This window comes from Streptomyces sp. NRRL S-337, from assembly GCF_000720175.1.
In the GTDB taxonomy this organism is placed as follows: domain Bacteria; phylum Actinomycetota; class Actinomycetes; order Streptomycetales; family Streptomycetaceae; genus Streptomyces; species Streptomyces siderophoricus.
This window is the reverse complement of sequence record NZ_JOIX01000026.1, coordinates 1-115,343: the sequence shown is the minus strand read 5'-3', so window position 1 is coordinate 115,343 and position 115,343 is coordinate 1. Positions and strand designations below refer to the sequence as shown.

The window sequence follows — 115,343 nt, the reverse complement described above, 5'->3', positions numbered from 1 at the left end:
GCGGGGATGGCGGTGGAGAACGCCCCGACCCGCACCTGGCCGGCGTCGCCCTGGAGGTAGCCGAGCAACTCCGCGTCGGCGCGCTCCAGTTGGGCGAAGACCGCTTCGGCGTGCCGCAGCACCAGCTGGGCCGCGCCGGTCAGCCGCACCCGCCGGCCGTGCGCCTCCAGGAGCGTCACCCCGAGCGCCTTGGCCAGCCCGGTCAGCTGCTGGGAGACCGCCGAGGGCGTCATGTGCAGCGCCTCGGCGGTCGCGGTGACCGTGCCCTGCTCCTGGAGGGTGCGCAGGATCCGCAGCTTCTTGATGTCCCAGTCGGCCATGCCGGCAGCGTACGCAGTCAGCGGCGGCCGCCGGCACCGAGCGCGACGCCCGCGACGATCAGGACCATGCAGAGCAGCTGCACGGGCGTCACGGCCTCGTCCAGAACGGCGAACGACAGCAGCGCGACGCAGACCGGCTGGAGGTAGTAGACGACACCGGCCCGCGCGGCGCCTATCAGGGCGATCGCCTTGTTCCAGGTGAAGTAGGCGACGGCGGACGAGGAGACGCCTATGTAGAGGAGCGGTCCGACCGTCCGCGCGGTGGGCGCGAAGCCGCCCTCCGCCGCGAGGCTGACGCCGTACGCGGGCAGCAGCATCGCCGCGCCGAGCGCGAAGGTCATGAAGAGGAACGACACCCCGCCGATCCCCTCGGGGCGGCGGCGCAGCAGGACGCTGTAGCCGGCGAAGGTGGCCGTCGCGGCGAGCATCCACAGGTCGCCGCCGGCGAAGTCGAGCCCGAGGACGGCGGCCGGCGAGCCCTTGCCGACCAGCGTCACCACGCCGGCCAGCGCGAGGGCCATCCCGGCGGCCCGTCGCCCGCCGAGCCGTTCCCCGCCGCGCGCGAACAGGGCGATCAGCACCGGCGAGGCGGCCGCGATCATGGCCATGTTGGTGGCCGAGGTGGAGCGTCCCGCTTGGTAGATGAGGGTGTTGAAGAGGGTGACGCCGAGCAGCGCGGCCAGCGTGAGGAAGCCGAGGTGGCGGCGGATGACCGGCCACTCGCGGCGGACCCGCCCGGCGGCGAACGGCGCGACCGCGAGCAGCGCGATGACCCACCGCCAGAAGGCGGTCTGGACGGGCGGGACGGTGTCGTGCAGGGCGCGGGCGATGACGAAGTTGCCGGACCAGACGACGGTCGCCGTCAGGGCGAGCGTCAGCCCGGCTCCCTGCGCGGACAGCGGCGTACGACGGTCGCGGACCCGTTCCAGAACTGCCACGGTTTCCTCTTCTCGGGGGTGGTGGATCTCCACCGTGACAGCCCCAGAACCATCAGGTCCATCGAATATTTTCCATCATTCCTTGCAGGAAATCTGAAAGGTCAGCCAGCCCTCCAGCCTCTCCAGCACCGGCCCTCGACCGGGCTCCCCTCAGCGGCGGGCCTCGCGGCGGGCGCGGATGGCCGCCTGCCGCTCCTCGAACTTGCGGGCCTGGTCGTCGAGGCCGTCCATGAAGAGCCCCAGCTCCTCCTGGGCCGCCAGACCGGCCGGTCCCAGGCCGCCGATCTCCAGCACCTTCAGGAAGCGCAGGACGGGCTGCAGCACGTCGTCGTGGTGGATCCGGAGGTTGTAGATCCCGCCGAGGGCCATCCGGGCGGCGGCCCGCTCGAAGCCGGGGATGCCGTGCCCGGGCATCCGGAAGCCGGTGACCACGTCCCGCACCGCGACCATGGTCTGGTCGGCGGCCAGCTCGAAGGCCGCCCCGAGCAGGTTGCGGTAGAAGAGCATGTGCAGGTTCTCGTCGGCGGCGATCCGGGCCAGCATCCGGTCGCAGACCGGGTCACCGGAGTGGTGGCCGGTGTTGCGGTGCGAGATCCGGGTGGCCAGCTCCTGGAAGGCGACGTAGGCCACCGAGTGCAGCATGCTGTGCGAGTTGTCGGCCTCGAAGCCCTCCGACATGTGGGCCATGCGGAACCGCTCCAGCTCGTCCGGGTCGACGGCCCGGCTGGTGAGCAGGTAGTCGCGCATCACGATGCCGTGCCGGCCCTCCTCGGCGGTCCAGCGGTGCACCCAGGTGCCCCAGGCGCCGTCGCGTCCGAAGAGGGTGGCGATCTCGTGGTGGTAGCTGGGGAGGTTGTCCTCGGTGAGGAGGTTGACCACCAGGGCGGTCCGGCCGATGTCACTGACCTTGGACTGCTCGGGCGCCCATTCCTCGCCGTCCTCCAGCACACCGGGGAAGTTCCGGCCGTCGCTCCAGGGGACGTACTGGTGAGGCATCCACTCCTTGGCGACCGTCAGATGCCGGTTCAGTTCCTTCTCGACGACCTCTTCGAGCGCGTAGAGCAGCTTGGCGTCGCTCCACGCGGCCTGGCCGAGCTCTCCGTTGTGGGAGGGGGCGATGGTCAAGGGGAACTCCTGGGGACGATGAGCTACGGGACCGTAGGTTGAACCTACGGCTGCGTAGGTTACGTCATCGTAGGTGAGCTCCGGTTAAGTGACCCGTTCGCGCAAATCGGCCGAAAATCACGCGATAGCCGCCTCGCAACCCGTTTTTCACCTGCGGAAATAGCCGGGTACGCCAAAGGGCGCCGCTCGGTTGTTGTCACCGAGCGGCGCCCTGGAAGGTCGCCGGGGCCCGTGCGGGCCCGGGGTACGGCCGGGGCTCAGCCCTGGGAATTCGTCTTGCGGGACTTGTCGGTCAGGATGACCAGCCCCGCGATGATGAGGAAGATCACGATGGGGGCGGCGACATAAAGGCCGAGCGTCTGGGCGACGTTCAGACCGGGACCCGGGTCGTCACCATCGTCGCGGGTGAGCGCAAACGCGGGGGACGACATCAGCAGCATCAGCGCGGTGCCGGCAGTGACGGTTCCGGCGCGCAGGGCATTCTTCTTGACCTTGTTGCTCACGAACATCAACGTATCGGATGCCCCGCCGCCCCGCGCGCCCGGGGTGGGCATCGGCACGCACCCGCGCCACCGGGCCCGGGCCGCGGTGGAGGGTGAGGGCAGCGGCGGCCCGGCGGAAACCGGCTATCGCCGGCCGTCGGCCAGTTCGCGCATCAAGGCGTGCAGCCGCGGAGAGGCGGCCAGCTCCTCCAGGGTCTGCGGCCGCCCGTCCGGACCGGCCACCGGCAGCCGCCAGTTCGGGTATTCGTCCCAGGTCCCCGGGAGGTTCTGCGGACGCCGGTCCCCCACCGCGTCCGGCAGCCAGACCCCGACCAGCTGCGCCGGGGTGCGCAGCAGGAAGCGGTGCACGGCCTTGACGACCGCCTCCTCGTCGCCGGTGCCCTCGGGCAGCAGGCCGCGGCGGATCAGCTCCCCGAACCAGGCGGCGAGCTCGCACTTCCCGCGGGACCGTTCGCGCTCCGGGGGCCCGGCGAGCAACCCGAGCCGTTCGCGCAGGGCGAGGTCGTCGCCGGTCAGCCGGGCCGCGGTGCTGGGCAGGTCGTGGGTGGTGACGGTGGCGAGGCAGCCGCCGCGCCACTCGTCGGGGGCCAGGATGCGCGCCTCGCCGCCGGTCGCCGGGTCCACACCGGCGTAGTCCCGCTCGAACCACAGCACCGAGGTGCCGAGGACGCCCCGCTCGGCGAGCGCCTCGCGCACGCCCGGTTCGACGGTGCCCAGGTCCTCGCCGATCACCGCGGCGCCGGCCCTGTGCGCCTCCAGGGCCAGCACCGAGAGCATCGCCTCCCCGTCGTAGCGTACGTAGGCGCCCTCGGTCGGCGGCCGGCCCTCGGGGACCCACCACAGCCGGAACAGTCCCATCACGTGGTCGATGCGCAGGGCCCCGGCGTGCCGCAGCAGACCGCGCAGCAGCTCGCGGTAGGGGGCGTAGCCGGTGGCGGCCAGTGCGTCCGGGCGCCACGGCGGCAGGCCCCAGTCCTGGCCGCGGGCGTTGAACGCGTCCGGCGGCGCCCCGATGGACATGCCGGCGGCGAACGCATCCTGCTGCGCCCAGGTGTCGGCGCCGGAGGGGTGCACCCCGACGGCGAGGTCGTGCACCAGCCCGACGGCCATCCCGGCCTCCTCGGCGGCCCGTTGGGCGGCGGCGAGCTGCTGGTCGGTGAACCAGGCGAGCCGGCAGTGGAAGTCGATCCGGTCCATCAGCCGCGGCCGCAGCCGGGCGGTGTCGGCGGACCGGGGGTCGCGCAGCCCGGCCGGCCAGGTCCGCCAGTCGGGGCCGTGCCGCTCGGCGAGCGCGTACCAGGTGGCGTGGTCCTCCAGCGCCCGCCCCTGTTCGGCGAGGAAGTCGCAGTACGCGGCCCGCCGGCCCGGTGAGAGCGGGACCGCGCAGAGCAGCTCCAGGGCCTCGCGCTTGAGCTCCCAGACCGCGTCCCGGTCGATCAGTGCGCCCCGTTCCAGTACGCCGTCGCGCAGTGCGTGGGCCCGCGCGGCGAGTTCGTCGGCACGTAACCGGGCGGCCCCGGTCAGCTGGGCGTACTCCGGGATCTGCTCGATCCGCAGGTGGACCGGGTCGGGGAAGCGGCGCGACGAGGGGCGGTAGGGCGAGGGGTCGGTGGGCGGTCCGGGGACGGCCGCGTGCAGCGGGTTGAGCTGGACGAATCCGCTGCCCAGGGCACGCCCGGACCAGGCGGCGAGGTCGGCGAGGTCACCGAGGTCGCCCATGCCCCAGGAGTGCCGGGACAGCAGGGAGTAGAGCTGCACCAGGAAACCGTGACTACGGGCGGGTGGTGCGGGCACCCGATCAGGAGCGACGATCAGCCGGGCGCGTGCCGTGCGGCCGTCGGGCGCCTCGGCGTGCAGCGTGTGCAGGCCCAGCGGCAGCCGGGCGAGCGCCGGTCCGGCGCCCTCGTGCGGCCTGCCGCGGGGCTGCCGCGGTACGTCGTGGAACTGCCCGTCCTCGGCCTCCACCCGCAGGGCGGTGCCTTCGGGGAGGCCGGTGAGGTCGGGCGGCCGGCCCGGGCGGGCGACGACGGAAGGAGGGAGCAGGGCGCGGCCCGCGGCGTCCTCGTACGCGGCGAGTGCGGCGCGTACGGCGTGCGGGGTCGAGGCGTCGACCCCCAGTGCGGCGAGCACGGCGACGACGGTGTCGTCGGCGATCTGGACGCTTCTGCCCGGTGCCGGTTCGTACGACGTGGCGACGCCGTGCAACCGGGCGTGCCGCGCGCGGCCCATGGGTCGTCAGACCTCCATGGACTCCGTTCCCAGGCCGGCGGCTGTCGGCTCGCTGGTCAGCGGCAGCTCGGCGGCGATCGGGACCTCGCTGGTCAGGGGCGCGGCGTCGGCGAGCGGCGGCTCGCTGGTGAGGGGCGGCTCGGCGAAGCTGTAGGAGCCGGAGCCGTCCAGGCCGGAATCGGGGTCGGAGACCCCGGCGAACAGATCGCGCTCCACGGTCGCACCTCCCGGTTTGGAGGACAGGGCGTCGAGGAGCAACTGAGCGGATGCGGCCACGAGGGCCTCCCGTTCATCGGTAGTGGGACACGTTGGCCCTACCCAGTCGGCACGATCGCAGACGCAATCTTCCACGAAACGTGACTCACGTCACAGTATGCCGTACGCAGGCGATTTCCCCGCGCGCGCCGCCGCGGTGCGCGAAGAACGCGGTGCGAGCGGGCCCGGAACAGGAAGTTCTGCGGACCGGCGGACCCGGCGGATCCGTCCCGCGACGGTGGCCGCGACCGGCGCGGAGCCGCCCGTCCGGGACCCCCGCCATCACCCGGTTGACACCCTCACCGCCACAATGGTGGGCTCACGGCCGAAGGTCTGTCCGAACGGACCTCGGCGGGTGAGACCAGCGGATTGTTCAGGGGAAATACGGGGTGCCGGCGCGAGCCGGCGAGCAGCGGACGCGGACGAGGAGCAGCCGTGCGAGGCCGGGGCGTGTGGGGCGTCGGAAGAATCGGTAGGAACGGCAGGGGGAGCGGCGCGGGCACCAGGGCACGGGTGGCGGGGACCACCGCACTGGCCGCCGCGGTCATCGGGGGGCTGCTCGGCGGGGTGCCCAGCGCCCAGGCGGCACCGGCCGACCCGGCCGTCGGCAGTCCCGACCAGCCGGACCGGCCGGCCGGGGCGGGGCAGGTGCCCGCCGTCTGGCCACGGCCGCAGTCGCTGCGCGAGCTCGGCGACGCGGTCCCGCTCGGCGCCGCGGCCGTCGTGGTCGCCGCCCCCGACACCGACCCCTACGCACTGGACGTGGTGCTCGGTCTGCTGCGGGACGCCGGGGTGCGCACGGTGCACCAGGTGGCGCCCGGCGAGCGGCTGCCCGCGGCCGGGCCGGTGATCCGCATCGGCGGCGCCCAGGCCGCGGACGCCCTGCGGGCCCTGCGCGCACCGGCCCGCGGCGACCTCCCCGCCGGCGGCTACCGCCTCGCCGTGGGACAGGTCGACGGCCGCGACACGGTGGCGCTGGACGGCGTCGCCCCGGACGGCCTCTTCCACGCCGCGCAGACCCTCCGGCAGCTCGTCACGGACGGTCCGGACGGCCACCGGCAGCTGGCATCCGTGGTCGTGCGGGACTGGCCCGGCACGGCCGTGCGCGGCACCACCGAGGGCTTCTACGGGCAGCCGTGGAGCCAGGCGCAGCGCCTGGCCCAGCTGGACTTCATGGGCCGCACCAAGCAGAACCGCTATCTGTACGCGCCCGGCGACGACCCGTACCGCCAGGCTCGCTGGCGCGACCCGTACCCGGCGGAGGAGCGCGCCGCGTTCCGGACCCTGGCCGAGCGGGCCCGCGCCAACCACGTCACGCTCGGCTGGGCCCTCGCCCCCGGCCAGGCGCTGTGCTTCTCCTCACAGGAGGACCTGCGCGCGCTGCGCCGCAAGGTGGACGCGATGTGGGCGCTGGGCGTGCGCTCCTTCCAGCTCCAGTTCCAGGACGTCGCCTACGACGAATGGCACTGCGGCGCCGACGAGGACGCCTTCGGCACCGGGCCGGGGGCCGCCGCCCGGGCCCAGGCGAAGGTCGCGAACGCGCTCGCCGACCACCTCCACGAACGGCACCCGGACGCCGCGCCGCTGTCGCTGATGCCGACGGAGTACTACCAGAACGGCTCGACGGCGTACCGCGACGCGCTCGCCGAGGCGCTCGGCGGCCGGGTCGAGGTGGCCTGGACCGGCGTCGGCGTGGTCCCGCGGACCATCACCGGCGGAGAGCTGGTGACGGCCCGCCAGGCGTTCGGCCACCCCCTGGTGACCATGGACAACTACCCGGTCAACGACTACGCCCAGGACCGGATCTTCCTCGGCCCGTACCGGGGCCGCGAACCGGCCGTGGCCACCGGGTCGGCGGCGCTGCTCGCCAACGCGATGGAGCAGCCGCTGGCGTCCCGCATCCCGCTGTTCACCGCCGCCGACTACGCCTGGAACCCGCGCGCCTACCGGCCGGCGGAATCCTGGGACGCGGCCATCAACGACCTGGCGGGCGGCGCCCCGCGGGGCCGGGCGGCGCTGCGCGCGCTGGCCGGCAACGCCGCGTCCTCGCTGCTGAACACGCGCGAGTCCGGCTATCTGCGGCCGCTGATCGACCGCTTCTGGGAGACCCGCGAGGCCGCGGTCAACACCGGCCGGCCGGGCGAGGACGCGGACTACGCCAAGGCGGCCAAGGCGCTGCGGGCCGCCTTCCACACGATGAGCACCGCGCCCGACGACCTCCGTTCCGACCTGGCCGCCGAAGTCCGGCCGTGGGCCGCGCAGTTGGCCCGCTACGGCCGGGCCGGCGAGCAGGCCGTGGACACGCTCCTGGCGCAGGCCCGGGACGACGGGGACGCCGCCTGGTCGGCGCAGCGGGAGGTGCAGCGGCTGCGCAAGGAGATCGCGCACAGCCCGGCGACCGTCGGCAAGGGGGTGCTCGCCCCGTTCCTGGACCGGGCGATGACCGAGGCCGACGCCTGGACCGGCGCCCGGCGCGACACCCCGCGCCCCAGCGAGGGCGCCGACCCGACCGCGCTGACCGTGCCGTTCGGCCGGGTCCGCCCACTGGCCGCGGTCACCGCGCTGACCGACCCCGGTCCGTCCGCGGGCGCCGTCTCCCTGGAGGCGCACGTCCCCGGCGAGGGCTGGCGCCGCCTCGGCCGGCTCTCCGCAACCGGCTGGACGGAGTCCGCCACGCCCCGGCTGCGGGCCGACGGGGTCCGGCTGACCTGGGCGAACGGCGCCGAGGCACCGTCCGTGCACGCCCTGACCCCGTGGTTCGCGGACACTCCGGCGGCCGGTCTGGAACTCTCCCGTACGGAGTCGGACGCGCAGACCGGCGGCAGCGCCCGGGTGGACGCGCGGATCTTCTCCCGGCGCCCCGGCGACGTCCGCGGCAGGCTGACGGTCAAGGCCCCCAAGGGCTTCACCGTGCACGCGCCCGAGGAGGTCACCGCGCCGCGCGGCGGCACCACGACGGTCCCGCTCACCGTGGACGTCCCCGAGGGCACGCCGTCCGGCACGTACCGGATCCCGGTGGAGTTCGACGGCGCCGAGCAGACCCTGACCGTACGGGCGTATCCGCGCACCGGCGGCAAGGACCTGGCGCGCGGCACGGTCGCCACGTCCTCCGGCGACGAGACCCCCGACTTCCCGGCGTCCGCGGCCACCGACGGCAATCCCGGGACCCGCTGGTCCTCCCCCGCCGAGGACGGCGCCTGGCTGCAGTTCGCGCTGGCCCACCCGACCCGCCTGGGCCGGCTCGTCCTCCACTGGCAGGACGCCTACGCCGCCCGCTACCGCATCCAGGTCTCACCGGACGGGCGCAGCTGGCGTACGGCCGCGACCGTGCGGGACGGCAAGGGCGGGCGGGAGTCGATCAGGATGGACGCGAAGGACGCCCGCTTCGTCCGCATCCAGGGCGACAAGCGGGCGACCCGGTTCGGGTACTCGCTGTGGTCGGTGGAGGCTTACGCGGTCGAAGACCGCGGGTGACTGCCGAAGACCGCAAGTGACTACCGAGGACCGCGAGTGACTGCCGAAGACCGTGGGTGACCGCCGAAGACCGTGGGTGACTGCCGAAGACCGCAGCCGGCTGCTTGTCGTGTCCGGGCGGCGGGAACCGAGTTCCGCCCGGACACGACGAAGGCCCGGTCTATGCCGACACGGCATCGATCCGGGCCAAGGCGTCGTCCGCGCCGTACGGCTGCAAATACGGCAGCCAGCGCGGATCACGATGCCCCGTGCCGATGATCCGCCACGCCAGTCCTGACGGCGGGGCGGGCTGATGGCGCAGCCGCCAGCCGATCTCGGCGACGTGGCGGTCCGCCTTGACGTGGTTGCAGCGCCGGCAGGCGGCGACGACGTTCTCCCAGGTGTGCTGACCTCCGCGGCTGCGCGGGATGACGTGGTCGACGCTGGTTGCGACGCCACCGCAGTACATACAACGACCGCCGTCACGCGCGAAGAGCGCCCGGCGGGTCAGTGGCACGGGGCCACGAAAGGGCACCCGCACGAACCGCTTCAGGCGGACCACACTGGGAGCCGGAACAACACGGGTCGCGCTGTGCATCAGGGCGCCGGACTCCTCGAGGCTGACAGCCTTCTCATTGAGGACGAGGATGAGCGCGCGGCGGAGCGGTACGACGCCGAGCGGCTCGTACGACGCATTGAGGACCAGGACATGCGGCACGGGTGCCTCCTTGTACGCCGGCGGCGCGTGGCTCGCGCCGGGACGATCTCTCCACAGTGTCCCCCGGTGCCTGGTCGGAGCGCCACCATGACCGGGTAACGGCCCTGAGGTGTTTTCCACCACACCCCCACCGGTCCCGTCGGATACGGCTCATTACGGCCTTCCGCGGACGTGACCGGTCGAACACGGGCGCGGGCCACCCAGGTTGCCCCGTTAGTGTGGTTGGTCAGCCCGGTCGCCGGCCCCCACACCGGCCCGGGTCTGCTGTCCCACACGGAAGGTTCGACTGTGTTCTGGTCCGCTTCGACGGTTGCCGCCGCGCACCTGCGCGCCGCCCCCGCCGGCTCCACCGGCTCGTCCTCGCTCGACGACGCCACGGAGAAGGCCACCAACGCCGCCGGCTGGGTGCAGGAGAACTGGGGGACGTGGCTCACGTCCGGCCTGCAGATCCTGCTCATCCTCGTGATCGCGGTCGTGCTGCGGCATGTGATACGCCGCACGATCACCAAGCTCATCGAGCGGATGAACCGCACCGCGGCCGCCGCCGTGGGCACCGCGCTGGGCGGGCTGCTGGTCAACGCCGAGCGCCGCCGGCAGCGGTCCGAGGCGATCGGCTCGGTCCTGCGCAGCGTCGCCTCCTTCGTGATCATGGGCACGGCCGCGCTGACGGTCCTGTCGGTCCTGAAGATCAACCTGGCGCCGCTGCTCGCGAGCGCGGGCGTGGCGGGCGTCGCGATCGGTTTCGGCGCCCGCAACCTCGTCACGGACTTCCTCTCCGGCGTCTTCATGATCCTGGAGGACCAGTACGGCGTCGGCGACGAGATCGACGCGGGGGTGGCCACCGGTACGGTCATCGAGGTCGGCCTGCGGGTCACCAAGCTGCGCGGCCCGAACGGCGCGATCTGGTACATCCGCAACGGCGAGGTGAAGCGGATCGGCAACCTCAGCCAGGGCTGGTCCACGGCCGCCGTGGACGTCGTCCTCGCCGCCGACCAGGACCTCCAGCGGGCCCGCGACACGATCACCGCGGCCGGTGCGGAGATGTCGAAGTCCGAGCCGTGGAACGAGCAGCTGTGGGAGCCGGTGGAGGTGCTCGGCCTCAGCGAGGTGCACCTCGACACGGTCACCCTCTCGGTCGCCGCCAAGACCATGCCGGGCAAGGCCGCGGGCGTGGAGCGCGAACTGCGCTGGCGCATCAAGCGGGCCCTGGACGCCGCCGGCGTCCACCTCGCCCCGCGCCCGGCCCCCGACGAGGAGGAAGAGCCCCCCGCCGCCGACGCCACCGCCACCATCGCCGCCCCCTCGGCGCTCAGCAACCCCACGTCGCCCCAGGCCCAGGCCGTGGAGCCGCTGGCGGCGGCGCCGAAGTCGGTGAACTAGGCCGCCACTCGCAGCACAGGAAGGGAGGGGCGTGCCGCCGTAGCGCGGTGCGCCCCTCCCTTCCGTGTACGCCGGCTCCCTTCCGCGTACGCCGTCCGCTGCCCGCGCGCCCTCCGTGTGACGACCTCTGCGCCGGCTGCGTTCGGCCAACTCGCCCCGCCGCACCCATTGACGCCGCCCGGCGCGCCGCCTACCTTCCTGTTCATCGATTGGAAGGTTTCCTAACAGATGGGTGGCCGGGTCGGCCACCGGTGAACGGGGTGACGGTCTTGGCCGGTGGGCAGCAGACGCAGGGAACGCCCGGAACGCCACGGGTGTTGCGCGCCATGAACGACCGGGCGGCGCTCGACCTGCTGGTGTCGCAGGGGCCGCTGACCCGTACGCAGATCGGCGAGCTGACCGGGCTGTCGAAGCCCACCGCCTCGCAGTTGCTGGCCCGGCTGGAGACGGCCGGACTGGTGCGCACGACCGGCAATGTGACCGGCAGGCCGGGACCCAGCGCCCAGCTGTACGAGGTCGATCCGGCGGCCGCGCAGGTGGCCGCGCTGGCCGTGGACCAACTGGGGATCACCGCCGCGGTCGCCGACATCACCGGGCAGGTGCTCGGCGAGGAGCGGGTCGGCACCGACGCCGTCGACGCGGACGCACCCCACCGCACCGCACTGCTCGTCGCCAAGGCCGTCGACGGGGCGCTGGCCAAGGCCGGACTGGGCCGCGAGCAACTGCACGGGACGGTGATCGGCACGCCCGGCGCCCTGGACCCGCAGACCGGCCGGCTGCGCTACGCCCCGCACCTGCCGGACTGGCACTCGCGCGCGCTGAAGGAAGAGCTCGCCGAGGTGCTGGGCACGCCGATCACCATCGAGAACGATGTGAACCTGGCCGCGGTCGCCGAGCAACACGACGGCGTGGCACAGGACTTCGACGACTTCGTGCTGGTGTGGGCCGACGAGGGCGTGGGCGCCGCCATCGTGCTCGGCGGCCGGCTGCTGCGGGGGGCCACCGGAGGCGCGGGCGAGATCGGCTACATGCCGCTGCCGGGCGCGCCGCTGTCCCGGGGCGGCGACCGCAGCGCCGCACGACCGGACGCCGGCGGCGGCTTCCAGCGGCTGGTCGGCTCCCCGAGCGTCATCGAGCTGGCCCATGCCTACGGGGCGCCCGAAGTCCGCACCGTCGCCGAGGCGCTGGCCCGGGACGACGTACGGCAGGAGGTGGCGCGGCGGCTGGCCACCGGTCTGGCGGCCGTGGTGGCGGTGGTCGACCCGCGGCTGGTGGTGCTCTCCGGGGAGGTCCCGCAGGCCGGCGGGGAGGCGCTGCGTGCCCTGGTCGAGGGCGAATTCGACGGACTCGCGCTGCCCCGCCCGGAATTGCGGCTCAGCGACATCGACGGCAATCCGATTCTCATCGGCGCGCTGCGCACGGCACTCGCGGAGGCCCGCGATGCGGTGTTCGACACGACGGGCTGAACCGGCCGGACCATTCCGCAGGAAGTCCTTCTCGCCGTAAAGGAAGTCCGCCATGCCGCTTTCCCGTCTGCGCCACCGGCTTTCCGCGGTGCTGGCCGGTGCCGGGCTGCTCCTCGCCGGCTGCGCGCACCCGAGCGTCGGCAGTGACCGCGACGACCCGACCGAGCCGGTCACCCTCACCTTCTGGCACGGCTGGTCGACGCCGGGCGAAATGAAGGCCATCGACGATTCGGTCGCCCGGTTCGAGAAACGGCACCGCAACATCACGGTGAAGGTCGTCCCGAACGTCACCGACGAAACGATGAACCAGGCCCTGCGGGCCGGCGGGGACGACGGACCGGACGTGGTCTCGTCCTTCACCACCAACAACGTCGGGCAGTACTGCTCGTCGGGGATGTGGGCGGACCTCGACCCGTTCCTCAAGAAAACGGGAGTGGTGAAGGAGAAGGTCTTCCCGAAAACCCTGCTGGATTACACGAGTTACCGGGGCGAGCAGTGCGCGCTGCCGCTGCTCGCCGATTCCTTCGGGCTCTACTACAACAAGGACGCCTTCAAGGAAGCAGGCATCACCCGGCCCCCGCGGACCTTGTCCGAACTGAGACGGGACGCCGTCGCACTCACCCGGCGCACCAAGGACGGCTCCTACCGGCGGGTGGGATTCATGCCCAACTTCCGCCTCTACCAGAACAGTCCGGACCGGCTGTTCGCCCAGTGGGAACCCCGCTATTTCGACGCCCACGGGAAGTCCCGGCTGGCGAAGGACCCCGCCACCCGGCAGTTCCTCACCTTCCAGCGGGAACTGATCGAGGCCCAGGGCGGCTACGGGCCGCTGGAGAAATTCCGCACCACTTTCGGCGACGAGATGTCCTCGCAGAACGCCTTCCACACGCAGAAGGTGGCCATGCACATGGACGGTGAATGGCGCGGACTGATGCTGCGGCAGGCAAAGGTCCCGTTCGGCTGGGACACCGCGCCGATGCCGGTGCCCGACGATCAGGCCCACACCTACGGCAAGGGATATCTGACCGGCACCGTGATCGGCATCGCCCACAGCAGCACCCACCAGAACGCCGCCTGGGAACTGGTGAAATTCCTGACCACCGACACCGGTCAGGTGGTCCGGTTCGCCAACGCCATCCACAACGTGCCGTCCACGAAAGCGGCCCTGAAATCCCCGGAACTGGACGCCGACCCGACGTTCCGCACCTTCCTCCGCATCGCGCGGAACCCGCGCAGCGTCGCCCTTCCGCCGTCCACCAACGGCGGGCAGTACGTCACCGCCCTGCAGGACTTCAGTTACGACGTCGAGGCCGGAAGGGTCCCCGATCTCGGCAAAGGCCTGCGCGCACTCGACGCCCAGATCGACGCCGACACGCTCCAGTCCGAGAACTGACGGCCGGCACCTCCGGTCCGCGCAATGACGGCCGGGAACGACGGCCGGTGAACCGACGGAGAACCGCCATGGCACCCACCACCACCGCCCCCGCACCGGCGCCCACCCTCCGGCGCAAACGCGCCCGCGAACGGCTGCGCATTCTCGGCTTCCTCTCCCCGTGGCTGGTCGGATTCTCGGTGTTCTTCGGCTATCCGCTGCTCGCCACCGGCTATTTCTCCGTCATGCACTACAACCAGATCGAACCGCCAGAATTCGTGGGCCTGCGGAACTGGACCTACGTCCTCACACAGATGCCGCTGCTCGGCCCAGCCCTGTGGAACACGCTGTGGCTGGTCGTCGTGATGGTCACCCTGCGGGTGGTGTTCGGCCTGGGCATCGGCCTGCTCGTCACCAAAATCAAAACCGGCGTCGGATTCTTCCGCACCGCCTTCTACCTGCCCTATCTGGCGCCGCCGGTGGCCGCCACCGTCGCTTTCGTCTTCCTCCTCAATCCCGGCACCGGACCCGTCAACGAGATCCTCGGCACGCTCGGCATCTCCGCACCGTCCTGGTTCAACGATCCCGACTGGGCCAAACCCTCGCTGGTGATGCTGTCGCTGTGGGGCATCGGCGACCTGATGGTGATCTTCATGGCGGCGCTGCTGGACGTGCCGAAGGAGCAGTACGAGGCCGCCGAACTGGACGGCGCGGGCGCCTGGGGGAAGTTCCGGTACGTCACCTGGCCGTCGATCACCCCGATCGTGCTGTTCGCGGTGATCACCGGCGTCGTCCAGACCATGCAGTACTACACCCAGGCGCTGGTGGCCGGAAAGCTCGCCTCCGGTGTCTCCATCGGGCCCGGCACCGTCATCCAGCCCGGCTACCCCGACCACGCCACCCTCACCGTCCCGCAGCTCGTCTACTCCCTCGGCTTCCAGAACTTCAACACCGGCGCGGCGTGCGTGCTCTCCCTCGTGCTGTTCGTCATCGCCATGGCCGTCACCACCCTGCTGATGCGCAAGCGCGCCGGCCTGCTCCCGGCGGAGGACTGACCGATGACCACCACCACCCTTCGCGCCCGCCCCACCCCCGTCCGCACCGGCCACACCGGCGACGGCACCGCCCGTGCCCGCCGCACCCGGCTGCTGCACTGGATCGCGGTGCACACCGTCGCCGTCGCCGCCGCCCTCTTCTTCGTGCTCCCCTTCGTCTTCGTCTTCCTGACGTCCGTGATGAGCGACGGCCAGGCCATGAGCGGCGAGCTGTGGCCGGACAGCTGGCACTGGTCCAACTACCTGACGGTCTTCCGGACCCCCGGATTCCTGGACTGGTGGAAGAACTCCCTGATGTACGCGGGCCTGGGCACCCTCTTCACGGTCTGCTCGGCCGTCCCCGTCGCCTATGCACTCGCCAAGTTCCGCTTCCGCGGCCGACGCACCGCACTCGTCCTCGTCCTCGCCACCATGATGCTGCCGCCACAGGTCGTCGTGATCCCGATGTACCTGGTGTGGGCCCAGCAGTTCCACCTGGCCGGCTCGCTGTGGCCGCTGATCATCCCGATGGCGTTCGGCGACGCGTACTCCATCTTCCTGCTGCGGCAGTTCCTGCTGACCATCCCGCAGGAGTACCTGGAATCGGCGAAGGTCGACGGCTGCGGGGAACTGCGCACCCTGCTGAAGATCGTCGTACCGATGGCCAGACCGGGCATCGCCGCCATCGCCCTCTTCCAGTTCTTCTTCTGCTGGAACGACTACTTCGGCCCGCAGATCTACGCCGCGCAGAACCCCGCCGCCTGGACGCTCTCCTACGGACTGGAGTCCTTCAAGAGCGCCCACAGCGTCAACTGGAACCTCACCATGGCCGCGACGCTGCTGGTCATGGCACCCGTGATCCTCGTTTTCTTCTTCGCGCAGAAGGCCTTCGTCGAAGGCGTCACCCTCACCGGAGTAAAGGGCTGAGAACGGATATGAAGCTCGCAGTGGTCGGCGGCGGCTCGACCTACACCCCCGAACTCATCGACGGCTTCGCCCGGCTGCGGGACGTGCTGCCGCTGACCGAACTCGTCCTCGTCGACCCGGCACAGGACCGGCTGGAAAGGGTGGGCGGCCTGGCCCGGCGGATCTTCGCCAGACAGGGCCACCCGGGCCGGATCACCTGGACCGACGACCTGGAGGCCGGTATCGACGGTGCCGACGCCGTCCTGCTCCAGCTGCGCATCGGCGGGCAGGCCGCCCGCAACCAGGACGAGACCTGGCCGCTGGAGTGCGGCTGTGTCGGCCAGGAGACCACCGGCGCCGGCGGCCTCGCCAAGGCGCTGCGGACCGTGCCCGTCGTCCTCGACATCGCCGAACGGGTCCGCCGCACCAACCCGGACGCCTGGATCGTCGACTTCACCAACCCGGTCGGCATCGTCACCCGCGCACTGCTGCAGGCCGGCCACAAGGCCGTCGGCCTGTGCAACGTGGCGATCGGCTTCCAGCGGAAGTTCGCCGCGCTGCTGGGCGTCGCCCCCGACCAGGTCGTCCTGGAGCACGTCGGGCTCAACCACCTCACCTGGGAGCGGTCGGTCCGCGTCGCCGGCGAGGACGTCCTCCCCAAGCTCCTCACCGAGCACGCCGACGCCCTCGCCGCCGATCTGCGCCTCCCCCGGCACGTCCTGGAGCGCCTCGGCACCGTCCCCTCCTACTATCTGCGCTACTACTACCAACACGACGCCGTCGTCGAGGAGTCGCGCGGCAAACCGTCCCGGGCCGCCGAGGTCGCCGCCATCGAACAGCAACTGCTCGCCCACTACGCCGACCCCACGCTCGACGAGAAGCCGGAACTGCTGTCCCGGCGCGGCGGCGCCTACTACTCCGAGGCGGCGGTGGCGCTGACCTCGTCCCTGCTGGCGGACACCGGCGACACCCAGGTCGTCAACGCCCTCAACAACGGCACACTGCCCTTCCTCCCCGATGACGCGGTCATCGAGGTCCCCGCCACCGTGGACGCGACCGGCGCCACGCCCCTCCCCGTCCGCCCCCTGGAGCCCCTCTACGCCGGCCTGATCGCCCACGTCACCGCCTACGAGCAACTGGCCCTGGACGCCGCGCTGCACGGCGGCCGCGACCGAGTCTTCGCCGCGCTGCTCTCCCACCCCCTCATCGGCCAGATCGACCGCGCCGACCGGCTCACCGACCTGCTGATCGCGCACAACCGGGAGCACCTCACGTGGGCCTGACCGGCACGGCACTCGCCATCGACGCGGGCAACAGCAAGACCGACGTGGCGCTGGTGTCCACCGACGGCCACCTGCTCGGCTCGGCCCGCGGCGGTGGCTTCCAGCCACCGGTGGTCGGTACCGCGCGCGCCGTCGCCACCCTCGCGCCCCTGGTGACGGCCGCCCTCGCGGAGGCGGAACTGTCCCCTCCCGTCGGCCACCTCTCCGCCTTCCTCGCCAACGCCGACTTCCCCGCGGAGGAGGAGGCACTGGCCGCGGAGATCACCGCCCGCGGCTGGGCCCGTACGGTGTCCGTCCGCAACGACACCTTCGCGCTGCTGCGGGCCGGGCTGCCGGACGACGGGGAGCCGGTGGGGGTGGCGGTGGTGTGCGGGGCCGGCATCAACTGCGCGGGCCTGGGCCGCGGCGGGGCCACCGCCCGCTTCCCCTCCGTCGGGCGGATCTCCGGCGACTGGGGCGGCGGTGCGCACCTCGCCGACGAGGCACTGTGGTCGGCGGCCCGCGCCGAGGACGGCCGCGGCGCCCGCACCGAACTCGCCCGCGCCCTGCCCGCCCACTTCGGCCTGTCCACCATGGCCGAGCTGATCGAGGCCCTCCACCTGGGCCGCATCCCCCCGCACCGCCGGCACGAACTCACCCCGCTGCTGTTCACCGTGGCGGCCGACGGCGACCCGATCGCCCGCACCCTCGTCGCCCGCCAGGCCGAGGAGATCGCCGCCATGGCCACCGTCGCCCTGCGCCGCCTGGACCTCCTCGCCGACCCCACCCCCGTCATCCTGGGCGGCAGCGTCCTGGCCGCCCGCCACCCCCTCCTCCACGAGCGCCTCACCCACCTCCTCTCCGAACGCGCCCCCAAGGCCGTCCCCCACGTCCTCACCACCCCACCCGTCCTCGGCGCCGCCCTCGCCACCCTCGACCAGACCACGGCCCACCCGGACGCTTACGCACGCCTGCGCGCGGCTTATGAGCGAGCAGCGCCTGGACTGGAGGGTTGAGCGGCTGGGTGGGGCGCGGGTGGGGGCTTGGGTAGGGGCTTCTCCCCGAACCCTCCGACCCTCCGGGTCCCCGGCTCTCCAGATCTCACTCAGCCCACCCGCACCCCGTCCCCGCGGTGGGTCTCCGTGCGTTCGCCTGGGGTCAGGACGAGGGGTGGTGGCAGGTCGTTCGGGGGTGCGGTGGCGGGGTGGGGGTGGTTGCTCTCCGTGAGAATGGTGATGGGGTGGGTGGTGTTGTTGATGACGACGGTCGGGGTGCCGTCCGGGCGGTGGTCGAGGGGGTAGGTGCCGTGCGGGTCGATGTACGTCGTGGTGCCGATGGTCAGGAAACCGCTGGCCAGCGGGCCAGTTAGGGGATGTGACGCGTCGGCGTGGAGGCGGGTGGCGAGTGGGGCGAGGAGTGTGCGGATGCGGTTCATGATGATCTCCGGCTCTTGGCGTGCGGTGGTCAGGTCGACTCATTCCGCGCTCGACTGCTCTTACTTTCGTTACTGAGAGTAGTCGAAGGAGAGTGGGGGCGGTAGCAGCGCGCGGGGCGAGGAGGAGGCGCGGACGGAGGCGTACGCGCCCCCTTGAGTGACGACTCGACCGTCGGAATGGGCTCAGTCGTCGACTGACAGTCTCGAGTGCCAGTGACCGAGTACCAGTCGTCGAGTGCTAGTCGTCGAGGGGAAGGGCCAGGTCGCGTACGTGGCCGGCGAGGAGGAGGACGGCGGCGTCGACGGCGGCCTGGGGGTCCTGGGCGCGGATGGCGTCGGCGAGCCGGGAGTGCGGGTCGGTGGGGGCCGCGGTGGCGGTGTCCAGGCAGGCGGCGCGGCGGAGTTCCTCGCGCAGGGCGGCGCTGAGGGAGCGGTAGATGTCGGCGAGCACCGGGTTGTCGCTGGCCTCCGCGACCAGGACGTGGAACTCCGCGTCGGCCGCGGTGAAGGTCTCGGCGTCCTGGGCGGCGAGCGCGGCGTTTCGGCGGACCAGGGCGGCCTCGATGCCGGCGAGTTGGGCGTCTGTGCGGTGTTTGGCGGCCTGGCGGGCGGCGACCACGTCGAGGCCCTGGCGGACCTGGGTGACGTGGCTGAGCTCGGCGCGTTCGAGGCGTCTGCGGAGGGCGACCGCGCTGTCGTCGTCGGAGATCACGAAGGTGCCGTCGCCCTGCCGGGGTTCGAGGAGGCCGGAATGGACCAGCGAGCGGACGGCCTCGCGGACCGAGGCGCGGCTGACACCGAGGGATTCGGACAGGGCGTTCTCGGGCGGGATGCGGGTGCCCACCGGCCAGGTGCCGTTCACGATCTGGGAGCGGATCTCGTCGGTCGCGGTCTCCACGAGCGACACCCTGCCCTTGCGGACGGGCTGCATGAGATCACTTCCCTTCGGGTGGTGGGCGGTCGGCCCGGTGCGGTGGGCGATCGCCCCGGTGCGAGGGCGATCACCCCGGGTGGTGGGCCAGTGACCCGGGTGGTGGATCATCGGCCCGGGTGGTGGGCCAGTGACCCGCGTGGTGGGCCATTGCCCCGGTGGGCGGTGGCGGCGACGGAACTGTCCGGCATCCGTACCGGTCACGGGGCTGCGTGGGCTGCGCGGGCTCCGGCCGTCACCGCGGGCTCCGGCCGTCACTTTAGTGCGGTGGCCGCGGACCGGGGTCGTGCGCCGGTTCAGCTGCGCCGCCGGCTCGTGGGACCGCTGTGCGCCGGTGGCGAGGGCGTTCGGGCAAGATCGAGCCAATCGCGGTGTGCGTGTCGGTGGTGGCGGACATACTGCTGCCCATGCACCGGTCCTTGTCGTGAGCGCGTTCGGGCGCCGCGTACGGGCGGGCCGGTGGCGTGTCAGCGACCCAGGGGGAGGATCTGTGTCGTCCGTGCCGACCAGCAGCGTGGCGCCGCCCGCTCCGGCGCGCCGTCCGGCCTGGGCCGAGGGGCTCGACGAGCTGCGCGCCGCGGCGACGACCGAGCCGGGGCGGCTGCGGGTGATCGGGGCGGTGCTGGCGCTGCTGGTGCTGGTCTTCGGGGCGGCCGCGGCGTGGCAGGTCGCGGACCGGGCGGCGGCCGCGGACGACGTGGTGGAGCACAGTCAGCCGCTGACGGCGGACGCGGCGAGCATCTACCGGTCGCTGGCGGACGCCGACACCACGGCCGCCGGCGGGTTCCTGGCCGGCGGGAAGGGCGATGCGGCGACCCGGCAGCGGTACGGCAAGGACATCGCCACCGCGGCGGAGCTGCTCACGAAGGCGGCGCAGAGTGCCCGAAGTTCGGATGCCGCGGGCGAGCAGATCGCCCGGCTCAACCGCCAGTTGCCGCAGTACACGGGGCTGGTGGAGACGGCGCGGGCGAACAACCGGCAGGGGCTGCCGCTGGGCGGGGCGTATCTGCGGTATGCGAACGAGCGGATGCGGACGGAACTCCTCCCGGCCGCCCGGGCGTTGTACGAGGCGGAATCCGACCGGCTGGCGGCGGACTACGCCGATGCCAAGGCCTGGCCGTGGGCGGCGCTGGTGGCGGGGGTGCTGGCGGTGGCCACGCTGGGATGGGCGCAGCGGCGGCATTACCGACGGACGAACCGCGTGTTCAACCGCGGGCTGCTCGCCGCCACGGCCGCTTCCGTGGCGGTGTTGTTGTGGCTGGTGGCGGGGCATGCGGTGGCGCGCGCGGGACTGACGGAGTCGTACGAGCACGGCGCACGGTCGTTGCGGGTGCTCAATGAGGCGCGGATCGATGCGTTGCAGGCGCGCGGGGACGAGAATCTGACGCTGGTGGCGCGCGGGGCGGTGCTCACGGATGATCAACAGGACTTCTACGAGGCCGGCTTCCGCACCGGAATGACGGATCTCGCGGGGCCGGGTGAGCGGGGTCCGGCGGCGGCCCGGAGCCGGTTGGGCGCGGCGCTGGCGCTGGCGGACGACGAGGCGGGGCGGGCGCCGGTGCGCGCCGCGCTGGCGTCCGTACGCCAGTGGCAGGTGCGGCATGCCGAGGCGCGGGCGGCGGACGAGAAGGGGGATTACGAGCGGGCGCTGGCGAAGGTGGTCGGCGGGGCGGGTTCGACGGGCGAGGCCTTCGACCGGGTGGCGGCGGGGCTTTCCCGGGCGCTGGTGCACGAGCAGGCGGAGTTCCGTACGGCGGCGGACGCCGGGCGGGGGTCGCTGGGCGGACTGCCGGTGGGTGCCGGGGCGTTGACGCTGGTGGGGGCGCTGGGCGCGGTGCTCGGGATCGGCCGCAGGCTGGCGGAGTACCGATGAGCGGCGAACGACGGGCTGGCGGCAGGGGGCCGGTGGTCGGCGAAGGACCGGCTGGCGGCAGAGTGCCGGAGAGCGGCGAAAGGCCGGCCGGCGGCACACGACCGGTGGGCGGAGTACCGGTGGAGAGCGAAGTGCCGGTGGGCGGTGAAATGCCAGTAGGTGGCGGGGCGGCGGGGAGAAGGCGTGGTGAGGGGGGCATGAGCGTGCGCCGGCGGGTGCTGGGCAATCTGCGGGCCGTCCTGGCGCCGGTCGCGGCGGGCATGGGGGTGATGGCGGCCGCGGCGGCGGTGCTGGTGCCGACGCTGGCCGGCGGGGCCGGGCACGGTGCCGTGGGCGGCGGCGCGGGCCGGGCCTCGACGCCCGTGGTGACGCACCCGGCGTACGGGCCGGGGACGGCGTCGGACACGTCCCCCGCGGCGGGATGCACGCCGCGGAACGCCGCGGAGAGCCTGCGGCCGTCGTCGGACGACGGGCCGGCGGTAGCGCGGATCAAGGAGCGGGGCCAGCTGGTCGTCGGCGTCGACCAGAACACCTACCGGTGGGGTTACCGCGATCCGGCGACCGGCAAGCTGGCGGGCTTCGACATCGATCTGGCGCGGGCGATCGCCGCGGACATATTGGGACCGGACGCGAAGGTGGTGTTCAAGGCGGTACCGACCGACCAGCGGATTCCGGCGTTGCGGAAGCGCCGGGTCGACATGGTGGTGCGGACGATGACGATCAACTGCGCGCGCAAGAAGCTGGTGGCGTTCTCGACGTCGTACTTCCAGGGCGGGCAGCAGGTGCTGGCGCCGAAGTCGTCGGCCGTGAAGGCGTTCGACGATTCACTGCGCGGCAAGCGGGTGTGTACGGCGGCCGGTTCGACGGGTGAGGCGGAGCTGGCGGCGCGGCCGCACGGCGCGAAGGTGCTGAGGGTGCCGAACCAGCTCGACTGCCTGGTGCGGCTCCAGTTGGGCCAGGCGGACGCGGTGGTCACCGACAACGCGCTGGCCGCGGCGCAGGCGGCGCAGGATCCGGCGGTGGAGCTGAAGGGCCGGCCGTTCACGGACGAGCCGTACGGGGTGGCGATGAACGAGGCCGACACGGATCTGGTGCGCCGGGTCAACAAGGTCCTGGACGACTACCGGGCCGGCGGGGCGCCCGACGGTCCGTGGATGCGGGCGTACCGCAAGTGGCTGAAGGCCGATCTGCCGGACATATCGGGGCCGCCGTCACCGGAGTACAGCGACTGACGCCCTGCGCGCTCCTCCGAAGCGCCGAAGCCATTCCGAAGCGCCGAAGCCGGCCCGGGGCGTCAACCACAGCCCGGGGCCTGCCGGACGCCCGGAACGTCGACAACGGCCCGGCGAAAGTCAAGAGGCCACCCGGGAGCGGTGTCACCCGGCCGATCGCCCCACGAAGTGCCCGATGCCGTCACTATGGAAAGCGGACAGAACAGGAGGCGGAGGGAGCCGGACCGCAGCAGCCGTGCGGACTCGGTCGCAGCAATCGCCGTGCAGCGTACGCGTATTGGAGAGGTGATCGATGGGGGTCCCTGGACCTGTCCCCGGTTCCGCGGGGAGTTCCGACGCCCCGGTGCTGGGCCTGGAGGAGGTGGACCGCGCCCTGGCGCGGCTCGGCGCCGAGTACGAGGCGATCGAGACCTCACTGCTGGCGCTGCAGGACCATGCGGGGCGCCGGCTGCTGGAGGGCGCCGATCTGTCGGGCACCACGAAGGAGCGCTGGGCCGCCACGGAGCGGTCCATCACGGTGCTGTGGGCGCTGTTCGACGCGTATACGGGGGCGTTGGCGGCGGCGCGTGAGCTGCGGGCGCGGCGGCGCTGGCCGTCCCCGGAGGACCTGGCGGCGCTGACGGAGCTGCTGCACGGCGCGGGCGTGACGGTGCCGGGGGTGAGCGGGCCGGGTGAGCGGTACTGCCTGGAGGAGCTCGTGGCGCGGATGAACGGGCTGTACGCGCGCTCGCTGGACGTGATCGTGGCGGCCGACGCGGTGTGGTCGGCGCTGCCGGCCCGGATAGACCTGCTGTCGGCCGAGTTGCAGCGGACCCGGTCGCTGGCGCATTCGGTGGGCGTGCGGCCCGGTGAGCATCCGGCCGGCGACGACCTGGAGCGGATCACGGGCGAGCTGGCGCGGCTGCGGGCGCAGGTGATCGCCGATCCGCTGGCGTTCTGGGTGTCGTCGTCGACGGGGAGTTCGGCGCCGGGCGGCGGCCGTCCGGACACCGCGCGCTACGACCGTGCGGCGCGGGCGCTGGAGGACATCCGGCGGGAGGTGGCGGCGGTGCTGGACGTCCGGCAGGACGCCGAGCAGCGGCTGATGCAGCTGCGGGACGTGCTGTCGCGGGCGGACCGGACGCTGACCGAGGCGCGGCAGGCGCGCGGCGAGGTGCTGGCGAAGATCGCCGCGTCGGAGGTGCCGGCGGTCAGCGGCCCGTCGACGGCGCTGCACGAGCAGCTGGCGGCGGCCGCCGAGTACCGCCGGCGGGCGCAGTGGCACCGGCTGTCGCCGCTGCTGGACAGCCTGGAGGAGCGGGCGGAGGACGAACTGCAGCGGGCCCGCGAATCGTTGACGGCGGTGACCGCGCCGCTGGCCGTGCGGGCGGAGCTGCGCGGCCGGCTGGACGCGTGCCGGGCGCGGGTGGCGCGGCACGGCCTGGCGGAGGATCCGCTGCTGGTGGAGCGGTACGACATCGCGCGGCGGATGCTGTGGAGCGCGCCGTGCGATCTGCGGGCGGCGGAGCAGGCGGTGTGGCGCTATCAGCAGGCGACGGCGGAGGTGCTGGCCCCGCAGGCGCCGGAGGGCAGGGGGGATTCGTGACGGAGCGGGCCGGTGAGCGCTGCCAGCGGCGGGACTGTGCGGGCGGCTACGAGGACGTCGGCGGCGGTGAGCGGTACTGCGACGTGTGCGGGCTGCCGCCGGTGGTGTCGCCGGACGGGCTGCTGGCTGCGCCGCCGACGGGCATCACCGGCCGGGCGTTCCCGGCCGGTCCGCAGGAGCGGGAGGCGGCCGGGGCGCTGCTGACCGTCCCCTCCCCCGGCCCGGGTTCCGGTGCGGGGGCGTCCGGGCGGGTCCCCGGGTCCCGGCGGCCGGTGTCGCGGCGTTCGGTGTCCGGGCGGCTGCCGCGCGAGGGGTCCGGTGGGGCGGCGCGCGGGATGGCGGCGGTGTCGGTGCGCGGGTCCGGCAGCGCGGCCTCGTCCGGGTCGGCGCGGGGGCGGCTGGGCGCGGGTCTGGTGACGGTGCCGCAGGTGCCGCGGCCCGATCCGCGGACGGCGGTGCTGGCGCATCCGGAGGTGCCCGAGCGCAAGCGGTTCTGCAGCCGGGCGGACTGCGGTGCGCCGGTGGGCCGTGCGCGCGAGGGCCGGCCGGGCCGCTCGGAGGGGTTCTGCGGCAAGTGCGGCCATCCGTACAGCTTCGTCCCGAAGTTGCGGCCCGGGGAGAGGGTGCACGGCCAGTACGAGGTCGTCGGCTGTCTGGCGCACGGCGGGCTGGGCTGGATCTATCTGGCGATCGACCGGGCGGTGTCGGACCGCTGGGTGGTGCTCAAGGGGCTGCTGGACACCGGCGACGAGGAGGCGCTGGCGGTCGCGATGTCCGAGCGGCGCTTCCTGGCGGAGATCGAGCACGCCAACATCGTGCGGATCTACAACTTCGTGCAGCACCTCGACCGGGAGACGGGCAGTCTCGACGGCTACATCGTCATGGAGTACGTCGGCGGCAAGTCGCTCAAGGACATCGCCAACGACCGGCGGACGCCCGAGGGGAGGCGCGATCCGCTGCCGGTCGCGCAGGCCTGCGCGTACGGCATCGAGGCGCTGGAGGCGCTCGGCCATCTGCACAGCCGCGGCTACCTGTACTGCGACTTCAAGGTCGACAACGCCATCCAGCAGCACGACCAGCTCAAGCTGATCGACATGGGCGCGGTGCGCCGGATGGACGACCACGAGAGCCCGATCTACGGGACGATCGGCTACCAGGCGCCGGAGATGGCCGCGCTGGGCCCGTCGGTCGCCTCCGACCTGTACACCGTCGCGCGCACCCTCGCCGTCCTCACCTTCGACTTCCAGGGCTACACCAACGTCTTCGCCGATTCGCTGCCCGATCCGGACCACATCGAGGTGTTCCGCACCTATGAGTCGTTCTACCGGCTGCTGGTGCGCGCCACGGACCCGGACCGCGACCGCCGGTTCGGCTCGGCGCAGGAGATGGCCGAGCAGCTGACGGGCGTGCTGCGGGAGGTGGTGGCGGTCCGGTCGGGCGAGCCGCGGCCGGCGCTGTCGCAGCTGTTCGGTCCGGAGCTGCGGGCGGCGGACACCGAGCTGCTGGCGCCGCAGGAGGGTGACAGCTCGCTGCTGGGGGCACGCGGCGCGGACCCCGGCCGGGCCTCGGAGGCGGCGGCCGGCGGGCCGGTGCTGCGGCCGCTGGAGGTGGCCGGTGCGGCGCTCGCGCTGCCGGTGCCGCGGGTGGACCCGGACGACCCCGGGGCGGGGCTGCTGGCCGGGCTGCCGGCCGCCGCCCCGGCCGAACTCCTCGCCGCGCTGCGCGCCGCGCCCGTCGCCTCCCTGGAGATACGGCTGCGGGAGCTGCGCGCCCATCTGGAGAACGGCGACGGCGCGGCCGCGCGGGCCGTACTCGACGAGGTGGCGGACCCGCCCGCCGGGCCGTGGGACACCGCCGTACGGTCCGCGGACGCGTCCGGTGACGGGCCGGGCGACCGGAGCGCCGACTGGCGGGTGGTGTGGCACCGGGGCCTGCTGGCGCTGGCGACCGGCGACCGGGAGACCGCGGCGCTGGCCTTCGACGCGGTCTACGACGCGTTCCCGGGCGAGCCGGCACCCAAGCTGGCGCTGGGCCTGTGCGCCGAGCTGCTGGAGCAGTGGGACAACGCGGTGGAGTACTACCGCCTGGTGTGGGCGACCGACCGCAGTTACGTCAGTGCGGCGTTCGGGCTGGCGCGGGTGCGGCTGGCGGCGGGCGACCGGGCGGGCGCGGTCGAGGCCCTGGAGTCCGTCCCCGCGTCGTCCATCCACTACACCGCGGCGCGCATCGTGGCGGTCCGCGCGCGGCTGCGGCAGCGCCCGCCGGACGATCCGCTGTTGCCGGACCTGCGGGCGGCCGCCCAACAGGTCGAGGCGCTCGCGGACTTCGGCCTGGACGCCGGACGGCGGGAACAACTCGCCACGGAGGTACTCGGCGCGGCCCTGGACTGGGTACTCTCCGGGAGCCACGGTGCCCGACCGGACGGTACGGCGGCCGGCGCCGGACCTCCGGTGCTGCTCGGCAGCCCGCTCGACGAGCGCGGGCTGCGGTTCGGCCTGGAACGGTCGTACCGCCTGCTGGCGCGGCTGGCGGAACGTGGTGAGAGAAGGATCGAACTGGTGGAACGGGCCAACCGCTTCCGCCCCAGGACATGGGTGTGACATGGGTGTGACTGGGCCGTTCCGGTGTGCGGGCTGCAACGAGCCGTACGAGGCGGCGGACAGGTTCTGCGGACGCTGCGGCGCCGCCCTGCCGGCGGCCGCCGGGGCGTCGGCGGCGCAGGCGGCGTCGACGACACAGACGTCTTCGAAGCCGTCGGAGACCGCGGGGTCGCCGGATGTGCCGGAGACTTCGGAGCCGTCGGAGACTTCGGAGCCGTCGGCGTACGAACTGGCGCCGCCCGCGCCTCCGGTGCCGCCGCGGCCCCCGGTGCCGCCCGTACCGCCCGTACCGCCCGCCGGCGGCTCCCCGGCCGGGCCGCCGCCGCCCGACCCCGGCACCCGTCTGCCGGGTGCGGACGCGGGCCCCCCGGCCGGCCCGCCGACCGGCCCCCCGGCCGCTCCGTCGGCCGGCCCCCCGGCCGGTCCGCCAGCCGGTCCGTCGGCCGGTCCGCCGGCCGATCCGCCGGCCGATCCACCGGCCGATCCGCGGGTCGCCGGGTACGAGGCGGTCGCCGACGCCGCGGCCGGGGCGACCGCCGACGGGGCCGGCGCCGCCGCCCCGGAGGAGACGCCCTTCGATGCCCCGTCGGAACGGTCGCCGTTCGACCCGCCGTCGGGCGGGTCACCCTTCGATCCCCCGCCGGCGCCGGCACCGCCCGCCGCCGCGCCCGCCCCGGGGCCCGCCGCGACGGGACCGGAACGGGACCACATGGAACGGGAACTGGCGGGCATCGCGGCGGTCAGCGACCGGGGCCACCGCCACCACCGCAACGAGGACTTCTTCGCGCTGCGGGCCGCCGCGCTGCCGGACGGCGCACCCGCCGTGATGGCCGTGGTCTGTGACGGCGTCTCCTCGGCGACCCGCCCGGACGACGCATCCCTGGCGGCCTCCGAGGCGGCCGGCGAGGCGCTGGCGGCGGCGCTGCCGCGCGGCACCCACCCCCAGCAGGCCATGCACGAGGCCGTCCTGACCGCCTCCGCGGCGGTGGACGCACTCGCCGCCGACCCCTCGGTCGTGCACGACGAGCACCGCCAGCAGAACGCCCCGGCATGCACCATCGTCGGCGTGCTGGTCGGCGGGGAACTGCTGACCGTCGGCTGGGTCGGCGACAGCCGCGCGTACTGGATCCCCAACGACCGTACGGCGCCGCCCGTCCGGCTCACCGAGGACGACTCCTGGGCCGCGCAGATGGTCGCCAACAACCTGATGTCCGAGGAAGAGGCCAACGCCGACCAGCGGGCGCACGCCATCACCGGCTGGCTGGGCGCCGACGCCTACGAGGTCGAGCCGCACACCGCGTCGTTCAAGCCGGACGGCCCGGGCGTCGTGGTGGTGTGCACGGACGGGCTGTGGAACTACGCCGACACCGCGGAGCAGATGGCTGCGGTGCTGCCGTACGACGCGCCGGCCCGGCCGCTGCCGGCGGCCCGGGCGCTGGTCGCCCACGCGCTCGCCGGCGGCGGGCACGACAACGTCACCGTGGCGGTGGTGCCGTTCCCGGCGCCGGCCCCCGGCCGGACGGACTGAACCACCACAAGCCGGTCATCAGGGGAGGGATGACGGCTTACCGGAGGTTCGGCCCGATTCCAGCCGCGGAACGGGGACTTCGGGCGGTGTTGACCGGCCGTCCGACGTCCCGCGGAAGAAGGAGAGTGCGAAACTCCTTGCGAAGGTGGTGGGCGTCGTCAATGCCGCGCCCGGTACTGTGCGACGAAGGCGAAGGGTGCCGGGGCAGGCGGGATGACTCCCGCCGCACGCGCCGCGCGCACCGTTCGCGCGAGGAATAAGCGACAGAGAACCACGATCAGTACCGAGCAGTACCAGCAACACGAAACGGTACGGAGGGGGAAGAACCGACATGCCGACCTGCCCGAACGGCCACCAGTCGGTGGCCGAAGACTGGTGCGAGGTGTGCGGCCAGCGGATGCCGGGTGCTGTCCCCCCGCCGCCCTCCCTGCCTGCCGGCTTCCTGAACACACCACCGCCGCCCGGTCAGCCGACCGGCCAGCCCGGTCCGCCGCAGGGCCAGCCGGGCCCGCCGCCCGGCGGTCCCGGCCCCGGCGGTCCCGGTCCCGGCCCGGGCGCCCCTGATCCGCAGGGCGCCCCCGGCGGCTACGGCTTCCCGCCGCCTGCGCCCGGTCCTGGTGGCCCCGGTCCCGGCGGTCCCGGCACCCAGGGTGGCCAGGGCGGCTACGGCTTCCCGCCGCCCGCACCCGGCCCCGGCGCACCCGGCCCGGGCCACGGCGGTCCCGGTCTCGGCCAGCCGATGCCCGGCCCCGGACCCGACCAGTCCGGTCCCGGCGCACCGGGCGAGCCGTGCCCGCAGTGCCGTACGCCGCGGGACGGGATGGCACCGTTCTGCGCCGAGTGCCGCTACAACTTCCTCACCAACTCCCCGATGTCCTACGCCCCGCCCGGCCAGCCCATGGGCCAGCAGCCCGGCCCGCCGCCCGGCATGCCCGGCCCCGGCGGTCCCGGCACCCAGGGTGGCCAGGGCGGCTACGGCTTCCCGCCGCCCGCACCCGGCCCCGGCGGCCTCGGCCCGGGCCCCGGCGGTCCCGGCCCCGGTCAGCCGATGCCCGGTCACGGTGGCCAGGACGGACAGGGCGGTTACGGCTTCCCGCCGCCGCAGCCCCAGCAGCCGCAGGGCATGCCGCCCGGTCCCGGCCAGCCCGGCCCCGGTGGCTTCCCCGGCCAGCCCGGGCCGCCGCCCGGTATGCCCGGCCCCGGCCCGGCCGGCCAGCCCGGCCCGCCGCCGCAGCAGCAGCAGGTCGACGACTGGCCCCTGACCCCGCCCGCCGCCCAGGGCCCGCCGCCGATGGCGCCCGCGCCTCCCGGCCCCGGCCCGCAGGCACCGTTCGAGCAGCAGCCGCCCGCGCCGTTCCCGCCGCAGCAGCCCGGCCCCTACGACCAGCAGCCCGGTCCGTACGACCAGCAGCCGGGACCGTACGACCAGCAGCCGCCGCCCCCGTTCGAGCAGCAGATGCCGCCGCAGCAGGGGCCCGGGCCGGACCAGCAGTGGAACGGGCCGGACCAGCAGTGGAACGGCGGTCCCGCTCAGGGTCCCGCCGCGCCGCCGCAGGGCCCGCCGCCGGTCGTCGGAGACGGCTGGGTGGTGGCGATCGCCCCGGACCGCGAGTACTTCATGGCGATGATGGGCCGCAGCGGCCCGGAGGCGGCGGGGCTCAACCTGCCCTCCTACTCCCCGGAGCAGGTGCTGCCGCTCGCCAACGGCCAGCTCGCGGTGGGCCGCCGCCGCAACAGCACCGGCGAGTCCCCGGACATCGATCTGGGCAGCCCGCCGGAGGACCCGGGCGTCTCGCACCAGCACGCGCTGCTGGTGCAGCAGCAGGACGGCAGCTGGGCGGTGGTGGACCAGAACTCCACCAACGGCACCACGATCAACCTCGCCGAGGACCCGATCCAGCCGTACGTACCGGTACCGCTCCACGAGGGCGACCGGGTACACGTGGGCGCCTGGACAACCCTCACGGTCCGCCGCGGCTGAGTCCCTCTGGGCTCCTCCCCACGTACCCGTGTCCCTCTGGGCTCCTCCCCACGTACCCGTCTGTCCCGCCGTGTTCGTGGACTGCTGTCGCTTTACGTCCACGAACAAGGCCCCTCCGGCCCGTCCCCTCCCGTTGGGGGAGTGTGCGGGTGTGTGGGGGCGCGCGTCGTACCGCGTACACCTGACGTCGCTGGTCAGCGGGAATAGCTTCTCCGGCGTGTTCGGTTGTGGCCCCGCAGGGGGCCCTCGCGACCCTTACGGGATCTGTTCGACTCACCCCTACGGGTCCGCAGACCCCCTTATACCCCCAACGCCCACCCCCACCGCCCTCTTCCCCCTCCCCCAACGGGAGGTGACGGGCCGGAGGGGCCGGTGTTTGGGACGTAAAGCGCCAGCAGTCCCAAACACCGGCCCCTCCGGCCCGTCACCGCACCCAACACAAACCCAGCCCGCCGCAGGCGCAACGGCGAGAAACCACCACGGCGGGACGGCCAAGTACATGCGGGGCGCCGCAAAGCGCGCAACGGCGAGACGCCCCGCGGCGCAGCAGACAGCTACGTGCGGCGCGCCGCAAAGCGCAACGGCGAGCCGACCCGCGGCGGGAAAGACAGGTACGTGGGAGGCGCCGCAAAGCGCAGCGGCCAGGTACGTGGGCGGAAAGCCAAGCGCAGCGGCATGCCACCATGGACCCGTGAACGAGATTCCACGCGGCACGCTGCAGGAGCAGACCTTCTACGAACAGGTCGGGGGCGAGGAGACCTTCCGGCGCCTGGTGCACCGCTTCTACCAGGGAGTCGCCGAGGATCCGCTGCTGCGGCCGATGTACCCGGAGGAGGACCTGGGCCCGGCCGAGGAGCGGCTGGCGCTCTTCCTCATGCAGTACTGGGGCGGCCCCCGCACGTACAGCGACGGCCGCGGGCACCCACGGCTGCGGATGCGGCACGCCCCGTTCACCGTCGACCGGGCCGCGCACGACGCCTGGCTGCGGCACATGCGGGACGCGGTGGAATCGCTCGGCCTGGCCGGGGAACACGAGACGCAGTTGTGGGACTACCTCACGTACGCCGCCGCGTCGATGATCAACACCCCGGACTGACACCGGCGCGAGAGATGCGTCACACCTCCCGCGTCCCGCCCCGCCCCCGGCATGCGGTCCCGGTCACCTCCCGTCACGATCCGGTCAAGGGACCCCGCAAACCGCTTACCGGACGCCCCGCACTCTGACAGCATCCGGTTCATCCGTTGCGTCGATCATTCGTGTGAATCCGGGCGGCTGACTCCGCTCGGCCGAGTGCTGTCGGCCGACTGCGTGCGACCGAGGTCGTTCGACGCTGAACACGGCAGGGGGGACCGTGGCCGGCTATGCCGTACTGCGCGTGCGGGCGCACCGCCTGCTGCTGGTCGCCGCCCTGCTGTCGGTGCTGCTGACCGGGACGGTGCTGGCGACGCTTGCGGCGTTCTCGGAGTCGGTCGGTGACGCCGGGCTCCGGCAGGCGCTGCGCAAGCCCACAGCCCTGAACTCCGTTCGAGCAGGGGAGACCCCGGCGGCGGCCTCCACCGCGCTCCAGGTGAAGGCCCAACTCCCGCCCGAGGCACGGAAGTCCGCGGACCGGGCGGTCGCCGCGGCGGCCCGGCGGGCGTTCGACGGGCTGCCGTACACGGTGCGGACGCTGACCCGGTCCGGGCCGTACGCGCTGCCCCGGACCTCGCAGCCGTCCGGCGCCCGCACCGGTGAACCCGACCTCACCCAGCTCGCCGCCCTCGACCGCTCCCGGCTCACCCTCGTCAAGGGCCGCTGGCCCACCGCGGAACGCCACGGTCCGCTGCCGGTCGCGCTGCCCGAGGCCGCGGCCGCCCGGCTCGGGGCCGGGCCCGGACGGCGGTTCACCCTGGACAACCGGCTGTCCGGGCCGCCCCGGCTGACCGTCGTGGTCACCGGCGTCTACCGGCCCGCGGACCGCACCGACCCGTACTGGAACCTCGACGACCTCGGCGGCCGAGGGGTGCGCACGGTCGGCTTCACGACCTACGGGCCGCTGCTGGCCGACCCGGCGGCGTTCCGCGGCGGGCGGCTGGTGCAGGACTCGGTGGGCTGGCTGGCCACCGCCGACTTCCGTACGCTGACCGCGGACCGGCTGCCGGCGCTCGGCGCCGCGGCCGGCCGGGCCCCCAAGGCGCTGATGGCCGATCCGGCGTTCGCCGGCCATGCTACGGCGAGCACCGATCTGCCCGCGGCGCTGGGGCAGTTGCGGCGGGCGCTGCTGGTGAACCGCGCCACGATCCTGATCGTCGCGCTCCAGCTGGTCCTGCTCGCCGGGTACGCGCTGTTGCTGGTCGCCCGGATGCTGAGCGGTGAACGGGCGGGCGAGACGGCCCTGTTGCGGGCCCGCGGCGCCTCCCGGCGGCAGCTGGCCGGGCTGGCCCTCGCCGAGTCGCTGCTGCTGGCCGTCCCGGCCGCGGTCGCCGGGCCGCTGCTGTCCGGGCCGCTGATCCGGCTGCTGGCCGCACACGGTGCCCTGGCCCGGATCGGGCTGCCGCTTGACACCCGGCTCACCGGCGCGACCTGGCTGACCGGTGCGGCCGTGGCCCTGGGCTGTGCCCTCACGGTCGCCGCCCCGGCGCTGCTCGGGACCGGGTCCGACGCGCCGCGCCGGCGGCGGGCCGGTGCGCTGCCCGGTGCCGCCCGGGCCGGCGCGGACCTGGGGCTGCTGGTGATCGCCGGGGTCGCGTACTGGCAGTTGCGGCAGCGAACCGCGGACGGCGGGGCCGGCGGGGCGGGCGGCGGGGTGCTGACCGGCGACGGGACCGGCGCGCTGGGCGTCGATCCGGTGCTGGTGGCCGCCCCGGCACTGGCGCTGCTCGCCGGTACGGTGCTGACGCTGCGGCTGCTGCCGCTCGCCGCCCGGATCGCCGAGCGGGGCGCGGCCCGCGGCCGGGGGCTGGCCGCGGCGCTGGCCGGCTGGCAGATCAGCCGGCGCACCTCCCCCGGCACCGGGCTCCGTACGGGCGGCGGGTACGCGGGGCGGGGTGCCGGGCCGGTGCTGCTGCTGGTGCTGGCCACCGCGCTGGGCATGCTGGCGATCGGCCAGCGCGCGTCCTGGCAGCGCTCGCAGGACGACCAGGCCGACTTCCGGGCGGGCGCGGCGGTGCGCGTACTGGCCGGCCGGACACCGGAGATGGGGCAGGGCGGCGGCTACGCGGCGGTGCCGGGGGTGGCCGCGGCGCTGCCGGTGGGGCTGGTGACCATGGAACTGTCGGGCGATCGGTCCTCCTCGCTGCTTGCGCTGGACGCCCGGAGGTCGGCGGGCGCGCTGCTGCTGCGCGGCGACCTGGCGGGCGGCGTCGCGGACTCGGCGGGTGCGGCGGACCGGGTGCTGCGCGCGGTGGCGCCGCAGGATGACCGGCCGGTGGGCCTTCAACTGCCGCCCGGCACCGGCGTGTTGCGGGTGACGGCGGAGTTGCGGTCCGTCAAGGCGCTGCCGCCGGTGGACGACGGCCCGCAGCTCGGCGACCCGGGGCAGGACACCGGGCCGGTGCCCGCGGTCCTCTCCGTCCAGGTCACCGACCGGTTCGGGATGCCGTACTCGCTGCCGCTGGGCCGGCTCGCGGCCGACGGCCGGCCGCACACCCTGCGCGCGGACCTGGCCGCCGCGGCCGGTCCGCCGGCCGGGCCGCTGCGGGTGACCGGCCTGCTGGCCGACATGGACCAGTCGCCGGTGTCGTACCGCCAGCGGCTGACCGTGTCCGCCGCGCAGGCCGTCACCGCCCGCGGGGCCGTCCGGCCGCTCACCGCGCCGGCCGGGCCGTTCTGGCGGGCCCACATCACCGAGAAGAGCAGTGACGTGGGCGAGCCGTACGGGCCGCGCGCGGGCCGGGCCGAGGTGCCCGCGGGCGGGCTGCTGTCGCAGACGTACGACACCGGTGCCCGGCGCGACGAGTGGAGCGCGGCGGTGACGACCGTGCGGATCACCGCCGCGCATCCGCCGCGGCCGCCGCTCGCCGCCGTGGCCACCTACGCATATCTGCGCGACAGCGGCTCCCGGGTGGGGTCGGTGGTCGATCTGCCGGTCGGCGGGCAGCAGGTGAAGGCGCGGATCGTGCGGGCGGTGCGGGCGCTGCCCGGCCCGGCGGACGGCCCGCCGGCCGGTGGCGGGCTGCTGGTGGACTTCGGGGCCGTCAACGCGGCGCTGGCCGACCTCGATGCCGCGCCGCTGACCGCCACCGAGTGGTGGCTGCGGCCCCGGCCGGGCGCGGTGGGCCGGGTCGTCGAGGCGCTGCGCACCCGCCCGGACATCGACCCCGGCCAGGTCCTGGTGCGCGCGGAGATCGCCCGGGAGCTGCACGACGATCCGCTGGGGCTGGGTCCGCAGACCGCGCTGACCGCGGCCGCGGTGGTCGCCGTGGCGCTGGCGGCGGTCGGTTTCGCGGTCGGGGCCGCCGGGTCGGTCCGCGAACGCGACCGCGAGTTCGCGGTGTTGCGGGCGCTGGGAGCGCCGCGCCGGCAGCTGGCCCGGATGCTCGCCGCCGAACAGGGGGTGCTGATCGTGCTGGCGCTGGCCGTCGGCGGGGTGCTGGGGGCGGTGCTGACCCGGGCGGTGGTGCCGCTGGTCGTGCTGACCGGGCAGGCCACCCGCCCGGTGCCGCCGGTGCTGGTGGAGCTGCCGGCCGGCCAGGTGGCCGGGCTGCTGGCGGCGGTCGCGGCCGGGCCGCTGCTGGTCGTCGCGGCCCTCGGGCTGCGCCGCGGCGACCCGGTGGCGGCGCTGCGCGGGCAGGGGGTGCGGTGATGACGACCGCACCGACGGCGCCGGGGGCGGGTGAGGGCCGGTGAACGCGCTCACCCGGCCGGGCTGGCTGGGCGTCCAGCTGCGGACCGCGCGCGGTGCGGCGCTGGCGCTGGGCGCGCTGGTGCTGGTCACGGCGTTCCTGGCGGCGGCGTTCCCGCGCGGTGTGACGGCGTACGAGACGGCCGGGCTGCGCGATGCGCTCACCTCGGCACCGCCCGAACAGCGGGCGGTGGAGATCTCCGTCGGCCGGGCGGACGTCACCGGCGCGGACCCGGCGGCCGGCTACTCCGCGGCCGCGCTGGACCGTCAGGACCGGGCGATCAGGGCCCTGTTCCGCGCCCCGCTGCGGACCCCGGCGGCGGACGCGGTGCACGGCGTCCGCACCACGAAACCGCTCACGGCCGGGAACTCCTGGCTGCCGCGGCCGGACGGCGTCGCTCCGGAGCTGTCGCTGTACGCGGCCTCCGGCCTCGGCCGGCACGCGACCGTCGCCGAGGGCCGGCTGCCGCGCGCCGCGGCCCCGGGGTCCGGCACGCTGGAGGCCGCGGTGACCACGGCCACCGCCCGCACCCTGCACCTGCGCACCGGCCGCACCCTGCATCTGAACGGCCTGACCGTACGGATCTCCGGGCTGCTCGCGCCGCGGGAGCCGCAGGGCGACTACTGGGCCGCGGATCCGCTGCGGGCGGCGCCGCGCCGGGCCGTGACCGAGGGCGTGCCGGCGCAGAGGTTCTGGCGCGCCGGGCTGCTGCTGGCACCCGGGGACGGGCCGGCGCTGCTGTCCACCGACGGGGAGCCGGAGAAGTTCTGGCACTGTCCGGTCGACGCCGGTGCGCTGACCGCAGGGGACGCACCGTTGTTGCGGGAGCGGGTGCTGTCCGTCGAACACGGCGCGACGCTGGCCCGGTTGCGCGCGGTGGCCGGCACCGGCGCCGTGGCCGACAGCGCGGTGGACGGCCTGCTGGACGGCTACGCACGGACCCGGGCGGCGATCGCCCCGGTGATCGCGGTGGCCGCGTTCGGCCTCGGCACCGTCGCGGGGATCGTGCTGCTGATGGCCGGCGCGCTGACCGCGGACCGCCGGCGCCCGGAGCTGGCGCTGCTGCGGGCGCGCGGCGCGTCGCTGGTGGGCCTGGCCGGGCGGCTGGCGGCGGAGACCGCGGTGGTGGCGCTGCCCGCCGCGGCGGCCGGCGGCGGGCTGGCGCTGCTGGCGGTGGCCGGTGAGCGGGTGGTGCCGGCGCTGCTGGCGGCGGCCGGGGCCGGGCTGCTGGGCACGCTCGCGCTGCCGCTGCGGGCCGCCGCCGCACACCGCCGTCCCCGCCCGGCCGCCCGCGCCGATCTGGCCGGCGCCCGCCCGTCCCGGCGCCGGACGGTCGCCGAACTGACCGTGCTGGTCCTGGCGGTGGGCGCGGTGGTCGCGCTGCGCCGCCGCACCACGGCCGGCGGGGGCGTGGACGCCCTGGTCAGCGCCGCCCCGGTGCTCGTCGCCGTGATCGCCGCGCTGGTGCTGCTGCGGCTCTGGCCGCTGCCGCTGCGGCTGGCGGCCCGCCCGGCCGCCCGCACCTCCGGGCTGACCGGCTTCCTCGCCCTGGCCCGCGCGGGCCGCGCCCCGGCCACCGCGGGCCTGCCGCTGCTGGCCCTCCTGGTCGCACTGACCACGGCCTCGTTCGGCGGCTCGGTGCTCGCCGGGGTCGCCACGGCCCGGGACCGCGCGGCGCTGACCGCGGTCGGTGCCGAGGCCCGGATCTCCGCCGAACGGCCGCTGCCCGCCGCGCTGCAGCGGGCCGTGGCCCGGGTCCCGGGCGTCGAGGACGCCGTACCGCTGCGGATCAGCGTGCAGACCGCGGACGACGGCGGCCCGCCCCTGTACCTGGTGATCGCTGAACCCGAGGCGTACGCGCGGCTCGCCCGCGCCACGGGCCTGGGCGCCTTCCCCGCCGCGGACCTCGCCGACCCGGGCGGTGACCGGCCGCTGCCCGCGATCGTCTCCCCGCGCGTGCGCACCCGGTTCGGCGACGCCCCGATGGCGCTGCAACCGGAGTACGGCCAACTCGTCGTCCGCCCCCGGGCGGTGCGCGCCGACACCCCGGCCCAGCCCGGCGGCGACTTCGTGCTGATCAACGCCCGGAGCGTGGCCCGTGTGCACCCCGACACCTATGCCGAGGCGGACAACGGCCCCACCACGATGCTGCTGTCCGGCCGCGGGCTGGATGCCGGGGCGCTGCGGGCCGCGGTCCGCGCCCACACCCCGGCGTCCCTCACCGTCCAGGTGTCGCTGCGCTCCGCCGAACGCGCCGAGCTGGCCGACTCGCCGCTCCAGCAGGGCGCCGAACGCCTCTACACCGCCGCGGTGGTGGCCGGTGCCGGCTTCGCGCTGCTCGCCCTGCTCCTCTCCCTGCTGCGGACCGCCCCGGAACGCACCCGCCTGCTGGCCGGGCTCCGCACGATGGGGCTGCCCCCGGGGCGGGGGCGGCGGCTGATGGTGCTGGAGGCGCTGCCGCAGGCGCTGCTCGCGGCGGTCGGCGGGGTGCTGGCCGGGGCCGCCGCGATCCGGCTGCTGGGCCCCGGCACGGACCTCACCCCGCTCGCCCTGCCCGGCGCGGCCGGCGACGGCCCGGGCACCGTACGACTGCAGACCGATCCCGTCTCCCTGCTGCTGCCGTCTGCGGGCGTGGTCGTGCTGGCCCTGGCGGTCGCCCTGGTCCAGGCGTGGCTGGGCGAACGGCGGCGGGAGAGCACCGAGTTGAGAGCGGGGGACCCCTCATGAGCACACGGTCCGAGGACGCCACGGGCGCCCCGGTGAGCCTGGCGGAGCTGGAGGCGCGGGCGGCGGCCCGGCGCGAGCGGCCCGCCTACGGGCACGACGCGCTGATCGCCTGCGACCGTCTGGTGCGGGTCTTCTCCGCGGACGGCGTCGAGGTGCAGGCCCTGCAGGGCCTCGATCTGCTGGTCTCCGAGGGCGAGTTGATGGCTCTGGTGGGGGCGTCCGGCAGCGGCAAGTCGACGCTGATGAACATCCTCGCCGGCCTGGACGTGCCGACCGCGGGCGCCGCCACGGTCGCCGGCCGCGATCTGCTGACCATGGACGCCCGGGCCCGGCTCACCTACCGCCGGGAGGTCGTCGGCTTCGTCTGGCAGCAGACCGCCCGGAACCTGCTGCCGTATCTGACGGTGCTGCAGAACGTCACCCTGCCGATGCAGCTGCGCGGCGGACGGCGCCGGGAGGCCCGCACGAAGGCGGCCGGGGAGCTGCTGACGATGCTGTCGCTGGACCACTGCCGGGACCGCCGGCCGCACCAGCTGAGCGGCGGCGAACAGCAGCGCACCGCCATCGCGGTGGCGCTGGCCAACACCCCGGCGGTGCTGCTGGCCGACGAGCCCACCGGCGAACTGGACTCGCACACCGCCGAGCAGGTCTTCGCCGCGTTCCGCACCGCCAACGAGGAACTGGGCACCACGATCGTGATCGTCACCCATGACCAGGCGGTCGCGGACGAGGTGCGGCGCACGGTCGCGATCCGCGACGGGCGGACGTCGTCGGAGGTGCTGCGGCGCACCGAACGGGACGCCGCGACCGGCCGGGAGGCGCTGGTGGCGCGGGAGTACGCGATGCTCGACCGGGCCGGCCGGCTCCAGCTGCCGGCCGACTACACCAGCAGCCTGGGCATGGCGCACCGGGTGCTGCTGGAGCTGGAGAGCGACCACATCGGGGTGTGGCCGGACCCGACGGCGGGCGGGGCCGCCGGCCGCGGGGCCGGTGACGGGACGGCGTCCGGTGACGGCCCGAAGTCCGCCGACGGGACGCCGTGAGGGCGGCTCAGACGGGGGTGACCGTCAGGCCCGACAGGCCGGTGAGCCCGGAGGGCCCGCCGGTGCGCACCGCGACCGATCCGTACGGGGTGCGCAGCCGCAGCCAGCCGCCCGCGGACAGCAGGGTCAGCGCCGGCGGCTCGGTGGGATGCGGGCCGCCGCCGGCCGCGAGCACGGCCGTGCGGACCGGGCGGAGGAAGCCCAGCGACTGGGCGGCGTGCGCGGCGCGCAGCGGGAGGTGGGTGTCCCCGAGGGTGCGCGACCAGATCTCCCGGCCGATACGGTCGCGTTCGGCGCGGGTGCGGCGCTCGGGCGGCAGTGCCTCGTCCCGGGCCCGGAACTCGGCGACCGCGGCGGCCACCGCGCGCAGCAGCGCTTCCGGCGCCGGCAGTCCCGGCACCCGCTGCCAGCCGCCGCGCGGCGGCAGCAGTCCGGCCCACGGCGGGCCGGTGACGGCGGCGGGCACGGTCAGCGTGCCGTGCTCCTCGTCGATGCCTTCGAGGAGGTCACCGGCGGAGACGGTGATGTCGAGGCCCCCGGACGTGTCGCCGGGGCCCGCGGGCGCGGCGAGCCGGGCCGTACGGATCGCCAGCACCTCGAAGGACGGCGGCCGGCCGAAGACGGCGAGCACCCCGCCGCCGGTCTGCAGCCGGACCGCGGCGGCCCGGTCGTAGTGGATCAGCCGGGCGAGGAAGGCGGCGAGGTCCGCCGCCTCCCCGGCGTCGGCGAGGGCGAGCACCGTCATACCGCGACGGCCCCCTCCTGGTGCGACGCGTCGGCCAGGTACTCCTTGAGGATCGCCTTCTCCTCCGCGGTGAGGCGGCGCGGACGCTCCTCGGCGAAGTTGTACGGCACGACGACGGTCGAGGCCCGCAGGTAGAGGGTGTCCTCGTCCTTGACCTCGTAGCCGACCGTCATCGACGCGGCGCTGATCCTCGTCACCCACAACTCGACGGTGACCGGCGCGGGCCGGTGCACCAGCGGCCGTACGTAGTCGATCTCGTGCCGGGCGACGACCGAGCCCCCCGTGAACGACGGGCTGCCGCCCCCCGGCGCCAGCCGGCGCATGAAGTCGATCCGCGCCTCTTCGAGGTAGCGGACGAACACCGCGTTGTTGACATGGCCGAAGGCGTCCATGTCCGACCAGCGCAGGGGGCACGAGTAGAGGTGTCGCACGAGGTCAGCCCCGGGTCAGCTTCTTGTACGTGGCGCGGTGCGGACGGGCCGCGTCCGCACCGAGGCGCTCGACCTTGTTCTTCTCGTAGGACTCGAAGTTGCCCTCGAACCAGAACCACCTGGAGTCGCCCTCGTACGCCAGGATGTGGGTGGCGACGCGGTCGAGGAACCAGCGGTCGTGGGAGACGACCACGGCGCAGCCCGGGAACTCCAGCAGCGCGTTCTCCAGCGAGGAGAGCGTCTCGACGTCCAGGTCGTTGGTCGGCTCGTCGAGGAGCAGGAGGTTGCCGCCCTGCTTGAGGGTGAGCGCCAGGTTGAGGCGGTTGCGCTCACCACCGGAGAGCACGCCGGCCGGCTTCTGCTGGTCCGGGCCCTTGAAGCCGAAGGCGCTGACGTACGCCCGCGAGGGCATCTCGACCTGGCCGACGTTGATGTAGTCCAGCTCGTCGGAGACCACGGCCCACAGCGTCTTCTTGGGGTCGATGTTGGAACGGCCCTGGTCGACGTAGGAGATCTTGACGGTCTCGCCGACCTTGATGTCGCCGGAGTCCGGGGTCTCCAGGCCCTGGATCATCTTGAACAGCGTGGTCTTGCCGGCGCCGTTCGGGCCGATGACGCCGACGATGCCGTTGCGCGGCAGGGTGAAGCTGAGGTCCTCGATGAGGACCTTCTCGCCGAAGGCCTTGTTGAGCTTGTCGACCTCGACGACGACGTTGCCCAGGCGCGGGCCCGGCGGGATCTGGATCTCCTCGAAGTCCAGCTTCCGCATCTTGTCGGCCTCGGCGGCCATCTCCTCGTAACGCGCCAGACGGGCCTTGGACTTGGCCTGCCGCCCCTTGGCGTTGGAGCGCACCCACTCCAGCTCGTCCTTGAGGCGCTTGGCGCGCTTGGCGTCCTTCTGGCCCTCGACCTTCAGGCGGGCCTGCTTGGTCTCCAGGTACTTGGAGTAGTTGCCCTCGTAGCCGTGGGCGCGGCCGCGGTCGAGCTCCAGGATCCAGCCGGCGACGTTGTCGAGGAAGTACCGGTCGTGGGTGACGGCGACGACGGTGCCGGGGTACTTGGCGAGGTGCTGCTCCAGCCACTGCACGGACTCGGCGTCCAGGTGGTTGGTGGGCTCGTCGAGCAGCAGCAGGTCGGGGGCCTCCAGCAGCAGCTTGCACAGCGCGACGCGGCGGCGCTCACCACCGGAGAGGTTGGTGACCGCCCAGTCACCGGGCGGGCAGCCCAGCGCGTCCATGGCCTGCTCCAGCTGGGTGTCCAGGTCCCACGCATTGGCGTGGTCGAGGTCCTCCTGGAGCTTGCCCATCTCCTCCATGAGCTCGTCGGAGTAATCGGTGGCCATCAGCTCGGCGACCTCGTTGAAGCGGTGCAGCTTGCCCATGATCTCGGCGGCGCCGTCCTGGACGTTCTGCAGCACCGTCTTGGACTCGTCCAGCGGCGGCTCCTGCAGGAGCATGCCGACGGTGTAGCCCGGAGAGAGGAAGGCATCGCCGTTCGACGGCTGCTCGAGACCGGCCATGATCTTCAGCACCGTGGACTTACCGGCGCCGTTGGGACCCACGACACCGATCTTCGCGCCCGGCAGGAAGCTCAGCGTCACGTCATCAAGGATGACCTTGTCGCCGTGCGCCTTGCGCGTCTTGCGCATCGTGTAGATGTACTCAGCCAAGAGAAACCGTCCGGCAGATTGGATCGATCAGGGTCTGTGCGGCACCGCCCCGGGGCCACCGTCCGTCGTACGTCCGTCATGCGTGCGCCGGCGTGGCGTCGTGACGTCCGTCGCGACCGTGGGAGGGCAGATACACCCATCTTGCCGTACGTCCGTCCCCGGAAGGAAACGGGTGCCGAGGGGCGGACGCCCGCGAGGCGGTGCGGGCACGGCGGGCGGGGTGCGGGGGGTCGGGGGCCGACGGCGGCGTCGGGGCACTCATGAGGGCGCGCCCCGGGACCGCATGTCCGTGGCCCCGAACCGTTAACCGTCCGGGGCCACGTTTTGTTCCCGCCACGCGCAGATCGTGGTTCCCGCTACGCGCAGACCGCCTCGTCATTGCCCCGTCGATTGCGTCGTTGCCGCTGGTCGCGGGGCTTGGGGCTGCTGACGAAAACACGGGCGCCCGGCCGGTCACCTCTCGGTGACCGGCCGGGCGCCCGCCGTTACTGCACGCCCGCTACGGGGCGCCTGCTGCCGATGCCCTTACTGGGCGGGGGTGCCGGCCTTCTTCTTGCGGAGGAAGAACACCGCGGCGCCGCCGACCACGACCAGGACGACCGCGACGCCCGCGATCATCGGGGTGGCGCTGCTGGAACCGGTCTCGGCGAGGTCGGTGCCGTGGCCGCCACCGGTGTTGCCGCCGACCGACGCCGGGCTGGGCTTGGGCGAGGGCTTACCGCCGCCGCTGCCGGCGGTCTTGCAGTCGAGGACCCCGGAGAAGGTCTTCTTGAAGCCGCCCGCACCCTTGATCGTGATCTCGTAGGGCTGATCCTCGGCCACCGGAACGGTCACGGTCTGCGACTTGCCCGGGGCGATCTCGTAGTCCTTGCCCGCCAGCTGGAAGCGGAACGCCTCATCGCCCTTGTTGCTGGCCGTGACGTCCACGCCACCCTTGGCGCAGTTCTTCTCGGCGGTGATCGCCGGGATGGCGCCCTGCTTCTTCCAGGAGACCGTGGCGGCCGCGGAGACCGTGGACTCGCTGGAGCCGGCCAGGATCTGGGTCTGGCTCTTGGCGTGCTCGCCGATGCCGGTGAAGGCCCGGCCGACCGGCACCTTGGTGGCGGCCTGCGCGGTCAGCGAGGTGCTGCCGTCCGCGGCGCCCTTCGGCACGTCGAAGAACAGCTGGGTGCCGTCGGTGGCGCTGGTGACCGGCTTGCCGTCCTTGCCGACGATCTTGACGCCGGCCGGCGCACCGGCGGCCGGGGAGATCGTCACGCTGTCGGCGTTGGTGTGCACGGTGACCGGGCCGAGCTTGCTGCCCGACTTGCCGGAGACGGCCGGCGGGTCCAGCGTCAGCGACGCCTTGGGCTCCTCGACGCTCTGCGCGCTCTTCTCCAGGTAGGCGGCGAGCTTCTCCGCCGCCGGGTCGACCGCGTCCACCTTCGCGTGGTCGGAGAAGCGCCAGATCGCGACCTGGGTGCCGGCCGCCGCGGTCTTCTCGGTGAGGTTCCCGGCACCGGCCTTGGAGGCGAGGGCGGCGAGGTCGTTCACCTGCGGGTAGGAGTTCTGCAGGATCCAGCGGATCTTGCCGGCGTCCGCGTTGTTGTGCAGCGACGAGGCGCTCCAGGGCACTTCCTGGTACTTCGCCTGCTGCTGCGTCGGGTTGTGGATGTCGATGCAGTACGTCTGGAGCGTGCCGCCGTTGTCCACGGCCATCTCGAAGAGGCCCGCGCCGACGCGCTGGTCCCCGCCGTCGTTGTGCACGACCGCCTGGTCGAAAATCTTCAGGCCGCCGAGCGTGGCGGTTGCACCCCCGTGAGCCGGGGTCGTCTCGTCCGCCACTGCGGTCCCCGCGGTGGCTATCGCACCCGCCGCGACCAGGCCGGAGGCCACGACCGCGGCGGCAAGGCGGGCTGCGCCCCGCCTCTTCATCGAAAGCATGAATTTCCCCTCTGGGCGAGGCGGTCGGGTGGGGAAGTTGCCTCGCCGGAAAGATCCAAAGAACTCAAAAGCCGAACGTCAGCCCCCGTGAGCCCCCGTGAGTACTCGTCGGATCTTATGGAGCAGGCGCATCAGGGTCCCCAGTAATGGCATCCCATAAGCGATCCGAATCGCAATCGTTACCGAACACAGGCACCCTGACCTGGCATTATCGACAAATCCCCGGAACGTTTCAGGGCACTGCGGCCTTCTGGGGCGAATTCCCCACCGCGACTGGCCCGGTGACTGGCTCGGTGACTGTATTTTTCTGGCCGGCTGCCTCGGTGACGGGCCCGGTGACTCTCTTGGCAACTGCGCCTGTGGCTTCCCTGTCGGCCCCGCCCTCCGGCCTCCCGCCGGGCCGCATCCCCAACCGCCCTGCGGCCTCCTGCGGTTGAGGGGCGAGTCCGGGGCGCGCGCCCGTGGTCGGTTCCGGGTCCGGGCGCGGGGCCTGGAACGGCTCCGGCTCCGGCTCCGTTGTACTCATACGGCTCACGCGGGTGACTCTGCGGAAGGCCGCCGTACCGCGCGACAGGTCATGCCCGATCGCGACGGCGTCGACCTCGGCGGAGAACCAGCGCTGTCCGCCCTTCTCCGGTGGCTGCTCCCCCTCCCGCAGCCGCAACCGCCCCTGCACCACCAAGGGTTCGCCCACCGCCACCGAGGCTGCGACGTTGTCGGCCAGCCCGCGCCACGACCGGACCGTGTAGAAACTCGTCTCCCCGTCGGCCCACCGCTCCTGCGCCTTGTCCCACCGCCGGGACGTCGCCGCGAGCCGGAACCGCGCCACCGTCACGCCCGCCGTCGTCTGCCGGTGCTCCACCGCCGTCGCGGCGTTGCCCACCAGCGTCACCATCGTCTCGTGCACGGAAATCCACTCCCCCGTCTCCGCGCGCTCGCCGGGTCGCTCGCGCTGCGTCGACCTCATGTTGCACGGATCCGGCAAGCCCCGCCGGGGCCTGTGGACAACCTGCCGACTGTGGACAACTCGGCCACCCACAAGAGGGGCTGGGGCGCACCGCCCCAGCCCCTCGTCGTCCGCCCTTCAGGCCCCCGAGGCCACCGCGTACTGCTCCCGCACCTCGCGGTAGCGCAGCAGCTCGGCGGCGACCGGCTCCAGCACCCGGCCCCGGCCGCAGGCCGCCGCCGCGCTCCGCAGTCGCCGCTCGGCGTCCTGCCCGTACCGCCGGGCCGGACCGCGCGCCACCACCCGGCACAGCCACGCCAGTGCCGGGCCGCCCACCGATCCGACGACCGCGGGCAGCAGCCCGGAGGCCCAGGTCGAGGCGTCGACCAGACCGGTCAGCGCCGCCACCAGCCAGAGCACGCCGACGAGCTGCAGGGCGGACAGCATCCCCTGCAGCGCGGCCGCCACCGTGCACCACCGCGGCTTGACGGCCGGCCCGCCCCGTAGCGCCTCCTCGGCATCGGCCGCCACCTTGTCCAGCGCCTCCGGCAGCCCACACGCACCCCGGTCCGCGGCCTCCCGCACCGCCTGCGCCCAGGGCGCCGGCAGCCCGTGCGCCGCCTCCGCGGCCACGCTCCGTACGGCCTGCTCCACCACCGGCCGGGCCGCCGCCCGGACCACCACCGACTCCCCCGTCGCGTCGCCGCCCCAGGCCCCGGACGTCCGCCGGTGACCCGCCGTCACCTGCCGCCCCACGAGAGAGGGCCCGGCCGGGCCCTTGCGGCTCGAACCTCCGGCGACCGTGTCCTGCTGAGTGCCCGTCGGCCCCGGCGGACGCACCCCGGTCGCCCCGCTTCCCACGCCGGTCGTGGCCTGCCCCGCCCCGGTCGTTGCGCGCCCCACACCGGTCGTGGCCTGCCCCACCCCGGTCGTTGCGCCTCCCGGCCCGTGGGCCTGCCGCGCGCCGCGGGCCCGGCGGCCCCGCATCCGTGCCCAGGGGGACCCGCAGGCCCGCTCCGCGTACCGGAGCCAGTCGCGTTCCGCCGCCCGCCCGGTGGCGACCGCACCGACCGCCTCGGCCAACCGGTCCGCGAACTCCTCACGGGCCCCTTCGGTCAGTCCGACCTGGCTCCGGGCCACGTACACCGACCGCAGCCGCTCGGCCGCCGCGTCCACGTCCGCCACCAGCCGCCGGTCCGCCGCGCCCCGTTCGGCGACGAACTGGCCGAGTGACTCCCGTAGTTCCGGCACGCCCTTGCCGGTGGCCGCCGAGAGGGCGAGCACCGCCGCGCCCGGCTCCCCGTGCTCGCCGAGCGCCAGCCCGTCCTCGTCGAGCAGCCGGCGCAGATCGTCCACCACCTGGTCGGCGGCCTCGCCGGGCAGCCGGTCCACCTGGTTGAGGACGACGAACATCACCTCGGCATAGCCCGCCAACGGCCGCAGATAGCGCTCGTGCAGCACCGCGTCCGCGTACTTCTCCGGGTCGACCACCCAGATCACCGCGTCCACCAGCTCCAGCATCCGGTCCACCTGGGCGCGGTGCTCGGTGGCCGAGGAGTCGTGGTCGGGCAGGTCGATCAGGATGAGTCCGCGGAGTTCGGGGCTGCTGTCCGCGGCGATGTGCCGACGGTGCGCGGGCACCCCGAGGCGCCGCAGCAGCCCCTCGGCGCCTGGTCTGCCGCCGGGCCAGACGCACGCCACCGGCTCGGCGGTGGTCGGCCGCCGCGGCCCGACCTGTGAACGGTTCGCCCCGGCCAGGGCGTTGAACAGCGACGACTTCCCGCTGCCGGTGGCTCCGGCGATGGCAACCACGGTGTGCTCGCCGGACAGCCGGTACCGCTCGTCCGCGGCCTCCAGCACCCGCCCGGCCGCCGCCAGCGTCCGCCCGTCCAGCCGTGACCGCGACAGCGCGATCAGCTCCCGCAACGCCTCCAGCCGCGCCCGCAACCCGCCCCCCGGCGCCCGCCGGCCTCCGTCCGCGACCCACCGATAGCCCTCCACCGGTGGACGCGGCTGCACCATGGCCTCCGCGGGCGACTCCTGCGGCGACCCACCACAAGGTTCGTCGTACGGCCCGTTACCCAGCTCCTCGATCGGCCCGTCATACGGCTGCGCGGCGCGGCGCTGCCCCTCGTACGGCCTTTCATACGAGGCGCCGATGGACGCCGTGGCAAACGACCCCACGCGCCCCTCACCGAACGATCCGTCCCGCCCCTCGCCGGACGACCCGCCCCGCGCCTCTCCGAACGAGCCGGAAGGCCCGGCGCCGTACGAACCGGACCGTCCGTCGCCGGACGAAGCGGCACGGCCGGCTCCGTATGCCCCGGTAGGGGTAGTGCCACAGGACGCGGTAGGGGCAGCGCCAGAAGACGCGGTACCCGACTCGCCAGCCGATACGGCGCGCGGCGCGCCACCCGGCCCGCCGTACGGCCCTCCGTATGTCCCGGCGTGCGCTTCGGCGTAGACCTCGGCGTAGGCCCCGGGATATGCCCCCACGCATGACCCACCACCCGCTTCCTCGGCACCGGCGCCCGAAGTGCCCTCCGCCGCACCGGACTGCGGCTCGCCCCGTGACTCGACCCGTGGCTCGATCCGCGCCCCGCCCGTCCCCCGCCGCACGCCCGGCCGCGGAACACCGCCTTCCGGTACCCTCCGCGCGATCAACCCGTCATCCCACGCCTTGCCCGGCCCCGGTTCCCCCGCCGTACGCGCGCTCCCCGGCTGCCCGCTCCAGGACTCGCCGCATCCGACGGCGCCGCTCTCCGCGTCACCCGCTCGCGGCACGTCACCGGCTCTCTCCACGCCACCGGCCCTCCCGGCGTCACCGGCTCTCGCCACGGCACCCTCTCTCGCCGCACCGCCCTCCCCCGCCCCGCTGCCCCCGCCTGAACCCGTACTCGCGGGCGCCCCCTCCCCCACACCCGAATCCGCCGTTCCGGAACCGCTCACCCCGACACCTCCGCCTTCTCCCGCTCTCGCTCCCGCTCGACCACTACTGCGTCCGCCGCCGCTGCTCCCGGCACTACGCCCTCGACCCGTACGCCACCTGCTGCCGCCCTCTCCTGCTGATGCCGAAGCTCCTGCTCCTGCCCCTGCTGCCGCTCGCGCTGCAATACGGACAACGCGGCGATCAGCTCGGCCTGCTGGTCCGGCGGTACGGTCAGCCGGTCCAGCGGCGCCAGCCGCCGCTCGCGCTCCCCGTCGAGCGCCCGTGCCAGATAGGTGGCCAACAGCCGGCCACCCCGGTCGCGGAGCCGCAGTGCGGTCTGGGCGCCCAGGAGGTCGGCGAGGTTCTCGCCCGCCGTACGGGCGCGCCGGCCGCCGAGCAGCGTGGCGGCCAGGAGGGCGGCCGCTTCCTCCGGCTCCACCTGGGTGACGCGTTCACCGGCCGGTCCACCACGCGCGTCACGGGCATCACGCGCCTCACGGGCCTCCTCCTCGGCCAGTTCCTCCAGACAGCGCCGCCAGCGCCGGACGAGCACGCCCAGCCGTCCGGCCGGCCCCGCGGCTTCCGAACCACCCGAGGCACCCGGCGCCTCGGAGGCTCCCGGGGACGCTCCCGGGGCGGCCGCCAACGACAGTTCGAAGGCCGCGGGATCGCGCCGCCAGGCTTCCGCGACCCGCTCGTCGGCCTCCTCCACGGCGCAGGTCAGCAACGAGGTCAGCCCGTCCGTCAGGGCGTCGAGCAGCTCGTCCGACCGGCCGCCGGTCCCGTGGTCGCGCCAGTAGGCGCGGGCGTCACCGGCCAGCACCTCACCGGCGGCCACTTCGCTCCGCACGCGTTCGGCGGCCCGTTCGTACGCCTCCTCGACCCGGCCGGCGAGCCGGAGCCCCGCGGCGTGCTGAGCGGCGGCGGCACCGGCCAGCGCGGGCAGCCGGCTGCGCAGCGAAGCAATCACTCCGGTGGCGGTACGGTCCGCGGCGGCCCTACGGGCGGCCGGGTCCTGGGCGTGCTGTTCCAGCCACTCGCGCAGCCCGGCGACCGCCGTGGCGGGCAACAGCCCGCTGCCCCCGCCTGCCGACTCGGGAAGCTCGGGGATGGTGAACCGCGGTACATGGCCGAGGCCGGCGCGCTGCAGCAGCTCCGCGTACCGCCCGGAGATGTCGGTGGCGATCTGGTGCGGCACCCGGTCCAGCACGGTCACCAGCGTGACGTCGTACTCCTTCGCCGCGCGCAGCAGATGCCAGGGCACCGCGTCGGCGTACCGGGCGGCCGTCGTGACCAGCACCCATACGTCCGCGGCACAGATCAGCTCCGCGGCCAGCTCGCGGTTCCGGGCGACGAGCGAATCGATGTCCGGCGCATCCAGCAACGCCAGCCCACTGGGCAGGGCCGCCTCCACCTCGATCCGCACCGCGAACGGCTCCCCGCCCCCGGATGCTCCCCCCTTACCCGAGCCACTCCCGTCGCCGTATCCCCTGCATCCTCCATGCTCCCCATTCCCCCCATGTCCCCCATATTCCTCATGGTCCCCGTGGTCCCCGTGGTCCGGATGAGCCCCCTCCGCGCCCTCGTCCTCCTCGGGCCCCCAGACCCGGAGGAGCTGCGGCAGCACCCGCCGCCCGGAGAACCAGTGAACGTCGTCGGGATGGCACACCAGCACCGGCGTACGCGTCGTCGGACGCAGCACCCCGGCCTCCGAGACCCGCCGCCCCACCAGCGAATTCACCAGGGTGGACTTGCCGGCCCCGGTGGAGCCGCCGATCACCGCCAGCAGCGGCGCCTGAGGCGACCGGAGGCGGGGAATCACATAGTCGTCGAGTTGGGCGAGCAGTTCGGCCCGATTGCACCGGGCACGGGCGGCGCCCCGTAGTGGCAGCGGAAAGCGTGCGGCTTCGACGCGGTCGCGCAGTACGGACAGTGCGTCGATCAGCCGGGTTCGTACGTCCAAGGTCGCCACATGTGCAGAATGCCCAATTTCGTTGGCTTTTTGAAGCGTATAACCCCTCGTGCGCGCCGCAAGAACCCCCACAGAATGGGATGAGTGACGCATGAGACGATCGCGACAACTGAGACGCAGGCATAACGAGTGCACAACACCCGCCACGCCGCGCGTCAAAAGCGGTGCAGGATTCGTACCTGCCTGCGATTATCGGGACCGCTTCACCGAACCTCCACAACGTGCCACGGAGGTGAAGCAACCGGGACGAGGTACCCGGGCCTCTATCCTGGTCCGCGGTCCGTGATCCACGCCCACACCGGCCCCCGTAGCTCAGTGGATAGAGCAGGTGCCTTCTAAGCACTTGGCCGCAGGTTCGAGTCCTGCCGGGGGCGCCAGGCGAGACCCTCCCTTGGGGAGGGTCTTTTTCGTTTGGGGCGCGCGGCTGGGGGAGGTCAGCTGGGTGGGGGTTCGGGGTGGGCGGCGCGGGATTCCAAGGCGGTGTAGGCCAACTGGAGGGTGTCGGCGGCGGCCAGGGCGGTGAGGGCGCCCGTGGTGGTGCGGGTGAGGCGGGGCCAGAGGAGTTGGGCCGCGGTGAGGGTGGAGGCCAGCCAGACGCTGAGGCAGAAGGGGCAGGTCAGCAGTTCGCCGAGGGTTTCGGTGGGACCGCCCTTGCGGGGGTGTTCGCTGACTTCGGCGGGACCCTCGGGGCCTTCGTAGACCGTGAACGGGGCGCGGAGGGGGCTGGTGACCGAGCCCTTGGTGAGGAGCCTGCTGAGGCGGAAGGTGGCCACTGCGGTCAGGGCCAGGTCCCGGGGGTCGGGCCGTTCCGGCAGTGACCGGCCGCGGCGGCGGATCGCGAGCGCCCACCCGGCGTTGTACGCGCCGAAGGCGGCGAGGGTCGTGAGGTAACCGCGTAGGGGGCGATCCGCTTCGGGTGAGTAGTCGTGCCCGCCGGGCTGCCGTGCGTCGCCAGGCGGCGGTGACTCGGGTGGCTGGGCGTCGGATGGCCGTGAATCGGGCGGCTGGGCGTCGGGTGGCCGGGCGTCGGGCGGCCAGGGGTCCGGCAGGGCGCGGCGACGTTCGTCTCGTCGATGAGTGCGTCTGCCCATGTGGTGTCGCTTCCGTTGCGCGAGGCCGGTCGTCGGTCGTCGTCAGGCGTCGTCAGCTGTCGTGCGTCCTCGTGGGTCGTCTTGGATTCTCGTGGGTTCTCGTGGGTCGTCGCCGGCCCGGCTCTGGCTGTTGCTGCTGTGGTCCCGTTCCTGTGGTCAGGTGCCTGTGGTCCCGTTCCTGCGGTTGGGCTCCTGGGGTCGGGGCCCCTGGGGTCAGGCTAAGCGCCTGGGTGGGAGGGGGCACCTGATGTGGGCGGGCGTGGGGGTGGGGTGGTGTGGGGTGGCGGGTTGGTGGGGGTGGGGTGGGGTGGCGTGGGGGCTTGGTCGGCTTGGTTGCTCTGTCCGCTGCACGCCTGCTCCGCCGCCCGTGCTGGGGCCGGTTCGGTGCGGGTCAGATGGCGGGGGGCCGGGTTTCGGGGTGGTCGGGGCGGCTCAGGAGGTGGGTCGATAGGAGGCCGCCGGTGAGGGCCAGGGTGGCGGCGAGGAGGAAGACGGCGTGGAGGGCGTGGGCCTAGGCGGTGGGGGCCGGGGCCGGGGGCGGAGCGGACTGGTGGAAGACGGTACCCAGGAGGGCGATGCCCAGGGCCGGCCAGGAGGAACCGGGGGCGGTCATGAGGAAAGCCAGGTTGCCGAGGCCGACGATCAGCGAGCCGCCGCCGAGGGTCCAGCGGGCGGGGAGGCGGTGCAGGGCACTGCCGATGAGGGCGGAGGTGGCGAAGAAGGCCGCGGGCTGGGCCGTGGTGACGAAGGCGGTGCCCAGGGAGGAGAGGCCGGCGCCGTCCTGGAGCCAGAGGGAGAGGACGGGCAGGAAGCCGAAGCCGGACAGGTAGTAGACGCAGGCGGCGAGGAGCATGCCGTTGAAGGCGGGGTTGCGGAAGAGGGCCAGGGGCAGCATGGGCCGGTGCGTGAGGTGGCGCGCCGCGGAGCGTTCGACCAGGACGAAGGCGACCAGGAGGGCCGCCCCGGCCAGGAAGCCGAGCAGGGTGGACGGGGCCGACAACGCCTTGGCTCGGTCGCGCCCGGTTGGGGGCCAGACCGCAGGCGAGGGTGGCGGCGGTGAAGGCGGCCAGACCGCGGACGTAGAGGCGTTTGCGGCCCAGGCTGTCGCCGAGGGAGCCCATACCGAGGAGCAGTCCGGCGAGGGCGAGGGTGTAGACGTCGACGACCCACTGGAGCGACCCGAAGCCGGCATGCAGATCGGCGGCGATGCTCGGCAGCGCCACGGTCACGATCGTCGCGTAGACGAGGAGGAGGAACGTGCCGAGGCAGGTGACCAGGAGGGGGAGCCATTTGCCGGTGGTGGCCGGGGTGTTGGGGGTGCCCGGGGCGTCCGGAGTGCCCGAGGTATTTGGGACGCCTGAGGTGTTTGGGGTGCCTGGAGTGTTCGTGGCGTCCGGGGTGCCGAGGAAGCCCGGGGTGCCGAGGGCGCGGATTTTGGTGTCGGCGGTGGTGGGGCAACTGGACTTTGCTGGGCGGTTGTTGGGTGGCTGTCGGCGGTGTGGGGGTTCGTGGGTGGGTGGGAAGCCATGCAGTCAGCCTGGTGTAATGGTCTTGTGCAGCTGAACCCTTACGGGGAGGATCCCGTCCGCTTTGTGGTCGAGCTCACCAACGTGCCTCCGTGCAGCGTTCGGGAGCTGGAGGAACGGTGCGTTGCGGCGGGGATGGTGATCGACCGGCCCGTCGAACAGGGCGACTTGACCAAGGTATTGGGCTTTCTCCGGCGGTGGGCGGAGGTGGTCGACGCAGGTACGGACGAGCGGCGGGCGGCGCTGCTCAACGGGCTGCTCGCCGAGGCGTCCACCCCTCCGCGGCTGACCGACCATGCGGACGGCGGCTGGCACATTCACTACCGTGAGGACGGGATCGGGCTGGGCGGTGTGCTGCGGGCCGTGGGTGCGGTGGGGACCGCGCTGCACCTGACCGGACTGGGCATGCACCGACTGGGGCGCTGTGCGCTGACCGAGTGCGGCAATGCGTATGCCGACTTCAGCCGGGCCGGGCGGCAGCGCTACTGCTCACACGCCTGCGCCAACCGGGATGCCGTACGCCGACACCGAGCCAAGCGGCGGGCGCTGTAGGGGGCGTGGTCGGGCTCCGCGTGCTTCTCTCGGAACACATCACCCGGGCCTATGAACGCGCCACGCCACGCGGGTCCCTGGAAGCGTCACGCGGGCCCCTCAACACGCCACACGCCACACGCCACACGTGTCACGCGGGCCCTTCAACGCGTCACGCGGAACCTATGAGCGCGCTACGTGAGGTCTATTGCCGTCCCGGTCGGGTGAAGGGTTCGTTCGGCCGGGAGGTGGTCGTCGAGGGTGATGGCCGTGGAGAGGTCGTGGCCCTGTTGCAGCATGGCGGCGCGGGCTGCCGGGTCGTTGAGGGCGGCGTTGCGGGCATCAATGGCCTCCTGGGTCGTGGGGGCGAAGAAGGCGCCGGCGCCGCGGCCGCCTTCCTGGCACTGGGTCACATATGGACGGAGTCTGCGTTCGTAGCGGGTGAAGGCCGCTGAGTGGTCGTCGGGGGACGCCGCAAGTTCGGCGGCCAGGACGTAGGCGCCGATGATCGCCGAGCCGGTGCCCATCCCGCCGAGGGTGGCGCCGTACGCGGCGTCGCCGAGGAGGGCGATGCGGCCCGTGGACCAGCACGGGACGTCGACGCGGCTGATGGAGTCGAAGTAGAGCTCGTCGGCGGCCCGGAGGGTGTCGATCAGCTCCGGGGTGCGCCAGCCGGCCCCTGCGTAGGCCCGGGCTATTGCCTCTTTGTGGGCGGGCAGATCGCGCCGGTCGTGGGTCAGCTCCTCATCGGAGGCGAAGACGCAGAACGCCTCGCCCGCATAGCCCGGGTCGGCGCTGCGGCGCGGAGTGCGGCCGACGGTCGCTATGCGGCCCGGTTCGGAGTAGCCGACGGCTTGGGCGGCCAGGTGACCGGCGGACTCCGGGAGGTCCCAGGCGGCGACGTAGTAGCCGAGGTGGCTGACGAAGTCCCGCTCGGGGCCGAACGCCAGCCTGCGCACGGTGGAATGCAGACCGTCCGCGCCGATCACCAGGTCGAAGGTGCGGGACGGGGTGCGCGCGAAGGTGGCGTGGACTCCGTCCGGGGCGGGCGTGAGGGAGGTGATGGTGTCGTCGAAGAGGTACTCGGGCGCCGGGTGCCCATCGGCCGCCGCGGCCAGGCTGTGGTGGTAGAGGATCCGGGCCAGGTCGGAGCGGAGGATTTCGAGGTCGCCGCCGGCGAATTCGGGCGGCAGGGAGGCCAGTTGGCGGCCTCGTTCGTCGATGAAGCTCATGGCGGAGCCGCCGCCGGTGCTGTGGCGTCTGATCTCGTCCAGGATTCCCATACACTCCAGGACGGTCAGATGTGCCGCGCCCCGGAAGTCGACCGCGAAGCCACCGTCGCGCAGGGCAGGGGCCACCTCGACCACGGTGGAGCGGTAGCCGTGGCGGCAGAGCCAGTACGCAAGGGCCGGTCCGGCCACGCTGGCGCCGGAGATGAGGACCGTGCGCTTCCGACCGCCGTCACTTTCGCCGTGGGAGCGGCTCTCGGACCGGTCGCCAGGGCCGCCGTCGGCCTCGGCGAGGCGGGCATCCGGGTCCGCGCCCGGGCTCGCGCCCGCCGTCTGCGCGCGGGACGTTTCGTGCGTCTCGCGTCCCCTGCCGTGGGGCGTCGCCGTACGTCGAGTCATCGTTCATTCCCCCGTCGTCACACATCGTCATCAAGCATGAAGACCGATCCGGCCCTCGGATCGCTCGGGCCGGGCCGGGCCGATGGGATCGGGCCGGACCGACAAAGAAACTGTATCTGATGGACACTATTCTGTGTACCCCGGACGCAGTTTTAGGATGCGGGGATGGTGGGCGAGGGCGAGAAGCGCAGTGTGTTCGGGGATCAGACGGGCAGTGTCGAGCTCCTTTGGGGTGGGCGTGAGCGGCCCAGCCGCGGGCCACGGCCCGCGCTGAGCCTGGAGCGGATCACCCGGACCGCCATCGCGCTCGCCGATGCCGGCGGGCTGGGGGCGGTCTCGATGCAACGGGTCGCGGGCGAGCTGGACTTCACGAAGATGTCCCTGTACCGCTATGTGCCGGGCAAGAACGAGCTGGTCGCGTTGATGATCGACAGCGCGATGGGCGAGCCGCCACAGCTGCCCGAGGGGTGGCGGAACGGGCTGCGGGCCTGGGCGGGCGCGCTGACGACCGTCTACCACCGGCACCCCTGGCTGCTGGGTGCGGCCACCGGTCCGCGCGTCATGGGGCCGAACGAACTCGGCTGGACGGAGACGGCCGTGGCCGCGCTGGCGGACACCGGGCTGAGCGGCGGGGAGCAGCTCGATGCCGTGGTCGTGGTGAGCGGCCACGTACGGGCCCTCGCGCAGGTGTCGGCCTCGATGGGGCTGGGCAGTGCGCGGGCGACGGAGCCCGAGCAGGTGATGAGCGCGGCGCTGAACGAGCTGCTGGTGGGCCGCGCCGACCGCTATCCGGCGGTCGCCGCGGCCCTCGCCTCCACGGAGGCCGATGCGGCCGCGCGCGACCGGGCGAACGAGTTCGGCCTGGAGCGCATCCTCGACGGGCTGGAGGCCTATATGGGCGGCAGCCGGTAGAGGGTTCGACCATTGGGTCCTCAGGCCGTCGGGACCGCCGCGCGGGTCCTCAGGCCCTCAGCCCCTCAGGCCCTTGGTGGGGCGGTCTCCTCAAGCAGGCAGGTCGCGCAGCCAGTCGACCAGGAGCCGGTTGACCTCATCGGGGCGTTCCTGTTGGACCCAGTGGCCGCAGCCTTCGAGGATGTGGGAGCCGGAGAGGGCCGGGAGGGTCACCGGGAACGCCTTGATGGCGTCGGCCAGCCACTGGGTGGGGGCGTCGCGGTCGCCGCCGATGTAGAGGGCGGGCCGGGTGATCGGGGCGCCCTGCCAGGCGGCGAGGTCCGCCCAGTCCCGGTCGACGTTGCGGTAGCGGTTGAGGGCGCCGGTCAGTCCGGAGCGCTCGAATTCGCCGGCGTAGTGATCGAGATCGGCTTCGGTGAGCCAGGGCGGCAGGGTGGTGTCGGCCGGGAAGCGGTCGGAGAGCTTGCCGCCCGCAGGGACCGTGAGCCGCATCAGGCCGCTGCCGTCCTGGTCGTCGGCGGAGGGCTTGGCGTCACCCGAGAGGCCGGCGTAGATGCCGGCCAGCCAGCCGCGGACGTCCGGTTCGATCTCCGCCTCGGCGCGGCCCGGCTCCTGGAAGTAGCTGACGTAGAACTCCTCGTCGCCGCCGGCCCGCGCGAACGCCTCGGTGGGACGGGTGGCGCCCCGGGGCACGTACGGCACGCTCAGCAGGGCGACTGCGGTGAAGAGGTCGGGCCGGAGCAGCGCGGTGTGGGCGGCGATGGGCGCGCCCCAGTCGTGGCCCGCGATGATCGCGGTCTCCTCCCCCAGGGCGCGCAGCACGGCAATGTTGTCGGCCACATGGGCCAGCATGCGGTAGGCCGACACCTCGCTCGGCTTGGACGACCGTCCGTAGCCGCGGACGTCGATGGCGACCGCCCGATAGCCGGCGGCGGCCAGCGCGGCGAGTTGGTGGCGCCAGGAGTACCAGGACTCGGGGAAGCCGTGGACCAGGAGGACCACCGGGCCGGTGCCCTGTTCGACGAAGTGGATGCGGCCTTCGGGGATCTCGGCGAAGCGGTGGACCGGGCCGGCGGGGCGGTCGGCCGGTTCGGTGGTCTGCGGCATGCGTCCTCCTGGTGGGGCGGTCTCCTGGTGGGGCGGTCTCCTCTGCAACGCCGCCCCTACAGCGGTCAGGGCTGCGGCGTCAGCCGTACGCGGTCGGTCCTGCAACGTTCCACCCTGCAGCGGTCAGTCCTGGAGCGTTCCTCTGCAGCGTTCAGCGCTGAACCGGTATTCCTACGCGTTCAGCCCTGCAGCCCTCACCCTACAAACGCACGGTCTTCCGGGGTTGTTCCTTCGCGCCCGTCAACAGGCCGTGCAGGCTGGCGAATTCGTCGACGCATTTGGCGGTGCCGTTGACGACGCAGTCCAGGGGCTGGTCGGCGACGCGTACGGGCACGCCCATTTCCTGGTGCAGCCGGCGGTCCAGGCCGCGCAGCAGGGCGCCGCCGCCGGTGAGGGCGATGCCGCGCTCGATGATGTCGCCGGAGAGCTCCGGCGGGCAGGCGTCGAGGGTCTGGTGGACGGCGCGGACGATCGCGTCGACCGGTTCGGCCAGCGCCCGGCGGATCTCCTCCTCCCCGATCTCCTGAAGGCGGGGCAGGCCGCTGACGTGGTCGCGGCCGCGGACCGTGTAGGAGGAGCGGCGGTCCGGCTCGCCGTCCTCGTCGGCGTCGACGGGGGTCCACACCGCCGACCCGATGGCGATCTTGATGTCCTCGGCGGTGCGCTCGCCGATGGCCAGGGAGTGCTTCTTCTTGACGTACGCGGTGATCGCGGCGTCCAGTGCGTCACCGGCGACCCGCAGGGACTGGGCGGTGACCAGGCCGCCCATGGAGACCACGGCGACCTCGGTGGTGCCGCCGCCGATGTCCACCACCATGCAGCCGACCGGTTCGTCCACCGGGAGGCCGGCGCCGATCGCGGCGGCCATCGGCTCCTCTATCAGGTGCACCTCGCGGGCCCCGGCGCCGCGGGCGGAGTCGATGACCGCACGCCGTTCGACGCCCGTGATGCCGGAGGGGACGCAGATGACCACCCGTGGCCGGGAGAAGCGGCGGCTGGGCAGGGCCTTCTTCATCAGGGCGCGGAGCATCTGCTCGGCGGCCTCGAAGTCGGCGATGACGCCCTCCTTGAGGGGGCGCATCGCGGTGATGCCGGAGGGCGTGCGGCCGATGGTCCGCTTGGCCTCCTCGCCCACGGCGATGACCTCGCCGGAGGCGTTGACGGCGACCACCGACGGCTCGTTCAGGACCACGCCCTTGCCGCGCGCGTACACCAGGGTGTTGGCGGTGCCGAGGTCGATGCCTATGTCGTACGTACCGGAGGAAGTGCTGGACGCCATGGGGAGTGGGGTTGCTCTCTCGCGACGGGGCGGAACTGACGGGGACGAAATCGAGGGGGCGGAACTGAGGGGACGGAACTGCTAGGGGGCGCAACTGAACTGACGGGGACTGGGGGGCGGCGGGCCGCAGATGGCCTCATTGGGCACCAATGGGGTTCATTGCGGGCAATTAATAAGACTACTGGGGACGTGGGATGGTTCCCGGCGCCCCCTCCTCGCGTGCTTCCGGGTCGCCGGACAGTGCCTCGGCCAGCTCGTCGAGGGCGTCGAGCAGCAGCCCTGCGGTGCGCGGCGCGACCCCCTCGCTTCCCGTTTCGGCGTCCCACCACTCCCATACGGTGCGCAGGGCGCTCCAGTTCAGCGGGCCGCGTTCCCGTACGGCCTTGGTGGCGCGCTCCAGGCTGGGGCGCAGTTCGGCGGCGAACGCGGCGGCGCCGGCGGAGGGTTCGGCGTCCTTGGCGGGCAGATGGGCCTCCAGGATCATGGTGACCCGGCCCATGGTGGCGAGCGCGGCGCCGGCCGCCTTCGCCGCACCCGGCGACAGTCCGCGGTGCCGCACCGGCTCCTTCTCGGCGCGGTCCTCGCTCTTCTCCCAGGCGACGCGGGCGGCCCGGGCGTCCAGCAGGGCCTCGCGGACCTGCCGGGGCCGGCGTGCCGCGGGCCGGGCGCAGGCCTCCCATACGGCGAGCGCGTAACGCCCGTTGGCGTCCAGCCAGTCGGCGAGCCGGTCGCGCAGCCGGGGCGTCTCCCAGGCGGGGAACAGCGCGTAGGAGAGCATCGCCAGCAGCCCGCCGACGAGGGTGAGCACGACGCGTTCCTGGACGGTCTGTTCCCAGCCGGCGCCGGCGATGCCCAGCAGGAAGACCACGTAGGCGGCCACGCAGGCCGAGGTCACCGAGAAGCCGGTGCGCATCAGCAGGTACATCAGCCAGACGCAGACCACGGCGAGCGCGGCGCTGACGTAGGCGCCGGGGTGCACCAGGGCCATCACCGTGCCCGCGACGGCGACGCCGACGAGGGTGCCGCAGAAGCGGGCCACGCCCCGGGAGTAGGTCTGCGCGAAGTCCGGGCGCATCACCATGACGGAGGCCAGCGGCGCCCAGTAGCCGTGGCCGAACGGCAGCGCGGTGCCCAGCAGATAGCCGACGGCGGCGACCGCGGCCACCCGCAGGGCGTGCCGGAAGATGTGCGAGGACCAGCGGGCCTCGCGGTGCAGGGAGCGCAGCGCGACCGGTACGAGCCGGGGGACGCTGGGGCGCAGCAGGTGGCTGCCTTGTTCCCCCCCGCCCTGCCCACGTTCCGCCTCGGTGGTGGGGCGGGTGGCGCGTACCGGCTCGTCGGTGAGCTCGACGGCGTCGGCGAGCAGGGAGATCAGGCGGTAGGCGGCGCGCCGGGCGGGGCCGTTCAGCATCGGGCCGGTCGCCGGGACCTCCAGGGTGGCCATCGCCTCCGGTGGCAGCCGTACGGGCCGGGCGTGCCGTACGGCGTGGGCGACGGCGTCCAGGACGGTGGCCGCGGCGGCCAGCAGGTCGCGGGCGCGGTCGCGTTCGGGCCCCTCCAGGGGGGCGCCGACGACCGGGTCGGCCAGAGAGGCGAGGACCGGCCGGACGCGTTCGGCGAGGCCGCGCGGGCCGTGCAGCTGGACGGGGCGGCGCCGGGCCTGACGGGGGGTCACGGTGGCGGCGAGCCGGGCGTCCATCAGGGGCGCCGGGTCGAAGGGTGCGACGGGGTCGTGCCGCAGCCGGCGGGCGTAGTCGGCCTCGGCGGCCAGCGCGTCGGCGAGCGCATCGCGCTGGGTGCCCCAGGGGCGGACCGGGAAGACGACGATCAGGGTGGCCTGGACGAGCCCGCCGAAGAAGATCAGGGCGGCGTGTTCCAGGGCGCCGAGGACGGACGTCGGCAGGGTGACGGTGACCAGCATGATCGCCACGGTCTGGGTGCCGGCCAGCCCGGAGACCGGGCCGATCGCCCAGGCCATCCCGGCCAGCAGCGTCCAGCCGGCGAGCAGCAGGACGAACGCGGCGACATGGGCGGCGGCCAGATAGCCGAGGAAGGTGGAGACCGCCAGCGCCCCGGCGACGGCGAGCGCGAGCACCGGGCGCGGCCGCATGCTGCGCTGGAAGGTGACGATGCCGGAGGAGAACGCGCCGAAGGCGGAGGACACCGCGAGGGCGGGGTTGCCGCGCCACAGGCACAGGCCGATGACGAGGGCGACACCGGCCGTACCGCGGACCGCGATCAGCGGGGTGAGCTTGGTCCGCTCGATGGTCAGCCCGGAGCGGGCGGCGTCCTTCAGGGCACGCGACCAGGTCATAACGAGAGGATACGGGGCCAAGCGGGGCGCACCGGGGCGGCGGGCGGACCGGCGCCCCGCCGCGGCCCGGCGGGTCCGCCCCGGCGCGCAGACCCGCGCCAAGCGCCCCGCCCGCCGGGAAAATCCTGGTAAACCGCCCTTCCGGCGGGCGTAAAACATCGCAGGTCAGGAAGGGGAAGGTCGGATTCCGGGCGAGGATGCGAGCAACCCGACACCCGTCGGGGGAAACCCGGGCGCGCCCCCGCGCCCTCTTGCTGGTCGGCCGGGACGCATCCCGGCAGGTTCGGCAAGGAGAAGGCCCGTGCGCAAAGCCCTGTTCCGTCCGGCGGTCGCGTTGATCGCCCTGACCGTGCTCGTCACCACGGCCGGCTGCGGCACCAGCACCTCCCCGCCGTCCCCCGTACGTTTCGGCGGCGGCCCCAAGACGGGTGCCGCGCTGCACACCACGCCCCACGGGAAGCGCTCCCTGGTGCAGTGGCCCACCAAGCCGATCACCTTCCAGGAGGAGAGCCGGGTCGGCGGCGCCGGCGGCAACACCCCGATCGGCGTGACCACCCTGCACGGCCCGAAGTCCGGCTTCACCGGCAAGGTGTGGGTCTGGGCGCCGCCGGAGTACTACGAGAAGCGCAACGCCGACAAGGGCTTCCCGGTGATGGAGGCGCTGCCCGGCGCGTACGGCTACCCCGTCAACTACTGGATCGGCTCCGACCTCAAGCTGGAGGAGAACCTCGCCCGGTGGTCGAAGAACGGCACCAGCCTTCCCTTCATCGTCGTCATGCCGGTCCTCAACCCCAACGACAAGCAGTACTACGACGGCAGCGACATACCCGGCCAGCCGAAGATCGGCACCTGGCTCAGCCAGGACGTGCCCGACCTCGTGCGGCAGAACTTCCGCACCCTCAAGACCCGTGACGCCTGGGCCATCATGGGCTCCTCCTCGGGCGGCTTCGCGGCCCTGAAGAACGTCCTGCAGAACCCGGGCACCTTCAAGGTGGCCATCCCCAACGGGCCGGACATCGTGCCCGATTCCCCGCTGTGGAACGGCCACGCCAAGGAGGAGCGGGACAACAACCCCGAGGAGCTGGCCCGCCGCCTGACGGCGCGCGGCGGACCGGACGTCTACCTGGCCTTCCAGGACGGCTCGAAGGAGTACACCGTGCTGCCGAAGGTCCGGAACTTCATCGCCCGGTACGGGCGCGGCCCGGTGCACACCCGGCTCCAGATAGTGCCGGGCGGCACGCACAGTGCGGCCACCTACGTGCAGGGCATGGGCGAGGGCACCATGCGCTGGGTCAGCGCGCACATGCAGGGACCGACCGCCTGATCACGGCGGCCGGGTCGTAACGGTCCGGGGGCCGGGGCCCGGCCCCCGGCCGCATCGTCGTCGCGCCGTCACGACACCACGTCCTTGCGCGCGAACCCCCGGAACGCCAGCGCGACCAGCACCAGCGCGTACGCCACCGACACCGACGCGCCCTGGACCATCCCGGACCACTCCACCGTCGGCTGGAGGGCGTCCGCCCAGGCGTACTGCCAGTGGGCGGGCAGCGCGTCCCGCCAGCCACCGAGGGCGGTGACCTGGTCGAGGACGTTGCCGACGATGGTCAGTCCGACCGCGCCGCCGACCGCGCCCAGCGGCGCGTCGGTGACCGTCGACAGCCAGAACGCCAGCGCCGCGGTGACCAGCTGGCTGACGAAGACATAGCCGACCACGACCGCCAGCCGCCCCACCGCGTCCCCCGCGGACAGCGCCCCGCCGGTGGGCAGTTGCAGCGGCCCCCAGCCGTACGCGGCGGTGCCCACGCCCAGCGCGACCAGCGGCAGCAGCACCATCGCGGCGGCGCTGAACAGCAGCGCCACGGTCAGCTTGGCCAGCAGCAGCCGGGCCCGCGGCACCGGCGCGGCGAGCAGATACCGCAGCGACGACCAGCTCGCCTCCGAGGCGACCGTGTCACCGCAGAACAGCGCCACCGGCACCACCAGCAGGAAGCCCGCGGACACGAAGAGCACGGTCGCGGCGAAGTTCCCGCCGGAGGCGGTGGCGGCGGCCATCAGCGAGACCCGGCCGCCGCGGGTGGCCGGGTCGCCGCCGATCGCGAACGCCGCCACCAGCACGAACGGCAGCAGCACCAGCACCGCGGCGACGACCAGGGTGCGGCGGCGCAGCAGTTGCCGGCGGGCCTCCACGCGCAGCGGCAGGGTGCGGCGCGGCCGGTAGCCCGCCGCCCGCCCGTCCCCGGGCACCGGTCCCGGCCCGGCCGCCGTCGCGGTCCCGCTCCCGTTCGCGGTCGTGGTCGTGGCGCGTCCCCCGGCATCAGCGGCCATCGTGCGTCCCCTCCGGTCAGCGGTCATCGTGCGTCGCCTCCGATCAGGGTGAGGAAGGCGTCCTCCAGCCGGTGGTACGGGGCCACGCGGTCCACCGGGACGTCCAGCCGGACGAGTTCGGCCACCAGCCGCGGCGTACCGGCGGCGTCCGCCAGCCGCACCAGCAGCCCGCCGTCGGCGCGGACCGCAGAGGCGACACCCGGCAGCGCGGCCACCTTCTCCACCACGGCGTCGGTGACCTCCCCGGCGACCCCGACCAGCAGGGTGTCGCCGGAGCCGGTGATCTCGGCGACCGGCCCGGCCTGCACCAGCCGCCCGCGGTCCATGACGACCAGATGCGTACAGCTCTGCTCGACCTCGGACAGCAGATGGCTGGAGACGATCACGGTCCGCCCGGCCGCGGCGTAACGGACCATCACCTCCCGCATCTCGCGGATTTGCGGCGGGTCCAGCCCGTTGGTCGGCTCGTCGAGGATCAGCAGCTCGGGCAGGCCGAGCATGGCCTGGGCGATCGCCAGCCGCTGCCGCATGCCCTGCGAGTACGTGCGGACCGCGCGCTGCAGCGCCTCCCCCAGGCCGGCGATCGACAGCGCCTCGTCCAGGTGCGCGTCCTCGGCGGGCCGGCCGGTCGCCTGCCAGTACAGCTCCAGATTGGCCCGGCCGGACAGATGCGGCAGGAACCCGGCGCCCTCGACGAACGCGCCGACCCGCGACAGCACCGGCGCACCCGGCCGCACCGCCTGCCCGAAGATCCTGACCTCGCCCTCGTCCGGCGCGATCAGGCCCATCAGCATCCGCAGCGTCGTCGTCTTCCCGGCACCGTTGGGCCCCAGCAGCCCCAGCACCTGCCCCCGCTCCACCCGGAACGACAACTCCCGCACGGCGTACCGGTCCTCGGACCCCGCGTACCGCTTGCTCAGGCCGCGGATCTCCAGCGGCACCCCGGTGAGCGCCGGATCGGGCGGGGGCGCCGCGGTCCGGCAGCGCGCGGTGAGCAACAGCAGCCCGGCCAGCACGGCGGCCGCGGCGGGCAGCGCCCAGGTCCGGGCCGGCAGCGGCGCGGCCGCGCTGCGCACCTGCGGCACGGCCGGCACGTCCAGCACCCCGCCGCCCTTCAACGAGACGGTGTACGCGGTGGGTTCGGCCGGCGAGGCGTAACCGAGGTCGGTGGCGGCCAGGATCAGCCGCATCCGGTGCCCGGCCGCGAACTCGTGGTCCGCGGCGGGCAGTTGCAGCCGCACGGTCCGGCCCGCGCGGGCGTCCGTGATGCGGTACGGGGCGACGAGCTGCGCGGGCAGCACCTGGCGGCGGCCGTCCGGGGCGACGTCGTAGAGCTTGGCGAAGAGCACCGCGTCCCGGGAGCCGGACCGTACGCGCACGGTCACCTCGGGGCGGCCGGTCAACCGGACCGCCGAGGACAGCGGCGCCGACTCGAACCGGGCGTACTGGCCGGGGAAGTCCAGCGACAGCCCGCCGGAACCGAGCTGGGACAGATCACCGAGCGCCCCGACCCCGGGCACCGCGGAGATCGCCGGCGGCCCGGCGCCGGCCGGATTGCGGAAGGTCTGGGTGCGGCCGGTGAGCCGGATCCGCCGCGGGTCGTGCGCCAGCCCGGCGTACCGGTCCGCGCTCGCCCCGCGCAGCCGCACCGCGCCGTCGGTGGAGTCCACGCCCCCGGTCCGGCTGATCCTGAAGCCGGGCCCGGTATCGGCGCCCTTGTCGCCCTTCAGATAGCGGTCGAACCACGCCGCCGTACGGCCCGTCAGGCGGGCGGTCTCCCGGTCGCCGCCGTCGTGGCCGCCGGCGATCCAGTCGACCGCGACCGGCGCCCCGTTGCGGCGGACCGCCCGCTGCACGGCATCGGCCTGGTCCAGGGTGAACAGCGAATCGGTCTGGCCCTGCATGATCAGCGTGGGGACCTTGATGCGGTCCCCGACGGCGGACGGACTGCGGGCCGCCAGCAGCCTGCGCGCCTCCGCATCCGGCCGGCCGGAGACCGCGGTCCGCTCGTACATCCGGCACAGCGCCGGCTCGAACCGTCCGCAGCCGCCTGAGGAGGCGGGCGGGGTGCGCGGCGCGCCGGTGGGGGCGCCGGACTGGCCGGTGGTGAAGAAGATCCCGGCCCACAGCTTCTTGAACACCCCGTGGGGGAAGAGCGCGTCGGCGAGGTTCCAGTACGTGATCTGCGGGGCGATCGCGTCCACCCGCCGGTCGTACCCGGCGGCCAGCATCGACACCGCCCCGCCGTACGAGGCGCCGGCCACGCCCACCCGGGGGTCGCCGGGCCGGTCGAGCCGCACCTCGGGCCGCCGGGCCAGCCAGTCGATCAGCCGGCGGGCGTCGGCGACCTCGCCGTCCGGGTCGTTCAGCCCGATCTTCCCGGTGGACCTCCCGAAGCCGCGCGCCGACCAGGTCAGCACCGCGTATCCGTCCCTGGCCAGCCGCTCCGCCTCCGGACGGACATCGGCCTTGCTGCCGCCGAAGCCGTGGCCGAGCAGCACCGCGGGCCGCCGGCCGGACGCCGGGCCGGACGTGAAGAAGGAGGTGTCGATCCGCACCTCCTTCGTGCCGCCGGGCCGTTCCGGCAGGGACAGCACCCGGTCCTCGCGGTGCACCGCGGGCGCCGGGTCCGAGGAGGCCGCCGCCCAGGTGCCGCCCCCCGCCAGCACGGCCAGCGCGCCGACGGCCGCGTACAGCCGCCGCCCGCGCAGCGCCGCACGCGACCGTGCCCGCCGCCCGAAACCTCGCAGATCCATACCGCGATCCTAGGTACCGGGCAGTGCGGGCGGCCGGTACCCCGGGGCGAACCCCGGGGCCTCCAGGGGGAGTACGATCCGCCGCCGGCTACCACGGATGCGGTATGCGGACGCGGACCGAGGCTCGCGCCGCCACGGACCGTCGGTCGGTCCCGGGCCTCAGTACGGGGCGGGGCCGAAACCACCCGGCGGCTGCGGCGGGTTGCCCGGCGGCGGCATCTGCGGGCCGCCGGCCGGAGGACCGGGCGGCACCGGCGGCACCGGCGGCTGCCAGCCCGGCGCCGGCGGCTGCGGCGGGCCGGCCGGCGGGACGTAGCCGGGCACCCCGAACTGCGGCGCCGGAACCGGCGGATACCAGGCGGGGGCCACCGGCTCACCGCGCGCCATCAGCGCCAGCAGCGCCGCCGAACCCAACAGGTCCAGCAGCAGCTGCACGTCGCCCAGGACGCTCAGGCCCGGCATCGACTCGTTCAGGGTGAACAGCGAGCCGTTGCCGGCCAGCCCGATCAGCGTCAGCACGGCGCCCGGCAGCGACACCACCGACAACCCGATCGCCAGGCCGCGGGCCGCACCGCCCCGCATCAGGCTGTTGAGCCCGGCCAGCGCGGTCAGGACCAGGAACACCAGACCCGACCAGCCCGGCGCCAGACTCAGCAGCGACGGCAGCGCGCCCCGGCCGAGGTAGAGCATCTCGAAGGACCCGGTGCCGTTCTGCACCAGCATGTAGAGGTGCCAGACCACCAGGCACAGCGCCATCGCGCCGAGCAGCAGCCCCGCCACCACACCGGCCTGCCCGGCGGGCCGCAGCGGCGGCTCACTGGGCTTCGGGCGGGGCCACGCCCGCATCCCGGCGAGCAGCACCACACCGGCGACGAGGGTCAGCAGGAACAGCAGGCCGCTGCTGATGAACACCCCGTCGAAGGTCGAGGTGCTGGTCTCCGCGTGCTGGAACCACTTGTCGTCACTGGTGTGGTTGCCGACGCTGACGATCGCCTGCAGCGTCGTCGCGAAGGTCAGCGTCGTCGCCACCGCGAGCAGCCCGCCGGCCACCCGCTGCCCGGCGAACGCCGTGACCACCGCCGCCAACTGCAGCAGCGCCAGCCCCAGATGGAACGGCCCGGTGACCTGGTTCAGGCCGGCGGGACGCTGGAAGGTCCAGTACTCCCACATCCCGTCGATGCCGAACTCGCCCAGATCGACGGCCAGCCAGTACGCCGTGAACAGGAAGAAGAGCAGGCAGAACGCCCCGCCCGTGATGCGGGCGCCCTTGGCGAGCGCCATGGATGACTGCATTCGTCCCCCGTTGTCCCCGGTGCCCCGCCAACCCGGCGCGCCGCTCGTCCTATCTGGTGCGAGGGAGCACCGTAGCAATGCGCCGCGCCGCGGTCTCCCCCGGCCCGGACGCAACCGGACCCCCCGCCGGGAACGGGCCGGCAGGGGGTCGGCAGATGCGGTTTTTGTCAGTGGTTGCTGGGGAAGCCCAGGTTGATCCCGCCGTCCGACGGGTCCGGCCAGCGGGTCGTGACGACCTTGCCGCGGGTGTAGAAGTGCACGCCGTCGTTGCCGTAGATGTGGTGGTCGCCGAAGAGCGAGTCCTTCCAGCCACCGAACGAGTGGTAGCCCACCGGCACCGGGATCGGCACGTTCACGCCGACCATGCCGGCCTCCACCTCCAGCTGGAAGCGGCGGGCCGCGCCGCCGTCCCGCGTGAAGATCGCGGTGCCGTTGCCCCACGGCGAGTTGTTCATCAGCGCGATCGCCTCGTCGTACGTCTCCACCCGCACGACCGACAGCACCGGGCCGAAGATCTCGTCACGGTAGGCGTCCATCTCCGGCGTGACGTTGTCCAGCAGCGAGACGCCGATCCAGTGGCCGTCCTCATAGCCCTCGACGGTGTAGCCCGTGCCGTCGATGACCACGTCCGCGCCCTGCGCCGCGGCACCCGAGACGTAGGAGGCGACCTTGTCGCGGTGCGCCTTCGTGATCAGCGGGCCCATCTCGGACGCCGGGTCCTCGCCCGGGCCGATCCGCAGCCGGTCGGCCCGCTCCTTGATCTTGCCGATCAGCGGGTCCGCGGTGTCCCCCACCGCCACGACCACGGAGATCGCCATGCAGCGCTCACCGGCCGAACCGTAGGCGGCGTTGATCGCCGAGTCCGCGGCCAGGTCCAGATCGGCGTCCGGCAGCACCAGCATGTGGTTCTTCGCGCCGCCCAGCGCCTGGACCCGCTTGCCGTTCGCCGTACCGGTGGTGTGGATGTACCGGGCGATCGGCGTGGAACCGACGAACGAGACCGCCGCGACGTCCGGGTGCGCGAGCAGCGCGTCCACCGCCACCTTGTCGCCGTTGACGACGTTCAGCACACCGTCCGGCAGACCCGCCTCGGCCGCCAGCTCCGCCAGCTTGAACGCCGCGCTCGGCACCTTCTCGCTCGGCTTCAGCACGAAGGTGTTCCCGCAGGCGATCGCGATCGGGAACATCCACATCGGCACCATCGCCGGGAAGTTGAACGGCGTGATACCCGCCACCACACCCAGCGACTGGCGGATGGACGCCACGTCCACCCGCGTGGACACCTGCGTGGACAGCTCGCCCTTCAGCTTCTCCGGAATGCCACAGGCCAGCTCGATGATCTCCAGACCGCGGGCGACCTCACCGAGCGCGTCCGAATGCACCTTGCCGTGCTCGGCCGTGATCAGCCGGGCCAGCTCCGCACGGTGCGCGTCGACCAGCTCCCGGTACTTGAACAGCACCGAGGTGCGCTTCGCCAGGGAGCTGCTGCCCCACGTCGCGAACGCCTCCTTCGCGGCACGCACCGCCGCGTCCACCTCACCGGCCGAGGCGAAGGCGACCTGCTTCTCCTGGGCGCCGGTGGCCGGGTTGTAGACCGGACCGAAGTTGCCGGAGACGCCCTCGACGGGCTTACCGCCGATCCAGTGGCTGATGGTCTTCATGCGAGGGGCCTTTCTGGGGTGACGACTTCTCTGTGACGACTTCGCTGTGACGATGGGGCTGTGACAAGCGGGCTGTGACAAGGGAAAACATGGGTCAGAGGTGACGGCGGCGCCCGGCGGCCTGCCGGTCGTACGCCGCACGCGCGGCGACCGCCGCCGGACGCGTCGCGGTCTCGGCAACAGGAACATCCCACCAGGCCTGCGCCTCCGGCGCGCCCGGCACAGTGTCAGCCGTTTCGGTCTCGACATAGACACATGTGGGCCGGTTCGCGCCACGCGCCTCGGCCAGCGCCACCCGCAGCTCACCGACCGTCGCGGCCCGGATCACCCGCATCCCGAGCGAGGCGGCGTTCGCGGCCAGATCCACCGGCAGCGGCGCCCCCGTGTACGTACCGTCCCCGGCCCGGAAGCGGTACGCCGTCCCGAACCGCTCCCCGCCGGTCGCCTCGGACAGCCCGCCGATCGACGCGTACCCGTGGTTCTGGATCAGCACGATCGTGAAGGTGATGCCCTCCTGCACCGCGGTGACGATCTCCGTCGGATTCATCAGATACGTACCGTCGCCGACCAGCGCCCACACCGGACGGTCCGGCGCGGCCAGCCGCACCCCGATCGCCGCCGGGATCTCGTAGCCCATGCAGGAGTACCCGTACTCCAGGTGGTACTGCCGGCGGGACCGGGCCCGCCACAGCTTGTGCAGATCACCGGGCAGCGACCCGGCCGCGTTGATCACGATGTCGGACTCGTCCACCAGCGCGTCCAGCGCCCCCAGCACCTGCGTCTGGGACGGCCGCGCCGACGCGTCCGCGGCACCGTACGCCGCGTCCACCCGCCGCTCCCACTCCTCCTTCGCCGCCCCGTACGCCGCCTCGTACTCCTTCTCCACCCGGTGCCCGGCCAGCGCATCCGTCAGCGCCGCGAGGCCCGCCCGCGCATCGGCCACCAGCGACAGCGCGCCCAGCTTGTGGGAGTCGAACGCGGCGATGTTGAGGTTGACGAACCGCACGCCCGGCTCCGCGAACAGCGTCGCCGACGCGGTCGTGAAGTCCGTGTAGCGGGTGCCCACGCCGATCACCAGATCCGCCTCACGGGCCAGCGCATCCGCCGTCGCCGTACCGGTGTGCCCGATCCCGCCCACGTCACACGGGTGGTCATGGCACAGCGACCCCTTCCCGGCCTGGGTCGACGCCACCGGGATCCCGGTCGCCTCGGCGAACGCCCGCAGCGCCTCCTCCGCCTCCGAGTGGTGCACCCCGCCACCCGCGATCACCAACGGCCGGCGGGCCCCGCGCACCGCCCGCACCGCCTCCGCCAGCGCCGCGGCGTCCGGCGCCGGCCGCGGCACCCGCCACACCCGGTCGGCGAAGAACTCCTCGGGCCAGTCGTACGCCTCCGCCTGCACGTCCTGCGGCAGCGCCAGCGTGACCGCCCCGGTGTCCACCGGATCGGCCAGCACCCGCATCGCCTGCATCGCCGCCGGAATCAGCGCCTCCGGCCGGGTCACCCGGTCGAAATACCGCGACACCGGACGCAGCACGTCATTGACCGACACATCACCGGCGTACGGCACCTCCAGCTGCTGCAGCACCGGCTCCGCGGGCCGGGTGGCGAAGGTGTCCCCCGGCAGCAGCAGCACCGGCAGACGGTTCACGGTGGCCAGCGCCGCGCCCGTGACCAGGTTCGTCGCGCCCGGCCCGATGGACGTGGTCACGGCGTGCGCGGACAGCCGGTCGCACTGCCGGGCGTAACCGACCGCGGCATGCACCATCGCCTGCTCGTTACGGCCCTGCAGATACGGCAGCGCCGTACCGGACTCCAGCAGCGCCTGGCCGATACCGGCGACGTTGCCGTGGCCGAAGATGCCCCAGCAGGCACCGATCAGCCGCTGCCGCCGGCCGTCCCGCTCGGTGTACTGGTGGGCGAGGAACTCGACCAGGGCCTGCGCGACGGTCAGGCGGCGGGTCGTCGGGGCGGCGTTCATCAGACGTCTCCTACGGGCGCGTCATAGAGCGGAAGGCGGGGGTCGACGGGCTGGTCGGGCCAGGTGTCACGGATCCAGCCGTGCTCGGGGTGGTCACAGATCAGCCACTCCCGCTCCTCTCCCGGGCCGGCCATGACGTTGAGGTAGTACATGGCGTGGCCGGGCGTCGCGATCGACGGCCCGTGCCAGCCGTCCGGGATCAGCACCGCGTCGCCGCCCCGCACCTCGGCGAGCACGTCCGTACCGCGGCCGTGCCCCGACGGGCTGACGCGCTGGTAGCCGACGCCCTCCGTGCCGCGCGCGGACGCGATCTCGAAGTAGTAGATCTCCTCCAGCTCGGACTCCACGCCCGGGCGGCACTCGTCGTGCTTGTGCGGCGGGTACGACGACCAGTTGCCGCCCGGGGTGAGCACCTCCACCGCGATCAGCCGGTCGCACTCGAACGTGCCGGCCGCGGCGAAGTTGTTCACCTGCCGCGAGCAGTTCCCGCGGCCGCGCAGCTCCACCGGCACCTCGGAGGCGGCACCGTAACGGGCCGGCAGCGTCAGCTCGCACCGGGCCCCGGTCAGCGCGAACCGCCCACCGGCGTCGCTCGTGATACCCACATACGCGTCCCTGGGCACGTACGCGAAGTCCGTGACCCCGCTGAACACGTCGTCCCGGCCGAGCAGTTCGAACTCCTCACCGCCGTCCACCACGACCGTGCAGCCACCGGACAACGGCAGCACGATCCACTCGCTGTCCCCGGTGTCGAACGCGTGGTGCCCCCCGGGCGCCAGCTCCAGGACCCGCAACGAGGAATATCCCCAGCCGGCCCGCTCCGGGTCGATGTCCACGGCGTAGGGCCCCCGCGCGGCTTCGCCGGCTTTGAGGTGGAGACCGGGAAGGGGGTGGGGCGCTGCCTCGGGGTGGGGCGCTGCCTTGGGGCGGCCCCCGGAGGCGGTACGGGGTCCGGCCTCGGGATGGGGGCCGGCTTCAGGCTGTGGGTCCGCCTCGGGACGGGGGCCGGCCTCGTGGCCGGTCCCGGCCTCGGGACGGGTCCTGCCCCGCGCGGTCGGGGGGAATTCAGCACTCATGTCTCAAGTCTCCTGCGGAAATCGCGGCGTTTACAGCAGGCCGACGGCGGTGTCCACGGCGGCCGCGACATCACCGTCGGCCGGATAGAGCAGCGACCGCCCGACGACCAGGCCCTGCACCGTCGGCAGCCGCAGCGCCTTGGCCCACTTCTCGTACGCGGCCTCCTGCTCCCGGACGGTCGAGCCGATGTCGCCGCCGAGCAGCACCGTCGGCAACGTGGTGGCCTCACAGACCCGCGCCATCGCCTCCGGGTCGTCGGTGACCGGCAGCTTCAGCCAGGTGTACGCGGAGGTGCCGCCGAGGCCGGAGGCGATGGCGACGGAGCGGATGACCGCCTCGGGGCCGAGGTCGTTGCGGACCCTGCCGTCTATTCGGGACGACAGGAACGGCTCGACGAACACGGGCAGTTCCCGCTCGGCCATCGCGTCGATGGCGCGGGCGGTGGCCTCCATCGTGGTCAGCGACCCGGGATCGTCGTAGTCGATGCGGAGCAGCAGCTTCCCCGCGTCGAACCGGAGCCGGGCCAGATCCTGCGGCCGGTGCCCGGTGAACCGGTCGTCCATCTCGAACGATGCGCCGGCGATCCCGCCGCGGTTCATCGAGCCCATCACCACCTTGCCCTCCAGGGCACCGAGCAGCAGCAGGTCCTCCAGGATGTCCGCGGTGGCCAGCACCCCGTCCACCCCCGGCCGCGACAGCGCGAGCACCAGACGTTCGAGCAGGTCCAGGCGGTTGGCCATGGCGAGCCGCCGGTCACCCACGGCGAGCGCGCCGCGGGCCGGGTGGTCCGCGGCCACGATCATCAGCCGCCCGCTGTCACCGATGAGCGGCCGACGGGTACGGCGGGCGGCGGCCTCCGCCACCGCTCCGGGCTGCCGCGCCCGCAACGTCGCGAGATCACTGATCCGAGGGGACAAGGGTCAACTCACCTTCTGGGGGCGGGGGTGGAGCAGGGTGGGGAGGGGTGGGGTGGGGAAAGGCAGCGGGGGCGGCGGGGCGTGGAGCGAGAAAGGGGCAAGGAGCGACGAGAACGGGCGGGGGGACAGGCGGAGGGAACAGGCGGGGGGAACAGGCGGGGGCCCGCCAGCTCACCGGGCGGCGCCCACCTCACCGGCCGGCGAGGAACTCCTCGACCTCCTCCCGCGTGGGCATCGCGGAGGAACAGGCGAGCCGGGAGGCAACGATCGCCCCGGCCGCGTTCGCGTACCGCATCATCGGCTCCAGCTCCCAGCCGGAGAGCAGGCCGTGGCACAGCGCCCCGCCGAACGAGTCCCCGGCACCGAGCCCGTTGACGACCTCGACGGGGGTGGGCGGCACCTCGGCGACCCGGCCGTCCCGGTGCACGGCCAGCACCCCCTTGGGCCCCTGCTTGACGACGGCCAGCTCGACGCCCATGTCCAGCAGCGCCTGCGCACACGCCTTGGGATCACGCAGCCCGGTGGCGACCTCGGCCTCGTCCACATTCCCGACCGCCACGGTGGCGTACCGCAGCGCGGCCTCGTAATACGGCCGGGCGGCGGCCCTCGCCGCGGCGCCGGTCGCCCCGCCGTCCCCGGAGGCGCCCCCCTCACCGCCCCAGAACATCGGCCGCCAGTCGAGGTCGAAGACGGTCGGCCCGTACTTGGCGCGGGCCTCCAGCGCGGCGAGGGTGGCGCTGCGGCTCGGCTCCTCACACAGTCCCGTACCGGTGACCCAGAAGATCCGCGCGGCGGCGATCGCCTCCCGGTCCAGCTCCTCCGGGTGGATGACGAGGTCCGGGGCCTTGGGACGGCGGTAGAAGTACAGGGGGAAGTCGTCCGGCGGGAAGATCTCGCAGAAGGTCACCGGCGTCGGATAGGCCGCGACCGGCGTCACCCACCGGTCGTCCACCCCGAACTCCCGCAGCGCCTGGTGCAGGAACTCCCCGAACGGGTCCTTGCCGGTCCGGCTGATGACCGCGCTGCGCCGCCCGAGCCGGGCGGCCGCCACCGCGACGTTCGCGGCCGAGCCCCCCAGGAACTTCCCGAACGTCTCCACCTGCGCCAACGACACACCGGCCTGCAGCGGATAGATGTCCACCCCGATCCGGCCCATCGTGATCAGGTCGTACGACTCGGTCATACACGCCCCTCCAGGTCAGCGCGCCACATCCGGCACCTCACTCAACGGGTCCCAACCAGCGGTTTCCGCCCAACGGTTTCCGCCCAACGGACTTTCGCCCGACGGACTTCGCTCAACGGCCCCCGCTCAGCAGTTGCCCCTCATGGGTTTCCACTCAGCGGTTTCCACTCAGCAGGACCGGGTTCTGCCCTCCCGTCCGAGGAAAGGTCTAACGGTGACCCTCAGACCATGTCAACAGTTTGTCCTTACATTCTGACGTCAAAGCGAACCCTCAACCCCGACCAAGCCCCCCACCCAGCCACCCCGAACCCCCGAACCTCGCGGCACCCCACCCATCCCACCCCCTCCCCAAGTCCTTACGTCCTTATGTCAGGACGAACTCTTGACACTCCCCGGGGCGGCAGAGAGGCTGTGCCCCACAACCCCACCCCGCGCCTTCCCGGTCACCGCCGACCGGCGAGAGGAGAGCCGCAGCATGCCCGCACGCCATGCCGCCCCGCCCGTCCTGGACCGCCTCCGCATCGGTTCGGCCCCCGACTCGTGGGGAGTCTGGTTCCCCGACGACGACCAACAAGTGCCCTGGCAACGCTTCCTCGACGAGGTCGCCGAGGCCGGCTACGAGTGGATCGAACTCGGCCCGTACGGCTACCTGCCCACCGACCCCGCCGTCCTCCGCGACGAGGTCGCCCGCCGCAACCTCAAGGTCTCAGCCGGCACGATCTTCACTTCCCTGCACCACGGCCCGTCCGTATGGGACAAGACCTGGGCCCACGTCTCCGAGGTCGCCACCCTCACCCAGGCCATGGGCGCCCGGCACCTCGTCGTCATCCCGTCCTTCTGGCGGGACGACAAGACCGCCGAGGAACTCGAACCGCGCGAGCTCACCGTCGAGCAGTGGAAGCACCTGACGACGGGCATGGAGCGCCTGGGCAAGCGGGTGCGTGACGAGTTCGGGCTCGACATCGTCGTCCACCCGCACGCCGACACCCACATCGACACCGAGGAGCACGTCGAGCGCTTCCTCCACGTCACCGACTCCGACCTGGTCAACCTGTGCCTGGACACCGGCCACTACGCCTACTGCGGCGGCGACAGCGTCAAGCTGATCCGCACCTACGGCGAACGGATCGGATACTTGCACCTCAAGCAGGTCGACCCGGACATCCTCAGCGACGTCGTCGCCAAGGGCACACCCTTCGGCCCGGCCGTCCAGCAGGGCGTGATGTGCGAACCGCCGCTCGGCGTGCCCGCGCTGCCGCCCGTCCTGGAAGCCGCGCAGGCGCTCAACGTCGACCTCTTCGCCATCGTCGAGCAGGACATGTACCCCTGCCCGCCCGACCGCCCGTTCCCCATCGCCGAACGCACCCGCCGCTTCCTGCGCTCCTGCGGCGCCTGACGGTGCGAGCCGCCGACACCGGGCCGACGGCCGGCGTGGCGGGGGGCGGGCCAGCCCGCCTCCTCGACCTTGCTGCCTTGGCGGCCTTGCTGCCTTGGCCTTGCGTGCCTCCTTCTTTTCCGGCAACGAACACGGAGAGTAATCAGTTCCCAGGCTACATTCACAATCTGTAGTGCACCAGGCGCCAGTGGATGTCAGCGGATGTCAGGGTGCGGGCGCCAGGGGGTTCTCGCGCGCCGGGGCGGCGCCTCGGGCAGGCAGTGCAGAAAACGGCGGTAACCAGCGGCGATCGGCGGCAACCAGCAGCAGACAGAAGAGACTGCGGAAATTGCGGGATTGAGGAGTTGAGGACGACATGGATGGCGGCATGGGCGGCGGCATGGAGGGCGGTATGGAGGACAGGATGAGTGAGCGAAGTGGCGTGGGGTCCCGTGGGACGCTCGGGGTGGCGGTCATCGGTACCGGGCGGATGGGGGCGGACCATGTGCGGCGGATCAATGAGGTGATCAGTGGGGCCCGGGTGGCGGCGGTGGCGGACATCGACGCGGCGCGGGTGAAGCATCTGGCGGACGGCATCGAGGGCTGCACCGCGTACACCGATCCCGCCGCCGCCATGGACGACCCGGCCGTCGATGCCGTGCTGATCGCCTCGCCCGGCCCCGCGCACGAGGCGGCGCTGCTGGAGGCGTTCGCGCGCGATCTGCCCGTGCTGTGCGAGAAGCCGCTGACGCCGGACGCCGCGTCCGCGCTGCGCGTGCTGGAGGCCGAGCAGGCGCTGGGGCACCGCCGCGTACAGGTGGGCTTCATGCGTCGTTACGATGCGGACTATCGGAGCCTCAAGTCCCTTCTCGGGCAAGAGACTTACGGGCGCCCGTTGATGTTGCACAACCGGCATCGGAATGCGGACACGCCGCCCGGCTTCACCAACGCGATGATGATCAATGACTCGGTGGTGCACGAGATCGATGTGACGCGCTGGCTGCTGGACGACGAGATCACCGCCGTACGCGTGCTGCGCCCTGCCCCCACCGGGAACGCGCCCGAGGGGCTCAGCGACCCGCAGCTGGTCCTCTTCGAGACCGCGGGCGGCCAGGTCGTGGACACCGAGATCTTCGTCAACTGCGGTTTCGGCTACCAGGTCAGCTGCGAAGCGGTCTGCGAGGGCGGCACCGCCCGGATCGGTGACGACCGCGGCGTCTTCAGCAACACCGCGGGCCGCTGGGGCGGCGCCATTCCGCCCGGTTTCGTGGAGCGCTTCGAGGACGCGTACGACCGGCAGGTGCAGCTCTGGGTGAACGCGACCCGGCGCGGCGAGGTCGAGGGCCCCAGTTGCTGGGACGGCTATGCCGCGGCCGCGGTCTGCGAGGCCGGGGTACGCGCCCAGGCCACCGGTGAGCGCGTCACGGTGGAGCTGGTCGAGCGGCCGGCGATGTATCGCTGAGCCGTCGGCCGCAGACGTACAGCCGTCGGCCGCAGACGTACAGCCGTCAGCCGCAGTCGTACTCGTACCGCCCGGCCCGCCCCTGCGCCCCCATACCCGCCGCACCCGTCCCGGTGCCCGTCATCCGGACCCGTACCGAAAGGCCCCCTTCTCATGTCTGTCGCGCCCGTGTCCGTCGCGCGTGTCGTGCCCGTTCCGTTTCGGCTCATACGGGCGGCGGATCAGGGGGAGCCGGTTCCCGTCGCCGGGGCCGCCGGACGGGCGGCCTCCGCGGTGCGGGCGGCCTCCGCGGCGTGGCGGGGATGACGATGGGTGTTCCGACCAGCCAGGTGGCGTCCGCCGGTCAGCGTCCTGCCGCGCGGGACGGGAACGCCCGGCGCTTCATCGTGGGCATCGCCGCCATCGCCGCCCTCGGGGGCGCCCTGTTCGGCTACGACACCGGGGTGATCTCCGGCGCGCTGCCCTTCATGGAGGCGCATTTCGGTCTGACGTCGCTGGGTGAGGGGGTCATCACCAGCGCCCTGTTGATCGGTGCCGCGTTCGGTTCGCTGATCGGCGGGCGGATGTCCGATGCGCTGGGTCGGCGCGATGCGCTGCTGTGGGCCGGTGCGGTGTTCATCGGGGGTGCGGTGGCCGTCGCGCTCTCGCCCACGGTGCCGTTCATGACGGTGGCGCGGTTCGTGCTGGGGCTGGCCGTCGGCAGTGCCTCCGTGATCACCCCGCTGTATCTGTCCGAGATCGCGCCTCCACGCATCCGGGGTCGGCTGGTCTCGTTCAACTCCCTCATGATCGTCAGCGGGCAGTTGCTCGCCTATCTCCTGAACGCGGTGCTGGCGCAGTGGGCGGCCTGGCGTTGGATGCTGGGGCTCGCCGCGCTGCCCGCGGTGGCGCTGTTCGCCGGGTTGTTCTTCCTGCCCGACACGCCGCGCTGGTACATCAGCAGGGGGCGGCAGGCGGACGCGGCGCGGGTGCTGGGCCGTACGCTGCCGGCCGCGGACGTACCCGCCGAGCTGGCCCGGATCGACCACGCCCGCAGTCTGGAGGCGGACGCCCGGCGCGGCGCCTGGCAGGAGCTGCGTACGCCGTGGGTGCGGCGGCTGCTGCTGGTCGGCATCGGGCTGGCGGCGGTGCAGCAGATCACCGGCGTCAACGCGGTGGTGTACTTCGCGCCGAAGATCCTGGCCTCGACCGGTCTGGGCACCGGCGCCGCCATTACGGCCACGATCGCTGTCGGGGTCGTCTCCGTAGTGGCCACGGCGATCGGGATGTCCCTGATCGACCGGGTCGGCCGGCGCCCCCTGCTGCTGTGCGGGCTGGCGGGGATGACGGTGGCGCTCGCGCTGCTGGGAGCGTCCTTCCACCTCCCGCACTCGCCGGCCGTCAGCGTGCTGGTTCTGGGGCTGATGGTGCTGTACATGGCGTTCATGCAGGCGACCCTGAACACCGGGGTGTGGTTGCTGCTCGCCGAGATGTTCCCGCTGAGGGTGCGCGGACTGGCCATGGGCGCCGCGGTGTTCGTGATGTGGATGGTCAACTTCGCGGTGGCGCTGGTCTTCCCGGTACTGCTGGACGCGGTCGGGGCGAGCAGCACGTTCTGGTTCTTCGGGGCGATGTGCGTGCTGTCGTGGGTCTTCTGCCGGCGTTACGCACCGGAGACGAAGGGGCTGGCCCTGGAGGACCTTGAGCACGAGCTGCGGAGGGCGGCGGGCGAGTAGGGGGCGAGCGGAGAACCATGGGTGCAGCCCCCATGGGACGCACCCAGAAGTACGACGGATCTCCGGTATCTCCCTCCCGTCACATGTGCACTACGGCGTATCTCCGGTATCTCCCTCCCGTCACATGTGCACTACGGCGTATCTCCGGTATCTCCCTCCCGTCACATGTGCACACAGAAGTACGGCGTGCGTCACGGCTGTCACAGTTCCCCGGTCCTTCGGTCACAACCGTTCGACAGGCCCTCGCCGGTGGTCACCGAGTGTCGTTGTCCAGGCACAGGCTCAGTGATCACCAGGCCGTGCGCGGCTCCGGCCGGCTCGCCCCGGGCCGGCCCTGCGTGCGGCGCTCAGGAGGTGGCAGAGATGACCGACCGCAGGCTCTGGTCGTACAAGGAGATCGCGGCACACATCCAGGTGCAGCCGGACACCGTGCGCTCGTACCGCAAGCACGGGTTGCTGCCCGAACCGGATCTGGTGGAGGGCGGGAAACCGTACTGGTTCGCGGACACGGTCAGAACGTGGGTGGCGCAGCGGCCGGGCCGACGCGGCCGGTAGTGGAGCCACCCGAAGCGGTACGGGCGCGTCGGCCGGCTACCGGCAGAGGTCCCCCGCGACACCCGGCCGCGTGGCTACGATCGAGGTATGGCCCAGACACCCCAGGCCGCCGCCGCGCCGGACCGGGCCGCCGCCGCGCCCGCGCGGGTCGCGGTGATCGGGGCCGGTGCGATCGGCGGGTACGTCGCCGCCCTCGCCCGGTGGGCGGGTCTGGACGTCACGCTGTGCGTCCGCAGTCCGTTGCGCGACCTCGCCGTCGAGAGCGGCGGCGAGGTCCGGACCGCGCCGGTGCGGATCATCACCGATCCGGCGCGGGTGGCGCCGGTCGACTGGGTGCTGCTGACCACCAAGGCGCAGGACACCGCGAGCGCCGAGGGCTGGCTGCGGCGGCTGTGCGGCCCGGACACCGCCGTCGCCGTGCTGCAGAACGGCCTCGACCAGGAGGCGCGGGTGGTGCCGCTGGTTCCTCCGGGGACCGCGATCCTGCCGACCGTGGTCTACATCTCCGCGGAGCGCATCGCGCCCGGGCGGGTCCGGCACCACGTCGCCAGTGAATTGCACGTTCCCGAGGGCCCGTTGGCGGACCGGTTCGCCGCACTGCTGGCCGGTACGGGGCTGCGGGTGCATCCGGTGCCGGACTTCACCACGGCGGTCTGGCGCAAGCTGTTCACGAACCTCGCGGCGAATCCGCTCACGGCGCTGCTCCAGCAGCGGATCGGCGTCTTCGCGGATCCGGAGATGGCGGAGCTCAGCCGCGATCTGCTGTGGGAGGCGGCGGCCGTGGCCCGCGCGGAGGGGGCGGACATCGGCGAGGCGGACATCGCGCGGACGCTGGAGCTGTACGCGCACGCGCCGCCGGACGGTGGTTCGTCGATGCTGTACGACCGGCTGGCGGGCCGTCCGCTGGAGCACGAGTACCTCACCGGCGCGGTGGTGCGGGCGGCTGAACGGCACGGCATCGCGACGCCGTTGAACCGGATGCTGCTGGTGCTGCTGCGGGCGGTGGACCGCGAGCTGCGGGCCGGGCAGCAGGCGTAGGGGGGCGCCGGCGGCGTGCCGTGAGCGTTCGTGGCGTGCCGTGAGCAGCGGTGACGTGTCCGGGTGCTAGGCGGCTCCGGGCGGCGCGGTGGACCCTCTGATCTCCAGTTCCGGGGCGACGAGTTGGTGGTCCGCCGGCGGGTGCGTGCCGCCGGCCGGTGTGTCCTGGTTCGCCATGCGGTCCAGGAGGCAGCGGGCGGCCCGCCGGCCGACGTCGTGGCTGGCGTTGTTGACCGAGGTCAGCCAGAGGTGGCGGATGCGGGCGAGGTAGGTGTTGTCGTAGCCGACGAGGGAGAGGTCGACGGGGACGGTCAGCCCGAGTTCCTGGGCGGCGGAGAGGGCGCCGACGCAGGAGATGTCGTTGAACGCGAAGACGGCGGTGGGGCGTTCGGTGCGGCGTGCGGGGTTGAGGAGGCGTACGGCGGCGCGGTAGCCGCCCTCCTCCGTGCCGTCGGCGTTCTCGACGACGGCGGCGGTGTGGAGGCCGTGGGCGCGGACGGCGGCCTCGAATCCGCGGCGGCGCAGTGCGCCGACCACGCCGCGGCCGGCGATGTGGGCGATCCGCCGGTGGCCGAGGGAGATCAGGTGCTCGGTGGCGAGCCGGGCGCCGCGTTCGTCGTCGTTGGCGACGATGTCGACGTGCGGGAGCCGGGGTTCGTGGTTGCCCGCGATGACGGTGGGCAGCCGCTCGGCGACCTCGGCGAGGCCGTCGGTGTCGGGGAGGGTGCCGACGACGACGAGGCCGTCGACCCGTAGTTCCTGGAAGGTGCGGGCGACGTCCTGGCCGGTGCGCCGGTCGAGCCGGCCGTCGGCCATCAGTATGCGCAGGCCGTGGGCGTGGAGGACCGAGTTCAGGCCGTCGAGGAGGTCGACGAACCAGGGGTTGCGCAGGTCGTTGAGCAGGACGCCGACGGTGTGGGTGCGGCGTGCGACGAGGCTGCGGGCGGCGGCGTTGGGCCGGTAGCCGAGCTCGTCGATGGCGTCCAGGACGGCCCGCCGCTTGGTGTCGCTGACCCGCGGTGAGCCCTGGAGGACGAGCGAGACCAGCGATTTGGAGACGCCGGCGCGTTCGGCGACGCCGCGGATCGTCGGGGGCCGGGGCCGGCCGGCGGCTGCCCGCGGGTCGCCGGCGTGCTCGTTGGACCGTTCCATGTGCCGGGATCCTGCCATCGCCGCAGGTGGCCGTCAACGCCCGGCCGGTGGGCCGCCCTTCGGTCTCCCCGCGGGCCGCCGTCCGGCCTGCGGAAAGGGTTGACATGCGGACATCCGGACATGCAGGGTGCGCGGAACGGCCGCCATTGGACCGTTCCAATAGGCACTACCGGACGTTCCGGCAGCGGCCGTCACCGCCACCTCCTGGAAGGACCGAGAAGTGAAGATCGGCCTCATCGGCACCGGGCGCATCGGCGCGTTCCACGCCCAGACCCTTCAGCAGGTTCCCGGCGTCACCGACCTGGTGGTCGCGGATGCCGACCCGGCACGGGCCGCGTCGCTGGCGAGGAGGCTGGGCGTGCGGGCGGCCGCGGGCATCCCGGAGCTGTACGCGGACGGCCTGGACGGGGTGGTGATCACCGCCGCGACCAGTGCGCACGCGGCCCTGATCCATCAGGCGCTGGACGCCGGTGTGCCGGTCTTCTGCGAGAAGCCGGTGGCCCTGGACGTGGCGGGCACGATCGGCGTCGTGGAGCGGGCACGGGCGGGCTCGGTGCCGGTCCAGATCGGCTTCCAGCGGCGCTTCGACGCGGGCTACCGGGCCGCCCGTGCGGCCCTGCGCTCGGGCGAGCTGGGCTGGCTGCACACGCTGCGCGCCTGCACCAGCGACCAGAGCCCGCCGCCGGCCGCGTACATCCCCACCTCGGGTGGGCTGTTCCGGGACTGTTCCATCCATGACTTCGACGTGCTGCGCTGGCTCACCGGCCGCGAGGTGGTCTCGGTCTACGCGCAAGGGTCCAACCGCGGTGCGTCCTTCTTCGCCGACGGCGACGACGTCGACACCTGTGCGGCGCTGCTGCGGTTCGACGACGACACCCTGGCGACCGTCACGGCGACCCGCTACAACGGCGCGGGGCACGACGTCCGCCTGGAGGTGTGCGGGTCGCTGGGCGCCCGGATCGTGGGTCTCGACGACCGGGCGCCGCTGCCGTCCGCGGAGCCGCGGCTGTCGTGGCGGCGGGCGGCCGCCCCGTACGCGACGTTCATGGAGCGCTTCCAGGAGGCGTACGTCACCGAGCTGGGTGTCTTCACCGAGGTGGCCGCGGGGCGGGCGGCGAACCCGTGTCCGCCCGCGGAGGCGCTGGAAGCGCTGTACGTGGCCGAGGCGTGCGAGCGGTCCCGGCGGTCCGGTGCGCCGGTGGCGCTGGCCGAGGTCCGCGCTACGGCCGGTCCGGCAGGCCCGAGCGGTCGGGCGGACGCGGGCACGGCGGGCGGGGAGCGGTAGCCGCGCGGCGGGCCGCGCGGCGGTGGCCGGCCCACTGGAGGGCGGTGGCGATGGCGGCGACCACCAAGGAGACACCCAGACCGATGGCGGCGGCGTACAGGGGGCGGTCGGCGGTGGCGGTGCCGAGGTAGCCGAGGCCGACGGAGTACGCCGCCCAGGTCGCCTCGGCGATGCCGGCGCCGAGGAGGTACTTGTGCAGCGGATAGCGCAGGATGCCGGAGGCCAGCGCGCCGGCGATCCGGCCGCTGGGGAGGAACCGTACGGCGATCACGAACGGGACGCCGTGGCGCTCGATGCTCCGGGAGGTGCGGTCCAGGAGTGCGCGGCGGCGCGGGTTGCGTCGCATCCAGTCCCGGACGGGTCCGCCGAAGCGGCGGGCGGCGAGGAACATCAGCAGGTCCCCGGTCAGGGCGCTGCCCGCCACGGTGAGGAGGACGAAGGGGAGGAAGAGCGTGCCCCGGGAGGCGAGGACGCCGGCGGAGACGAGCAGGGCGGAGTTGGGGACGAGGGGCGGCAGGGTGGTGAGCGCCAGCAGGGCGTAGAAGGCGAGTACGGCCATGCGCCGCCTCCTCGGATCGGCTCCGAGTCCGTATCCCAAGGCTGACGCGTGGCGGGGCGCGCGGCAACGTGACGGGCGTGCGCCGCCGGGAATCGGTGTGCCCGCGCTTGGATCCATACCCCCTAGGGGTATATGGTGACCGAGGTCGGTCGAAGCTCGGACAAAAGCTCGGATCATCTGCCCCGCGAGGAGAACCCATGACTGAGAACAGCTCCTGCTGCACCCCGGAAGGCTCCTGCCACTCCGGCGCCGCCGACGTCGAGGGCGCCGCGGTGACCACGACGTACCAGGTCACCGGCATGACCTGTGGCCACTGCGAGGGCGCGGTGTCGTCGGAGATCTCGGAGATCCCGGGCGTGAGCGCGGTGCAGGCGGTCGCGGCGACCGGGCTGGTGACGGTCACCTCGAAGGCGCCGCTGGACGAGGAGGCCGTGCGGGCGGCCGTCGACGAGGCGGGTTACGAGCTGGTGGGCCGGGCGGCCTGATTCCGGTTCGCCGGTCCGTGCGTACGAGTGTGGGTCGCCGCCCTTCGGGGTGCGGCCCGCGCCGTCGCGCGTAACCATTCAAACCTTCACATAATCCCTACAGTTGCCACAACGTCCACACTCCGGGACGCAACACCCATACCTCAGGGCCCCGATCTCCAGATCGAGGGCCTTGACCGTATTCGCCCCCATATGGCAAGAGACCCAGATCACACTCATCCGAACGTAACCATTGAGGGGGGTCGCGAGTCTAACCGGGCAGTGCAAGCACCCCGGCGGGTCTTGCACTGCACCAGCCGTGTCGGTCTTGGGGGACCGTGCCACGGCTACGCGTGGCCGGGGCGACGTGCCCGGGGAGCTTTGAGCGGCCCTCCCGATGTGCGCGTCCCGGCAGAGCGCGGTGCAACCCGGAACGCCCGGACGGATCCCGTGGGGGGAATCCAACCGGGACAAGGGAGGCGCCCCGCACTCGGGACCCGTGGGGGGATCCGGAGGCGGGGCGCTTCCTGCTTTTCGGGCTCGGTTCTGCATTTTTCGGGGCTCGGTTCGCCTCCGGGGCGCAGAAGCCTGTGTCGAGCGGTCGACCGTGCTCAGCCCCTCCTTCGTCGGGGCCTGCGCGCGCTCAACCGCTCGACACAGGCGCGCCCCTTCGGCTCACTCGCCCGGGGGCCGCCCTAGGGCAGGCCAGGCGTCAGCGCTGCTCGACCGGGACGAAGTCGCGCTCGATGACGCCGGTGTAGATCTGGCGCGGGCGGCCGATGCGGGAGCCCGGCTCCTTGATCATCTCGTGCCACTGGGCGATCCAGCCGGGGAGCCGGCCGAGCGCGAAGAGCACCGTGAACATCTCGGTCGGGAAGCCCATGGCCCGGTAGATCAGGCCGGTGTAGAAGTCGACGTTGGGGTAGAGCTTGCGCGAGACGAAGTAGTCGTCGGAGAGCGCGTGCTCCTCCAGCTTCAGGGCGATGTCCAGCAGCTCGTCGGACTTGCCGAGCGCGGAGAGGACGTCGTGCGCCGCCGCCTTGATGATCTTCGCCCGGGGGTCGAAGTTCTTGTAGACGCGGTGCCCGAAGCCCATGAGCTTCACGCCGTCTTCCTTGTTCTTCACCTTGCGGATGAAGGCGTCGACGTCGCCGCCGTCGCGCTGGATGCGCTCCAGCATCTCCAGCACGGACTGGTTGGCGCCGCCGTGCAGGGGGCCCCACAGGGCGTTGATGCCGGCGGAGATCGAGGCGAAGAGGTTCGCCTGCGAGGAGCCGACCAGGCGGACCGTGGAGGTCGAGCAGTTCTGCTCGTGGTCGGCGTGCAGGATCAGCAGCTTGTCCAGGGCGCTGACGACGACCGGGTCCAGCTCGTAGTCGGCGGCGGGCACCGAGAAGGTCATCCGCAGGAAGTTCTCGACGTACCCGAGGTCGTTGCTCGGGTAGACGACCGGGTGGCCGACCGACTTCTTGTAGGCGTAGGCCGCGATCGTCGGGAGCTTGGCCAGCAGCCGGATCGTGGAGATGTGGCGCTGCTGCTCGTCGAACGGGTTGTGGCTGTCCTGGTAGAAGGTCGACAGCGCGCTGACCACCGAGGACAGCATCGCCATCGGGTGGGCGTCCCGGGGGAAGCCGTCGTAGAAGCGCTTGACGTCCTCGTGGAGCAGGGTGTGGTAGGTGATGTCCTGCTTGAACGCCGACAGCTGGTCGACGGTGGGCAGCTCACCGTTGATGAGGAGGTACGCGGTCTCGACGAACGTGCTGCGCTCTGCGAGCTGCTCGATCGGGTACCCGCGGTAACGAAGAATTCCCTGCTCACCATCGAGATAGGTGATCGCGGATTTGTACGCCGCGGTGTTGCCGTAACCGGAATCCAGGGTCACCAGACCGGTCTCGGCGCGCAGCTTCGAGATATCGAAGCCCTTGTCGCCGACAGTGCTGTCGACGACCGGGTAGCTGTATTCGCCGTCCCCGTAACGCAGTACTACAGAGTTGTCGCTCACGTCATCCCTCACCGACGTTGTGCCTCTTCTTCGAGGTGCCCTGACTGCCTATACCTTCCCCCATTTGGACCTTGGTTGTGCACTCGGGGTCGGCCATAGGGCCTCATTACGGCACTCAGTGCCGCGCCAGTGTCCCATCCTGCTCCCGTTCGCCCCGATTGGGAAAGAGGAGTGACATCACATCGCCCCGGCGAGCCGGTGAGCCAGCGCCGTACCCCGCCGACCGGCGGAAACCGTGCGGACGGCCTGCCCCAGGGCCTTGCGGGAGCCGACCAGCACCACCAAGCGCTTTGCCCGGGTGACGGCGGTATACAGCAGATTGCGCTGCAGCATCATCCAGGCGCTGGTGGTGACCGGAATCACCACCGCTGGATACTCACTACCCTGCGAGCGATGGATCGTCACGGCATAGGCGTGGGCGAGTTCGTCGAGTTCGTCGAAGTCGTACGGAACCTCCTCGTCCTCGTCCGTGCGGACGGTCAGCCGCTGCTCGACCTCGTCCAGGGCGGTGACCACGCCCACCGTGCCGTTGAAGACGCCGTTGCGGCCCTTTTCGTAGTTGTTCCTGATCTGGGTGACCTTGTCGCCCACCCGGAACACCCGGCCGCCGAAGCGCCGCTCGGGCAGGTCGGGGCGGGCGGGGGTGATGGCCTGCTGGAGCAGGCCGTTCAGGGTGCCCGCTCCGGCCGGGCCGCGGTGCATCGGGGTCAGCACCTGGACGTCCCGGCGCGGGTCGAGACCGAACTTCGCCGGGATGCGGCGGGCCGCGACGTCCACGGCGAGCCGCCCGGCCTCCTCATTGTCCTCCTCCGCGAACAGGAAGAAATCGCTCAGCCCGGTGGTCAGCGGCGGGACGCCGGAATTGATGCGGTGGGCGTTGGTGACCACGCCGGACTGCTGGGCCTGCCGGAAGATCCGGGTCAGCCGCACGGCCGGCACCGGGCCGGCGGGGGCCAGCAGGTCCCGCAGCACCTCCCCGGCCCCGACCGACGGCAGCTGGTCGACGTCGCCCACCAGCAGCAGGTGGGCGCCCGGCGGGACCGCCTTGACGAGCTTGTTGGCCAGCAGCAGGTCCAGCATGGACGCCTCGTCGACGACCACCAGATCGGCGTCCAGCGGCCGGTCCGCGTCGTAGGCGGCGTCCCCGCCGGGTTTGAGCTCCAGGAGACGGTGGACGGTGGATGCCTCCGCGCCGGTCAGCTCCGACAGCCGCTTGGCGGCCCGGCCCGTGGGCGCGGCCAGCACGACCGTGGCCTTCTTGGCGCGGGCCAGCTCGACGATGGAGCGGACCGTGAAGGACTTGCCGCAGCCCGGGCCGCCGGTGAGCACCGCGACCTTCCGGGTCAGCGCCAGCCGCACCGCCTCCTGTTGCTCGGGGGCCAGCTCGGCGCCCGTACGGCGGGCCAGCCAGGCCAGTGCCTTGTCCCAGGCGACGTCCCGGAACGCCGGCATCCGGTCCTCGTCCGTGCGCAGCAGCCGGGTCAGCCGCCCGGCGAGCGAGATCTCCGCGCGGTGGAACGGCACCAGATAGACGGCGGTGACCTCCGCGCCGTCCTCCCCGGCGGGCACCTTCTCGCGCACCACGCCTTCCGGCTCCGCGGCCAGCTCGCCCAGGCAGTCGATCACCAGGCCGGTGTCCACCTGGAGCAACTTCACCGCGTCGGCGATCAGTTGCTCCTCGGGCAGGAAGCAGTGGCCCTGGTCCGTGGACTGCGACAGGGCGTACTGCAGGCCGGCCTTGACCCGGTCCGGGCTGTCGTGCGGGATCCCGACGGACTGGGCGATGCGGTCGGCGGTCAGGAAGCCGATGCCCCAGACGTCGGCGGCGAGCCGGTAGGGCTGGTTGCGGACGACGGAGATCGAGGCGTCGCCGTACTTCTTGTAGATCCGCACGGCGATGGACGTGGAGACCCCGACGCCCTGGAGGAAGACCATGACCTCCTTGATGGCCTTCTGCTCCTCCCAGGCGTCGGCGATCTTCTTGGTGCGCTTGGGGCCGAGGCCCGGCACCTCGATGAGGCGCTGCGGCTCGCGCTCGATGATGTCGAGGGTGTCCACGCCGAAGTGCTGGGTGATGCGGTCGGCGAAGACCGGGCCGATGCCCTTGACCAGACCGGAGCCGAGGTAGCGGCGGATGCCCTGGATCGTGGCGGGCAGGACCGTGGTGTAGTTCTCGCACGTGAACTGCTTGCCGTACTGGGGGTGCGAGCCCCAGCGGCCCTCCATCCGGAGGGACTCCCCCACCTGCGCACCGAGCAGCGCCCCGACGACGGTCAGCAGATCGCCCGAGCCGCGGCCGGTGTCGACCCGGGCGACCGTGTAGCCGTTCTCCTCGTTGGCGTACGTGATCCGCTCCAGGACCCCTTCCACCACGGCTGTGTTGACCATGCCCCGACGGTACCGCCGGGGTCCGACAGCGCGCGGGGCGGGAGTGTCCACCGGACCGTCGTACGCATCGTCGAGGGGCCCGTCCCCCCAGGTCGGGCCCCTCGATCCCCCCTCACGTGCCGGCCCCGGATCCCCCCGGATCCCTCCCCCTCCTGGGCCAGCGACAGCTATGACTTCTGCCGGCTGCGAACGGTTGCGCGCATCCGCAGAGTTATTTACCGGTCACCCCTTGTACGAATTCCGTTCACCTGGCGCCGCCGGTGCGGGCTCCGGGCGGGCGGCGACGTGCCGGCGGAAACGGTCCACGATCTCGGCCAGCGCCTCGGTGCCGTCGCGGGCCCACAGCGCCGGGTTGAAGATCTCCACCTCGATCGGGCCCCGGTAGCCGGCCGCCTCGACGCGCTCCCGGAACCAGCGCAGGTCCACCACGCCGTCCCCCAACTGCCCGCGGCCCAGCAGGACGCCCTCCGGGAGCGGGGTGACCCAGTCGGCCAGTTGGAAGGCGGCGATGCGGTCAACGGCCCCGGCGCGGTCGATCTGCGCCCCGGCCGTGTCGTCCCACCACAGGTGGTAGGTGTCCACGACCACCCCGACCCGGTCCGCGGGAAACCGCTCGGCGAGGTCCAGCGCCTGGGCGAGCGTGGAGACCACGCACCGGTCCGCCGCGTACATCGGGTGCAGCGGTTCGATCGCCAGCCGTACGCCCCGTTCCGCGGCGTACGGCGCCAACTCCCCGAGGGCGTCCGCGATCCGCTCCCGGGCGCCGGACAGGTCCCGGCTGCCGGCCGGCAGCCCGCCCGAGACCAGCACCAGGGTGTCCGTCCCCAGGGTGGCGGCCTCGTCGACCGCTGCCCGGTTGTCGTCCAGGGCCGCGGCCCGCTCACCGGGGTCGAGCGCGGTGAGGAACCCGCCCCGGCACAGGCTGCTGACCCGCAGTCCGGCCGCCTGGACGAGCCGGGCGGCCGCGGCCACGCCGTACGCCTGCACGGGCGCGCGCCACAGCCCGACGGCCGGGACGCCGGCCCGTACGCAGCCGTCGGCGAGTTCGGGCAGCGACCACTGGCGGAGGGTCTCCTGATTGAGGCTCAGCCGGGAGAGGTCGGTGGGGGCGGTGAGGTCGGTGGGATCGGTGAGGTTGGTGGAACCGGTCAGGTCGTCGGTCATGCGGGGCCTCCCGGGTGCTTCGCTGCGCCCGCGCCCCGGGACGGGCCCGCACCCGGGGCCGGGAAGGCGTCCTCGGCCCCGTATACGGACAGCAGCCGGCGCATCCGGTGGGCGGCGAGGTCCGGGTCCGGGAACAGGCCGAGCGCGGCGGCGAGTTCGTGGGCGCGGTGCAGATGGGGCAGTGAGCGGGCCGACTGGAGGCCACCGACCATGGTGAAGTGCGACTGGTGGCCCGCCAGCCAGGCCAGCAGGACGACACCGGTCTTGTAGTGGCGGGTGGGTTCTTGGAAGAGGTGGCGGGCCAACGTGACGGTGGGGTCGAGGAGTTCGCGGAAGCCGGCCGGGTCACCGGTGTCGATGTGGCGGACGGCCTGTGCCGCCACGGGGGCCAGCGGGTCGAAGATGCCGAGCAGGGCGTGGCTGAAGCCCCGTTCGTCGCCCGCGATCAGCTCGGGGTAGTGGAAGTCGTCGCCGGTGTAGCAGCGCACGCCCGGCGGCAGGCGGCGGCGCAGTGCGCGCTCCCGTGGGGCGTCCAGCAGGGAGATCTTGACGCCGTCGACCTTGCCGGGGTGGGCGGCGATGACCGCGAGGAGGGTGTCGGTGGCCGCGTCCGGGTCGGCGGATCCCCAGTAGCCCGCGAGTGCCGGGTCGAACATCGGGCCCAGCCAGTGCAGTACGACCGGTTGGGCGGCCTGGCGGAGGAGGTGGCCGTAGAGGTCGAGGTACTCCTCGGGGCCGCGGGCCGCGGCGGCGAGCGCGCGGGAGGCCATCAGGACGGCCTGGGCGCCGGCCGCCTCGACGACCGCGAGCTGCTCCTCGTAGGCGGCCCGGATCGCGGCGAGCGACCCGCCGGTGATCTGGTCGGTGCCGGCGCCGCAGACCAGCCGGCCGCCGGCCGCGCGGGCCTCGGCGCCGGAGCGGCGGATCAGTTCGGCGGCGGCGGGCCAGTCCAGGCCCGTCCCGCGCTGAGCGGTGTCCATCGCCTCGGCCACGCCCAGGCCGTGCGACCACAGGTGGTGGCGGAAGGCGAGGGTGGCGTCCCAGTCGAGGGCGGCCGGTCCGTCCGGGGTGGTGTCGGCGTACGGATCGGCGACGACGTGGGCGGCGGCGAAGACGGTGCGGGACCGCAACGGGGAGCGGGCTCCGGGCGCCGGGGCGGCCGCGGGGCCGGCTGCGGCGCTGCCGGGTGTCCGGGCGGTCACCGGCCCGGCTCCGGGACGTCCAGGCGGCGGCCCTCCGCGGACGACCGGGCGCCCAGTTCGGCGAGTTGGACGCCGCGGGCGCCGGCCGCCAGGTCCCAGCGCCAGGGCTCGTCGCGGACGACATGGCGCAGGAAGAGCTCCCACTGCGCCTTGAAGCCGTTGCCGAAGTCGGCGTTGTCGGGGACCTCCTGCCACTGCGCGCGGAACGGTTCGGCCACCGGGAGGTCGGGGTTCCAGACGGGTCTGGGGGTGACGGAACGGTGCTGCACCCGGCAGCCGCGCAGCCCGGCGACGGCCGAGCCCTCGGTGCCGTCCACCTGGAACTCCACGAGTTCGTCGCGGTGCACCCGGACCGCCCAGGAGGAGTTGATCTGCGCGACGATGCCGCCGGCCAGTTGGAACACGGCGTAGGCGGCGTCGTCGGCGGTGGCGTCGTACGGCGTGCCGGACTCGTCCCAGCGGCGCGGGAGGTGGGTGGTCAGCTGCGCCTGGACGGTGCGGACCGGGCCGAAGAGTTCGTGCAGGACGTACTCCCAGTGCGGGAACATGTCGGCCGCGATGCCGCCGCCGTCCTCGGCCCGGTAGTTCCAGGAGGGGCGCTGGGCCTGCTGCCAGTCGCCCTCGAAGACCCAGTAGCCGAACTCGCCGCGTACGGACAGGATCCGGCCGAAGAAGCCGCCCTCGACGAGGCGGCGGAGTTTGCGCAGGCCGGGGAGGAAGAGCTTGTCCTGGACGACGCCGTTCCTGACGCCGGCCTCCTGGGCGAGCCGGGCGAGTTCGAGGGCTCCGGCGAGGCTGCTCGCGGTGGGCTTCTCGACGTAGAGGTGCTTGCCGGCGGCGACCGCTTTCTTCACGGCCTCCTCGCGGGCGGCGGTGACCTGGGCGTCGAAGTAGATCTCGACGGTGTCGTCGGCCAGTACGGCGTCGAGATCGCAGGACCACTCGGGCAGGCCGTGCCGCTCGGCCAGGGCGCGCAGCTTCTGCGGGGAGCGGCCGACCAGCACCGGCTCCGGCCAGATGACCGTGCCGTCGTCCAGGGGGAGTCCGCCCTGGGCACGCAGGGCGAGGAGGGAGCGGACCAGGTGCTGGCGGTAGCCCATGCGCCCGGTCACGCCGTTCATGGCGATGCGTACGGTCCTGCGTGTCACGGCCCGGCCTCTCTCCCCCTCGTGCGGGGGCGGCTTCCTCGGTGGCGGGTGGAGCAGCGGCGTGGTGCAGCGGGAACGGAGGTGGAGCAAGCGCTTCCCATGGTGGCATCGGGGCGGCGGACGCCGGCCGGCCGCCGGGCGGGCCGGTGAGGCGGCGGGCGGAAGGGGTGGTGCGCGGAGCGGCCTCGTTCGTTACCCTTGACTCAGTCAATGGTGAGGTGGTCGACGATGACAACCGAAGCACCCTCCCACGCCCGGTCCGGCAGCGCGCCGGACGACTCCGCCGCGGCGTCCGATCCCGCCGCCGACGTCCGTGAGCTGCGCAGGTTCAACCGCTTCTACACCAACCTGATCGGCGCGCTCGACTACGGGCGGCACCTCTACACCCCGTTCACCCTCACCGAGGCGCGGGTGCTCTACGAACTCGCCCACCAGGAGCGGGTGGACGCGGCGGATCTGCGGGCCTCGCTGTCCCTGGACGCCGGGTATCTCAGCCGGCTGCTCGGCAAGTTCGAGGACCGGGAGCTGATCAGCCGCGGCAGGTCCGAGCAGGACCCGCGCCGCCAGCGGATCACCCTCACCGGGGACGGCCGGGAGGCGGCGGGGCTGCTGGAGGAGCGCTCCCAGGAGGCGGCGGGCTCCCTGCTCCGGCACCTTCCGGCGGCGGACCGGGCCCGCCTGACGGACGCGATGCGGACCATCCGTGTCCTGCTCGGTGACGACCCCGCGGGCACCGGCGAGGCACCGGCGGCCTCCTCCCCCACCGTCACCCTGCGCACCGCCCGCCCCGGTGACCTCGGCTGGATGGTCGAGCGGAACGCCGCGCTCTACGCCGCCGAGTACGGCTTCGACCTGAGCTACGAGGCGCTGGTCGCCCGGATCGTCGCGGAGTACGCCGAGGCGTTCGACCCGCGGTGGGACCGCACCTGGATCGCGGAGCTGGACAGGACGGGGGTCCCCCCTGGCGCGGAGCCTGCCGGAGCTCTCCGGGAGAGGGCCGGTGCGGTGATGTGCGTACGGGACGGCCGGCCGGGTGTGGCCCGGTTGCGGCTGCTGCTGGTGGAGCCGTCCGCGCGGGGCCATGGCGTCGGGCGGCAACTCGTCGACGCGTGTGTCGATTTCGCGCGGGACGCCGGGTACGAGGAGATGGTGCTGTGGACGAATTCCGTCCTCGGCGCGGCCCGCCGGATCTACCAGCGGGCCGGTTTCGAGCTGGTCTCACAGACGCCGCACCACAGCTTCGGGCAGGACCTGGTGGGCCAGGACTGGCGGCTGTCGCTGCGCGGTGCGGGCACGTAGGGACGACCACGGAGGAGAGGAGCGCGGCATGACCGGAACGGACGGCACGCAGGGCACGGGAGACGGCGGCGGTCCGGGCGGCGGCACCCCGGCCGGCGCCCCGGGCCGGGCGGCGGCGCCCCCCTTGCGCCTGGCGTTCTCCACGCTCGGGGTGCCGGGCATGCCGGTCGCCGACGTGGCGCGGCTGGCCGCCGGGGCCGGCTATCAGGGGGTGGAGCTGCGGGCCCATCCGGAGGAGCCGGTGCATCCGCTGATCGGGGCGCGGGAGCGGGCCGCGGTGCGCGCGGAATTCGCGGCGGCCGGGGTGGAGATCCTGGCCGTCGCCGGGTACGCCCGGGTCGCGGCCGAGCGGGACACGGCGGGCGAGGCGGAGCTGGCGCAGGAGCTGTCCGAGCTGGTGCTGCTCGCCGCGGACCTGGGGGCGCCGTATGTGCGGGTGTTCCCCGGCGGCGGGGAGCGGCCGGCGGAGGGGGCGGACGCGGATGCCGCCCGGCGGCTCGCCGCGGTGGCGCCGCTCGCGGCCGAGCGGGGCGTCCGGGTGCTGCTGGAGACCCATGACTCGCACGGCACGGGCGCGGCCGCCGCGCGGGTGCTGGGCCTGGTCGGGCACCGCAGCGTCGGCGCGCTGTGGGACGTGCTGCACACCTGGCGCGGTGGTGAGCGGCCCGTCGACACCCGGGCGGCACTCGCTCCGTATCTGGGCTATGTGCAGGTCAAGGACGTGGTGTCGGCGGCGGATCCGCGTCCGGTGCCGCTCGGGGCGGGCGCCCTGCCGCTGGCGTCCGCGCTGGCCGCGCTCGGGCCGGAGCCGGCTGCGGCGCACGGTCCGGTGCCCGCGCCGGAGGGCGGTTACGGCCTGGGCGCGGGCGGCTGGCTGTGCTGGGAGTACGAGAAGCGCTGGTTCCCGGAGGCGCCCGAGCTGCCCGGATTGCTGGCCGCGGGCCGGGACCATCTGCGGCGGCTGCTCGACGGGGTGGCGGCCGGGGCCGCGGCGGGCGACGCCGCCGGCGGGTCTCCCGCGGTCCCTCCCACACCGCCGGCCGGCGTGCAAGAGGAGGGCGGCACCCCCGACCGGAGTGATTGACCGACAATAGTTTTCCGGCTATCCGTGTCTCCTTGGAAGTTTCCTTCAACGAGTCCTGTACCAGGTCGAGGAAGCCCTCCGGAAGGAGCGCGGATGCACTCCAGACGTACCGTTCTGACCACCGCGGCCGGTGCCGTCGCCGCCTGCGCGGCGGGTGCCGGGCCCGCCGTGGCGGCGCCCGTCACCGGGCGCCGGCCCGCCCCCGATGCCGCCGCCCGGGACCGGCTGCGCCGCCTGATCGCCCGGATGACCCCGGAGGAGAAGGTCGGTCAGCTGTTCGTGATGCGGGTCTACGGCCACTCGGCGACCGACCCCGACCCGGCCGACGTCGCCGCCAACCAGAAGGAGATCGGGGTCGCCAACGCGGCGGAGCTGATCGCGAAGTACCACGTCGGCGGCATCATCTACTTCGGCTGGGCGCACAACACCCGTGAGCCGCACCAGATCGCCGAGCTGTCCAACGGCATCCAGAAGGCCGCGGCCGCCCAGCGCGTGCCCGTACCGGTGCTGATCTCCACGGACCAGGAGCACGGCATAGTGGCCCGGGTCGGCGCGCCCGCGACACTGTTCCCCGGCGCGATGGCGCTCGGCGCCGGCGGCTCCCGCGACGACGCCCGTACGGCGGGCCGGATCGCCGGGCAGGAGCTGGCCGCCATGGGCATCCGGCAGGACTACGCGCCGGACGCGGACGTGAACGTCAACCCGGCCAACCCGGTCATCGGGGTGCGGTCCTTCGGCGCCGATCCGCAGGCGGTGGCCCGTATGGTCGGTGGGCAGGTGAGGGGCTATCAGGACGGCGGGGTGGCCGCCTGCGCCAAGCACTTCCCCGGCCACGGCGACACCGATACCGACAGCCATGTGGGGCTGCCGTACATCCACCACACCGCCGAGGAGTGGGAGCGGCTGGACGCGCCGCCGTTCAAGGCCGCGATCGCCGCGGGGATCGATTCGATCATGACGGCGCACATCGTCGTGCCGGCGTTCGACGCGAGCGAGGACCCGGCGACGCTGTCCCGGCCGATCCTCACCGGTCTGCTGCGCGAACGCCTGGGCTACGACGGGGTGGTGGTGACGGACTCACTGGGCATGGAGGGCGTACGGAAGAAGTACGGCGACGCCCGGGTGCCGGTCCTCGCGCTGAAGGCCGGCGTGGACCAGCTGCTGAACCCGCCGGACCTGTCGCTGGCGCACGGCGCCGTCCTGACGGCGCTGAAGGACGGGGACCTGTCCGAGCGCGACCTCGACGCGAAGCTGCTGCGGATCCTGCTGCTGAAGGAACGGCGGGGGCTGTTCGACGACCCGTACACCAGCCGGGGCGAGGTGGACCGGGTCGTCGGGACCCGGGGCCATCTGGCGACCGCGGACCGGATCGCGGACCGTACGACCACGCTGCTGCGCAACGACGGCGGAGTGCTGCCGCTGTCCCGCCGGCGGGAGCGGCGGGTGCTGGTGGTGGGCGTCGACGCGGCCGCGCCGTCGGGCACCGGCGGCCCGCCGACCACGGTCCTGGCGCGGGCCCTGGACGAGCTGGGCTTCACGGCCACCGCGCGGTCCACGGGCCTGTCGCCGACGTCCGCGCAGATCGACGCGGCGGTGGCGGCGCTGGGCGAGCGGGACGCGGTGGTGGTGGCCACGTACAACGTGACGGCCATCTCGCCGCAGCGGAAGCTGGTCGAGGCACTGCTGGCCACCGGGAAGCCGGTGGTGCAGCTGGCGGTGCGCAATCCGTACGACATCGCGCAGCTGGACGGCGTCAAGGCGGCGCTGGCGAGCTATTCGTGGACGGACGTGGAGCTGCGGGCGGCGGCCCGGGTGATCGCCGGGCGGCGGGATCCGGTGGGCCGGCTGCCGGTGGCGATAATGCGCGCCGACGTCCCGGACAAGGCGCTGTACCAGATCGGGCACGGCCTGTCGTACTGAGCCGGTGCGGGTGCGGCGCGCTCCCCGTGGTCGCGGGGAGCGCGCCGGCCCGTCGGTCGGCCGGTTGGCCCGTCAGGGGCGGAGCATCGGCATCCGGCGGTTCTCCTGCTTGTCCAGCTTCTTGTTGTCCGGGGCCAGCGGGGCGGGGGTGGTGCCCGCGGGCGCCGGGACGCCGGCCCAGGCGAGGAGTTCGGCGGTGGCCTTGGTGCGGTCGGCGTCCTTCAGCTTGGCGATGTTGGAGCCGTGGTTGCCGCCGGGGACGGTGAAGACGTACGAGTCACGGGAGCCCTTGCCCACCTCGAAGTGCTCCGAACTCCACGGGTCGTACTGGCCGTTGACGAACATCATCTGCCGGGCGTGGTGGCGCACCCAGCGGTCGACGTCGGGCATCGCGCGCCTGTCGAAGCGCATCGGGATGTCCTTCGGCACGAAGGTGCGGGAGTTGTTGATGCCCGGGTACTTCAGCAGACCGGCCAGGTTCGGGTAGCCGTAACCGGGCTCGCCGAGCTGGGTGCCCGCCTGGTAGTAGTACGGCAGGTAGGGCTCCATGCCCTGGTCGGTGTAGCTGTCGAAGCCGCCGACCTTGTCCATCCACTTCCACAGTTCGTCCGTGGAGGCGGTGGGCTTGGGAATCTCGGCGCAGGCGGTCTCGGCGGGCTGGTACTGCCAGAACCCGAACACCAGGTCGGTGACCATGACTTCGTAGGCCCGGTCGGCGCTGCCGGTGTTCGTGAAGGTCTGCTTCTCCTGGTCGGCCCAGTCCTGGAAGCGCTTGACCATCTCGCCGCGGCGCAGCAGGGCCTCCCGCTCGATGGCGGCGAGGTCGGCGCGGCACTGCGGGGTGCCGACGTGCTGGAAGAACCGGTCGTAGGCGGAGTCCTCGTCGTTGTTGACGTCGTTGGGCGCGACGTAGGCGACGGTGCCGTTCATGTCGTGCGGGAAGAAGCGGCGGTAGTAGGTGGCGGTCATGCCGCCCTTGCTGCCGCCGGTGTCGATCCAGTTCTTGCCGTAGATGCGGTGCAGCGCCCGGAAGATGCGGTGCTGGTCGGTGGCGGCCTGCCGGATGTCGAGCTTCTTCCAGTCGGTGGGCGTGGGCCGCGACGGGGTGAAGTACCGGTATTCCAGGGAGACCTGGTTGCCGTCGATGATCTTCGTGGGTTCGCTGCGGGACGGTGTGGTGCTGACGTTGTAGCCGGAGGTGAAGAACACCGTCGGGCGGTCCACGGACTTGTGCAGCACGGTCAGCCGCTGCTGGAAGGTCCCCCTGGACGGGTGCTCGTGGTCGATCGGCTGGGTGTAGTTCAGGACGAAGTACCGGTAGCCGTCGACCGGCTTCTCCTCGACGAGGCTCATGCCCGGTATCGCGAGGATCCGGTCCTTGATGTCCTTGGTCGGCGGCTCGGCGGCGGTGGCCGCTCCCGCCTGGGCGCTGCCGGCTGTGGCCGTGCCTATGAGCACGGCGAGCGACAGCAGCCATCTGGTGGCCTTGCGCATGCACCCTCCCCTTGGGATTGCAAAGGTCGGGCTGAACCTATCTGCGCACCGGGGGCACCACCAGCCCCCGGGGGCCGTCCGGGGACCGGCGGCCGGGCGGCGGGGGCTCAGGGTGCGGGGCGGCGGCCGGGCCCGGGGCGCCGGCGTGACGGCGGCCGGGCCGCGTCGGGTCCGGCCGCCGCGTCCGGAGCCTCAGGCCACCAGCTCCTCCTCGCCCTCGCCGGTGAACGTGCGCCACAGCTCGGCGTAGCGGCCGTCGCGGGCGAGGAGTTGGGCGTGGCTGCCGTCCTCGGCGATCCGGCCGCGGTCGAGGACCACGACCCGGTCGGCGCGGGCGGCGGTGGTCAGGCGGTGCGCCACGACCAGGGTGGTGCGGCGGCCGACGAGGCGGTCGGTGGCCTGGTTGACGACGGCCTCGGTGGCGAGGTCGAGGGCGGCGGTGGCCTCGTCGAGCAACAGCACGTCCGGGTCGACGAGTTCGGCGCGGGCCAGCGCGAGCAGCTGGCGCTGGCCGGCGGAGAGGTTGCGGCCGCGTTCGGCGACCTCGTGGAGGTAGCCGCCCTCCAGGGTGGCGATCATGGCGTGCGCGCCGACGGCGCGGGCGGCGGCCTCGACCTCGGCGTCGGTGGCGTCGGGGCGGCCGTAGGCGATGGCGTCGCGGACCGTGCCGGCGAAGAGGTAGGGCTCCTGGGGGACGACGCCGAGGCGGCGGCGGTAGCCGGTCAGGTCCAGCTCGCGCAGGTCGGTGCCGTCGACGCGGACCGCGCCCGAGGTCGGGTCGTAGAACCGCGCGACCAGCTTGACCAGGGTGGACTTGCCGGCGCCGGTCTCGCCGACGAAGGCCACGGTCTGGCCCGCGGGGACGGTGAGGCTGACCCCGGCCAGCGCGGGGGTGTCCGCCGTGCCGTACCGGAAGTGGACGTCGTCGAAGGTGAGCTCGCCGCGCAGCGCGGGCACCTCCCGGGGGCGTTCGGCGGCGGGGGTGGAGGTCGGCTCGCGCAGCAGCTCCTGGATGCGGCCCAGCGAGACGGAAGCCTGCTGGTAGCCGTCGAAGACCTGGGAGAGCTGCTGGACGGGGGCGAAGAACAGGTCGATGTAGAGCAGATAGGCGACCAGCGCGCCGGCGGTCAGGGTGTTCGCACTCACCCGGTCGGCACCGACGATCAGCACCAGCGCCGCCGCGACGGACGACAGCAGCTGCACGAACGGGAAGTAGATCGATATCAGGAACTGGCCGTGGACCCGGGCCCGGCGGTAGGCGTCGCTGCGGGCGGCGAACCGCTCGGCGCCGCGGTGCTCCCGGCGGAACGCCTGGACGATCCGCAGGCCGGCGACGCTCTCCTGGAGGTCGGCGTTGACGGTGCTGATCCGCTCGCGGGCGAGTTCGTACGCCTTGACGCTCTGCTTGCGGAAGAAGTACGTGCCGATGACCAGGGGCGGGAGGGTGGCGAAGACGACCAGGGCCAGCTGGAGGTCGATGGCCAGCAGGGCGACGAGTATGCCGAAGAAGGTCAGCATCGAGACCAGGGCGGTGACCAGCCCGGTCTGCAGGAATGTCGACAAGGCGTCGATATCGGTGGTCATCCTGGTCATGATCTTGCCGGTCAACTCGCGCTCGTAGTAGTCGAGCCCGAGGCGCTGCAGCTGCGCGAAGATCTTCAGGCGCAGGGAGTACAGCACCCGCTCGCCGGTGCGGCCGGTCATGCGGTTGCCGCCGAACTGGGCGGCCCACTGGGCGAGGACCACGACGAGGGCGAGCACCGCGGCCGTCCACACGCCGGCCAGCACCCCGCGGCGGACGCCCTCGTCGATGCCCTGCCGGATCAGGACGGGCAGCAGCAGCCCGGCGACGGCGTCGACGGCGACCAGGGCCAGGGCGACGGCCAGCGGGGCGCCGAAGCCGTGCAGCAGCCGGCGCAGGCCGTAGGAGCGCTCGGGGCGGACGGCCCGGTCCTCGTCGATGTCCGGGGTGTCGGTGGCCGGCGGGAGCGCGGCGACCTGGTCGAGCAGGGTGGGGGTGGCCGGGAGGCCGGCGGTCGCGGCGGCCATGCCGGGGCCGGTGGCGGCCGCCGCGCGGGGCGCCACCCCGGCCGCGCCGGCCTCGGCGTCCTGTTCGCGGCGGACCCACAGCTCGGGGGTGATCTCGGGGGTGACGGTGTCGTCGGCCGGCTCGGCGGTCTCCGGCCCGGCGCCCTCCGGCCCGTCGGCGTCGGGTGCGTACGCGTACTCCAGCAGCCCGCTCGCCGCGAATTCGCCGTCGAAGGCGCCGGCCAGCTCGCCCGCCGGGTCCCGCTCGACGCCGCCCAGCTCCTCCGGGTCGGTCAGCAGCGCGCGGTAGAGCGGACATCGCTCCGCCAGCTCCTCCTGGGTGCCGACGTCGACCAGCCGCCCGCCGTCGAGGACGGCGACCCGGTCGGCGAGCGCCAGGGTGGAGGCGCGGTGCGCGATGAGCAGGGTGGTCCGGCCCGCCATGACGCCGCGCAGCGCCTCGTGGATCTCGTGCTCGACGCGGGCGTCGACGGCGGAGGTGGCGTCGTCGAGGACCAGCAGCCGGGGGTCGGTGAGGATCGCGCGGGCCAGGGCGATGCGCTGCCGCTGGCCGCCGGAGAGGGTCAGCCCCTGCTCGCCGACCTCGGTGTCGTAGCCGTCGGGGAGCTCGGAGATGAAGCCGTCGGCCTGCGCGGCGCGGGCCGCCGCGCGGATCTCGGCGTCGGTGGCACCCGGATTGCCGTAGGCGATGTTGTCGCGGATCGAGTCGGAGAACAGGAAGCTGTGCTCGGGGACCAGGCCGATGGCGGCGCGCAGCGAGGCGAGGGTGAGGTCGCGGACGTCGTGGCCGCCGACCAGGACGCGGCCGGCGGAGACGTCGTAGAAGCGGGGCAGCAGCAGCGAGACGGTGGATTTGCCGCTGCCGGACGTGCCGACCACGGCGACCGTCTCGCCGGGCTCGATGCGCAGGGAGAAGCCGTCGAGGACCGGGCGGGCGCCGTCGCCCGTGCCGTAGCCGAAGGTCACCTCGTCGAACTCGACGGTGGCGGGGGCGTCGGCGGGCAGCTCATGGGCGTCCGGCCGTTCGGTCAGGGCCGGTTCGGTGTCGATCAGCTCGTAGACCCGCTCGACGCCGGCCCGGGCCTGCTGGCCGACGGTCAGCATCATCGCGAGCATCCGGACCGGTCCGACCAGCTGCGCGAGGTAGGTGGAGAAGGCGACGAAGGTGCCGAGGGTGACCTGGCCGCGGGTGGCCATCCAGCCGCCGAGGGCCAGCATCGCGACCTGGCCGAGCGCGGGGACGGCCTGCAGGGCGGGGGTGTAGCGGGCGTTGAGGCGGACCGTGCGCAGCCGGCCGGCGAACAGCCGGCGGCCGGCCTCGCGGAGCTTGCCGGTCTCCTGCTCCTCCTGCCCGAAGCCCTTGACGACCCGGACACCGGAGACCGCGCCGTCCACGACCCCGGCGACCGCGGCCGCCTGGCCCTGGGCGTACCAGGTGGCGGGGAAGAGCCGGGCGCGGCTGCGCTTGGCGATGAACCACAGGGCGGGCGCGACGGCCAGCGCGATGACCGTGAGCAGCGGGGAGAGCACCGCCATCACGACCAGGGAGATCACGAAAAGCAGGACGCTCCCGATCATCATCGGGAGCATGAACAGCAGGCTCTGGATCAGCTGGAGGTCGCTGGTGGCGCGGCCGACGACCTGGCCGGTGCTCAGCTCGTCCTGACGGCGGCCGTCGAGCCGGGATATCGCGCCGTACATACGGGTGCGCAGGTCGTGCTGGAGGTCCAGGGCGAGGCGTCCGCCGTAGAAGCGGCGGAGGTAGGTGAGGACGTAGACGACCACGGCGGCGGCGATCAGCAGGCCCGCCCAGGGGCCGAGGGCCCGCCGGTGGCTGACGATGACGTCGTCGATGATCAGCTTCGGTACGAGCGGGACCAGCGCCATCACCGCCATCCCGGCCAGCGAGGACCCGAGGGCGAGCACCACGTCCTTGCGGTACTGCCAGCAGTCCCTGGTCAGCCGCCGTGCCCAGCCGGCCCCTGCCGTATCCGTGTCCGTCCCCGCCACCCGATGCCTCCCGCGCCTCGACGTCTACCGCAAGGCACCAACACCGCCCGGTATGAATTTCATCCCGCTGCAACAATCCGAACGGTTGCGGACCTGATCGTGCGCCGTGCGCAGCACGCCGTGCGCCGGCCGGCCCAGAGGGACCGGCCGGCGCAGGCCGCGCTCACGGGGAGCCGTGATCAGCAGGTGTGATCACGCAGGACGACCGGGTGAGGTGATCAGTTCACCCGCTGCACGGTCAGCTCCGAGATGCCCGGGTGCGGCCGGGGCTTCCCGTCGGCCGCCGGCGTGCGGTCGCCGTGCACCGTGACCCGGACGTACCGGACCGGGCCGTGGCCGGCCGAGCCGGCCCCCGTCCAGTGCGTGCCGTCCCGCGACACCTGGACGAGGAAGGACTTCGGACGGGCCGAGGTCCAGTGCGGAGTGATCTTCCCGATCCGGGTGGCCCGGCCGAGGTCGGCGGTGAGGGTGCCGTCCGCCGCGTTCGGCACCCAGCCCGTGGTGGCGTTGCCGTCCACCGCGCCGACCGCGTACATGCCGGGCTCCTCGGAGGTGGCTGTCGCCGGGGTGCAGCGGGCCGCGTTCGTGGTGGCGGCCAGGTCGGGCCGGCGGGTCTTGAGGACGGCCGGTACGCCGCGGCTGACGATCTGCTCGCCCTGGGGCGACTCGATCCGCATCGGCGCACCCGAGGTCAGCCGCACGGTGGTCTGGTGCGCGCCGACGGCGATGTCGTAGGTCCGTCCCTGCCAGTGCAGTCCGCGCAGGGTCACGCCGTCGGAGAGCTGCGGCGGCAGCAGCGGGTCGAGGTGCACCCGGTCCTCACGCAGCCGCAGCCCGGTCAGGCCGTTGGTGAAGGTCTGCAGGAAGCCGCCCTTACCGGTGAGGAAGTCCTGTGCGGGCCGCCCGGCGTGCGGGTCGTCGGCGCCGGCCTTGTTGCCGCGCGCCTCGGAGAACTGCGCGAACGGGCCGCGCACGAACGGCTTGATGGAGCGGAGCAGGTAGGTGTACGTGGAGCAGCCGGCCTCGCCGATGCCCGCCGCGTCGATGGCGTGCACCGAGTCGGTCATGGCCGGGCCGTCCGGGTCGGTGTGCGCGGCGTAGAAGTCCAGCGTGCGGGCCGCCCGGGCCTGCGACATCGGCCATTCCAGCGGGTACATCAGCAGCACGGTGTCGGCCTGCTTGATGGTGGTGCCCCGGTAGCCGGCGTACTGCTCGTAGACCTTCTTCTTCGCGTCGTAGGGGATGCGCAGCTTGTCGGCGATGGTGTTCCAGGAGGCCGGCGCCTGCTCTCCGAGGACGGCGGCGATCCGGGTGGCGTGGCGCAGGGCGGTGGCGGCGCCGGCGTTGGTGAAGACGCCGTCGTTGACGCCGTTGCTGTACTCGTCGGGCCCGGCGACGTTCTTGATCGAGTAGCTGCCGTCGGCGTTGTGGGTGGCCCGGGAGGCCCAGAACTGGGCGATGCCCTTCAGGACCGGCCAGCCGCGCGAGCGCAGCCAGGCGGTGTCCTTGGTGGCGAGGTAGTACTGCCAGGTGGCCAGGGAGATGTCGCCCATCAGGTGGTTCTGGGTCTTGCAGTGCGGCGGGTCCCAGCTGTGGCACTCGTTCCACAGGTCGCCCTTGCTGCCGCTGGTCCAGGCGTAGAACAGCCCGTCGTAGCCGAGCTTGCGGGCGTTCTCGCGGGCGCCGGCGCGGGTCTTGTAGCGGTAGTCGACGATCGACCTCGCGAGGTCGGGGTGGGTGGCGAGCAGGCCCGGGTACATCCAGGTCTCGGCGTCCCAGAAGATCTCACCGGCGTAGTTGTCGCTGGTCAGGCCGGTGGGGCCGATGCTGTTGCGGCTGCCGGCGCGGACGCTGGACAGCAGGCCGTACTGCGCCGAGCGGACCCAGGTCTGCAGATCACGCTGCCCCTTGACCTCGATGTCGCTGCGCCACAGCTGCCGCCAGGCGGCGGTGTGCCGGGCGAACAGCTCCTGCCAGCCGCGGCGGGCGGCCCGCCGGGAGGCGGCGTCGGCGGCGGCGCGCGGGTGGCGGGAGGTCAGCGCGGTGTCCACGCCGACGTACTTGGCCAGGTCGTACGAGCGGCCGCTGCGGACCGGGAAGGTCAGCTGCTGGCGGTTGCTGAGGGAGGCGGTCCGGCCAGCCTGCGGGGCCGTTCGGGGCGCGGTGGCGCGGACGCCGGGGCCAGGGCGCAGGGTGGAGGCCACCGCGCCCTCGGTGCGGGTGCCGTCCGTGCGGAAGCCGACGTCCATGGTCCCGCCGGCGGCGTCCTTGGAGGCGGAAGGTGCGCCGGAGGCCGTCATCCGGCGGGCGCCGCGGCCGTCGAGGGCGTCGGTGACGGTGGCGGCGCCGCTCCAGTGGGGCGTCATGCGCAGCCGTACCGCGCCGGTGTGCGCGTCGGTGCGGTCGGTGAGCACGTCGTAGACCAGGTCGGTGCGGCGGCCGTCGGCGGCCGTCCAGGTCAGCGAGGTGCGGACGAAGCCGCAGCGCAGCGAGAGGGACTGGCGGTAGTGCGAGATCCGGCCGGGCGCGGTGGCCGAGGAGAAGGTGTCGGGGTGGGCGCCGCCGGTGCCGACGTTCAGCGTGGTCCAGGTGGGGAGCGCGGCGATGGCCTGGCGGCCCTGGACGTCCTTGGGGCCCTTGGCGTACAGCCCGGAGACGAAGGAGCCGTCGTAGGCGGGCGTCTTCAGGGGCCAGCCGGTCTGGCCGCCGGGGGCCGCGTAGCCGGTGCCGTTGGGCGGTACGCGCTGGCCGAGGTAGCCGTTGCCGACGAAGGCGTGGTAGCTGTCCGCCGGGTCGATCTTGTCGGAGGTGGCGGTCCAGCCGTCGCCGTCGTGGCCGGTCAGGCAGGGGCCGTGCGGGCCGGCGGGCGGTTCCGGCGGCGGCCCCCCGGACGGGGCGGCGGCCGAGGCGGAGACCGGTGCGAGGACCGCGACCAGGGCGGCCGCGAGGAGCGGCGCGACGGTCTTGCGGGAGCGGCGGGCGGTGCGGCCGGGAGGTGGCCCGGCCGGGTCCCGGGAGGGCAGGGGGGTGGGGTGACGTGTCGAATCTTCCATGGTTCTCCGTCATCCATGAAGAGCCCGTGCCGCGGGTCCGCGCCACGGGCACCACGTGAACATCATCAGGCCCCCGCCATGTCGGCACCCTAAGCCGAGTCCCCCGTTCGGGTCACGGCCCTCTCAGGACGAATTGCCGCCAAAGGACGCCCATCCACCGCCCCGCCGCCCGCCAAAGCTCGCCGATTGGTCAAAAGGGCCCCAGGTGCGGCTACACTTTTAGACTGACCAGTCAGATCAAATGGGGAGGGGTTGTGAACACCACCCGCAAGGGGGCGGCGGTCCACGCCACGGGGATAGGAGTGCGGGGTCCACGCGGCTGGGCCTTCCGGGGCGTCGACATCACCGCCGAGCCGGGCTCACTGATCGCCGTCGAGGGCCCTTCGGGCTCCGGGCGCACCTGCCTGCTGCTCGCCCTGACCGGCCGGATGCGGATCTCCGAGGGCTCCGCCACGGTCGCCGGCTTCCCGCTGCCGAAGCGGATGGGTACGGTCCGCGGCCGTACCGCTCTCGCCCACGTCCCGGGCGTCGCCGACCTGGAACCGGCGCTCACCGTCGGCGAACACCTCAAGGAACAGGCCCTGTTGGGCCGCCGTCTCGCCAACTCCCCGGCACTGCCCTGGGGCAGGCGCCACAAGGAGGTCACCCGGGCCCGGATCGACGCCGCGCTGGCGGTCGCCGGACTCGACCCCGACACCCTCCCCAAGGGCCTGCGGACCTGTGTCCGTGACCTGGAACGGCTGGAGGCGCTGCGGCTGTCGATCGCGCTCGCGGTCATGCAGGACCCGCATCTGCTCGCCGTCGACGACGTCGACCTCAAGCTGTCCCCGGCCGAACGCGACCTGGCCTGGCAGCTGTTGCGGGACCTCGCGCTGGCCGGCATCACCGTGGTGGCGGCCGGCAGCGACGCCCCGGCGGACGCGCTGATCGTCCGCACCACGGCCGCGGCCACCGCACGGCCCGCGGCCCCCGCCCCGGACCAGGACGGCCCCAAGACCACCCCCCACACCACCGAGGAGGAAGCGGCGCATGCGTTCGCCGAAGCTGGCCGCGCTTGAGCTCAGGCGTTTCGGCCGGGGGAAGCTGCCCCGGATCGGGCTGGTCACCCTGATGCTGATCCCCCTGCTCTACGGGGCGCTGTACCTCTGCTCCTTCTGGGACCCCTACGCCCGCCTGGACAAGATCCCGGTGGCGCTGGTCAACGACGACCGGGGTGCCACCGCCGGCGGCAAGAAGATCACCGCCGGCGACGAACTGGCCAAGAACGTCAAGGACAGCAAGACCTTCGACTGGGAGGAGGTCAGCTCCGAGGACGCCGCCAAGGGCGTCGAGGACGGTACGTACTACCTCTCCCTGACCGTCCCGGCGGACTTCAGCAAGCGGATCGCCTCCAGCTCCGGTGACGACCCGCAGACCGGCGCCCTCCAGGTCCGGACGAACGACGCCAACAACTACGTCGTCGGCTCGATCTCCAAAACCGTCTTCTCCGAGATCCGCGCGAAGACCTCGGCGTCCTCGTCGCGGGCCATGCTCGACAAGATCTTCGTGTCGTTCTCGGACCTGCACGACCAGACCGCCAAGGCCGCCGACGGCGCCGGGAAGGTCGACGACGGGGTCGGCACGGCCAAGGAGAAGACCGGCGAACTGGCCGACGGGCTCGGCAAGCTGGACGACGGCTCGGGCCAGCTGCACGACAAGGCCGGCCAGCTCAGCCAGGGCGCCGGAGCCGTCGACAAGGGCGCCAAGAGCGTCAGCAAGGGCGCGGCGGGCGCCAGCGCCAAGGCCGAGGAGCTGAGCCAGGGCGCCGGCCGGGTCGCGGACGGCACCCAGCAGCTCGCCGACAAGGTCTCGGGCATCGCCCGCAAGGACCTGCCGTTCCTGCGGGAGCACGGCGCGGAGATCGGTGAGAAGGCGCAGATCGTCGCCGACCTCAGCCAGAAGCTCGACGCCGACCTCAGCAAGCTCCCCGGGGACTCGGCCAAGGCCGCCGAGCAGGCCCGTACGAACGCCGACAACGCCGCCGACCTGTACCGGGAGCGCTGCGGCGGGCTCGTCTCCACCGACACCGACTGCGCCAAGCTCAAGGCCCTGGCGACCGGCACCGCCGCCGCGGCCGACCTGGCGGAGAAGGTCAACGGCACCATCGCCCGCACCGACTTCGCCCAGTGGCACCAGAAGCTGCGCGAGCTGCACCGGGCCGCGGTACTGGTCGCCCAGCAGGCACCGGGCATCGCCGACCGGGCCGACACCGCCGTCCGCCAGATCAACGCGCTCAACACCGGGGCCCACAAGGTCTCCCAGGGCGCGGCCCTGTTCGCCGACAAGCTCGGTGAGCTCGCCGACGGGGCGGGCAAGGTCGCCGACGGCACCGGCAAGGTCGCCGACGGCAACCGCCGGCTGACCGACGGCGCGGGCCAGCTGCACGACAAGCTGGGCACCGCCGCGGACGGCGCCGAGAAGCTCACCGGCGGGCTGTTCAAGCTCAAGGACGGCACCAACGAGCTGGCCGACGGGCTGCACAGCGGCGTCAGCAAGATCCCCGACTACGACAAGAAGGACCGCGACGCCCGTACCGAGGTCATGTCCGACCCGGTCGCGCTGGCCGCCAAGTCGCTGCACAAGGCGCCCAATTACGGCACCGGCCTCGCGCCGTACTTCATCCCGCTGTCCCTCTGGGTCGGCGCGATGGTCGCGTTCATGCTGCTGCAGCCGCTGGGCAAGCGCGCGCTGGCCGCGGGCGCCCCCGGCTGGCGGATCGCGCTCGGCTCCTGGCTGCCGGCCTTCGCCATCGGCGTCGTCCAGGTGCTGGCCCTGATGGCCGTGCTCCACTGGGGCCTCGGCCTTCAGATGGCCCGCTCGGCCGCCACCATCGGCTTCCTGGTGCTGGCCACGGCCGCGTTCACCGCCATCATCCAGCTGCTGAGCGCCTTCTTCGGCCCGGCCGGCCGGGTGCTCACCCTGGTCGTGCTGATGCTCCAGCTGACCTCGGCGGGCGGCACCTACCCGGTGCAGACCAGCCCCGGCTTCTTCGCCGCCCTGCACCCGTTCCTGCCGATGAGCTACGTCGTCGACGGGCTGCGCCGGCTGATCACCGGCGGCGACCTCGCCGTCGTACGGCAGGGCAGCGTGGTCCTCGCGGCCTTCACCCTCGGGGCCCTGGCCCTCACCGCCCTCGCGGCGCGCAGCCGCCAGGTCGTACGGATGAAGGACCTGCACCCGGAGCTCAGCCTCTAGGAATCGGTCCTTCGACCGCCGGGTGCGGTGCCGGTCCTCCGGCACCGCACCCGCGCGTTTCGGGCCTCGCGGCCGCGCGTCAGGCCGGCAGGTGCGTCGGCGCGAACATCCGCAGCCGGGCCGGCAGCACGACGACCGAGGGGCCCGGGGCGGCGAGCGCCGCGGCCAGGTCCGCACCCAGCCTCCCGGGGTCGGTACGGACCGCGGGGACGCCGAACGACTCGGCCAGGGCGACGAAGTCCGGGCGGCTGAGTTCGGTGCCGGTGGCCGCGCCGAAGGCGTCCGTCATGTACTCGCGCAGGATGCCGTAGCCGCCGTCGTCGACGATCAGCCAGGTCACCGGCAGGCCGTACTGGTGCGCGGTGGCCAGCTCGGCGATCGAGTACATGGCGCCGCCGTCCCCCGACACCGCCAGGACCGGCCGCTCCGGATCGCTGACGGCCACCCCCAGCGCCGCCGGGAAGCCGTAGCCCAGACCGCCGGCGCCCTGCGCGGAATGCAGCACGTTGGTGCGCCGCGGATCGAAGGCGGACCAGGCCCAGTAGGCCAGGATCGTCATGTCCCAGCAGCTGACCGCGTCTTCGGGCAGCGCCTCCCGTACGGCGGCCAGCACCCGCTGCTCCAGGTCGAGGTCCTGGGCGGCGAGCCGGTCCCGCACCCGGGCGAGCACACCGGCCACCGCGGCCTCCGGCGACCCGGCCGCCCCGGGCGCGGGCAGCCCGGCGGCCTCCGCGCCGGCCGTCTCCTCGACCAGCGCGGCCAGCGCCTGCCGGGCGTCCGCGTGGATGCCCAGCGCGGCGTGGTTGGACTCCAGCTTCCCGAGGTCCGCCTCGATCTGGACGACCCGGCCGCGCGGCCGGAACGTGTGGTAGTTCGAGGAGAGTTCGCCCAGTCCCGACCCGACGACCAGCAGGGTGTCGGCGTCCTCCAGGAAGTCGGTGGTGTGCCGGTCCTCCAGCCAGGACCCCAGGGAGAGCGGGTGCTCCCACGGGAAGGCGCCCTTACCGCCGAAGGTCGTGGCCACCGGCGCCCGCAGCCGCTCGGCCAGCGCCAGCAGCTCCGCCTCGGCCCCGGCCCGTACGACCCCGCCGCCGGCCAGTATCACCGGGCGGCGGGCCCCGGTCAGCCGCCCGGCGGCCGCACGGATCAGCTCCGGCCGGGGCGCGGGGACCCGCGGGGCCACGGCGAGCGCGCCCACCGGCGGCACGTCGACCGGCGCCAGCAGCACGTCCTGCGGGATCTCCAGCCAGACGGGACCGTGCGGCACGCTCAGCGCCGACTCCCAGGCGGCGGCCACCGCCGACGGGATCTGCGAGGCGGTACGGACGGTGTGGACCGACTTGACCACATCGCGGAACGCGGCGCTCTGATCGGTGAGTTCATGCAGATAGCCGTGCCGGCCGCCGCCGATCCCGGCCAGCGGGACCTGGCTGCCGATCGCCAGCACGGCGGCGGAGCCGGCCGCCGCCTCCTGCAGCGCGGGCAGCGTCATCAGCGCCCCGGGCCCGGTGGAGACCAGCAGCGGCGCGACCCCGTGCGTCGCCCGCGCGTAGGCGTCGGCGGCGAAGCCCGCATTGTTCTCCACCCGGAGCCCCACGTACCGCAGCGCGGACCGGCGCAGCGCGTCGAACACCCCGAGCGCGTGCTGGCCCGGCAGCCCGAAGACGGTACGCGCACCGAGCGCGGCCAGCGACTCGACGACCAGGTCGCCGCCGGTGCGCAGGGGGTCCGTCGGCGAGGGGGCGGCTGCGGGTTCCGGTGTGGTGGTGCTCATCGGCGGGTGACTCTCCGTCTGTTCCGGGGTGGGTCGTCTGGGGGGTGGGGGCCGTCGGGGGTTCGTCCCGTGGCGCGGTGTCCGGTCAAGCGTCGGACGGACTGGCCTGCAGCCGGGCCCGCCACACCGCGAGCACCGCCGCGTCCGTGGGCCGGGTGGCCAGGCTGACCGCCACGTAGGCCGCGAGGGAGGCGAGCAGGCCGTAGTAGACGGGTTCGTCGGCGAGGATGCCGTAGCCCGCCATCAGGCCGATGACCGCGAGGCCGCCGGCCGTCACCGAGGCCAGCGCGCCCTGCACCGTGCCGCGCTTCCACAGCAGCCCGCCGAGGATCGGGACCAGGAGCCCGCCGACGAGCAGGTTGTACGCCACCGTCAGGGCCTCGACGACGTCGTTCAGCGCGAGGGCCGTGCCGATCACCGCGAGGCCCATGAGGAGGATGAAGAGGCGGTTGCCCTTGACCTCGTCGTGCTCCTCGCCGGAGGGCCGCACGACTCCCCGCAGCCGCGACCAGATGTCGTTGTTGGCCACGGTCGCGCAGGCGATCAGCGCACCGGACGACGTCGACATCACGGCGGCCAGCGCGGCCGCGAGCACCAACCCCCGTACACCGACCGGGAGTTCATCCTTCACGATGGTCGCGAAGGCGTCGTCCGGGCTGCCCAGCTTCGGGTACAGCACCTTGGCCGCCGTACCGATGACGGCACCGGCGAGGGCGTACGCGAGACAGTACGTACCCGAGACGGTGCCGCCCCACTTCGCCGTCCGGTCGCTGCGGGCCGTGAAGACACGCTGCCAGATGTCCTGCCCGATGAGCATGCCGAACGTGTAGATCAGTACGTAGGTGAAGATCGTCTCGCCGCCGATGCCCAGCGGGTCGAAGTACGAGGCCGGGAGCTTGGCCTTCATCTCGGCGAAGCCGCCCGCCTTGACCACCGCGATGGGCAGGAGCAGGAGCAGCACGCCGATCGTCTTGACCACGAACTGCACCATGTCGGTGAGCGTGATCGACCACATGCCGCCGAGCGTCGAGTACGCGACCACGATCGAACCGCCGAGGATGATCGCGACGGTCCGGTTCAGATCGAAGAGGACGTCGAAGATCGTGGCGTACGCGAGGGTCGAGGTGACCGCGAGCATCAGCGTGTACGCCCACATGACCACGCCGGAGATGACGCCCGCCCGGCCGCCGTAGCGCAGGTCCAGCATCTCGGAGACGGTGTAGACCTTCAGACGGGCGATCCGCGCGGAGAAGAAGACCGACAGGGCGAGCAGTCCGAGGCCGATGGTGAGGACCATCCAGGCACCGGAGAGGCCGTACTTGTAGCCGAGGCCGACGCCGCCGATGGTGGACGCGCCGCCGAGGACGATCGCGGCCATGGTGCCGGAGTACATCGCGGGCCCGAGGCGGCGCCCCGCGACCAGGAAGTCGCTCTTCGACTTGGCGCGGCGCATGCCCCACCAGCCCATGGCCAGCATTCCGGCCAGATAGAGCACGATCACCGCATAGTCGACAGCCATGGGCCATCCCTTCCAGCTGCGCCGAGGGGAGAGGGGTCGGGGGGTGTGGCAAGAGGGAGCGGGGGAGAGGCGGGCGCGCAACGGGGGGAGTGCGGCCCGCCTCACGAGGACTCGTCCGCGAGGACTCGCCTCGAAGGCTCGTCGTCCCGCGGACTCGTCTCGGGGGTTGACCCTAGGAGGCGGCGCGGCGACGCTGAAGTGTACGTTTCCTCCATTCATCGGCCGCCCCTGTGGAGGGTTCGCACATGCCGCCTCCTGTTCCGCCTCCGTCGGCCCAGGCGCCGCAACCGCCGTCCGGCCCCCCGTCGACCACCGCGCCGTCGACACCGCCGGTGCCGCTGGCCGCGCTCCTCGCGCGGGCGGACCTCGGGCTGCGCCAGCTCGCGGGGCCACGGGAGGGCGTCACCCTCCACTGGGTGCACACCTCCGAGATGGCCGACCCGGTGCCGTACCTCCTGGGCGGCGAGCTGCTGCTGACGGCGGGCGTGCACCTGGCGGAGGTGACCGCGGGGGCCGCGGGCGAGGACGCGGACGCGGCCCTGGCCTCGTACCTCGACGGGTACGCGGCCCGCACGGTCGCGGCCGGCGCGGCCGCGCTCGGCTTCGGGATCGCGCCGGTGCACGAGGCGGTGCCGCCCGCGCTGGTGGAGGCCTGCGACCGGCACGGCCTGCCACTGGTGGAGGTGCCGGCCGCCACCCCGTTCACGGCCGTGGAGAGCGCCGTGTGGCAGGCCGTCACCACGGCCCGCCACCGGGAGCTGAGCCGGATCGGCGAGGCGCAGCGGGCGCTGGCCGCGGCCGCCGCCCGGCCGGATCCGGCGCGCGCCGTGCTGCGCGCGCTGGCCCGCCATGTCCACGGCTGGACGGCGCTGCTCGGCCCGGACGGCACGGAACACGGCTCCGCCGGGGCCCGGCCCACCGACCGGGTACGGGCCGCGGCCGAACGGCTCGCCCAGGTCGTCGCGGGCGGCGCGGTCGGAGGCAGTGCCGTCGGGGGCGGCGTCCTCGGCGGCGGCGAGGCTGCCGGACCCGGGGGCAGAGAGGCCGGGGGCGGGGTGCGGGCCGCGGGTGGCACCGGGGGCGGGGTGCGAGGCGCGGCCGGTGGGCCGTCCTCCGCCACGGACACGCTGCCGGGGACCCAGCTGTCCGCGTACGCCCTGACGGGGCGCGCCGCCGGGCGGGAGGCGTGCGCGCTGGTGGTCGCCGCGGACCCGGACGATCCGCCCGCACACACCATCGCGGGCGTCGCCGCGGTCCTGCTGTCGCTGATCACCGGCCCGGCCGCGGCCCGTGGCGCGGCCGACACCGGGCACTGTGCCGCCCTGGCCCACCTGCTCCTGGGTGCCCGGCCGGCCGACGTCGGCCCGCTGCTCGGCGCTCCCCTCTGGACCGTGGTGCACGCCGAGCGCCGCGGAGGAGCCGCCGCCCCGGAGGCGGACGCGGCCGCACTGGCCGCCGCGCTGGGCACCGCCCTCGTGGCGCCGGAACCGGCGCGGGAGCCGGCGCGGGAGCCGGCGCGGGAGCCGGCGCGGGAGCCGGCGTCGGAACCGGCGCGACGGCTCCGGGCCCTGGTCCCGGCCGACCGGGAGATCGGCGCACAGCCCGGCTGGACCCTCGGCGTCAGCACCCCGGCCCCGGTCGAAGAGCTGCCCGCCGCCGACCGGCACGCCGCCACCGCGCTGCGCCGCGCCCTCGCCCACCGCACCGCCCTCGTCCGCCGCCCCTCCCCCGACCGGCCCGGACTCACCGCCCTCGTGGACCCCGACGACGCCCACCGGCACGCCCAGGCCCTGCTCGCACCCCTCGCCACCTCCCCCGCCCTCGTCACCACGCTGCACACCTGGCTCTCCCTGCACGGCAGTTGGGACCGGACGGCGAGCGCGCTGGGCATCCACCGCAACACCGTCCGCCAGCGCATCGCCCGTACCGCCACGCTCCTCGACACCGACCTGGACGACACCGACACCCGCATGGAGCTGTGGTTCGCCCTGCGCTGCCTCGACCGCGCCGGCCCGGAGGCTTCGGACGCCGGCCGTCCGGGGCCGTCGGTGACAGCGTTGTGACAGTCAACTCCTTGATGTGACAAGGGAGTCCAGGACTAGACTTCGCGCCACGTTGTCCTACATCTGTCGACGAGCGTGGGGAACGGGGGCCACAGATGGCCGGAGACGGACTACAGGCGGACATCCCGGCACTGAAGTCAGGGGGACGGGACTTCACCAACGTCGGACAGCGTTACCAGTCCGCCGTGGAGAAGCTCAAGAACACCCTGACCGGCCTGGAGGGCCAGGACACCCCGCCGTGGGGTGATGACGACATCGGCGAGAAGTTCGGCGTCGTCTACGAGGGCCTGCGCGACGGCATGTACGAGTCGATGGGCCATCTCGCCGCCAAGCTCCAGGAGATCGGCGGCGCGCTGAACACCATGGCCGACAACCACCAGGCCGATGAGGACTTCAACGACTCGCTGATGAAGCAGCACGTCGCCAACGCCGAGGCACAGAGCCAGCTGATCAGCAATTTCAAGGCGCCCCAGACCTGAGGGCGCGGACCTCCGCTCCCTCCCGTTCCGCCGGCTCCTTCACTGCACGCGCCGTCATCGCTCGACCGCTTCCACGTACGGGGGATTGCCGCCATGTCGCTCATGCTGCCGGACTGGCTGGAGTGGGTCCTCGAAATGCTCGGCTTCGACTGGCCGACGGGTGACGAGGACAAGATGAACGAGTCCGCCAGCGCCTGGCGGGAGTTCGCCAACGCCGTCGAGCAGTTACAGTCCGAGGGCGTCACCGCCGCCGGCAACGTCCTCTCGGCGAACTCCGGCGACAGCATCGACGGCTTCAGCAAGACCTGGGAGAAGTTCTCCGGCAACGGCTCGGGCTACCTCGACGACGCGCGCACGGCGGCCGAGCTGATCGCCTTCGCGATGGACGCGGGGGCGGTGGTGATCGTCGGGATGAAAGTCGCGGTGATCGCCCAATTGGCGATCCTCGCTGCGGAAATCATCGCGGCACAAGCGGCGGCGCCCTTCACGCTGGGCCTGTCGGAGATCGGCGCGGCGGGCGCCACACAAGCGACCAGATTGATCGTCCGGCGCATCCTCAAGGAAGCGCGGGAGGCACTCGTCGAGGCGATCATGGAGACGGTCAAGGAGCCCGCCGTCTCCGCGCTGGAGGCCATGATCTCCGACGCCATCGCCCAGGGCATGAACATGAACTTCGGGGCCCAGCAGGGCTTCGACGTCGGCCGCAGCCTCAAGACGGGCGCGGACGCGGGCATCGACGCGGCCAAGAACTCCGGCCAGACCTTCACCGAGGCACTGCGCGACGGCGCCGGCGCCCGCGCGGGCCACCACGCCCGCGGCGGCCTGGACCACGCCGCCGGACGCGGCGGGGACCATGACGGCGGTGGCGGTGAACACGGAAGCGGAGACGGCGGGACCGACGGGAGCAGCGGGAACAGCGGCAGCGGGTCGGGGTCGTCGTCGAACGAGTCGGCTGGCTCGGGGCACGGGTCCGGGTCCGGGTCGGATTCCGGGTCCGGGTCCGGTACGGGTTCGAGTACTGGTTCAGGGGCGGGAAGCGGATCCGGTTCCGGCTCGGGGTCGGGGTCGGGAAGCGGCTCCGGCGGCGCCAACTCCACTGGTGGAGGCGGGAATTCAGGACCGTCGCACAGCGACACGGGCCGCGGAGCCGACTCCGGATCGGGCTCGGGGTCGGATGCCGGCTCGGGGACGGGCTCCGGGTCCAGGCCCCATCCGGATTCCGGGTCCGGGTCCGGCAGCGGCCCGTCCACGACACCCGACAGCTCCGGACGCCCGGACGGCGAGCACCCGGCCCCCCGGGCCCAGCCACTACCGCCCCCGGACCAACGCACCGCCTTCGACGAGGGCTACACGGGCGGCAACAACCACAATCCGTACGGAAGTTCCCCGACGCCGGCGCCGGACAGCGGCCCGGCACCGGGCACCGGCCACACCCCGGACGCGGGCCCGACCCCGGGTCCCGGCCACACCCCGGACTCCGGCGCCGTAGGCACCCACCCCACCCCGGACTCCGGCGCCGTAGGCACCCACCCGACCCCGGACTCCGGCTCGGTGGGCACCCATCCCACCCCCGACACCACTCCGGACGCGGCCCGCCCGCACCCCGGCCCGGACCCGGTCGGTACGCAGCCCACTCCCGGCCCATCCCCTCACCCGGACGCGGCAACGGCCCACGACTCAGGACCAGCGCCGCACTCCGCACCCACACCGGCGCCCGACTCCGGGCCGCCGTCCAGCCCCGGCCCGGCCCCGGACCACGGGTCCCCAGGGCACCCGGCCGCCGCCTCCCACGACGCCACCTCCGCCTCCACCCCCCAACCCACGCCCGCCCCCTCCCCCCACTACAGCGACGGCGGCGGCAGCCCCTCGCACGACGGAGACGGCACCAACTCCAATACGAGCGGCGGCGGACGTCCGACCACACCGCACGTCAGCGTGCCCTCGCAGGGCGGGGGCGCGGCGGTGCCGCACGCCCCGGCAGCCGGACCGTCGCCCACCGGTCACCGCGACCCCGCCCCCGGCGACCCCATGCCGCACGCCCGTGACGACGACACCACCGTCACCACCCAGTCCGCCGACACCCTGACCGCCCCGCCGCCCACCCCGGCGGCCGATGCCGGCGGTCACTCGCCCACCCCGCCCCAGCAGTCACCGCAGGGCGGCCCGCAGTCGCCGGGCCCGGTGGTCGGCATGCCCACCACCATGCCCCCGCAGACCGGCCCGGCGGCCCCGAACGCGGCACCGCACACCACCACGCCAAGCGGTACCGGCCAGGCGACACCGAACACCGCACCCCCGCGCGGCTCCAACCCTCCGGGCACGCCCGGGACCACCCCGCCCAACCGCCGCCCCGACGGCACCCAGCCGGTCCACGACATCACCCAGCAGCGCCGTCCGGACCGCCCTGCCCACGACCCCCGCCTCGACGGGCCGCGCCGCCCGGACGACCCGCGTACGCCCGCCGGCGGGCGCCCCGACCCGCGTCAGCAGCGCCCGGTCCCGACCCAGCCGCGCCCCGACCCGACCCGCCCGGACACCACCAGGCCCGGCACCACCCGGCCCGACACCACGCGCCCGGACCCGACCCGCCCGGACCCCCGGCGCCCCGAGCCGCAGCCGACCCGTACCGACCCGCCCCCGACGACCCCTGACCACCCGAACGACCGCAACGGCCCCCACACCCCGAACGCCGACCAAAACCCGAACGGCCACGACGGGCCCGGCACCGAGCACCCCGGCAACACCCCCCAGCACGAGCCCCACCACGAGCCCCACGACGATTCCCACAACGCCCCCCACGACGATCCCCCCGCCGCCTCCGACACCCGTAACCGCGAGCGCCCCGGCGGACTGGACGGCCCCACCGACGAGCACCAGCAGCACGTCGAGAACGCCATCCCCAAGGACGACAACGGCGACCCGCAACCCCACCCCGACCCC

The 115,343-nt window shown here is 73.5% G+C and carries 78 protein-coding genes, 1 tRNA gene and 1 pseudogene (1 of these 80 running past the window's edge); 37 read left to right on the top strand and 43 right to left on the bottom strand.

The genetic code is table 11. The features are described 5' to 3' along the window. The 6 genes from IG62_RS0120150 to IG62_RS0120125 form a co-directional block, all read right to left on the bottom strand. Positions 1-320, bottom strand: partial view of a LysR family transcriptional regulator gene (locus IG62_RS0120150; RefSeq protein WP_051798331.1) — the 5' portion only. The gene continues 694 nt to the left of window position 1, outside the view; the window shows 320 of its 1,014 coding nt (coding positions 1-320); its start codon is at positions 318-320; its stop codon lies off the left edge, out of view. A 17-nt stretch (positions 321-337) separates the two neighbouring features. After that, positions 338-1,258, bottom strand: coding sequence for a DMT family transporter (locus tag IG62_RS0120145; RefSeq protein WP_030804752.1), 921 nt, complete (start codon positions 1,256-1,258; stop codon positions 338-340). A gap of 150 nt (positions 1,259-1,408) precedes the next feature. After that, the gene (locus IG62_RS0120140) at positions 1,409-2,383 is read right to left on the bottom strand and encodes an acyl-ACP desaturase (protein ID WP_030804736.1); all 975 of its coding nucleotides are present in this window, start codon (positions 2,381-2,383) and stop codon (positions 1,409-1,411) included. A gap of 257 nt (positions 2,384-2,640) precedes the next feature. Further along, a complete protein-coding gene (locus IG62_RS0120135; RefSeq protein WP_030804733.1) occupies positions 2,641-2,886 on the bottom strand; it encodes a hypothetical protein in 246 nt (81 codons plus the stop codon). Between the two features lie 123 nt (positions 2,887-3,009). Further along, positions 3,010-5,115, bottom strand: a complete 2,106-nt coding sequence (gene malQ / locus IG62_RS0120130; RefSeq protein ID WP_030804731.1) for a 4-alpha-glucanotransferase — start codon at positions 5,113-5,115, stop codon at positions 3,010-3,012. Positions 5,116-5,121: 6 nt separating this feature from the next. Then, positions 5,122-5,391, bottom strand: a complete 270-nt coding sequence (locus tag IG62_RS0120125) for a hypothetical protein (RefSeq protein ID WP_030415544.1) — start codon at positions 5,389-5,391, stop codon at positions 5,122-5,124. A 492-nt stretch (positions 5,392-5,883) separates the two neighbouring features. Here IG62_RS0120125 and IG62_RS0120120 point away from each other — a divergent pair, with 492 nt between their 5' ends. After that, positions 5,884-8,844 (top strand): beta-N-acetylglucosaminidase domain-containing protein, encoded by a 2,961-nt coding sequence (locus tag IG62_RS0120120; RefSeq protein ID WP_030804728.1) that lies wholly within the window; start codon positions 5,884-5,886, stop codon positions 8,842-8,844. A 160-nt stretch (positions 8,845-9,004) separates the two neighbouring features. Here IG62_RS0120120 and IG62_RS0120115 read toward each other — a convergent pair whose 3' ends face one another. Next, positions 9,005-9,541 carry an HNH endonuclease gene (locus IG62_RS0120115; RefSeq protein WP_018538909.1) on the bottom strand — a complete coding sequence of 179 codons (537 nt, stop codon included), beginning with the start codon at positions 9,539-9,541 and terminating at the stop codon, positions 9,005-9,007. Positions 9,542-9,829: 288 nt separating this feature from the next. On the opposite strand from IG62_RS0120115, the gene IG62_RS0120110 reads away from it, so the two are divergent. The 7 genes from IG62_RS0120110 (at position 9,830) to IG62_RS0120080 (ending at position 17,977) form a co-directional block, all read left to right on the top strand. After that, positions 9,830-10,921: a mechanosensitive ion channel family protein gene (locus tag IG62_RS0120110; protein WP_030804725.1), complete on the top strand. Its 1,092-nt coding sequence runs from the start codon at positions 9,830-9,832 to the stop codon at positions 10,919-10,921. Positions 10,922-11,247: 326 nt separating this feature from the next. Further along, on the top strand, positions 11,248-12,387 hold the full coding sequence (locus IG62_RS0120105; protein ID WP_037838734.1) for an ROK family transcriptional regulator: 1,140 nt from the start codon (positions 11,248-11,250) through the stop codon (positions 12,385-12,387). Positions 12,388-12,439: 52 nt separating this feature from the next. Continuing rightward, positions 12,440-13,780: an ABC transporter substrate-binding protein gene (locus tag IG62_RS0120100; protein WP_030804720.1), complete on the top strand. Its 1,341-nt coding sequence runs from the start codon at positions 12,440-12,442 to the stop codon at positions 13,778-13,780. Between the two features lie 68 nt (positions 13,781-13,848). Continuing rightward, positions 13,849-14,814 carry a carbohydrate ABC transporter permease gene (locus IG62_RS0120095; RefSeq protein ID WP_030804718.1) on the top strand — a complete coding sequence of 322 codons (966 nt, stop codon included), beginning with the start codon at positions 13,849-13,851 and terminating at the stop codon, positions 14,812-14,814. A gap of 3 nt (positions 14,815-14,817) precedes the next feature. After that, positions 14,818-15,720: a carbohydrate ABC transporter permease gene (locus IG62_RS0120090; protein WP_030804714.1), complete on the top strand. Its 903-nt coding sequence runs from the start codon at positions 14,818-14,820 to the stop codon at positions 15,718-15,720. An 8-nt stretch (positions 15,721-15,728) separates the two neighbouring features. Continuing rightward, positions 15,729-16,982 (top strand): 6-phospho-beta-glucosidase, encoded by a 1,254-nt coding sequence (locus tag IG62_RS0120085; protein WP_030804713.1) that lies wholly within the window; start codon positions 15,729-15,731, stop codon positions 16,980-16,982. After that, positions 16,973-17,977 (top strand): N-acetylglucosamine kinase, encoded by a 1,005-nt coding sequence (locus IG62_RS0120080; protein WP_030804710.1) that lies wholly within the window; start codon positions 16,973-16,975, stop codon positions 17,975-17,977. The genes IG62_RS0120085 and IG62_RS0120080 overlap by 10 nt, the downstream gene beginning before the upstream one ends. A gap of 89 nt (positions 17,978-18,066) precedes the next feature. On the opposite strand, the gene IG62_RS0120075 is transcribed toward IG62_RS0120080, so the two are convergent. Then, the gene (locus IG62_RS0120075) at positions 18,067-18,396 is read right to left on the bottom strand and encodes a hypothetical protein (protein WP_030804706.1); all 330 of its coding nucleotides are present in this window, start codon (positions 18,394-18,396) and stop codon (positions 18,067-18,069) included. Positions 18,397-18,634: 238 nt separating this feature from the next. Beyond that, positions 18,635-19,327: a FadR/GntR family transcriptional regulator gene (locus IG62_RS0120070; RefSeq protein ID WP_030804703.1), complete on the bottom strand. Its 693-nt coding sequence runs from the start codon at positions 19,325-19,327 to the stop codon at positions 18,635-18,637. A 499-nt stretch (positions 19,328-19,826) separates the two neighbouring features. Between IG62_RS0120070 and IG62_RS0120065 the strand changes: the two genes are divergently transcribed. The 10 genes from IG62_RS0120065 (at position 19,827) to IG62_RS0120020 (ending at position 38,720) form a co-directional block, all read left to right on the top strand. Next, entirely contained in the window at positions 19,827-21,200 is a 1,374-nt protein-coding gene (locus IG62_RS0120065) for a hypothetical protein (protein WP_030804699.1), read from the top strand. Between the two features lie 197 nt (positions 21,201-21,397). Further along, positions 21,398-22,432 carry a glutamate ABC transporter substrate-binding protein gene (locus IG62_RS0120060; protein WP_030804695.1) on the top strand — a complete coding sequence of 345 codons (1,035 nt, stop codon included), beginning with the start codon at positions 21,398-21,400 and terminating at the stop codon, positions 22,430-22,432. A 292-nt stretch (positions 22,433-22,724) separates the two neighbouring features. Beyond that, positions 22,725-24,017 (top strand): hypothetical protein, encoded by a 1,293-nt coding sequence (locus IG62_RS0120055; protein ID WP_051798329.1) that lies wholly within the window; start codon positions 22,725-22,727, stop codon positions 24,015-24,017. Continuing rightward, entirely contained in the window at positions 24,014-26,617 is a 2,604-nt protein-coding gene (locus tag IG62_RS0120050) for a serine/threonine-protein kinase (protein ID WP_030804691.1), read from the top strand. Before IG62_RS0120055 ends, IG62_RS0120050 begins: the two co-directional genes overlap by 4 nt. A gap of 1 nt (position 26,618) precedes the next feature. Next, positions 26,619-28,145 carry a PP2C family protein-serine/threonine phosphatase gene (locus IG62_RS0120045; RefSeq protein ID WP_037838732.1) on the top strand — a complete coding sequence of 509 codons (1,527 nt, stop codon included), beginning with the start codon at positions 26,619-26,621 and terminating at the stop codon, positions 28,143-28,145. 331 nt (positions 28,146-28,476) lie between these two features. Then, the gene (locus IG62_RS42050) at positions 28,477-30,126 is read left to right on the top strand and encodes an FHA domain-containing protein (RefSeq protein WP_030804687.1); all 1,650 of its coding nucleotides are present in this window, start codon (positions 28,477-28,479) and stop codon (positions 30,124-30,126) included. Between the two features lie 691 nt (positions 30,127-30,817). Beyond that, a complete protein-coding gene (locus IG62_RS0120035; protein ID WP_030804685.1) occupies positions 30,818-31,222 on the top strand; it encodes a globin in 405 nt (134 codons plus the stop codon). 256 nt (positions 31,223-31,478) lie between these two features. Next, positions 31,479-34,910 (top strand): ABC transporter permease, encoded by a 3,432-nt coding sequence (locus IG62_RS0120030; protein WP_030804681.1) that lies wholly within the window; start codon positions 31,479-31,481, stop codon positions 34,908-34,910. A gap of 40 nt (positions 34,911-34,950) precedes the next feature. Beyond that, a complete protein-coding gene (locus IG62_RS0120025; RefSeq protein ID WP_030804677.1) occupies positions 34,951-37,677 on the top strand; it encodes an FtsX-like permease family protein in 2,727 nt (908 codons plus the stop codon). Then, positions 37,674-38,720, top strand: coding sequence for an ABC transporter ATP-binding protein (locus IG62_RS0120020; RefSeq protein ID WP_051798328.1), 1,047 nt, complete (start codon positions 37,674-37,676; stop codon positions 38,718-38,720). The genes IG62_RS0120025 and IG62_RS0120020 overlap by 4 nt, the downstream gene beginning before the upstream one ends. Positions 38,721-38,727: 7 nt before the next feature. On the opposite strand, the gene IG62_RS0120015 is transcribed toward IG62_RS0120020, so the two are convergent. From IG62_RS0120015 to IG62_RS0119985, 7 genes are all read right to left on the bottom strand, one after another. Then, a complete protein-coding gene (locus IG62_RS0120015) occupies positions 38,728-39,465 on the bottom strand; it encodes a hypothetical protein (RefSeq protein ID WP_030804673.1) in 738 nt (245 codons plus the stop codon). Next, positions 39,462-39,896 carry an acyl-CoA thioesterase gene (locus tag IG62_RS0120010; protein ID WP_030804671.1) on the bottom strand — a complete coding sequence of 145 codons (435 nt, stop codon included), beginning with the start codon at positions 39,894-39,896 and terminating at the stop codon, positions 39,462-39,464. Before IG62_RS0120010 ends, IG62_RS0120015 begins: the two co-directional genes overlap by 4 nt. A 4-nt stretch (positions 39,897-39,900) precedes the next feature. Then, on the bottom strand, positions 39,901-41,565 hold the full coding sequence (gene ettA / locus IG62_RS0120005; protein ID WP_030804669.1) for an energy-dependent translational throttle protein EttA: 1,665 nt from the start codon (positions 41,563-41,565) through the stop codon (positions 39,901-39,903). A gap of 525 nt (positions 41,566-42,090) precedes the next feature. Next, positions 42,091-43,488, bottom strand: a complete 1,398-nt coding sequence (locus IG62_RS0120000; protein ID WP_078872106.1) for an LAETG motif-containing sortase-dependent surface protein — start codon at positions 43,486-43,488, stop codon at positions 42,091-42,093. A 232-nt stretch (positions 43,489-43,720) separates the two neighbouring features. Then, complete coding sequence (locus tag IG62_RS44880; protein ID WP_420711083.1) at positions 43,721-44,455, bottom strand: single-stranded DNA-binding protein; 735 nt, start codon at positions 44,453-44,455, stop codon at positions 43,721-43,723. A 117-nt stretch (positions 44,456-44,572) separates the two neighbouring features. Continuing rightward, positions 44,573-46,456 carry a YfjP family GTPase gene (locus IG62_RS0119990; RefSeq protein ID WP_037838724.1) on the bottom strand — a complete coding sequence of 628 codons (1,884 nt, stop codon included), beginning with the start codon at positions 46,454-46,456 and terminating at the stop codon, positions 44,573-44,575. Positions 46,457-47,379: 923 nt separating this feature from the next. Further along, entirely contained in the window at positions 47,380-49,335 is a 1,956-nt protein-coding gene (locus tag IG62_RS0119985) for a dynamin family protein (RefSeq protein WP_199812499.1), read from the bottom strand. Positions 49,336-49,636: 301 nt separating this feature from the next. Between IG62_RS0119985 and IG62_RS0119980 the strand changes: the two genes are divergently transcribed. Then, positions 49,637-49,712 (top strand) — tRNA-Arg (locus tag IG62_RS0119980). Positions 49,713-49,769: 57 nt separating this feature from the next. Here the strand turns inward: IG62_RS0119980 and IG62_RS0119975 are convergent. From IG62_RS0119975 to IG62_RS48815, 3 genes and pseudogenes are all read right to left on the bottom strand, one after another. Continuing rightward, entirely contained in the window at positions 49,770-50,426 is a 657-nt protein-coding gene (locus IG62_RS0119975; RefSeq protein WP_078872105.1) for a DUF1360 domain-containing protein, read from the bottom strand. Positions 50,427-50,937: 511 nt separating this feature from the next. Continuing rightward, a complete protein-coding gene (locus tag IG62_RS48820) occupies positions 50,938-51,426 on the bottom strand; it encodes a hypothetical protein (RefSeq protein WP_030804656.1) in 489 nt (162 codons plus the stop codon). Positions 51,427-51,514: 88 nt separating this feature from the next. Further along, positions 51,515-51,649: pseudogene (locus IG62_RS48815) on the bottom strand (MFS transporter); the annotation flags it as partial. 330 nt (positions 51,650-51,979) lie between these two features. Between IG62_RS48815 and IG62_RS0119965 the strand changes: the two are divergent. Then, positions 51,980-52,504, top strand: coding sequence for a CGNR zinc finger domain-containing protein (locus IG62_RS0119965; RefSeq protein WP_030804654.1), 525 nt, complete (start codon positions 51,980-51,982; stop codon positions 52,502-52,504). Between the two features lie 173 nt (positions 52,505-52,677). Here IG62_RS0119965 and IG62_RS0119960 read toward each other — a convergent pair whose 3' ends face one another. Then, on the bottom strand, positions 52,678-54,111 hold the full coding sequence (locus IG62_RS0119960; protein ID WP_078872104.1) for an FAD-dependent monooxygenase: 1,434 nt from the start codon (positions 54,109-54,111) through the stop codon (positions 52,678-52,680). Positions 54,112-54,276: 165 nt separating this feature from the next. Between IG62_RS0119960 and IG62_RS0119955 the strand changes: the two genes are divergently transcribed. After that, positions 54,277-55,023: a TetR/AcrR family transcriptional regulator gene (locus IG62_RS0119955; RefSeq protein WP_051798326.1), complete on the top strand. Its 747-nt coding sequence runs from the start codon at positions 54,277-54,279 to the stop codon at positions 55,021-55,023. A gap of 90 nt (positions 55,024-55,113) precedes the next feature. On the opposite strand, the gene IG62_RS0119950 is transcribed toward IG62_RS0119955, so the two are convergent. The 3 genes from IG62_RS0119950 to IG62_RS0119940 all read right to left on the bottom strand — a co-directional run bounded on the left by IG62_RS0119950 (position 55,114) and on the right by IG62_RS0119940 (position 59,723). Beyond that, positions 55,114-56,130: an alpha/beta fold hydrolase gene (locus IG62_RS0119950; RefSeq protein ID WP_030804646.1), complete on the bottom strand. Its 1,017-nt coding sequence runs from the start codon at positions 56,128-56,130 to the stop codon at positions 55,114-55,116. 199 nt (positions 56,131-56,329) lie between these two features. Further along, positions 56,330-57,409, bottom strand: coding sequence for a rod shape-determining protein (locus tag IG62_RS0119945; RefSeq protein WP_030804643.1), 1,080 nt, complete (start codon positions 57,407-57,409; stop codon positions 56,330-56,332). Between the two features lie 178 nt (positions 57,410-57,587). Then, positions 57,588-59,723: an FUSC family protein gene (locus IG62_RS0119940; RefSeq protein WP_051798325.1), complete on the bottom strand. Its 2,136-nt coding sequence runs from the start codon at positions 59,721-59,723 to the stop codon at positions 57,588-57,590. A gap of 301 nt (positions 59,724-60,024) precedes the next feature. Here IG62_RS0119940 and IG62_RS0119935 point away from each other — a divergent pair, with 301 nt between their 5' ends. Further along, positions 60,025-61,047, top strand: a complete 1,023-nt coding sequence (locus IG62_RS0119935) for an alpha/beta hydrolase (RefSeq protein WP_030804637.1) — start codon at positions 60,025-60,027, stop codon at positions 61,045-61,047. 68 nt (positions 61,048-61,115) lie between these two features. On the opposite strand, the gene IG62_RS0119930 is transcribed toward IG62_RS0119935, so the two are convergent. The 8 genes from IG62_RS0119930 to iolC all read right to left on the bottom strand — a co-directional run bounded on the left by IG62_RS0119930 (position 61,116) and on the right by iolC (position 72,916). Continuing rightward, on the bottom strand, positions 61,116-62,048 hold the full coding sequence (locus IG62_RS0119930; RefSeq protein WP_078872103.1) for an ABC transporter permease: 933 nt from the start codon (positions 62,046-62,048) through the stop codon (positions 61,116-61,118). A gap of 23 nt (positions 62,049-62,071) precedes the next feature. Further along, positions 62,072-64,804 carry an alpha/beta fold hydrolase gene (locus IG62_RS0119925; RefSeq protein ID WP_030804632.1) on the bottom strand — a complete coding sequence of 911 codons (2,733 nt, stop codon included), beginning with the start codon at positions 64,802-64,804 and terminating at the stop codon, positions 62,072-62,074. Positions 64,805-64,963: 159 nt separating this feature from the next. Beyond that, complete coding sequence (locus tag IG62_RS0119920) at positions 64,964-66,097, bottom strand: hypothetical protein (protein WP_234326631.1); 1,134 nt, start codon at positions 66,095-66,097, stop codon at positions 64,964-64,966. Positions 66,098-66,264: 167 nt separating this feature from the next. Continuing rightward, a complete protein-coding gene (locus IG62_RS0119915; protein WP_030804627.1) occupies positions 66,265-67,758 on the bottom strand; it encodes a CoA-acylating methylmalonate-semialdehyde dehydrogenase in 1,494 nt (497 codons plus the stop codon). Between the two features lie 94 nt (positions 67,759-67,852). After that, positions 67,853-69,739, bottom strand: a complete 1,887-nt coding sequence (iolD, locus tag IG62_RS0119910; RefSeq protein ID WP_030804625.1) for a 3D-(3,5/4)-trihydroxycyclohexane-1,2-dione acylhydrolase (decyclizing) — start codon at positions 69,737-69,739, stop codon at positions 67,853-67,855. Next, entirely contained in the window at positions 69,739-70,815 is a 1,077-nt protein-coding gene (iolB, locus tag IG62_RS0119905; protein ID WP_078872102.1) for a 5-deoxy-glucuronate isomerase, read from the bottom strand. Before iolB ends, iolD begins: the two co-directional genes overlap by 1 nt. A gap of 30 nt (positions 70,816-70,845) precedes the next feature. Next, positions 70,846-71,733: a Cgl0159 family (beta/alpha)8-fold protein gene (locus IG62_RS0119900; protein ID WP_030804620.1), complete on the bottom strand. Its 888-nt coding sequence runs from the start codon at positions 71,731-71,733 to the stop codon at positions 70,846-70,848. A gap of 190 nt (positions 71,734-71,923) precedes the next feature. Further along, complete coding sequence (gene iolC, locus IG62_RS0119895) at positions 71,924-72,916, bottom strand: 5-dehydro-2-deoxygluconokinase (protein WP_030804617.1); 993 nt, start codon at positions 72,914-72,916, stop codon at positions 71,924-71,926. 475 nt (positions 72,917-73,391) lie between these two features. Here iolC and IG62_RS0119890 point away from each other — a divergent pair, with 475 nt between their 5' ends. The 5 genes from IG62_RS0119890 to IG62_RS0119870 all read left to right on the top strand — a co-directional run bounded on the left by IG62_RS0119890 (position 73,392) and on the right by IG62_RS0119870 (position 79,061). Further along, the gene (locus IG62_RS0119890; RefSeq protein WP_030804614.1) at positions 73,392-74,312 is read left to right on the top strand and encodes a sugar phosphate isomerase/epimerase family protein; all 921 of its coding nucleotides are present in this window, start codon (positions 73,392-73,394) and stop codon (positions 74,310-74,312) included. A gap of 403 nt (positions 74,313-74,715) precedes the next feature. Continuing rightward, a complete protein-coding gene (locus IG62_RS0119885) occupies positions 74,716-75,753 on the top strand; it encodes a Gfo/Idh/MocA family protein (RefSeq protein WP_030804611.1) in 1,038 nt (345 codons plus the stop codon). Between the two features lie 308 nt (positions 75,754-76,061). Further along, positions 76,062-77,468, top strand: a complete 1,407-nt coding sequence (locus IG62_RS0119880) for a sugar porter family MFS transporter (RefSeq protein WP_030804608.1) — start codon at positions 76,062-76,064, stop codon at positions 77,466-77,468. 363 nt (positions 77,469-77,831) lie between these two features. Then, on the top strand, positions 77,832-78,023 hold the full coding sequence (locus IG62_RS0119875) for a helix-turn-helix transcriptional regulator (RefSeq protein ID WP_030804605.1): 192 nt from the start codon (positions 77,832-77,834) through the stop codon (positions 78,021-78,023). An 87-nt stretch (positions 78,024-78,110) separates the two neighbouring features. Then, complete coding sequence (locus IG62_RS0119870; protein ID WP_051798323.1) at positions 78,111-79,061, top strand: 2-dehydropantoate 2-reductase; 951 nt, start codon at positions 78,111-78,113, stop codon at positions 79,059-79,061. A 66-nt stretch (positions 79,062-79,127) separates the two neighbouring features. Here IG62_RS0119870 and IG62_RS0119865 read toward each other — a convergent pair whose 3' ends face one another. Next, entirely contained in the window at positions 79,128-80,213 is a 1,086-nt protein-coding gene (locus IG62_RS0119865) for a LacI family DNA-binding transcriptional regulator (RefSeq protein WP_030804600.1), read from the bottom strand. A 220-nt stretch (positions 80,214-80,433) separates the two neighbouring features. Between IG62_RS0119865 and IG62_RS0119860 the strand changes: the two genes are divergently transcribed. Continuing rightward, positions 80,434-81,498: a Gfo/Idh/MocA family oxidoreductase gene (locus IG62_RS0119860; protein ID WP_051798321.1), complete on the top strand. Its 1,065-nt coding sequence runs from the start codon at positions 80,434-80,436 to the stop codon at positions 81,496-81,498. On the opposite strand, the gene IG62_RS0119855 is transcribed toward IG62_RS0119860, so the two are convergent. Beyond that, positions 81,434-82,057: a DedA family protein gene (locus IG62_RS0119855; protein ID WP_078872101.1), complete on the bottom strand. Its 624-nt coding sequence runs from the start codon at positions 82,055-82,057 to the stop codon at positions 81,434-81,436. The genes IG62_RS0119860 and IG62_RS0119855 overlap by 65 nt on opposite strands. 197 nt (positions 82,058-82,254) lie before the next feature. Between IG62_RS0119855 and IG62_RS0119850 the strand changes: the two genes are divergently transcribed. After that, complete coding sequence (locus IG62_RS0119850) at positions 82,255-82,542, top strand: heavy-metal-associated domain-containing protein (RefSeq protein ID WP_030804591.1); 288 nt, start codon at positions 82,255-82,257, stop codon at positions 82,540-82,542. A gap of 691 nt (positions 82,543-83,233) precedes the next feature. On the opposite strand, the gene IG62_RS0119845 is transcribed toward IG62_RS0119850, so the two are convergent. The 5 genes from IG62_RS0119845 to IG62_RS0119825 form a co-directional block, all read right to left on the bottom strand. Then, the gene (locus IG62_RS0119845; RefSeq protein WP_030804587.1) at positions 83,234-84,523 is read right to left on the bottom strand and encodes a citrate synthase; all 1,290 of its coding nucleotides are present in this window, start codon (positions 84,521-84,523) and stop codon (positions 83,234-83,236) included. 177 nt (positions 84,524-84,700) lie between these two features. Continuing rightward, positions 84,701-86,911 carry an ATP-dependent RecD-like DNA helicase gene (locus IG62_RS0119840; RefSeq protein WP_030804585.1) on the bottom strand — a complete coding sequence of 737 codons (2,211 nt, stop codon included), beginning with the start codon at positions 86,909-86,911 and terminating at the stop codon, positions 84,701-84,703. 222 nt (positions 86,912-87,133) lie between these two features. After that, a complete protein-coding gene (locus IG62_RS0119835; RefSeq protein WP_078872100.1) occupies positions 87,134-88,075 on the bottom strand; it encodes a sugar phosphate isomerase/epimerase family protein in 942 nt (313 codons plus the stop codon). Further along, positions 88,072-89,277, bottom strand: coding sequence for a dihydrodipicolinate synthase family protein (locus IG62_RS0119830; RefSeq protein WP_078872099.1), 1,206 nt, complete (start codon positions 89,275-89,277; stop codon positions 88,072-88,074). The genes IG62_RS0119835 and IG62_RS0119830 overlap by 4 nt, the downstream gene beginning before the upstream one ends. Continuing rightward, positions 89,274-90,425 (bottom strand): Gfo/Idh/MocA family protein, encoded by a 1,152-nt coding sequence (locus IG62_RS0119825; RefSeq protein ID WP_030804578.1) that lies wholly within the window; start codon positions 90,423-90,425, stop codon positions 89,274-89,276. Before IG62_RS0119825 ends, IG62_RS0119830 begins: the two co-directional genes overlap by 4 nt. A 228-nt stretch (positions 90,426-90,653) precedes the next feature. On the opposite strand from IG62_RS0119825, the gene IG62_RS0119820 reads away from it, so the two are divergent. The 3 genes from IG62_RS0119820 (at position 90,654) to IG62_RS0119810 (ending at position 94,728) form a co-directional block, all read left to right on the top strand. After that, on the top strand, positions 90,654-91,724 hold the full coding sequence (locus tag IG62_RS0119820) for a bifunctional helix-turn-helix transcriptional regulator/GNAT family N-acetyltransferase (RefSeq protein WP_078872098.1): 1,071 nt from the start codon (positions 90,654-90,656) through the stop codon (positions 91,722-91,724). A gap of 160 nt (positions 91,725-91,884) precedes the next feature. After that, positions 91,885-92,808 (top strand): sugar phosphate isomerase/epimerase family protein, encoded by a 924-nt coding sequence (locus IG62_RS0119815; protein ID WP_199812500.1) that lies wholly within the window; start codon positions 91,885-91,887, stop codon positions 92,806-92,808. Positions 92,809-92,901: 93 nt separating this feature from the next. Next, positions 92,902-94,728, top strand: a complete 1,827-nt coding sequence (locus tag IG62_RS0119810; RefSeq protein ID WP_030804569.1) for a glycoside hydrolase family 3 protein — start codon at positions 92,902-92,904, stop codon at positions 94,726-94,728. A gap of 72 nt (positions 94,729-94,800) precedes the next feature. Here the strand turns inward: IG62_RS0119810 and IG62_RS0119805 are convergent, their stop codons facing one another. The 3 genes from IG62_RS0119805 to IG62_RS0119795 all read right to left on the bottom strand — a co-directional run bounded on the left by IG62_RS0119805 (position 94,801) and on the right by IG62_RS0119795 (position 103,334). Beyond that, the gene (locus tag IG62_RS0119805) at positions 94,801-96,222 is read right to left on the bottom strand and encodes a S28 family serine protease (protein WP_030804567.1); all 1,422 of its coding nucleotides are present in this window, start codon (positions 96,220-96,222) and stop codon (positions 94,801-94,803) included. Positions 96,223-96,414: 192 nt separating this feature from the next. Further along, the gene (locus tag IG62_RS0119800; RefSeq protein WP_030804563.1) at positions 96,415-100,281 is read right to left on the bottom strand and encodes an ABC transporter ATP-binding protein; all 3,867 of its coding nucleotides are present in this window, start codon (positions 100,279-100,281) and stop codon (positions 96,415-96,417) included. Positions 100,282-100,499: 218 nt separating this feature from the next. Beyond that, positions 100,500-103,334 (bottom strand): discoidin domain-containing protein, encoded by a 2,835-nt coding sequence (locus tag IG62_RS0119795; protein WP_030804561.1) that lies wholly within the window; start codon positions 103,332-103,334, stop codon positions 100,500-100,502. A 254-nt stretch (positions 103,335-103,588) separates the two neighbouring features. Between IG62_RS0119795 and IG62_RS0119790 the strand changes: the two genes are divergently transcribed. Both IG62_RS0119790 and IG62_RS0119785 read left to right on the top strand, forming a co-directional pair. Then, on the top strand, positions 103,589-104,392 hold the full coding sequence (locus IG62_RS0119790; protein WP_030804558.1) for an ATP-binding cassette domain-containing protein: 804 nt from the start codon (positions 103,589-103,591) through the stop codon (positions 104,390-104,392). Then, positions 104,364-106,568, top strand: a complete 2,205-nt coding sequence (locus IG62_RS0119785; protein ID WP_030804555.1) for a YhgE/Pip domain-containing protein — start codon at positions 104,364-104,366, stop codon at positions 106,566-106,568. The genes IG62_RS0119790 and IG62_RS0119785 overlap by 29 nt, the downstream gene beginning before the upstream one ends. A gap of 79 nt (positions 106,569-106,647) precedes the next feature. Here IG62_RS0119785 and IG62_RS0119780 read toward each other — a convergent pair whose 3' ends face one another. After that, positions 106,648-108,342 (bottom strand): thiamine pyrophosphate-binding protein, encoded by a 1,695-nt coding sequence (locus IG62_RS0119780; RefSeq protein ID WP_030804552.1) that lies wholly within the window; start codon positions 108,340-108,342, stop codon positions 106,648-106,650. Positions 108,343-108,427: 85 nt separating this feature from the next. Then, positions 108,428-109,861 (bottom strand): sodium:solute symporter, encoded by a 1,434-nt coding sequence (locus IG62_RS0119775; RefSeq protein WP_030804549.1) that lies wholly within the window; start codon positions 109,859-109,861, stop codon positions 108,428-108,430. A 245-nt stretch (positions 109,862-110,106) separates the two neighbouring features. Between IG62_RS0119775 and IG62_RS42040 the strand changes: the two genes are divergently transcribed. The 3 genes from IG62_RS42040 to IG62_RS47295 form a co-directional block, all read left to right on the top strand. Further along, a complete protein-coding gene (locus IG62_RS42040) occupies positions 110,107-111,924 on the top strand; it encodes a PucR family transcriptional regulator (RefSeq protein ID WP_078872096.1) in 1,818 nt (605 codons plus the stop codon). Between the two features lie 95 nt (positions 111,925-112,019). Then, positions 112,020-112,403 (top strand): WXG100 family type VII secretion target, encoded by a 384-nt coding sequence (locus IG62_RS0119760; RefSeq protein ID WP_030804544.1) that lies wholly within the window; start codon positions 112,020-112,022, stop codon positions 112,401-112,403. Between the two features lie 93 nt (positions 112,404-112,496). After that, positions 112,497-115,343, top strand: a 2,847-nt coding sequence (locus IG62_RS47295) for a hypothetical protein (RefSeq protein ID WP_158795063.1), incomplete at its 3' end; no start/stop codon positions are given.

Bases quoted from the DNA above. Each gene is read 5' to 3' on its own strand.
- malQ (WP_030804731.1), bottom strand. From the start codon at position 5,115: ATGGGCCGCGCGCGGCACGCCCGGTTGCACGGCGTCGCCACGTCGTAC.
- IG62_RS0120105 (WP_037838734.1), top strand. From the start codon at position 11,248: ATGAACGACCGGGCGGCGCTCGACCTGCTGGTGTCGCAGGGGCCGCTG.
- IG62_RS0120100 (WP_030804720.1), top strand. From the start codon at position 12,440: ATGCCGCTTTCCCGTCTGCGCCACCGGCTTTCCGCGGTGCTGGCCGGT.
- IG62_RS0120095 (WP_030804718.1), top strand. From the start codon at position 13,849: ATGGCACCCACCACCACCGCCCCCGCACCGGCGCCCACCCTCCGGCGC.
- IG62_RS0120090 (WP_030804714.1), top strand. From the start codon at position 14,818: ATGACCACCACCACCCTTCGCGCCCGCCCCACCCCCGTCCGCACCGGC.
- IG62_RS0120085 (WP_030804713.1), top strand. From the start codon at position 15,729: ATGAAGCTCGCAGTGGTCGGCGGCGGCTCGACCTACACCCCCGAACTC.
- IG62_RS0120075 (WP_030804706.1), bottom strand. From the start codon at position 18,396: ATGAACCGCATCCGCACACTCCTCGCCCCACTCGCCACCCGCCTCCAC.
- IG62_RS0120070 (WP_030804703.1), bottom strand. From the start codon at position 19,327: ATGCAGCCCGTCCGCAAGGGCAGGGTGTCGCTCGTGGAGACCGCGACC.
- IG62_RS0120060 (WP_030804695.1), top strand. From the start codon at position 21,398: ATGAGCGTGCGCCGGCGGGTGCTGGGCAATCTGCGGGCCGTCCTGGCG.
- IG62_RS0120055 (WP_051798329.1), top strand. From the start codon at position 22,725: ATGGGGGTCCCTGGACCTGTCCCCGGTTCCGCGGGGAGTTCCGACGCC.
- IG62_RS0120045 (WP_037838732.1), top strand. From the start codon at position 26,619: ATGGGTGTGACTGGGCCGTTCCGGTGTGCGGGCTGCAACGAGCCGTAC.
- IG62_RS42050 (WP_030804687.1), top strand. From the start codon at position 28,477: ATGCCGACCTGCCCGAACGGCCACCAGTCGGTGGCCGAAGACTGGTGC.
- IG62_RS0120020 (WP_051798328.1), top strand. From the start codon at position 37,674: ATGAGCACACGGTCCGAGGACGCCACGGGCGCCCCGGTGAGCCTGGCG.
- IG62_RS0120015 (WP_030804673.1), bottom strand. From the start codon at position 39,465: ATGACGGTGCTCGCCCTCGCCGACGCCGGGGAGGCGGCGGACCTCGCC.
- IG62_RS0120000 (WP_078872106.1), bottom strand. From the start codon at position 43,488: ATGCTTTCGATGAAGAGGCGGGGCGCAGCCCGCCTTGCCGCCGCGGTC.
- IG62_RS44880 (WP_420711083.1), bottom strand. From the start codon at position 44,455: ATGAGGTCGACGCAGCGCGAGCGACCCGGCGAGCGCGCGGAGACGGGG.
- IG62_RS0119990 (WP_037838724.1), bottom strand. From the start codon at position 46,456: ATGGTGCAGCCGCGTCCACCGGTGGAGGGCTATCGGTGGGTCGCGGAC.
- IG62_RS0119975 (WP_078872105.1), bottom strand. From the start codon at position 50,426: ATGGGCAGACGCACTCATCGACGAGACGAACGTCGCCGCGCCCTGCCG.
- IG62_RS0119960 (WP_078872104.1), bottom strand. From the start codon at position 54,111: ATGACTCGACGTACGGCGACGCCCCACGGCAGGGGACGCGAGACGCAC.
- IG62_RS0119955 (WP_051798326.1), top strand. From the start codon at position 54,277: ATGGTGGGCGAGGGCGAGAAGCGCAGTGTGTTCGGGGATCAGACGGGC.
- IG62_RS0119950 (WP_030804646.1), bottom strand. From the start codon at position 56,130: ATGCCGCAGACCACCGAACCGGCCGACCGCCCCGCCGGCCCGGTCCAC.
- IG62_RS0119945 (WP_030804643.1), bottom strand. From the start codon at position 57,409: ATGGCGTCCAGCACTTCCTCCGGTACGTACGACATAGGCATCGACCTC.
- IG62_RS0119940 (WP_051798325.1), bottom strand. From the start codon at position 59,723: ATGACCTGGTCGCGTGCCCTGAAGGACGCCGCCCGCTCCGGGCTGACC.
- IG62_RS0119930 (WP_078872103.1), bottom strand. From the start codon at position 62,048: ATGGCCGCTGATGCCGGGGGACGCGCCACGACCACGACCGCGAACGGG.
- IG62_RS0119925 (WP_030804632.1), bottom strand. From the start codon at position 64,804: ATGGATCTGCGAGGTTTCGGGCGGCGGGCACGGTCGCGTGCGGCGCTG.
- IG62_RS0119920 (WP_234326631.1), bottom strand. From the start codon at position 66,097: ATGCAGTCATCCATGGCGCTCGCCAAGGGCGCCCGCATCACGGGCGGG.
- IG62_RS0119915 (WP_030804627.1), bottom strand. From the start codon at position 67,758: ATGAAGACCATCAGCCACTGGATCGGCGGTAAGCCCGTCGAGGGCGTC.
- iolD (WP_030804625.1), bottom strand. From the start codon at position 69,739: ATGAACGCCGCCCCGACGACCCGCCGCCTGACCGTCGCGCAGGCCCTG.
- iolB (WP_078872102.1), bottom strand. From the start codon at position 70,815: ATGAGTGCTGAATTCCCCCCGACCGCGCGGGGCAGGACCCGTCCCGAG.
- iolC (WP_030804617.1), bottom strand. From the start codon at position 72,916: ATGACCGAGTCGTACGACCTGATCACGATGGGCCGGATCGGGGTGGAC.
- IG62_RS0119890 (WP_030804614.1), top strand. From the start codon at position 73,392: ATGCCCGCACGCCATGCCGCCCCGCCCGTCCTGGACCGCCTCCGCATC.
- IG62_RS0119885 (WP_030804611.1), top strand. From the start codon at position 74,716: ATGAGTGAGCGAAGTGGCGTGGGGTCCCGTGGGACGCTCGGGGTGGCG.
- IG62_RS0119880 (WP_030804608.1), top strand. From the start codon at position 76,062: ATGGGTGTTCCGACCAGCCAGGTGGCGTCCGCCGGTCAGCGTCCTGCC.
- IG62_RS0119875 (WP_030804605.1), top strand. From the start codon at position 77,832: ATGACCGACCGCAGGCTCTGGTCGTACAAGGAGATCGCGGCACACATC.
- IG62_RS0119870 (WP_051798323.1), top strand. From the start codon at position 78,111: ATGGCCCAGACACCCCAGGCCGCCGCCGCGCCGGACCGGGCCGCCGCC.
- IG62_RS0119865 (WP_030804600.1), bottom strand. From the start codon at position 80,213: ATGGAACGGTCCAACGAGCACGCCGGCGACCCGCGGGCAGCCGCCGGC.
- IG62_RS0119855 (WP_078872101.1), bottom strand. From the start codon at position 82,057: ATGGCCGTACTCGCCTTCTACGCCCTGCTGGCGCTCACCACCCTGCCG.
- IG62_RS0119850 (WP_030804591.1), top strand. From the start codon at position 82,255: ATGACTGAGAACAGCTCCTGCTGCACCCCGGAAGGCTCCTGCCACTCC.
- IG62_RS0119840 (WP_030804585.1), bottom strand. From the start codon at position 86,911: ATGGTCAACACAGCCGTGGTGGAAGGGGTCCTGGAGCGGATCACGTAC.
- IG62_RS0119835 (WP_078872100.1), bottom strand. From the start codon at position 88,075: ATGACCGACGACCTGACCGGTTCCACCAACCTCACCGATCCCACCGAC.
- IG62_RS0119820 (WP_078872098.1), top strand. From the start codon at position 90,654: ATGACAACCGAAGCACCCTCCCACGCCCGGTCCGGCAGCGCGCCGGAC.
- IG62_RS0119815 (WP_199812500.1), top strand. From the start codon at position 91,885: ATGCCGGTCGCCGACGTGGCGCGGCTGGCCGCCGGGGCCGGCTATCAG.
- IG62_RS0119810 (WP_030804569.1), top strand. From the start codon at position 92,902: ATGCACTCCAGACGTACCGTTCTGACCACCGCGGCCGGTGCCGTCGCC.
- IG62_RS0119805 (WP_030804567.1), bottom strand. From the start codon at position 96,222: ATGCGCAAGGCCACCAGATGGCTGCTGTCGCTCGCCGTGCTCATAGGC.
- IG62_RS0119795 (WP_030804561.1), bottom strand. From the start codon at position 103,334: ATGGAAGATTCGACACGTCACCCCACCCCCCTGCCCTCCCGGGACCCG.
- IG62_RS0119785 (WP_030804555.1), top strand. From the start codon at position 104,364: ATGCGTTCGCCGAAGCTGGCCGCGCTTGAGCTCAGGCGTTTCGGCCGG.
- IG62_RS0119780 (WP_030804552.1), bottom strand. From the start codon at position 108,342: ATGAGCACCACCACACCGGAACCCGCAGCCGCCCCCTCGCCGACGGAC.
- IG62_RS0119775 (WP_030804549.1), bottom strand. From the start codon at position 109,861: ATGGCTGTCGACTATGCGGTGATCGTGCTCTATCTGGCCGGAATGCTG.
- IG62_RS42040 (WP_078872096.1), top strand. From the start codon at position 110,107: ATGCCGCCTCCTGTTCCGCCTCCGTCGGCCCAGGCGCCGCAACCGCCG.
- IG62_RS0119760 (WP_030804544.1), top strand. From the start codon at position 112,020: ATGGCCGGAGACGGACTACAGGCGGACATCCCGGCACTGAAGTCAGGG.